Below are 115,343 nucleotides of genomic sequence, written 5' to 3'. Positions count from 1 at the left end.
ATTTTTAATGAGTTTGATATTGAAAAAGCAAATGTTTATTATTACGGATATGGTGGTGAAGTTAGCAAGAGTTTATTATGACAGTCAGGTGTTTATTCGAGATCTACATAGTAGAAAGAAGAATTTTAGAAATAAGAAATAGATTTACTCCTTAAATTACTTTCTTTAACATATGCAATACTTCCACCATGCATCGAGAATATATAGAAATCTCCATGATCGGTTAATGTCCATCCATCGAAGTAGGAACTGGCATGAAATACGTCCAAAAAGATATTGTCAAATTGAATAATCAGAAGGGGACAAGCCGAATATCTTCAACCTTTTTACCAACCAATAGTTCTTTAACCGATTTCCATTCACTTTGGTTAGATTGAATATCTGTTTCTCCTAACAATATTCCACCTGTATTTCGAATTCGCCAAGGGCACTCAATAACAATTGCCCCTTTTTCCAACTGAATAATGAAGTGAACTTCTGAATCAATGGCAGTAACTTTTTGTCCAATCAGTTCCTTAAACTTGATATCACTTATTTTTGTATGCCATAGATTACGTGCATGAGCAACAATCTTTTTATTGATCTTATCCAGGGTATAGCCGTAATAGTTATCTCCATACTGAAAATTATCTATGGCATCACTGATTTCCTGCCAGTTCATCTGTCCCTCCAATAAGTCATGTTCGATTGTACAGTCATAAATCTCTTTTACTAACAACATGGCATTTTCTACAGGTAATAACAGTTGAGAATGAAGGTATTTTATATGATATTCTACACATTGTTCTTTCGAAGGTACTTCCCATTGAATACTTTTCATCGCATCGTCAAACATCTTTTCCATTTCAAATATATTTAATTTCTCATTCTTATCCATACTGGCTAATTTCTTAATTCCAAGTACATCCATATGCAAATTATGATGTGCCCACTCTACGTAATCGAAAGGCTTTACAGTTCCTATGTATCTTTTATAATATAATTCTAATAGTTCTATCGGAATCCCCTCTATCCCCGTATAATATGTTACAAATGCCTATTCTAAGACTTTAAGTTAATCGGATTTTTCGTTTTAAGCTCATAGCATAATTACTCATTTAAACTGATACCCATATTTTTTAAGTTGTCTTTCTAATTGCTCTCGCTTCACTTTCCCATTTTCTTGATATTCAGAAGGATAATGTTCAGTCATAAAAACAGGTGCATCAAAACTCAGCCAAATATTCCGATAGATATTATGTGCATCTTTTACAGTTAAAAATCCTCCATTTTCCAATTCAATATCGTCATCTACGGCAAATTGAAATCGACAACATACACATATTTCAAAAGAGCCGAACTCTAATTTTTCACAATTACCATATGCTGGTTCGTCCAGTCCTTTATAACCGCAAACGGGACAACTATATTTCATATTACAAGACCTCCTGCCTCACCATCAACATCAAAATATCCACTTACTTTTTATGAAATCATCTATATTAAATCCATAATTCTTTAGTAATTCTCTATCTAATTCGATCAGGAATAACTCTACTGCCTCAATTATCCTATCAAAAGTTAGTAACTCCTTAGATTCATACAACTGCCAAATTGAAAATATTGTCCAGTAGTTTTCCTCTATTTTATTAAACGCTAAAATAGGACCTTCTCTTTCATCGTGTTCAATGGTATAGTAATAAAAGTTCTCTTCCCGCCTCCAGTTCTTTAATGCTATTCCAAACTCAAGCAGGGCTAGTGAAGGTTCTAAGAAGAAACAATGATCATTCACAAATACTTCTAATCTACCTTGTATATCAACTAATAGCTTACCGCTTCTCTTTTTTATAAGTTTTGGCTCAATAAAGCTCTTTGTATCTAATTCAAATTGCAGCTTTAGCGTATTCAAAATATATACACCTCTCCAGTTAAATAAAAAGAATAATCAATCTTCCAGGTTAGTTAATTCATTTAAAAATGATTCGAAGTCTGGAGCTAATTCAGTAATTTCTTCTCCATCATGATCAATGAGGATAATGGGTGGATTTTCATCTGTATTTCTATAATCAAAAGCAATCCAAGTATGCCCGTCTCCTGAAATAAGAACAACTTTCTTCGGCAATCCCCACTCTTCAATTAAATATTCACTTTCCAGGATACTCTCTTCTCCGCCTATGCCTCTAATATAATCTATATTAATATGATCATCTGCCCATGATGTTGGGAAATTTGTTGGAAACGAATCATAGCTGATGTACCCACCATTCTGCTCTTTCAAAAGACTTATGTAACTTTCAGGTAATTTAACTTTTAATTCCTCTTCCGCCTTTTCCACCATCTCCGTAGTTATTGGCTTAAAACTATATTCCTCGTCCACTTGCCAGATATTCTTATTCATCAGGATTCCCTCTTTCTTTTTGGTTTTGGCTTTTTTCGTCTGTAAATAATCCCTTTAATAAGGAGACTCAAACCTTTCAACGAATAATCCAGATTGTAAAACAGCATCTATTGCTTTCATACATTCTCTATCCGCTCCAATGTACATATAATAATCGTACCCAAAATGAACAAAGAATTGCTTCTTATATCCTAATTTACACCAAATGGCATTCCTTAATGTCAATTTTGCTAATTCTCTAACTTCTTGAATATTCACAGCTTTTTCTATCCAAATCTTTGATAGGAACTCTTTATCATGTTGATTTCTAACCTCGTCAGACCATTGTTCTAAGGCAATCACATAAACCCTATCTAAGCCTATTTCATCCATAAATGAACTAATGGCGTTTATATAATTTTGCTCTGTTTTTAGATATTCCTCTATACTAACCTTTGTTCCTACATCCGAAAATTCAGTCCATTCTTCATGATTCAGATAATTGCCATCAACATCCCTATTTAAGGGATCATATTTTGTTACTCTCCATGAATACAATAATCAATCTCTCCTTCATACTGAATATTTCAAAGATTACTTAAAGCGTTGATCGATTTCTTCACGACAATATTCATCAACCAAATCAGTATATTTCTCATATATAGGGCGTATCGTTTCCAAATCACTTGCAATAACTTCACACCCTCTATCATCATAGATGTAAAAAATAACATTTCTCGTTGCATTTATAAAAAATACATCTGGCTCATATAAGTTATATGGATTATGTATTCTTGGTTTTGCTGATGGAAAATCTTGATTACAAATTGCTTTTATTAGCGTTGTATAACGAATATCTTGTTTGTGGCATTGTAGTGAGAAATGGGATGTGCACTTCGCCTCAACCTCTTCTTCATCATCAAACATATAGGGCAGTGTTTCTTGTGTTAACCGTACACGGACATCTTTACTTTTAATATAATGAAGATAGACCTTTAACTTCCTTCTACTTCTTGTATTATATTCTCTATACCGATACACATTCGTTACCAAAAAGATTTGGTCATCGTCAGAGAATAAATTATTAAAAAGTGTAATGGCTTGATCATAGACTGTATTAAAATAATCAGGATTTAGCTCATCTGTATTCTCTTTCAATTGATATAATCCTTTAGCTAATTCAAAATGGATACCTTTATCCCATTGAGAATAAAGGCTTGGCTTCAAAACAAGTCCAGGGAAGGTAGTGTGTATATATTCTTTTAATTTCACCCTTAATTGTCTCCTTCTATGGCGATCTGTTTAGGATAGATAATATTTAATCATCAGGCTTTTCGCTTAATACCCAAGGAATACGGGCTTCGAAATCTAATTGTAAAATAGGTTGTTGCAACTCGTCGTGAACTAACGATACCTCTTTCTTGAATCCAAATGTAAAATTATTAACTCCTGCTGTGTTCGTATCATTCCATTCAGAATCTGTACAAAACTCTCCCTCTACTAATCTACCAACTAAATGATAACTCCCAATATATAAACTTAATCCATCTTCCAGTTCTCCAAACTCAGATAAATGGCTTAGTTTGGAAGGATTAATTCCTAACGTAGTAAATACTTCTATGATGGATGGAGCTACATACTTAACCGCCTCCATATAATTTTCGCAGTATAAACAATGGCACAGTTCTAAATCTTTTTCATAGAATTCTTTTGTTTTACCTACATCAACTTCTATTAACCAATTCAACAGCCTAATTTGTTTCATTCTGTTTCCTCACACGAAGTTTTATCCTTATTTCGATATAAATATAATACTTCATCAACCCATTTTTGGAACATGACATATGCTTCCTCATCCGTATTGACAATGCATATATAACCACCCTTAAACTTATCGTAATAATATCCCTTATTAACAAACAGCTCTTGCCGTTCACAATCCGATTTAAAATCGTCAAAGAATAGATCCATGGAGCCATCTTGCCTTACCCATGCTATTCCCTCAATTAATGGATTGAGTTCCTCCTTCCAGTTTCCTACATGTAAATGATTTCCAGTATAGTTTTCCGAATCAAAATACATTTGCTTATTCATGCAATCCGCTCCAATTCGTATATTATAAAAAGCCATTTTGTACTTTTGCATAGAATCTCGCACTGATAGATGGTATGAATTTTATATTGTAGTTTATTCCTATTTCCTGCTTTACCTTCTCTGTTAAATTGAGCCCAATTCGATTAAATTTATCTTCCAGCTTGATCCCGTTAGGAAGCAATTTATCTCGTTCCCAATCTAACCAGTTCCCATGCTTTACTGCCCAAGACGATAATTCCTCTTGTAAACTAGCTGAAATCGGAACATCTCCTATGTCAAGATTACATCCACATCTATTGCACCAAATTGGATCTGCCCCAACATCTCCTTCAATTTTTAAATCATTTGTATCACCGCTAGCACAACAACAGTTCAAGGATGACAACCTCCATTTTTAATTAAAAGTGGATACTCCCTTAATCGTCAACAAATGCCCTTTGCTACTTCAATAAAAAGTTGTTCCAAATTGTTTCATCAACCATAAAGTACCCCTCGTGTGAACACCCAGCCAATATACATTGATCATCTTGATAAAACATGAGGTCTTCTGGCAGTTCCAAACCATTCCAGCCAAAAAGGGAATGACTGCGTTCTTTTAAAAATTCTCTTGTCGCATTATTGAGTTGAAAACAATAAACATATGCTGTTCCTTCGCCAAGTCTGGTAGTTTCCCATTCTCGTTGAATTTTCCTTTTAATCAGATGTTCTTCAATCTGCTATCAATATATCAACATAAGCTAGACGTTCTTCTTCAATCTCCATCATTTGTCTATTTTCAACAAAAGCAAAACGATTGCAATGTTTCGATAATAAGTCTATCAATTGTTTATAGCGTTTCCCCTTAACATTCTCCGAAACGTCCAGCATTTCCATTCCTTCCTAGCAATACTAATCGCTTTCATTTCTATTTAGCTTCAAACTATAAAAACATCTTGACCTCAGATCACCTTCTAGTTCAAATACTCCAGAATTAATTAACTTCCTTATTCGATATTCGAGAAAAGCATCCCCTAAATATTGATCCAGATGCCCTAGCACTTCTCCAATTACTCTAGCTACACTTATAAATTCATTTTGTTTACCGAACAGCCTTTTTGCCTTTTTCACAATAAAATCATCATAGTAATCTTCAGTGATACTTTGAAGCCTCCCATTCCGCCATACTCTTAACGTTTCATGACTTTCACCAAGAGAAAGCCATTCCCTTTCTAACTCTTCTCGATCATGGTCCGTAATTAATGTTAAAAACTGACCAAAATCCTGTTCATAAATAAATTGCAACTTCTCGGAAGGTATTTCACCTGTATGAAGTACCTTGTATTTTACCTTTTTTACCTGAAAAAGCTCTTTATATGCTGCTGTCGTATTAATCACCGTAATATCAATGTTTTTCTCCTTTAAAAGATGTACAATATACCGCATTCCTGTTTGTTCATGAGCGTTATCAGAAACCCAAATAGTCACATGCTCGCCATCAGGTATAAGGTTAATTTGATTCATTACCATTTCGAAACGTTCCCTGTAACCATTGTATTCAAAGAACTTATCGCTCATGGATTGTTTCATCCACTCATCTCTTGATTTTACGCCAATCTCTTCACTTAACTTCCAGACTGGGCCTACCGAAAATATATCATTAAAGAAAATTATCCTTTCCTTCTTATCAAGACCCATCTTTTTTAAAGCAAACTGCAAACTACCTGAAGCTGATGCACTTGATAGAATATGTATCATCCTTTTTACTCCTCTGTTTGTTCCATTTCATAAAAACTGGTACTTTCTTAATCGTCAACAATTGTCCTTCTGATAGCAATATTTGTTTTGGGTCACTAATCTCATGTAACAATATTTTTGATTTTTCCCGTACCTTCATTTCAACTTTGTTCGAATTTAATAAATTAGCTATTTGTACAGTACAGACTTTATATGAAGCAGTATGGTTACGAATATACTGTAATAGTTCACGTAACTCCCATTCTTTTTCAATTCCATTCATTATTTCTAATTGAACTGGATAATCGAAACCCGGAATAATATCATCCGCCACTGTTAAATCTAGTGTTCCAGTACCTAATCCCATTTTTTGATCTGATGCTAAATAATAGTAATACGTCATTTTATAACCCTCATTTATGTTGATAATTAATTGCTATCCTAGTAGATTTCATCACTCTGTAATTTAATAATAACCTCTAATACGGTATTGTCTATATGATAGTTTCAGTTTCAATTCCCGTATACAACATATAGTGGTTACAACACCCTAACTCAGTAATTTGAGAGAATGACTGATACTTGAATAAAAAACAAAGAGCTTAATAGAGGAAAGAAAATGGTTGAGATAAGAGATAAAGAATAAAGAGGAAAATATTGAAAAGATATTGATTTGTAATTGAGTGCGATATTGGATAAACCGAATAAGAGCAAGGATTAATGTACAACCATAATAAACCCCTGCTTTTTTCCGCCCCTCCAACCCGCATTCCACCGTTTGAGTTATAATAAAGTTTTGCTACGGAACCCCTATTTTCACACTTTCTCGGTTCAAAAATGACCGTTTTTCGGGCCTTTTTCGGCTATTTTTCATGGTTTTTTCGAAGTTGGAATAAAGTTCTGCCATAATAGAGGGAAGAAAAAGAACTCTTTTCTCCCCCATTCATTCATCTATTATCCGAGTAATTGTTGAGTTTTAGATTGAAAAAGCAAATGTTTATTCTTACAGAATTGTGGTGAAGTTAGCAAGAGTTTATTTTGACAGTCAGGTGTTTATTTTAGTTATACACTTCCTCTCCAACCAACAAACTGCTTCGATATGTGTCGTCACTATTAAGTGGATACAATTTATTATCCTCGTTGCCAGTATGTGAACACAATTCATTAGATGTTTTTGCTGTTTCTTTTTTCGCATTTTTTCTAGCAGGTTTAAATCTTTCGCCATCAAGACTGTTACTCAATCCCGTTTTATATACAAAAGTAATCATGGCGGGATCTTTGTTTCCGTCTTCATCTATTCCACCAACGATTACTTTTTCAACTACACTTTCAAATACATAACGATCAAAAGTATCAATAACCTCATTTTGTTCTAACACTTTTTTGAAGGCTAATAACCGTTTTTTAATGTCTTTTTCTTCTTCCAAATTCGATAATGACTTTTCTCTTTTTTGTACCTTTTCATTAATTTCTCGCGTCAATGAATTATATTTTTCTTCATACGTTTCTTTATCGATAATATCCTCTAATCTCATGTCCACTAATTTATTCTTTTTGTTTTCTAATCCTTGAATTTCTTTTTCAATTTTAGAAACTTCTTTGTGAATCGTATTGGAACTTAGGGCTTCTTCCATTCGTTGTAAAAATTCTTCTAATACATCCTTATTGTTATTGCACATAATACGGTAACTTTCTAGAAAAGCTTTTTCAATCGCTTCTTCCGGTATTCCTTTACTATCTGGACAAAATCTTTTCCCCTTCTTCGTACTTGTAACACACTGCCAAATCGTCTTACCGTATTTCGTTCCACTATGCCATCTACGTCTTGTTAATGTACTGCCACAATAAGCACAATCAATCATGCAGCTAAAAGCATATTTACGACTGAATTTTTCACGTTTACCACCATTTTTTTCTACCGTATTTCTTCCCCTACTTCGTCTTAATCTGATCTCCTGCGCTTTATCAAATATTTCAGCACTGACAATGGGTTCATGGTGATTTCTTAAATAATATTGATCTTCTTCTCCAAAATTTTCCAATCGACGTTTCGAAATAGGATCCAATGTGAAAGTTTTTCCCATTAAAAGATCGCCTTTATATTTTTCATTCTTAATAATTCCAAGTACCGTCGATTCAGCCCATGTTGGAGTACCTCTTTTAGTTTTATAGCCTAAATTCTCAAGTTCTCTTGCAATAATACTGCCCCCGGCTCCTTCAACATACCTGTGGAATATATAACGAACAATTTCTGCTTCTTTCTCGTTTACAGTTATACTCTTATCTTCTGGGTGATAATCATAACCGAGACAGCCTTGAAAACCGACTAATTCACCTCGTTTCATTTTCATCTTTAATCCTTTTTTTACATTAGAAGATATATTCTCAACTTCTTGTTGTGCTACTGAACTCAACACTACGAGTAACAATTCACCATCCATTGTAAGCGTGTTAATTTTTTCATCTTCAAAATAAACAGCTATATCTCTTTCCTTTAGCATACGGACATATTTCAACGTATCCAATGTATTTCTTGCAAATCTGGATATTGATTTTGTAATGACCATATCAATATCTCCATTCATACAGTCATTAATCAATCGCTGGAAATCTTCCCGCTTTGTTACCTGTGTTCCAGTAATTGCTTCGTCAGCATATATATCAGCTAATACCCATTCCATATTTTTCTTGATTAAATCCGAATAATATGCAACTTGTGACTTATAACTGTTTAACTGGTCTTCTGAATCTGTACTAACTCTACAATACGCTGCAACCCGAAGCCGTTCAATTTCTCTTCCACGTTTTTGGTTAGCCAAGTTACTATTTGCCCTAATCACTTCAACTCCTGACATAATAGCTCCTCCTTTTGTGTTCCTTATATACTTTGTATTATAGCATCGCTAGGAACACAATTCAGCTTGTAATGTCAGAAACAATACCATACTCTTTCATTAATTTGTTTTTTACAATATAATATTCTTTATCTGAAATTAGTTTACGGGTTAGCAGTTGTTTTAACATAGCAATTTGCATACTATATAGAATCAAATTCTGTTTCAAAAAAACGCCCCCTTACCTAATCTATTAAAAAATCAGACGGCTGTTGGTACAGCTCCACGGGAATTTCACCCCTGCAAGTATTTCTTCCAGCCCTACTCATAGCTTGCGACGCTTTGAACGCTCGAACCATGACGGTAGGGGAGTATCATTATCTTTACTGATGGGTTATCGCCAGCAATCCACCACAATTACATTAGATTCACAAATTATCGCTCGTTCCTAACGAAAGTCATGGCGTATGAATCAAGTGGCTCATCATCAGTAGAACGTATCTGATTTTTTGTTTATATTGCACGGCGTTATCTTCCGTGCTTTCTTTGTCAAAGAACAAATATATGATTAATGAAAGGGAAAACCTAACCATTCTGTATTCAAATTTTGAAAGCTAAAACAGATTGCATAAGCTTCGCTCGTAAGCGATCACGTGTATCTTCATCGATGCCCCAATAAGTGTTTCCTTGTTCATCACGGAGCTTACGCATGGATAGGCTTGTCATATAGCTTCCATAATGCAGAACAACTACTTTCATTGCTTCTGGCTCACCCTTATTTGCAGCTAAAATAATTGGGTACGGCAATAAACCACGCTCGTTGTTTTCAATATTAGAATTATTCATCCCATTCATCTGCATGTTCCTCCAAAAATCGCTTTAACCGTTCAAAAGAGCTTGTCCGCCTATACTGAACTGTACTACGTGGAATGTCGAGTAGTTGACCAATTTCCACATCAGACAGTTGAAAAAAATAGTATAGTAGGACAGTGATACGCTTTTCCTTTGGCAAGGTACGCATGGCTTCAGCAAGTAATTTCGGAGTGATTTTCTTTCCAGCCACTTGAAAACTTTGCCCTTCTTCTCCTTCATATTGCTTATCTAAGGTATAGAGTTGATTTTCTTCTTGTGGGGTGAGATCAGAAAATGTCATCTCCTTTGCTTGTCGTTGTTTTCTTTCATTAAAAATATTGATTGCTTCATTCTTCAAAACACGTTTACAAAAAGCATTAAATGCACAGCGAACTTGCCACTCGGTACGATCTGGTTCTATCAAGCATTTCCTCTCCCTTCGCAACTGCAAAGGTGGGTGATGATTTCCCCTTTCATAACCTTCAACAAGATTTTTTGTGAAATGCCAAAAATAAGAGAAGTTTTCTTAAAAAAATTGTGAAATGCACAAAAAAAGCCCAACTGAACATAAGCCAGCTAGGCATAAAATTTGACGCTTTCTATTAAATTTTTAGTTATAATAATCTGACAGCACTTTAAGATGTTTCTTGATATGGCTTGCGATATCCAATAAAGGTAAGCATAAATAAACACGGCGATAACCTCCTTCATACCGCCGTGTCCTTAAAAAAGAGCGAACTTAATACACCTTCCGTAATTCTATTTTTTAGAAAAATGGCGGCTTTGAAATTTCTTATTTTCAAAACCGCCGTTTGATATATTATCTTTCTATATACATTTTTCACACTACAAACAACGGTTTTTTAGTTATTTTGGAAACAATGTATAAGACCACGAATAAATAAAATCGGCGATAAAAACAATTCCCCAAATTATTCCGATTCCAAAGGTAACATCATTAGGATAAGGTGATTCTTTTGCTACTCCTTTCTCTATCCATGAAAAATCACTTAAATACATTTTTATCTCTGCGATGCTTTCCGTACCTATGATCCAAAGAATCGCTTGAACTGTAACAAAAATAAATAAATGTATATAGGAAGATTTACGATACTTTTTTGCAATATATTTAGGGTTATTATTCCTTTCAATAATTTTATAGTCTTTGTCAGACAATAATTCAACACCACGTAACGTTCCAATTTTTCTACGCATCCAACGATCTAATCTTATAAAATCAAATATTCCAAATGTAAACGCATAGATAATAAATACAGTAATAACAATTTGAAACGTTGAAATCTCTCCTGTTTGATGATAGACATACAACCCGAGCAGCCCTTCAAGTATTACCATAAACAAAAAGAGGAAAATGAACATAATGCTAAGTCTAGGTTTGTTAAAGAAATAACGAAATATACCAAATAGGATTAGTGCCCCTATAGACAATAATTCGATGAGGATAAACAATTCCCAATTGTATTCAAGAATAAGACCCAACTAAACTCCTCCTTTTTGGGAATGATTAGTATAAGATAATTACAACGGTATATCGAAAAGGAAACCTCTACTTAGATTTATGAACGATTTCTATTTTCAATCTGACTTATCCAATTTAAATCTGCCTCCAAATGTAAGAGTGTACCACTGATTAATAAATATTTATCGTCTTCACCCTGAATAAGTAACTCCGTTTTTAATTTAGTCAACTCCATTACATCTTTCATTATCATTGCTTTTTGTTGCTCAAGCATAATATTTTCTCGATCAAAGTGGATTTTTCGAGCGCAACTCCATTTAAAATGAAAGTCGTCCCTAGTAGAGTAATAAGGTACAGGTTCTAATAACCATTTTTTTAATTCATTTTCACCTTCCGCTTCTAATTTATATAACTTTCTTTCTTGGTCATCTATTCCTGCCGATGACACGAGTTGATCACGAATGAGACGGTCAAGGGTAGTATAAATCTGACCAGGGTTAATCTTTCCCTTGATACTTAGAAGAGACTCTAATTCTACTTTCAATTCGTATCCATGATTTTCTTGTAGGAATAACAATGTTAATATCCCGTACTTTACCGACATAATTTTAACCTTCTTTGAGTGATGACAAAATATTTATTTTACTAGCTGTCGTACTAGAAATCCAAGAGGCAAATAAACTTAGTAAAAGACCAGCAATCAATGCTACTCCAATATTACCAAGAGGTATCTGGAAAGATATGAAATCTCCCAAAAGCTTGGATTTACTAGTAACGTAAAGTAAAATCACACCTGATGCTACGCCTCCAATGACTCCTACCAAACCTATAAGTAACCCCTCACCAATTACCATCTTTCTTACTTGCTGTCTAGTAAATCCAAGCGCCCGCATCGTTCCAATCTCAGATGTACGTTCCAAGGTATTCATCAAAAGAGTATTAGCTGTACCAATACTAGCTAGACCAATAATTAGGAATAGCATAATTAATATTAATTCGTTCATACCAGATAACGCAGAAGTAGTTGATTTAATTTCATCTTCGACAGTTTTAACTTTTGAAAGGTGTTCATTGAAATCTATCCATAACTGATCTCGTAATTCCTCGCTGCTATATTTATCATTTAATGTTAGTAGCATATCAAAACTATTTCTCCAACCAAATTCATTATTTAAATGCTCCTCATCCATAAAGCCAACATATCCTGAATAATGAGAAGTATCCACAACGTCAATGACTTCAAATTTTTGTTTACCAGAAGGAGTATTTACGTGAATGTATTCTCCAACTTTTCCACCCCATTCATCAAAAGCCCGTTTACCGAGCAGGATAGATGGTTTCTTTTGTAACTCTTGATATAACGATTCTTTTTCAATATCTTCAAATAAAATAGGCCCTTTTTTACTTACGGCAAAAATAGAGAATTGTCTATTCTCTTCATTCATTGTTTCCCATGTAATGGGTGTGGCTTCCGTTAATGGGACAACATTTGCTACAGAATCATAAGAAAGTAGAGTTGTTATATCCTCACTAGACCAAGGAGCTTCCGATGTAGCTCTTAGATCACCTCCAAATGTATTTCTAATGTCACGTTCATAACCTTCAGGAGCAGATTCTATAACAGAGCTTAACAATAAGATTACTCCTATCCCTATGGCAAGGATAGCGGAAGTATTGGCATTTCGATTTAATTGCTGCGTAAGGCTATGCGTAGCTAAAATTCCTGAATAGCCAAAAAGTACTTTGAAAATTGGTTTAAAGATCTTACTTATTCCTTTTAGCAAGAATGGGAACAGCAAAATGATACTTGCTAAAATAGCTAGATAGGAAACGAAATGATCAATAAATATAAAAGTAAATAAGCCAACTCCTACAATACCTCTAAACACGTATTGTCTTTTCGATGATTCAGTTTGATTTGCCATTTTTAATGTTAAGAGCACCGAAGTTTTTCCCGCATTGTAAATAGGAAATAAGGAGAAAATAATGGGAAATACAATTCCTATTACTATGGCTGTTATTGTAGGTATTTTCCAATTCAAAGTGTAAACCATGTCAAATTCAAACACACTAAGCAAAATTTGCATAAACATATCGCCAAGCCAAATTCCAATTGGTACCCCTACAGCCGTACCAATTAATGATAAAATTATTACTTCAATTAAAACAAGCCTAGAAATAGAACTTTGTAAATAACCAAAACTTTTCATTATTGCAAATTCCTTTTTTCTCTCCATAACGCTTGTATAAATCATATTAAAGACAATGAATCCACTAATAAGCATAGATAAGCCAGCAATTAAGTAAAAAAATGTATAGAGTCCCCCAATATCGTTACTTTGTCGATCATCTGCGACAACTGGCTGTATATATACACTTGAATTACTAAATTCTTTTTGTAAAGATTGAAAAAGTTTTTCACCTTCTTCATTTGTTTGAAGCCTTACATATGAAAGCTCATTATCCATACTTGTCCATTCTCTTAACAAATCAAGTGGAGCCATGACTCTAAAACTGGTTGATTCAGCACTCTCCCAATTGCTCGGGCTTGCAAGTAACTGTGTATACTCAACTACAGCAGATATTTTAGCCTCTCCCAGATTAGTAAACTGAATGGTATCTCCTACTCTTTTATTTAGTAAATTTGCAAGAACATCGGGTATTACCAATCCCTCATTGTCTAAACTCCCTTCAATAACAGGAAGTTTTAATAAGGAACTGTTTTGATCATCCACACCTGTAATTCGTACAGATCGTTGATTTAGCGATTTATCACTTAGATCTATGAATGCTTGTTTATCAAGTACAAACAATGTTTCAGTAACGATTGGACTGTTTAAATGGGGTGAAACAGTCTCTTCCGAAAAGGTATGTTCATCACTTAAAAGCCAATAATCAGCATTTGCTACATACATTTGTTTATAATAATTAAAAACATCGTTTGTTGTTTTATCTGCGATTAACATAGATGTTATAAAGGAAACACCAATGATAATCCCAAGTAATGAAAAGAAAAATCTTTTTTTGTTTTGTGTTATGTTACGCCATGAAATTCGCCACATATTTAGCATAATCTTCATCCTTTCTAGAAATCACCTGATCGACAACTCCATCTTTAAAAAGAATAATTCGATCTGCAAATCCAGCTGCGAAAATATCATGTGTAACCATAACTATTGTTTGATTGTAATCTCGATTAAATTTTGTTATTAAACCAAGAATTTCTTCGGCTGTATTTCTATCTAAATTACCTGTTGGCTCATCTGCCAATAATACGGCAGGTTTGCTAACCAGTGCTCTGGCTATAGCCACACGTTGTTGTTGACCACCGCTAAGCAAATTAGCTCTTTTCTGACCAAGTCCTTTTAATCCAACAGAATCAAGTAATTCTAAAACTAATTGCTTTTTTTCTTTTGTTAAAGTTCCATCTGCATGAAGCGGAAAAGCTATATTTTCTTCTACATTTAAATTAGTAAGTAATTGATAATTTTGGAAAATGAATCCTATATTCTGTCTACGAAATATTGTTCTTTTCTTTTCCGTCATCTTATTTAAATAATGCTGATTAATTATAATATCTCCTTCAGTAGGTATATCAAGACCACCTAACAATTGGAGTAATGTGCTTTTTCCAGAGCCGCTAGGACCCATAATAGCTACAAATTCACCTTCTTGGATTTGTAAACTAACATTTTTTAATACTTTTATTCTTTCTTGTCCTTGTGAAAATTCCTTTTTAAGATTTTTAACCTGAATCACTTTATCAATCCCTCCTATTTTCAATATTATTATATACTAAGTATATAATAATTCAATATATTTTTATTGCAAATGGAGTTTATTACCCTATATATTCCTACTTTCAATAATAAAGCTAATTATTGTTTATATACTAAGTACTTAAAGTGTGGATTTTATTAATAAAGTTTAATAATCATCAATTGTCAAGAATGATAAAAGTGAAACAGGTTTAAATAATAATTTATTAATATTAATTTTCAGCAAACAAACTGTTAGCACAGTTACTTAACAATCATCCAATTTATATCTTTCTCTAAAGTTAGTACATATTGAGAAAGCTGCGTTGCCTTTGTTGTCCCATCTAAGTACTTCACCGATATCCAAACATACACCTGATTTCCAGACTGTTGGAATATAGGATTAACTAGCTCTGAAAATATATAGTCTTTGCCAATCGGTGGTAAGGCATTATTTTTCACATAATAAGCAAGTTCTTTATCAGTGGCAGTAGGATAAAATGTAAAGAATGTCTCCAAAAACTCTGTCACTTCTTGCACAGTATCAGAATCAGCCGTTCCGTTACTTTCAGGTTGTTGTGGCTCATAATCTGATTTATTCGGTAAGCTCCATAAGGTAGGATTTTGTGTAATGACTAAGTTTCCTGCATTATCTTGATGAAGAAGTATTCGATATGTGGATCGAACCCTTTCGCTATTTTTATCTTCCGTAATTTTTTGATCTACCGAATAAACAACCGTATAGGTATTATCATTTTCTGGTGATACTGACCAGATATCAATATTACCTACGCTGGAACTAGTAGGAATATCATCTCTTACGGTATCGATATTTAAAGCTTGTAATTCCTCTGTCAAATAGTGACTGATCTTTTCCGCCCGTTGTTCAATGGAATCTTTTTCATTTTCCCATGTGTAGTAATCTTTCACAAAGTTTTTCGTAAAGCTCTCAATCGCATTCGTATCCATGATCTTGGTTTCAATGATTTCTCTATCATGAACGGTATGTTGATCAATTGCTGTAAAGTTTTTATAGATTCCAAAGGCAAGACTTCCAATGAGGACTATCCATAAAAACACCACTGACTTTTTACGTGGTCCAACTGTCTTTACTTTTATTTTTTTAGGTTTTGGTTCTTTCGTTTGCTTGTCTTGCTTTTTAAATAATCCCTTCATTTTATCTAACCCTTTCTATTGTTTAATCCGTCCAGCTCCTATTAGGTGTTTTTGCCAGTAAGAAGACGTCAAATCCGCATAACCAATCGGATCACCTGCGTTATACATTTGGTTGTTTCCAACATAGATCCCAACGTGCGTGACATACGTTCCCGCGTTATACGTAGAATGAAAAAATACTAAATCCCCAGGTTTTGCTACTGAAAGAGGAATATGCTCAGTTACGTTATATTGCTGTTGTGCTGTTCGGGGCAAATTAATCCCAGCTTTCCGATAGCTCCACTGCGTGAGTCCACTACAATCAAATGAAGTATTTGGATTATCTCCACCAAAGACATAAGGAAACCCTTCGTATTTTAATGCTTCATTCATGACAATCTGAACCATTTCATCATCAAATTGAGGCGAAATAAAATACTGACTCACTAAATCGACATAAAACATATTGCCATAACGGTACCGCCAACCACCATTTTTCTTTACGGCTATTGGATTAGAGTAAGTGACTTTACTGCCCCCTGACCGTTCCTTCGCAAAGCTTTCAGCTAATTTAAAAGAGTAAGAGCTTCCTTGTTTTGCGACATAATCAATAAAAGCACCGCCATAGTTGTAAGCCTGAATGACTGTATTCTCATCGATACCGTTTGCTTTTGCGGAACGTAATAAATCTGAAAAGTATTTTGTTCCTTGTTGAATCGAAGCTTCGGTATCCAATGTGTTAGGCGGTAATCCCAACGATTCACTTGATTGCATTACGTCTGTAAGTTTGCCACCACTCTCTACTTGGATAATGGCAAGTAGAATAGAGACATACTCACTAATTCCATATTCTTGTGCATATTTCTCTACCATTGGCTGATGTTTTAACACATTCGCAGAAACCGATATACCACCTATCTCACCAATGAAGTCACCACCATCTGATGAATATTCTTCATTCGATATAAAAACAGCTACAAATGCTAATAGCCCAAGCAACGCAAGAAATCCTAATCCCCCAGCAATGAACATAACCTTTAATCTCATGACTTTCATTAGCGTTTCCTCCTAGTTGCATGGATTGGACGCTTACTGATTTGTTTCTGATTTGTACGTTTCAACGGTTTAGAGGGACGCCTAATGATTTTCCTACTATTTTTTGGTCGAGAACGTTCTTCATTGATAGGTCGGGTTCCTTTTTTAACAGGTTGTTTGGGATTATCAGTAAAATGCTCTTTTCTGTCTGGACTCGATAACTGTCGTTGTAATTTGAATTGCTTCATATGCTCGCTTTTTGTGACAGGTCTTGTCTTTTCTTTTTGTTGAACAGTTGGGTTCTTTAATCTATCTTGATGTGCAGATTCATTGGCATCATGCGTGACTGGTCGTTCATAACTAGCAGTCTTTCGAGAAAGGGTACGTTTTTTATCCAATGCTTGCCGCCTATCTGCAATGGTTTGACGATGTTTTGCTTGACGGTCTGCATGTGTTTTTTGTCTCTTTTCCTTTGCTTGCTTCATACCTTCTTTAAAATCACGGGCAGGTTTTGTAAGCTGTTCTTTTCCTTGCATCACCGCATATTGAGCAGTAGTAGGTAAATCATGTAGTTGTTCTTTACGATGATCTATATTTGCACGGAACTGACTTTTCGCACCAAGCACTTTTCCTGTGACTTGACCTACTTTCTGACTTAAAGATGTTGATTTCGTGCGATCAGTTGGCCGTTCTTTGTTATTTTTTGTAGTCGATGTTAACCGTTGCGATGGGCGTAGGGGAGAGAACGAGCCTTTTGTTTGCTTTGATTTTCCAACCATTGCCCCGACCGTTGCTCCAGCTGTTGCCCCTGCAAGGGTGCGTCCGATTGTTCGCTGCAATCGACGACTGCCACGATTGAACATTCGGTAAGGACGACGCATGACTTGACGTCCAACTTGTTGCGAATCATTACTTTGCAGTTTAAACATGCTCATAATGTCACCGAGTTTCATGTAAATCCCTGCAAACGTCACGATCTGCAAAAAGGCAATCAAGAAAAATGGAAAACTTGTTGTTAAACTGTAAAGCATGGATGAAATACTAAAAGCAACTGTAATAATGAGCGTGATACCAGCCCGAAGCATAATTACATTAAACAACTTCATAATCGCCTGCTTTCCCATGTTTTCAAAGGTGGGTATCATGGAAAGTAGAAAACTAATTGGTAGAAACATCGCATAGATAATAAACAATATTTGCGAGAAAATCATAATTCCCGATAGTAGAAACACGAAAATAGAGATACCGATATTAAACAGAAATAAAAAGAAGACCATTCCTAAACGTGTGGTGGTCTTCGTAATGGTTAAGTTTTTATTGTCGTGATCTTCAATTTCTGCTTTGACAGCATCTTCACGATCTTTCCCGTTATTCGTATCAGGATTGATAGAAACTAAGTTTTCAACACGTTCTTCGCCAATCGTTTCTTTATCCGAATCATCAAATTGTAATAACATCCAAGGCTGTTCCACTTGAATAGAAAAGAGGTTATTCCGTATCATATCGACACTATCTTTTCCTTGGCTACTCGAATTCGGCATCAAGATTTTAGTACCTAAATCTAAACTTGCTTGACTAATATCTGCTGAAAAGTCATTAATTTTAGCGATATACGTTGGGGCATAGGCAATAAAGGAGGCCGACAAAATAAAAACGACTAAAAAGTTAAGGATCGCTCGAATCGCTTTCGTCGTTTCTCGTTTCATTAAACCTGTATAAGCCACGTAAATTCCAATGACTAAAATGAAAAGAAGCAAGAAGCCTACATAAAATCCTGAACTGCTGAAACCACTTGCCGTAATTCCAGCTAATGTTTGCATGTTTTTGCCGATGGCATCTGCCGTTTGTGAAATAAAATCGAGAGAATAAGCTTGTTGGATTAAGTAGCCTGTCGCATTTGATAAATATAAGCTAATAATCCAAATGAAATTAGTGATTGTATATAAGCCATACATGACCTGTTTACCTATGCCATCATCCCAGTTCCACGGCAACCAATCCCAACCCGAATCCACGTAGAAATCTAATTGATAATGGTCAAGTGGGTACAAGGAATAGAGATTATCTTCTGACACCGTATCATCAACTAAGCCAGCTGCTTGAGCTAATGTTCCAAGTAAAAGAAGACATAGAAAAACGGCAGTACCAATAAGTACCACCGTTAAGACAATCTTTTTCCATTTTTGTTTTTTCAAATTAATCGCCACCTTTCTTCTCCTGTGTCGGTGGACGCGTGTCAAAAGCATAAAACAAATCTTCAAAGACAGGATGGACTTGAATAATCCCCACACGCCCATATAAGTCTTGAATTAAACATTGTCCGTTTTCCAGTTCCCGTAATCGCCTTTGATTCGATTCATCTTCCGCATCCACACCAAAGAATTGAAGAGTTTTCTTTATTTCTGTCATATCTCTAGAACGAAAGGCGAACTTTACACCGATGTTATTCTTCAATTTTTCATCGGTTAAATCGTCCGCATTCTGTGTAACAAAGTAGACACCAGCATTCATCGCACGCCCTGCACGTACTAATTTATTTGAAAGTGTTTTTCCTTGTGCGACTTGTAGAAATGACCAAGCTTCATCTAAGTCCACGATTTTAAATACGCTACGATCTGAATGAATAAAGTCTAGTGCAAAAGTGGAAATGACAATCAACATGGCGACACTCAAAAGTTCCATGGTTGTATATTCTTCAAAACTTGTTTCTGCGTCTGGTAACACCAAATCCGCAACTTGAATGATATTCAACTGTTTTTCTAAACTAATCGAATTTTCCACTGTACCATCCGAAAAGAGTAGGTGGGCAAAGTCATAATCCGTAAAACTTTCGATATGGTCAGCGATGGGACCAGCTAATGGATTGGGGTCACTTCTTAATTCATGAATCACGAGAAGCAAACCACGTTCCTCCTGTTGACCAACAGCTCGAATCGCTCGTCGTAATACAGGGAATTTATCTCCATCCCGACTCGATATACCTGTGAGAAAGGTAAGAATATCAATCGCAAGACTTTCCGAATCCTTTTTCTTTTTCATGATGACAAAAGGGTCAAGTAGTCCTTTATTGCTTTCCTCACTCGTTAAATTAACAATATTTATTTCATGAGCAATTTCAGGCAACATTTCTTTCCATCTTCCTCGTTCCGCCTTTGGATCAACAATGAGTGCTTGACCACCAAAGAGAACGGCATAATAAACAAGCAGGTTATTAGAAAAAGATTTCCCACCACCAAGTGAACCTAAGAATGCAGAAGCTAACGCATTGGTGACAGAACCTTTCACGCCTTGACTAGCTAGGCTTGGATTGAGATAGACATTTCTTCCTGTGTCCAAGTTGTAGCCAAAATAAATCCCTTCCGTTTCTCCGAGCATTTGCGTTGCGCCAAACCCAAGACCTGCCAAAAAATCAGATGTAACATACTGAATATAATCATTCATATACCGCTTACTGGCTGGGATAAATTCACTGTGTAAACCAATCATATCTCCAAACGGACGAACAAGTTTTACGTTCAAATCATCATAAAAATCTTTTACCTCATTACAACGCTGTTTGAGTTCATCCAAGTTAGGGGCAGATACTCGAATGACATAGCTTAACTTATACATTGCTTCTTTACTTTGATCGAGCACATCTTCTAATTCATTGACCTGTTCCAATGCGTCGATGACATTGCTGCCTGTTTCGTTATCGGATTCCCAGGCATGATTATCCAAGTCTTTAAGTTCCTTTTTCTTGTTCCGAACGGTAGACAATGCTTTTTTGTTTGTTACAATTTCCACGTTCATGGAGGTATCTATTGGAAAATCAAATTGTTGTTGTTGATAATAAAAGATTTCATCCGATGGAAATTCCAAATCACCGACAATGGAATTAATCGTAAAGTAGGCCACATATGTTGTTTGTTCTTCCTGTTCGATTTTTAAATAGCGTTGGTTTTCCTCAATTAAACAACGGGACGGTTTAATCAGATCATATCGTTTCACTAAAGTTTCCCTTTTAAATTTCTTTAGAGGGAGAGCATAATCATACTCGTCATAAGCCATTCCAGTTTGTCCATGAAGATGTTCAATCAAATAACCAAAGTCATTTTTATTTAAAGGGCGGATCTTAAAACGTCTCGATATTTTGTTTTGTAATAAAGATTCCATTTTAGAGAAACGTCTCATTTCTTCATGCGGTATGGAAACAAAATCTCCCATCAGGTGATGGTTTACATCACGGACAAATGAAGAAAGTGAATTTTTGATGTTTTTCCCTATTGATTTCATATTGACTTCTTCTTCATTGAGTAACAGTTTAAAACCGATAAAGAAACGATAATCGACTTGGTGTTCACCAATCATCGAAACAAGTGCCTCTGTTTGGTCGTCAATCCGTTCATAAGCAACCTCTTGTAATCGTCCTATGACTAATTCTTTGCTTCGTTCTTGTACCGAGCGAATACTACTAGCGGTACTGATCTGTAAAGCATGAATTTTGCCGTCTTGATTTTGTGCGATTAATTGGCGAAAGTTATCATGCACCTGTACTTTTTCATCCTCCGATAAAAAGGAATAATTATATGGCAACAGCTCATAATACGCAAAACATTCACCATCATGGTTGAAAACGAGATTATTTTCAAGGTATTTAATCGGATAACGCATGGACTTCACTCCTAACAGCGGTGATATTTTCATTTACTTTCACACGTTGTAGTTTGATAGGTTTTCCTGCATAGGTGACTTTTGGTCTAAACCAATATGTCAATGCAGACTTGAGAAAGCTATACGGTTTTTTACCATCGAATGTTTTTTGACTCATAAACCAAGTCAAACCAATTGGAATTCCAACATATTTTAATAACGCCCCATCAATCAAGGAGAGGGGAGGGAGGTTTCCAAGTAGCATGACAGCTAAAAGAGAAAGCACAAACCATGACATTTGGTTAAAGGTCACTGGGAAAGGTAATCGAAAATCATTAATTGCGTAAATCACTTTTTCAACTGACCAAATACGTGTATAACTTTTTAATTTTTTCATTTATTTCGTTCCTTTCTATATTTGAGATAAAAAATAGCAGTAAACTATTTTAAAGTTCACTGCTAAATTTTTTAATTGTCCAATAAGTCATTCATTAGTGTGTCTGCAATTACATCTTCCGTATACTTTCTAATATTTCTTACATTAGTTAATTGAGGTAACGCCTTCTCTATTTTTTGCATTATCAATGTTTGATCTAATTTTTCAATAAATTGTTTTTTCATGTTTTTGGGATTGATAAACTCGTTAATCATTCTCTCTGCAATTTTCTTTTTATCTTCATCTGTAAAATCAGTAAAGTGAATAAACCCATCAAATCTACTTAATAATGCATTATCTATATTTTTCTCCATATCTTGTATAGACTGTAAATTTGAAGTACAGATTATTATAGAGTTACTAACATCTACAGTAAAATTTTGATCAGAATAAATTCCTTCGTCAAACATTTGAAAAAATGTAGTTTGAAAAAAGGGAGGTGCTAGTGCAAACTCATCTAATAATATAACGTTAGAAGTTCTATTGAGCAGATGCTTTGAAAAAGAATCTTCACTATGGGAAGTAGATTTGAAAAACCTAACACTTGAATCTCCGCCTACCATCGTCATTTGTTCACGTAAAAGTGTTCCTTTTGTATATAAGGTGGTAGATAAATATTTTGCAGTTTCTGTTTTACCAATTCCAGGATTTCCATAGAACATTAGTACCAACGGCTTTTTTGTTGGTCTAATCATTTGTGCTATCAATTTCCGGCATATTGCCTTTTTTGCAATAGTTTGGCCAATTATATTTGAATCAAATCCTTGTTGTACTTTTCCTATTTGGGTTGCATTAATTTTAGGATAACTATAATTCTTTTCCTTGACAGTTCCTTCCATTTGCTTCAATTTGTCATAAAAAAACTTTGGTGGATTATTGATTATTAAGGTGTTTATACTGGAATAACTTTCAAATATCGATACTATATTATCGATGTTTTCAAATACATGTGAGTTGATTCCTGAGCAATCTTCTAGGGTAATAACACACGTTTCAAAATCTTCATCTAAATTTGATATCACAGATTCTAGCGTTATATCCTTAGTCCAATTACGAATAATTCGACTGAAAAATATTTTATGTTCGATTGGTTGTATTCTCTTGTTGAATTTTGTTCTTGGTTCATAATAAATTTCAATATTCATTTTTATACTCCTGCTAAAATAACATCTATTATTTCGTAAGTAATTTGCGTAGTTTGTTCTTCATCAAAGTCTAATCCTGTTTTTGTGGTATTATGTGGGGTCGTCATATTATCAATTTGGTGTTCAAATTCTAGGTTGGTATCTAATGATTCGCCTACCTTAACTCCAAATAATGTTAAGTCCATTTTGGTTAAGTCATTTAAATTATAATTATTTCGTAATCCTGCAATATTAAACCTTACGATTTTTTTCTTGCCATTTTTACATATACAAAGAAGATCGTAATATCCTGAAAGTGAATCTAGGGTATCCTCAATTCCTTTAATATTGATACCGCTGAAGTTTTCTTTATCTTCAGCGCTTAAAGTATTTAATTTATTAATATCATCAATCATATGCAGTATAGGGACTAAATTCCTAAAATATGCAGAAGAATCCTTAGGTATAATAAGTTGATGATTCTCTAATTTAGTAATTTTTTGATTAGTTTTGATTATATCCATAAAGCTACTAATTAAAGTACTAGTAATTTGAGTTTCAATAATATTGTTTTTCTGATGGGAAGCATTTCCAGATAGTTTTAATCTAGCAAAATTAAATATACCCTTATTTACAGATGCTCCTGCTTCCACTTGAGCTGCTGTCTCATTTAGTTTTTTGATTACTACAGATTCCATACCTTCTTTTTCTAACTCCAATAAATCTACAGCTGCTTGCTCATCAAAATATACAATTTTCCCGAACTTCTCTTTCGATTTCTTCGACATAGTGTATTCTCCTAGCTATATTTAATAGATTAATTATAGCAAGGACTTGTTATTTTATATACTCAAATACGCCATGTGGAGTGACGAGGAACTCTCCATTAATCTCTAAATCTCGACCTAGTGCGCGATAATCAATATAATTTTGCAAATTAGCGGGTACTTCACCAAGCATTCCTGTTTCTTCTACATAATAACGAGCCACATCTTCCATATCCTCACAATCGGCATAACAAATAATATCGTCTTGATGTTCCATTAGTTCTTCCAAACTATCAAACCAGTAGCTTTGAATTTCAGAAAGTTCATGATAAATCGGAGAGCCTTCTAATTCTTGTACCATGGCACATAAACGATTGATTTCAGAGATTGGTGTATATTCATCAATCTCAAACGGCAACTCGTAATCGTGCACGGCATATTCTTCATATTCCCCATTTAAACCGATTTTTTCTTTCATATCTTCTATATCAATAGGTGGCGTAAACCAAGCGCCAACCAATTCTCCCTCATTGTATTTTCCGAGGTTGGCAATGTAAACTTGCATTTCCATATTATGCACTTCCTTTTCTTAAAAATAGACATAAAAAAAGCATCAACATTTTATCTGTTGATACACTAAATTGAATTGTTTATCCCTACCGCACTACCGTTTGGTCCACCATTTTTTTGTAAAACATAAGAACACCACTTATCTTTTACAAAAAAAACGGTACAATTTAAGACCCTATGATTCGATTGAATAGGCTTAACAATACATCTTTCACTCCACTTGCATTAAAAACTAATCCCACCGCAATTAACGCAACAATCAAAAAGCCAATCAATTTGGAGAACTCACGCTTAAATCCTAAATAAATTCCAATCACAACAATTGCCATCAATACTAAAGACTGTGCATTACTTAAAAACCAGTTGTATAAATTTTGACCAAAATTCATTTTTCTTTCTCCTTCCATCTTCTAATACTTTGTCACTTGACGCATACATTCGAAAAACCATAGAAACACTCCACCAATAACGGTAAACAAAATCAATTTCAATAGTTTCATGGAATCTCTCTAATCTATCATTTAATTACTTCTTCTGTCGCAAGCGCCTGTTGTATCAACAATTGTTGATGACGCTTGGTTAACTTTGCCCGATCTAACATATCTTTTATCACAGTCGTTTGATTGATTTCATCAAGTTTAGTCGCTAATTTCCAAATAGGGGCAACTTGTCGAGCTAACCATCTGAGCGTTTTATCGAACGTATAAGGTTCAGGTTTTGTGGTTAATGAGATTTTTCTGTTTACACCTAAATCTAAAAATCGTTGCCATTCTTTATTGATTTTCCAACTACTACGACGTTTTTTCTCGTCCTTATCGACAAAACGAATATACCGATTAATAATCGAAAAGGCAGTTCGTCCAGCATCTTCATACACCATTAAATCTACAACCGCATGATAGGCACGATCATTCTTTAAACGAATTTCAAAACGGTTCTTGGTGTCTGTATCTTCCAGTGATGTGCCGTGCTTTACATATTGTTCGTAATCCTTCTCATAGGCGCAGAAGTATACATCACTTTTTAACGAACCGATATATAACGTATTGCCCATATCAGGCTTTTCTTCGCTTTGTACCAATTCACCAGAACGATAGCTTTTAAAACTACGAAACACAGAGATACATTCTTCATTTCGGCATTTTTGAGTTAGAAACGGAATATCCAATATACCTGTCTTATCGTTTATCGCAAGGTCAATTCGTTTAAATACGCCACCAACGCGAAACACATCCATAAAAAAATCAAACCACGTTCGCTGTTGGGCTAGTAGAAAATTTTCAAATTGCCTACATCCTTTTCCTTTGAGTTCGAGTAAACAACCTTTGTCCTCATCAGGCGAAACCATCACCACAATATCGCCAAAGACATATTGTTCAAGGTAAGAATAAAACGCATAATCTTCATGTAACATGTATTCCATTTTCAATTTCAAAATCTCTTCAATGACAGGCTTTGGATTGGTTGTTAAAAAGCGAATTCTCACATAATCAAACAAGATTTCTAAAGGAGCGTCTGGATTAAACTGTTCTAAAACATTGAACAAAGTATTTTGTAATGTCTGAGTAGGAGTCACTTTTCCTGTTTCAATTTCACTAATATATTGTCTTGAAATACCTACATGAACAGCCAATTTATTTTGTGATACACCGTATTCCATTCGTTTTTCTCTTAATTGTTGATACCAAGTTTCTTGATTCATGCGCATCCCTCCAAACTAAAAAAAGATGTCAACTAAAGTCTAAAAGCTGACATCTTCTTCATATGCTTCAAACCGTTGTGCCATCAAGCTTTGTTCGGCTTTTGGAACAGTTTCCTATTGTTTTTCTACCCCCCTGTTAGAAACGGGGGGTAAAGCGTGGCTATCGCCACGCAGGCTTCGCCCAGCACAGCGGTTTTCGCTTCGCACACCGCAGCGCTGGGCAGCCTTTATGACGCTAATTTACCAATTTCTTTTAGAAAATCATGTCCTTTTGGGACAAGCGGTGTATAAAATTCAGAAATAACGTTATCCCCTTTATCGACATAGCCACGACCTTTAATCTGTTTTAAGAAAAACTGTTTTTGCACGTCGCTGCTAAACATCATTCCATATCCGAGCTCACTCATACGACCTAAAGCAACCCGAAAATTAAACTGATCTCGAATCCCATCTCCAAGATATTTTGCATCTGGCCGTTGACAGGCAAGAATAAGGAAAAATCCAGCTTGTCGTCCTAACATAACAATTTGTTTTAGCTTGGTTAACACCGCTGTATTTTCCTTAGAAGCAAGCATTTCCATAAATGCCACGTACTCGTCAAAAATTAAAAAGTGAGGAGATAAGCCTAAATAAGCATAGTTTTCTCCTGTCTTATAGTTAGGCATCTGTTTCATTTCTTCACTACGAGCCATCATAGATTCATAAAACTCATCGATACAGGTTATCATATCTTCCTTTTTGTAGTACACATCAGGCATAACGGTAGCTAAGTCGGCTAAATCGGCATTTTTCGGATCTAAAATATACAATTTTGCATCTGTTTTGAGTAGCGCTTCAATCAATGTAAGAATAAAATAGCTTTTTCCTCCGCCTGTTCCACCAGCAATTAACATATGGGGAAGCTTATCATACTCCCAATCCATTGACTTCATGAGCTTTAAGCGTCCATTTTGTGCAACAACTTCATCAATCGAAATACGGTTCGCAATCATATCATAAAAAAGAACATACTCCACATAGGAATCATGTAACTCTTTTGATACCAATTCACAATACAGGCCACTTTCTAATTTCTTTTCTAAATTTAAAAGTGGTTCTTGATATTTTCCGAGTGTAATTTCTACTTGAATATAAAGCAACCCTTTTTCAAACCGATAATACATCTTTGGAAAATGACTGATTTTTTCCTTTGTTTTATTGGATGGAATGTCCTTAAAGAAGCTCTCTTGTGTAACTTGTTTCGTTTCGTACCAGCCATTTTCCAGAATCATTTTTGCAAGCTTTTGACGGTGAATAACTTGTTTTATTTTGTCATATCGATAGCGATAATAGAGATACGCGCATCCAGCGGTTACAGCTAGGCTTATTAACAAGGTCACCAATCCATACGTGCTGATAAAGTGTGCTTGAAACACATCCAATTTCCACGTGGTAGAGAGTAAAAATGACAGATGAAAAGGGATAAAGGAAACGAGCCATACGCTAGACAATCCAAAGAATACAAATTGAAAAACGAGAGAAGCATCTTTTTCCTTAATGCGTTTCCCTCGTCTTCGGAAATTCCTCATTATTTATCCTTAGTTGGCGCAGGTTTTGAATCATTACCGCCTTCCGTTACTGCTTTTCCCTTTAAAACCAAATCATCCGCCTTAATGTACCAATCGACATCCGCACCACGGAATGTTGCATTTGCAACAGTATCTGCGACAGGATTAATAAGCTCTACTTCCGCATTATAATCAAATTCTTTCAATGGAACAGAAACAGGAATACTCACTTGAATCATGCGCCCTTGTTCACGAGACTTTAAATCATAGGTGCGTTCCTTTACTTCTGATGATACTGTACCATCTTCGTTTTGAAGAAACACTTCGCGTCGTAATGCAGAAAATTTTAATAAGCCAAATGTCTTTTCTTTATCGATTACAATTCCTTGTGCTAATCTCATTTCTTTTTCCTCCTTATGCTTTTACCATGTCATCTGCATGTAAGATATAATTTGTGAAACCACGATCCCCAATTTTATAACCTTCTGCGGTAATACGTGGGTTTATCAACTTGACATTTTCCTCGGCTTCAAAGAATTTTTCCCCAGCCTCTTGTGGGAGAATCACCTCAATATCATCTGCACGTTGAATATCGGAATATAGGTTATATCTGCGAGACAGTGTAGTCATACGTCCATTGATCCGTCGCTGTTCGACTTTCCCTTCTCCTGCGTATTCTAAATTTCCAAAAGTCTTTTCCATGTTTGGAATAACATGTTTCAATTCCATTATCTATTACCTCTTTTCTTATTTTTATTTTCACTTATGCATCAATGTGGGAATCAAAGTAAGAAGGGAGGAGAACGAGAAATGTTTATTGTAATCACTCCTTACGCTTCTTGAAAACGATAATCTACACGTCCATAAATCACACACCAAAAAACAACCATCGTCTCTCCTTGTTTGTCACGTATCAATTTCCCGTAAGGAAAAAACGGAAAGTCTTCAATCTCAATCTCATTTAAAACAAAATGATCGTCTATCCATTCCATCACCTTTTCTTCATTTCCTTCCAAAGAAACCACTCCCCTCATTGTTTTGCCAATAAAAGAGCGTGACGGATGCTAATTACCACACGCTAAAATTTGTCATAAGCTACCCTTTTCTAAAGAAAGACTACTTTCCACTTCATTTCCCCACACATCCCAATTTGGAGAAATTTGTCTGGCGAACAATTCAATGCGTGGTAAATCTCCCATCAGTTCTACAATTTGTTCTCTAGCGATGTCTGGTTTCTTACTGTGTCCTTCGACTGGGCTAACAATTAACTGATGAACCCTCTTCGATACTCTTTTGGGACGACCTTTTACAGCTAATAAGCAAATTTCAGCATTCGAGCGTGTCCAGTGACCCAAGCCAAAGAAAAAGCCATTCCCTGATTTATTTTGTTTCACCCAAACAAAAGCAACTGTTTTGAACGTAAACCCCCATGCAGCGATAACTTTTAACGCCTCTTGTAACATAGGGAAGGTTGCCCACAAAAATAAAACACTATCTTTGTGAGAGATAGTATTAATAGGTAGATTACAAATGTCTTTCAAGCTCATTGTGCGATAATGATTTTCTGCCACTCCACTTCCTTTATTTTGTCGATATTGCCACGGTGGATCAGCATAAATAATGTTGTATTTCATATGTCACCTCTATTCTTAATTTTTAGGCATAAAAAAAAGACGCTCATTTTAATTGAACGTCTATAGACAATAGAATCTATTTAATTTAAAATTATTATTTTCTTGTGTTCCCACACCCCAGATTAATTACCACCGAAACAGTAATGTGATTTTTGAGTATCTTATTTCTAGTTTTTTCACCATCTGATACAAAAACGAAATGCTTGTGAAAGTGCTTAAAACTAAGGATTTCTATAAAGTTTGGCGTTGTAGCAACGATACACACTCCACATGATTCGTCTGCGGAAACATATCTACTGGTTGAACTTCTTTCGTTTCATATCCACCATCTTCTAAAATTCTTAAGTCACGAGCTAATGTAGATGGGTTACAAGAAACATACACAATTCGCTTAGGCTCCATCTCGACCATTGCTTCAAGAAACTCTGGTTCGCATCCTTTTCTCGGTGGATCAACGACAATGACATCGGGATTAAGTCCTTCATTTTTCCACTCTGGCATGACCTTTTCCGCTTCTCCTACAACAAATTCAACATTCGTTATCCCATTCAACTTAGCATTATTTTTCGCATCATTAATTGCTTCTTGAACGACTTCCACCCCATAAACTTTCTTTGCCTTTTGGGCTAAGAATAAAGAAATCGTTCCAATTCCACAATAGGCATCAATGACCACATCATTTTTATCAATATTGGCCACTTCTAATGCTTTTTCATATAATACCTTTGTTTGATATGGATTCACTTGATAAAAGGACCTTGCTGAAATGGCGAATTTAATATCACCAATGGTGTCATAAATGTATTCCTCTCCCCATATCACTTTCGTCTTTCTACCTAAAATAACATTGGTTCGCCTATCATTAATGTTATGAACGATTGATTTCACATGTGGAAAAGTTTCCGTTAGTTGACGGATGAATTCTTCTTGATGTGGTAGTTTTTTAGTTCGAGTAACTAAAACAATCATTGTTTCATTCGTTTCTCTGCCTGTACGAACCATAATATGTCGTAGGACGCCTCGGTCTGATTTTTCATCATAGGCTTCGATTCCTAATTGATTCGCTATTCTACGTACAGCATGGACCGAACGATCATTTACTTCATCTTGAATAACACATGTTTCCATATCATCGATTATATCGTGACTGCGCATCCGGTAGAATCCAGTTATCAACTCACCATCACGATTCCCAACGGGAATCTGTACTTTATTTCTATAACGCCATGGATCCTTCATACCGATTGTCGGGTGAACGGGTACATGTTCAAGGTGAGCAATTTTCTTCATAACATTTTTTACTTGATTCCGTTTCATTTCAAGTTGCAAATCATAGCTCATATGCTGAAGTTGACATCCACCACATTGATAAAATACATTACATGGTGGCTCCACTCTATCTTTGCTTTTCTTTGTAACCTCTAATAACTTTCCATAACCAAAGTTTTTATTGACCTTCACTACTTTAACCGTTGCCTCTTCCCCTGGTAATCCATAAGGTACAAAAAGCGGATACCCATCTATTTTTCCAACACCGTTTCCTTCATGGGTGAGGTCTTCAAACGTTAATGTGATTGTTTCATTTTTTTTAACTGGAGCTGTTTGTTTCGCCATTAAGTTAATCTTCCTTTTTCGAACATATAATGGTTCTATCTTATCATATTTTGAACGGGAAAGGCATTTCTCATACTTTCATGTTTTCTGTCTTCGTTTAAGTGTGAAACCCAGTATTTCATACAAAAATCAATAGGCTATTTGTTTGTAAGAAGCTCATCAGTAACTTCAATCGGTATTCATCTACCTGTAAGTGACCGTGTGGCGATTTCTTTGCTGTACTCGGTCGTTCATCTAACCTATAAGTGACCTTTTGACTTTTATTTTCCTGCATTCGGGCACTCATTCTGCCTATGAGTGACCTTTTGACTTTCATTTTCCTGCATTCGGGCACTCATTCAACCTATGAGTGACCTTTTAACTATTATTTTGCAGTATTCGGGCACTCATACATTCTATAACGATAACTTTTCTACATTTGGTCGTTCATCTCTTTGATGCGTTTTGAAATTTTCTTACTTAAAACAAAAAGAAGGCTGTCTACTCTTCAGCCTTCTCTTCCTCTTTAATAAATTCTTTCGGTACCATAAATTCGATATGTTGTTTTAAGTTAATAAATTCTCCAGGCAAAAGACCGCCATATTCACCGTCTATGTTCAGTTGCATTTTTTCTTGTGGTGTTACGGTTATTCGTTTTGCTTGTTTATAGATGACATTGGGATCATCTAAATGTGCGCCACGTATAGCTAGTGTAGCGATACGTAAAAATTCGGCTAAATTCACCTTTTTTAATATAATTAAATCAAAATATCCATCACTTAAATCAGCGCTTGGTGCTAACTTTTCGAAGCCACCTACAGAGTTGGAATTAGATACTAAAAATATCATAATATCTTCATCAATTACGTTTCCATCATATTCTATTTTTACTCTCGCAGGCTTCAGGGAAGGAAGCATCTCGATTCCTTTCACATAATAAGCCAACTGCCCAATAACTGTTTTTAATTTCGCCGGAACATCGTAAGTTAATTCGGTTAATTTACCTCCACCGGCTATGTTTATAAAATAATGTTCATTTACTCTGCCGATGTCTAAAAGTTGTGAGTGCCCTTCGACAATAATATCTACCGCTTTTTTAATATCCCGTGGAATATGCAATGCTCGTGCAAAGTCGTTTGTAGTCCCCGTTGGAATAATGCCCAGCTTTGGACGATGATTTTGTTCAGCTACCCCATGAATAACTTCATTGATGGTTCCATCTCCACCTGCAGCTATAACTAAATCAAAACTCCTCGAAAGTGCATATTTTGCTGCCTCTTCAGCATCTCCTTCTTCGCCAGTAGTTGCATGAGCAGATGTTTCATAACCAGCTAATTCCAATCTTTGCAATACGTAAGGTAATTCCTTTTTAAATATTTCACGACCTGATGTCGGATTATAAATGATTCTAGCCCTTTTCATTTTACTTCCTCCCTCCTGCAACATTTGCTTCTTGTTAATTTATAAAGAAGACTTCCACAGTGGGGATTTTCCTTCATCCCCCATTGATGGTTAGTCGCATTTATCGGACCTTTATGGGCAGTTAATCTTCCACCTATCTTCTTTGTTTTGTGGTGGGGGTCTTACTGCCCATTTAGGTCGGATAAATTGTTTACTTTGTACAGTAAGGCAAAAAAGCTGTCCTTTGTATTTAGTTAATCACTTCGTTTATTTGTTTTGTATAGGGCTTTACAATTCGCAATAATTAGTTTACCCATTCTATCATAGTCTCAAAAAAACTATTTGGCAAATAAGAGAGTACAAGCTTTCTTATTTGGCTTAACAAACTTGGCATTGGCTAAACTCTTTTAGTAAATGGGAAAGGTCTATACTTTCCCGGCTACTAAAAAAGTTTAGACTACGATTTAACTAAAATCGTAGTCTAATCCATTACTTTCATTTAACGTTTTTCAATTTCTTCTTTAAGGATTTTGTTCGCCATTGGCGGGTTAGCTTGCCCTTTTGATGCTTTCATAATTTGTCCAACTAAGAAGCCAAGCGCTTTTCCTTTACCCGCTTTAAAGTCTATAATAGATTGTTCGTTTTCATCCAAGACTTTGTTTACAATTTCTTTTAATTGTTCAGGGTCAGAAATTTGTACAAGTCCTTTTTCCTTAACAATCTTCTCAGGATCTCCGCCTTTTTCAACAAGCTCAGAGAATACCTTCTTCGCGATCTTAGAAGAAATTGTTCCATCTTCAATTAGCTTAATCATAGATGCTAATGCTTCAGGAGTAATCGCTAAATCATGAAGTTCTTTTAAATGTTTATTCATGTAAGCAGAAACTTCACCCATTAACCAGTTAGATGCTTGTTTAACATCTGCGCCATGGCCAACTGCTTCTTCAAAGAAGTCTGCCATTTCTTTGGAACTTGTTAATACATTCGCATCGTATTCCGATAAACCAAGCTCCTTCACATATCGCTCACGGCGCGCATCTGGAAGTTCTGGGATTTCTGCACGAATACGTTCTTTCCACTCTTCATCAATATAAAGTGGAATTAAATCCGGTTCTGGGAAGTAACGGTAATCATCAGAACCTTCTTTAACCCGCATTAAAATTGTCTCTTTTGTTTTCTCATCGTAACGACGGGTTTCTTGAAGAATTTCTCCACCTGATAATAGAACTTTTTCTTGACGTTTTTCTTCATACTCAAGTCCTTTTTGTACAAAGTTAAAGGAGTTTAAATTCTTTAATTCTGTTTTTGTACCAAATTCTTCTTGACCAATTGGACGTAAAGAAATGTTCGCATCACATCGTAGGGAACCTTCCTGCATTTTCACATCAGATACACCTGTGTACTGAATAATGTTTTTCAGTTTTTCTAAATATGCATAAGCTTCTTCTGGAGTGCGCATATCGGGTTCAGAAACAATTTCGATTAATGGTGTTCCTTGACGGTTAAAGTCAACATAAGAATATCCGTCATCACCGTGAGTTAATTTACCAGCATCCTCTTCTAAGTGAAGACGAGTAATACCGATTTTTTTCTTCTTGCCATTTACTTCAATTTCAATCCAACCATGTTCCCCAATCGGTTGATCAAATTGGGAGATTTGGTAAGCTTTCGGATTATCTGGATAGAAATAGTTTTTACGGTCAAACTTCGTATCTGTTGCAATTTCACAGTTTAAAGCCATCGCAGCTTTCATAGCGAAGTTTACTGCTTCTTCATTTAAAACTGGAAGTGTTCCAGGATAACCTAATTCAATTGGGCTTACATTTGTATTTGGTTCAGAGCCAAATGCATTCACACTTGGGCTAAATATCTTAGATTTTGTTTTTAATTCTACGTGTACTTCTAGACCTATAATTGTTTCAAAATTCATTAGTTACTACCCCCTAGTTGAGGTCGTTTTGTATGAAAATCTGTTGCTTGTTCAAAAGCATGTGCAGTACGATATACAGTGCTTTCATCGAAATGTTTTCCAATAACTTGTAAACCAATTGGTAAACCTTCGTTTGAGAATCCACATGGAATAGAGATCCCTGGGACACCAGCTAAGTTTACTGGAATGGTTAAAATATCATTTGCATACATGGTTAATGGATCATCAATTTTTTCTCCAACTTTAAATGCTGGCGTTGGAGTTGTTGGTCCAATAACAACATCGTATTCTTCAAAGATTTTATCGAAGTCATTCTTAATTAATGTACGAACTTTTTGTGCCTTTTTATAGTAAGCATCATAGTAGCCGGAACTTAAAGCAAATGTTCCAAGCATGATACGACGTTTAACTTCTTGTCCAAATCCTTCACTACGAGAATTCTTGAACATATCAATCATGTTATCTGCGTTTTCTGTACGTACACCATAGCGAACCCCATCAAAGCGCGCAAGGTTAGCAGATGCTTCAGATGAAGATAGGATATAATAGGTTGCTACTGCATATTTAGAATGTGGTAGAGAAACCTCTTCCCATGTTGCACCAAGTGACTCATATACGTTTAATGCATTCATCACCGCTTCTTTAACTTCAGGGTTTACCCCTTCTGCTAAATATTCTTTCGGTACTGCAATTTTAAGTCCTTTTACATCATTTGTTAAAGCATCTGTATACTTAGGCACGTCCACATTTGCGCTAGTTGCATCCATCTTGTCATGTCCAGCAATTACTTCCAATACACGTGCATTGTCTTCAACGCTGCGTGTAATTGGTCCAATTTGATCAAGGGAAGAAGCAAATGCTACTAAACCAAAACGAGATACACGACCATATGTAGGTTTCATTCCTACCACACCACAAAATGCTGCAGGTTGGCGAATAGAACCACCAGTATCAGATCCTAAAGAGTATAATACTTCTCCTGCTGCTACCGCTGCTGCAGATCCACCACTAGATCCACCTGGAACATGATCTGTATTCCATGGGTTTCTGGTTGGAGTATAGCTTGAGTTTTCATTAGATGAACCCATCGCAAATTCATCCATGTTTAATTTACCAATTGTAATTGGTTTTTCATTCGCTAATTTTTGAATAACTGTTGCATCATATAGTGGATCATGGAAGTTATCTAAAAATTGACTTGCACAAGTAGTGCGAAGGCCTTTCGTCACAATATTATCTTTGATACCTTGAGGCATGCCAAAAAGACTTGCAGAAGTATCTGGAGACTCATCTAGTTCCTTCGCTTGTTTTCTTGCATTTTCTTCATCTAATGTTAAAAAAGCATGAACTTCACCGTCTACTTCTTTAATACGTTTGTAAGATTCTTCAACCAAATCTTGAACGGTGATTTCTTTATTATGTAATTTCCCTTCCAATTCTTTAATGGAATGGTCAAATAATGACATATCCTTCTCTCCTCCTTAATCTAGTACACTTGGCATTCGCTAAAGGTAAATAAATGCCTTGGTTGCACTAATGTAAACTTTTGCACTTTCTACTCTGTCAAGATGGATGGTACGCGGAATTGACCGTCTTTTTTGTCTGGAGCATTCTTCAAAGCTTCCTCTTGCGTTATCCATTGTCTTGCTTCATCTTTACGCATCACATTCTTCATTTCTAATACATGGGTAGTAGGTTCTACGTTTTCTGTATCAAGTTCATTTAATTGTTCTGCATAATCAATAATAGCACCTAGGTCTTTTGTTAACTGTTCGACTTCTTCTTCCGTAACAGCAAGTCTTGCTAGATGAGCAACGTGTTTTACTTGTTCTTTTGATATGTCTGCCATGGTTCAACCTCCAAACCGTATTTTCGTTATATAAGGTTGTTCAAAAAGTCCGGTGAAAATGGCACTTCCGTTTCCAGTCGGCTCGCGTTTCATCCTCCTTTTTAAACACTCACTATATACATCTCAATATAACCATAATTTATTATTATAACACTATGATAATAGCAGAGATAGCCGTATCTAGGCAAATTTTGTAGAAAAAAATGTTGTACAAAATAAAATGCCGGAAAAGTAAATACTAATCCGGCTCTGTCTTCTTAAAATTAAAGCGTAAAAAATATGAAGATATTAAAAATTAGATAGGAAGTTTCCAATAAAGAAAATCCCTGGCTCCACTTCGATTGCTAAGTCATTTGGTAAAACCGAAAAAGCAACCCCAGTGGCTAGTAGGGCACCAAGCCCTATAATTGCCAATACCCTTTTCATTTATGTAGCCTCCTTTTTTATATATTAGCAATTTGCCTATAGGCAAGATTGACCACTTTATAATACTTAGCCGCATCCTTGTATCGCTCTTGTTTTTCAAAGAAATCTGCAAGTAGACTACTAAATATAATAATATTTGCGTAGTCTTTTGTTTTCTTTAGGTAAGGTAAAAGCTCGTTAACCATTACGTTTTCAAATTTTCCCCATTCCTCATTTAAAAGATGGTGATAAATATGAATCGTATAATGGCACAACGTATGTGTTTCCTCTTTTAATTCTTTCATTAATTCGAAGGCAATATGTATGGTTTCTTTTGCCTCTTCATATCTTCCAGCTTGATAGTACTCACTTACGGATGATGCTAAGGTAGTTAATCTGCTAGACGGTGAAACTTCGCTATCATTCAATACTTCTAGATAATGTTTAATTGCTTCCTCTGAATCTCCTTTTACAGAGTATAAATGACCAAGGTTTTGGTTCGTTAATTGGATAATAGCTTTATTATTGTTCAATTCACCTAAATGTAATGCTAAATTATAATTTTTTATAGCTTTTTCATACATTCTAATTCTTCTGTAGGATATCCCTAAAATATTATGACATTGGGCACAGCGAACAAAGTTATATTGTTTCATATAAACTTCTAATGCCTTATTCGCAAAGTCAATAGATTCTAATGTGTTTCTCAGCTTGCTATGTGTAACTGCCAAAAGATAGTAGACATCTGCTATCTCATGTTCTTCTAAGTTCGTAAACTTGAACAGCGTTTCTGCCTGGTTGTACATTTCTAAGGCATTACTGTAATCCTCTTTAACAGAATAATAGTTTCCTCTATACTTAAACCAATAGAACTTATGTATATTGTCAAAGTCATCGCTCATTTCATTGAGCTCTTCCATTTTATTATAAGCTTGGGATGTCTCCCCAATCAAGAGGTAATACCTAATTTTATGTATTTCAAACAGGAGTATATAATCAGATATATTGGTATCCATTAATTCCTGTAGTTCTTTATAGGTAACAATAATATCCTCTTTATCGTTCACTTCAAAAAGCATGCTAAACCATTGGTCACATTTCTCTTTAATTATGGGCTCTTTACTCTTGTCTACGTTAATACCAAGCTTATTACAAAGTAACTGAATAATTTCAGGACTTGCTTGGGTTTTTAGATTTTCAATTTTGGACAAGTAGGATACAGAAACGATACCATCAGCTAATTCCCCTAGTGTCATTCCTTTTTTGGTGCGTTGCAGTTTAATAAAAGATCCAATCTCTATCAAAATACCCATCCTATCCTATTAAGCATGAAGTTTTCATTATATGTATTCGATTCACATTATATCATAGGTACTATAGTTTTAAATTAGGAAAATTATAATGAGATACCTTAAGTAATTCATTAATTCTTGTGAGTCTTCTAAAACAAAAAATCATCACCCGTTTATTAAGGTGATGATTTTTTTATTAATCATATATATGAACTTCCGGTTTTTCTTTTCCTGCATCTCTGTAGATTAAACTCTCCGCACCGGCGCTTGAGGTAATCTGTACTTCTAAATCATAATTCTTTGGAAACATGTCTTGAACTAGTCCGTATGCATATTGAGTAAATCCTATTATTTCCCCTTTACTATAAAACTCAAGTGGGATTTCGATGGTAAGCTTTTGTAAATCATCGTTAATGTAAAAGCCCTTTCCAATGTATCCGACATAATTAGGGAAGAATTGTGCAATTTCATTTCCAAAGCTATTAATTATTTCATTATCATCTGTATAATCCTTTTTCGCCTCATCCGATGGGAAAAGAACATTTTTTTCATTTATTTTATCCCAGTTATCTATTTTGTTTTTTCCAACTGGAACCACTGTTTTGGAAACGAAATTTCCTGGTACAGGGGAATTCGTTTCCGCTTCCCTAAACAAGGCAATCATAATAGGTACATCTGGGAAGTTTTCCATACTCTTTAATTCGTCCACCACCGCTTGTGCTACCTCTTGACCTTTTTCGATCATATCTTCCATAGGGATTTTTTCGTATTGATATGGTCCACCAACTTCTGTCTGGAATCGATAAACGGATTTTAATGCAATTCCTATAGAAACCCCAGCTAGCTCAACCGTATTTTCCTTTTCGTTTCTTTTCATATAATTTTGTTCTAAGATATGTGTCAAGTAACGAGGATTCTTTTTGTAAACTTCAGCTTTTTCCTCGTCCTTTAATCCTTTGATTTTGTCCTCATTTACCTTTGGATTTAATTCATCAATCAGTGAAAAGAGAGATTCATTATTGAAATATTGCCCTTCTTGATAAAACAGCTCACTCGGGTCAAAGATTTCCTTAGATTGGCGCATGAGTCCTTCTTCCAGTTCATCAATATCCACTCGGTTTCCCATTTGGTTCGTAATGACCCCTCTCGCCTCACTTGTCTGAAACGGAAGAATAATACGGTACGTTTCATCGGTCAATTGATAGCTTGGAACAATGGACGTTTGTTGTTCTTTATTTTCGTTTTCTTGCACTACTTCCTCTTGATCATTATTTTTCGGTGAACAGCTCGCAAGTAGTAGGAGTGCGATAATTAATATGGTACTTATTCTTTTCATTATGAATTACTCCCTAATGCTTCTTTTAATTGTTCTTCATTCCAAATCGTAATTCCAAGTTTTTGGGCTTTATCATATTTAGACCCAGCGTCCTCACCAGCGATAACGATATCGGTTTTCTTACTGACGCTTCCAGTAACAGAACCACCCAAAGCCTCAATTAATTCTTTGGCTTCGTTACGGGTATAGTATTCCATCTTACCGGTTAAAACAATTGTCTTTCCAGCGAAGATACTTACTTCATTTCCTGTTTCAACTTTCTTAGGGCCTTTATATTCCATATGGACTCCTAAGTCTTTTAAATCCATTAATAACTTTTGGACATGTTCTTCCTGGAAATACTGAACAACGGCATCTGCCATCTTTTCTCCAATTTCATCTATTGCAACGAGATCCTCATAGGTTGCTTGCTCTAATTTTTCCATGGTTTCAAATTCCATTGCGAGTGTTTTGGCAGCTTTGGCACCGATAAAACGAATTCCTAATCCAAATATCAATCGTTCCAACGAATTCTCTTTGGATGCTTCTATTGCATGTAGAAGGTTTTGAACGGACTTTTCACCCATTCTTTCTAACTTCAACAATTGTTCACGGTCTAGACGGTACAAATCAGCAAACGTCTGAATGAGTCCGTGTTGAAATAGCTGGATGATTACTCTTTCGCCTAATCCATCAATATTCATGGCGTTACGTGATACAAAATGAATTAATCCTTCTGTCAATTGGGCAGGACAACTAGGATTGATGCAGCGCAGGGCCACTTCACCTTCTAGTCTTACGAGTTCACTCCCACACGCAGGACATTCTTTAGGCATATGAAACTCCTTTGCATCAGCCGAACGCTTCTCCTCCACGACACGGACAACTTTTGGAATGATATCTCCCGCTTTTTTTATGACAACCATATCTCCAATTCGAATATCTTGCTCGCGAATTAAATCTTCATTGTGTAAAGAAGCGCGTTGCACGGTTGTTCCCGCAATTCGAACTGGTTCCAAAATAGCAGTTGGTGTAATGACTCCAGTTCGACCAACACTTAATTCGATATCGATTAGTTTAGTCATTACTTCTTCAGCGGGGAATTTATAGGCAATAGCCCATCTTGGACTTTTTGCTGTGTATCCTAATTCCTCTTGTTGTTCCAAACTATCTACTTTGATTACAATTCCGTCAATTTCATAGTCGAGGTTAGGGCGCTCTTTCGTCCAATGCTCTACAAATTCCATTACTTCTTCAATTGATGAGCATTTTCTCCACTCCGGATTCGTTTTAAAACCCAGTTCTTTCAGTTTCTCTAATCGACCACTATGTGTAGCAATATCATTGTTTTCCCATTCTCCAACCGCATAAAGAAAAGTATCTAAATGACGTTTAGCTGCTATTTTGGGATCTAATTGGCGTAGAGATCCAGCTGCTGCATTTCGTGGGTTTGCAAATGGTTCTTCCTCATTTTCTTTTCGTTGTTCATTCAATTTCAAAAAGGATCTGTGAGGCATAAAAGCTTCCCCACGCACTTCTAATGTCTCCGGTTCTTTCAACGTTAATGGGACACTACGAATGGTTTTTAAATTATTCGTAATATCTTCTCCAATCGTACCATCCCCACGCGTTGCGCCACGAACAAACTTACCATTTTCATAAGTAAGAGAAACTGCAAGCCCATCAATTTTTAATTCACAAACGAAAGAGACTTCTCCATCTACTCCTTGACTAGCGCGTCTTGCAAAGTCTCTTAAATCTTGTTCATTGAAGGCATTTCCTAAGCTGAGCATTGGAACACGATGCTCCACTTTAACAAATCCCTCCAGAGGTTCTCCACCAACACGCTGGGTTGGGGAGTCCTCTGTAATCAAATGAGGGAATTGCTCTTCTAACTTTTGTAGTTCTCTTAGTTTTTCATCATATTCTGAATCAGGTACCGTTGGCTGATCTAACACATAATATTCGTGCGCATACTGATTCAGTAAACTTTTTAGTTCCGCTATTTTCGTTTGTGCTTGCTTTTCATCCATAAAGAAGCACACCTCCTACTGTTTGGTAATCGGAGCAAATTTTGCCAATAACCGTTTAATTCCGGTTGGGGCCGGAAATGCAATATCTAATTCCATGGAGTCCCCTTCTCCTTGTACTTTTACAACCGTACCTGTTCCCCATTTTTTATGAGTCACTTTATTTCCTGGTGCCCATTCTTCACTTTCAGCTCCAGTTGTTTTCTGCATACGTACTGCTTGTCGCTTAGGTGCTGGGGTGTCTTTTCTCTGTCCAAATGAAGAAGAACCATAGGTGAATGAGTTCAGTTGTTCCAAACCGTCTAATAGATCTTTGGGAATCTCGTTAATAAAACGACTAACTGGATTCATACTTGTTCTACCAAATAAGGTCCGCATCTTGGCATGTGTAAGGAAAAGGATTTTCTCTGCTCGAGTTATTCCTACATAAGCCAGTCTTCTCTCTTCTTCCATTTCCTCTTGATCCATAATCGAACGACTATGTGGGAAAATCCCTTCTTCCAAACCAATGAGGAACACAACAGGAAACTCAAGCCCCTTTGCAGCGTGCAATGTCATCATGGTAACTTTTTCTTCATTATCTGGATCTTCCTCATCCACTTTATCGATATCCGCAATAAGCGCTAAATCAGTAAGAAAGGCAACTAATGTCTTATCTTCAGCACTAGCTTCAAAGTCTTTCGTTACCGTCATAAACTCTTCTAAGTTCTCTAAACGTGACTGAGATTCAAGTGTATTTTCATTTTTAAGCATCTTCTCATAGCCTGTCCGTTGCAATATTTGTTCAACCATATCCGTAGCTGTTAAAAATTCTTGTTGTTGAGATAATGTTTCAATCAACTGGCCAAATTCAACTAATGCATTTGCCGCCTTCTTAGATACACCAGTAAAATCAACTTCCTTTACTACTTGGAAGAAAGAAAGATCGTTTACCATTGCATAAGCTCGTAGTTTTTCAATAGAGGTTTTCCCTATTCCACGTTTTGGCTCATTCACGACACGTTCAAAACTTATATCATCATCTGGGTTTGTAATTAGGCGTAAGTAAGCAAGCATGTCCTTAATTTCTTTTCGATCATAGAACTTTGTGCCACCAACCATTTGATAAGCAATTCCTGATTTTACAAACGTATCCTCAATGGCACGGGATTGTGCATTCGTACGGTATAAAATCGCAATATCACTTGGAGAATACCCTTCTTTTGTTAATTCTTGTATTTTATTTGTGATAAATAATGCTTCATCTTGCTCTGTTGAACCTTGATAATAATTGATTTTTTGTCCATCTGGGTTTTCTGTCCAAAGATTTTTTGGTTTACGTCCAGGGTTGTTGGCTATCACTGTATTAGCTGCTTGTAGAATGGATTTTGTTGAACGATAATTTTGTTCTAGAAATACCGTTTTTGCTGTTGGATAATCTTTTTCAAATGATAAGATATTCGTAATATCTGCTCCACGCCAACGATAGATGGACTGATCTGAATCCCCTACTACACATAAATTTTGAAAACGACTCGCTAATTGTTTTACTAAGAAGTATTGCGCATGGTTCGTATCTTGATACTCATCCACATGGATATATTGAAAACGGCGTTGATAAAATTCTAGCACTTCAGGTACACGCTTGAATAATTGAATTGTCAACATAATTAAATCATCGAAATCAAGTGACTGGTTTTTTTGAAGCATTTTTTGATAGCCTTCATAGACTTGAGCCACTTGCCTGTCATAGAAATTCCCAGCATTCTTACTAAATTGTTCATGGGTAATTAATTCGTTCTTTGCAGCACTAATTTGCCCAATCATGGCACGTGGGTCAAATTTTTTCGGATCGATGTTTTTATTTTTTAAAACCTGTTTCACAACAGATAATTGGTCACTACTGTCTAGAATGGTGAAATTTCTATTATAACCAATCCGATCGATGTCTCTTCGTAAAATACGAACACACATGGAGTGGAATGTAGAAACCCACATATACTCACTATCAGGGCCAACTAATCTGCGGACACGTTCTTTCATCTCTCTTGCTGCTTTATTCGTAAACGTAATTGCCAAAATATTGCGTGGTGCCACACCTTTTTCACCAATTAAATAAGCAATTCGATGTGTTAATACTCTTGTTTTCCCTGATCCAGCACCAGCCATAATCAATAACGGGCCTTCTATTGTCTTTACCGCTTCTCGTTGTTCTTTATTTAATCCTTTCAATAAGTCATCCATCGTCTGACTCATTTTTACACCTCCATCATATTAAGGCTTTACCGCTCGTACCGTTTCCAGTGCCTTATCAAAATCGGTATAGATACTATTACCAACAATAATAACATCCGCATACTGCTTCATTTCTTTTGCTTGGTGGGCATTCTCAATCCCACCCCCATAAAAGAGCAATGTATCGTTTAATTGATGGCTTACTTGTTTAACAAGTTCTGCATCTCCATATATCCCACTGTATTCCAAGTAAAATATAGGTAAGTGAAAAACTTCCTCCGCCATATATGCGTATACTAACGTATCTTCTGCATCTGGAAGTGTACTGTTCGTATATTGAAAAACCTTTGCTTCTTCATTCAAAATACAATATCCCTCAAAAACGGGTTGGACATAATCCATGTAGTCCATATGTTGTTTGATTCCTTGATGATGCATGTCCATCATCCATTTCTTTTCTTTGGAATTGAGTACCATCGGAATGAAGTAATCATCAAAACCGGTTGTAATGGCGTCCATTCTGGATATTTCCAGTATTTTATGGACGGAATAATGACTGAGTCGATTTAATAAGTCTTCTACTCCTCGATAAGTAATGTCATCTGTTCCACCAACCATTATGGCATCTGTACCTGATGTACAGAGGATATCCAATTGTTCATTTGAAATTTCCTTTGCAGGATCAAGCTTGAAAATATGCTTCCATTCATTCATTTTTGTCTTCAAAGGGATATCCCTCCATCTTTCAAATTACATTAATCCATTATACCAAAAATCGTAGGTAGTATTTAGAGTTATGTGGTGGAAATTTTTGAAGTGTATGTGAAAAGGCTATTATCCTGTCTGTGGTAGGGGTTTTCATGGACAAAGTCTTCTGCTTTTTTCATGCAAATGGTCGTGACGGCAGGGGTCACGGACAAAGTCTCCTGCTTTTTCCTTGCAAATGGCCGTGAGAGTGGGGATCACGGACAAAGTCTTCTGCTTTTTTCTTGCAAATGGCCGTGACAATGGGTATCACGGACAAAACCCCCTGTTTTTTCCTTGCAAATGGCCGTGAGGGGGCGACCTTCCTTGATTAACTACAGACAACTATGAGGATACTAAACCGTAATACTGTTTTTCTCGGTAGCCTTCGAACTATAAGAGCAGCAACCAATAAAAAACGCAGTGGATTCTGAATATCACTGCGTTTCTGCTTGCGTATAAGTGGTTTGTACCATTAAAAAATCCACTACCTTTTTGGCAGTGGATCATTTTTCTTCTAATACTCGATCAAGTACCATTTTGTATCCTTCGCTTCCGTAGTTGATGCAGCGGCGGACACGGGAAATGGTGGCGGTGGAGGCTTTTGTTTCTTGTTCGATATTATTGTATGTACTTCCTTCCATTAGCATTTTTGCAACTTGTAAACGTTGGGATAATGCATGAATTTCGGACATGGTAGCAATATCATCAAAGAAACGATAGCATTCTTCTCTATCCTTTAAAGAGAGAATTGCATCAAATAATTGATCAAGTTGCTCTCCTCTTAGCTTATCTATTTGCACGGTATATCCTCCTGACCTTCTACTTATTACTTTAAGAAGTTGTTCAAAAAGTCCGGTAAAAATGACACTTTGACGTTTCTAGTTGGCTTGCTTTTCCGCTCCTCATGTATCTTTAGGATGTACACTCCATTGCTCCAAAGCTACACCGCCTCGAACTACCGACGCACAAGACGTGCTAGTGTCAGCGTTGCAAGAAATCTTTACGGTGGGACGAGTAATCGGAGTCCTAGGACGTTGCGACTTTAGCCGACTCGGTCCTTTTTATCCTCCTTTTTTGAACACTCACTTTAACTCTATTCGTTGGAAATTTTCACTGCTTGGTCTAACCCAGGATTTGTTGGGATAACGTTGATCCATGTCTGACCAGGTATAAACCCAATCTCTTGGCCGTCTTTTATAGGTATTATTCTACCATCATGATTCTCCCAATTCACTTTATTTATAAGTCCTTTTTGCAGTAGGTAAGCATTTCCTCCTGATTCTAAATCAATCTCCCTACGTCCAGCATCGTCAATTACTTGATGACTTGTCTCTACAATTAGTACATTTTCGACTTCGATTGGCACTTCTGTATGTAGTTCAACTGTCTTCTCTCCGCCACTCGATCTCGTATAACTTCCTGAATCTTGATCATAGTCATACTGAACATTTGCGAATGAATAAGAATCTGAATAAATCACCTCAATATGACGGGCCTCTTCCCCAGCTAATGCTTCAATCTCATCTGCTGATAGAAATGGCAAGGCTTCATATTCCGCTGTTATATCATAACCTTTATCTTTAGCCACGTCATAAGCTGCTCCTAACTGCAGGTATGAATTATGCGGGGCTTCTCTAAATGACTCTCTTTTAAATAAATAGCCGTCATTATCATAAGTAGATCCGTTTAAGAAGTCAGTGCCACTATTAACAATCATTTCATCCACAAAATCTGCCGCTCCGTGATAAACATATAGAGCATTATAGCCATTTGCTAATTCAAAATAATATTCTCTAGCACTTCTTACTGGTCCAACGACTTCTGGTAAATTGCTATGATATAACGCTAAAAATCTTGTGATATTTCCTTCCGCTAGTATTTCAAAAACAATATCCGCCTGAGATAAACCTGTCTGCGGTCTAGCTTTTGGATGATTATTAACCATTACACTAATCATTCGGTTATCTATCGGTTCATTTGTACCAATACCTGTAAAAGGATATATATTTTTGAAACTTCCATCTTCTACTGCATTTTCCGTCTCTTCTTTATCATTGGAACATCCAACTAGAACAAGAAGCATCACGAAAAAGAATAGGATCGGTTTCCTCATTTGCCCAACACCCTTTGTAAGATTACCCATTGCTTATTTTTGCAACTGAGAAAGATTAAAAACTCTTGACTTAAGGAAGACCACGTCCAGCTCCAGCAACTAGCAAAGATTTTCGGTGAAGCGAGTAACTCACGATTAGTGAAAACAGAAGCTTAGTTGCGCTTAAACCCTTATGGTGAAATCGGCTTGTACATCACTAAACGGTCGCTTAAGCCCTCGCTCTAACTATTATATGTTAACACATTGTAGCAGGGAAGAGTATTTCATTTTTCTTAATATCTACAATTCCTTGTTGTGTAATTCGAATATATGGCAAATGTGTAGAGGATAAGAAAAGGATGTTATAGATTGGATCGTCAAATTTATAACCAAATTCTTTAAGATAGTTCTTTAATTCTCTTTCCTTCTCCATTATAACATCCATTGATTCCGTAGACATGATACCACCTAGCGTTAGGGAAAGGTCGGTCAGTATTTCTCCTTTATGAACAAGGACAATTCCTCCACCAATTTCTTTTAACCTCTTCCATGCAAGTAAAATATCCTTTTTACTTTTTCCAATAAAGATTAAATCTCCGGATGAAGTAAACGAACTAGCAATAGCTCCAAGTTGATTCGTGAATCCTTTAATCGTTGTGTTAACTCTCCATTTACCATTTTTATCGATTAATATAAGAAATGCATCATTTTTATTTTCAGGAAGTTCTTCTAGTGTAATATCAACATTAATGCTATACGGTTTAACAATAACATTATTGACCATTTCTAATCCCATTGGCATGGAAAATTGTAAATCCTTTTCTCCAAGTTCCCAATCGAAGTTTAATGGAGCAACCCCATATTTTTCCCAGTTAATCTTATTAGGAAGCTCTTGTTTCGTATTGTCTTTTATAATCCATTGTCCTTTTGCTAGAACACTTATAGGTTGAGGATTTTCTTTGCTTTCTAATATATTAATATGTGCAATTCGACCAGGCGCAATACTACCATGCGTCTCACTCAACTGAAAATGTCTGGCAACATTATAGCTACCCATCCGATATGCTTCTTCAATAGGGATTCCATTTTGAATAGCAATATCAATACAAACGTTGATAAATCCCTTTTCCGAGAACAAAGGTGTAGGTCCATCTGTTGTAAATGTTAGGTTATCAAAATTAGAAAGTCCTAGACTTAATATCTCTTTTACTAGGAGGGATAAATCAGGACGAATAGAAGAGTTCCTTAAAGATACATGATAACCCAAACGGAGCCTTCTTAATACTTCTTCACCAGTGATTGGTTCATGATCAGCAGAAATTCCAAGTAATTTCATCTTTGTTAACGTCTTTTCTGATGCACCAGGAAGATGTCCTTCTACCGGCTTTCTTTGTCTTTTTGTTTCTTGAATCCAATATAGTAATCTATCATTTCCATCTAACAGGCTTGGCCAAGAAGTTAACTCTCCACCTTGTACAACGGAAGGATGAGAAATCCATGATAACATGTCTTCCGTATTAAAGATTTCTTCTTCATCTTGTACCGAAGTTTGTGGATCAAATCGAGACCACCAATACATGGAAACTGGCAAGTGATCAAAGTCGTTTAATAGAGAAAACGCTTTCTTTTTGTCTAATAAAAAATGCCACATAAGGTTATCATTCATCATAGTGGTGGTTCCGTATCTGGCAGCATGTTTTGCTAATTCTTCTGGGTTTGATAATACAAAAGGATGGGAATGTGGCTCCATATAACCAGGAACTAGATATTTCCCTTCACAATCTACAACTTCCGTTTGATCTAGTTTGTCAGGCATATTGTCCCCAACATAAACAATCCGATCATGATATATCCATATATTCGCTTTTATCCATTGTTTTACGAAAACATTTAAATAATTACTATTTTTAAGTACAAGCGTAGGAGCTTCTAGACCATCTATTACTTTTACATGTTGTCTAAGCTCGCGGCTTCTCCAATTATTTTCATTTGTATGCATCGGCAAGCTCTCCAATAATTTATGATTACTCCTATTCTACCATACTATTATTCTTTCTTGTAGGGATGTTTGCTTAATACTTATTGACAAATTTCGCATGTGTTGTTACAAGTTTGCCTAGTAGATTCCATAATTACTGATTTCTTCTACTTGGATGCTGATATATCCTACTCAAGTACTGATATATCTTCCTTGAGTGCTGATATCCTCTCCTCAAGTACTGATATATCCTACCCGTGTGCTGATATCCCCTCAAGTACTGATATCTCACCCTTGAGTGCTGATATATCCTACTCGTGTGCCGATATCTCCTCCTTGGGTACTGATATATCCTACTCGTGTGCCGATATCTCCTCCTTGGGTACTGATATATCCTACTCGTGTGCCGATATCTCCTCCTTGGGTACTGATATATCCTACTCGAGTACCGATATATCCTACCCAATTACTGATATCTCCCCTCTGAGTACTGATATCCACTCTACGATGACTGATTTACTAGAAGATTAAATAAAAAAACCCCCTCATGGGTAACTAGATTTAAAATCTTGTTACCCATGGGGAGGCATTTCACTAACTCCTTTTGCCTTTTCGTTTATTTCATACCAATATCTCTACGATAATAGTAATTATCATTATTCATAGATTCTAAAACCTGGTACACCTTTTGATGCGCTTCTTGTAGATTAGCTGCTTTTGCGCCAACTAGGAGAACACGACCTCCATCGGATACAAGTGTATCCCCTTCGTATTTTGTTCCAGCATGGACAATATACGTATCTTCTATTTCCGGAAACGTTGGAATTACTGTTCCTTTTTTGTAAGGCCCTGGATAACCTGCAGATGCAAGAACAGTTCCTAGACACGTTACATCTTCCCATTCCAATTTAGGATCCTTTCCATCTAGGATATCCGTGAATACTTGAACTAGATCATTTTTTAACAATGGTAAAACGACTTGGGTTTCAGGGTCACCAAATCTAGTATTGAATTCAATGACTTTTGGACCTAGTTCCGTCATGATTAAACCGCCGTAAAGAATTCCGGTAAATGGTCTTCCTTCTGACATTAGACCATCTGCAGCTTTTTGGAGAACATTTTCTACAGAATACGCGATATGTTCTTCCGTAACATCCGGAACTGGAGCAAAGGAACCCATCCCGCCAGTATTGGGACCTTCATCATGATCGTACGCTCTCTTATGATCTCGAGCTGGAACCATTGGATATACATGGTGTTCATGAACAAATGCCATTAATGAGAATTCACGGCCGTCCAAGAATTCTTCAATAACGACTTTGGAACCTGCTTCAGAAAAGGTTTTGGAAACTAGCATATCTTCTACAGCTTTTAAAGCTTGCTCCATTGTTTCAGCAACAACGACACCTTTCCCAGCTGCTAGACCATCCGCTTTAATAACAATTGGTGCACCCTTTTCTTCAATATATGCTTTTGCCTTTTCCACATCTGTAAACGTTTCGTATTCTGCTGTTGGTATACTGTATTTTTTCATAAACGCTTTTGCAAAACTTTTACTTCCTTCTAGTAAAGCCGCTTCTTTGGTTGGGGCAAATACTTTTAAACCTTCTTGTTGGAATCGGTTCGCAATTCCTTCGTTTAATGGTGCTTCTGGTCCAACAATTGTTAAGTCAATTGCAGCTTCTTTTGCAAAAGAAACAAGATCATCTATATCCATTTCATCAATTGGGATACATGTAGCTTGTTCTTTCATTCCGCCGTTACCGGGAGCAACGTAAAGTTTCGTAACTTTACTGCTTTTGGCAAGTTCAAGTGCCACACTATGCTCACGGCCACCTCTTCCTACTACTAAGACGTTCATTCCAAGGTCCTCCACTCTTAATGTTTAAAATGACGCATTCCCGTATAAACCATTGCAATTCCATGTTCATCACAAACATCGATAGAATCCTGGTCACGGATGGAACCGCCTGGTTGGATAATTGCTGTTACACCAGCTTTTACAGCTTCTTCAACTGTGTCTGGCATTGGGAAAAATGCATCCGATGACATGACAGAGCCTTTTGTTTTTCCACCAGCTTGTTCGATTGCAATTTTCGCAGATCCGACACGATTCATTTGCCCAGCGCCAATGCCAACGGTTTGGCCGTTCTTAGCTAGAACAATTGCATTTGATTTCACATGTTTTACCGCTTTCCAAGCAAATAATAAGTCATGCAATTCTTGTTCTGTTGGTTGGCGTTTCGTAACCACTTTTAAGTCATCTACCTCAACCTTGCCATTGTCTTGATCTTGAATGAGCACGCCACCATTCACAGAGGTTAATTTATGGTTAACTATCTCCGTATCGTTCATTGGTAATTCAAGTAAGCGAATATTTTTCTTCTTCGTTAAGATTTCTAAAGCCTTCTCTGAGAAGCTTGGTGCAATAACGATTTCTAAGAAAATTTCACTAAGTTTTTCTGCAGTAGGAGAGTCTACTTCTTCGTTAAGAGCAACAATACCACCGAAAATTGAAATTGGGTCTGCATCAAATGCACGATTAAATGCATCCGAGATGGAATTCGCTACACCAATTCCACATGGGTTCATATGTTTTACAGCAACTGCTGCAGCTTGCCCATCATATTCTGCTAGAATTTCAAGCGCAGCATTCGCATCTTGAATATTGTTATAAGATAGTTCTTTCCCATGTAATTGTTTTGCTGCTGCAAGGCTCATCGTTTTAACAATCGGACGTTTGTAGAATGCAGCTTCTTGATGTGGGTTTTCGCCGTAACGTAAATCTTGAACTTTTTCATATGTAACGGTATAAGTCTCCGGGAATTCTTCGCCTGTTTCACCCATGAAGTATTCTGCAATCATTGCGTCATAGTTAGCTGTATGACGGAAAACTTTTGCAGCTAATTTTTGCCTTTTTACAAAGTCTAGTGTGTTTTCTTTTAAAGAAGTTAGAATATCATCATAATCTTGTGGATCTACTATTACAGTTACATCTTCAAAGTTCTTTGCGGCAGAACGTAGCATCGTTGGGCCACCGATATCAATGTTTTCGATGATTTCCTCTTTAGATACACCCTCTTTTTCAAGGGTTTGTTTGAAAGGATATAAGTTTACGACAACCATGTCGATTGGTTCGATGTTGTTTTCTTTCATTTGGTTCATATGATCTGGGTTAGAACGTTTTGCAAGTAATCCTCCATGAACGAATGGATGAAGTGTTTTTACTCGACCATCCATAATTTCTGGGAAACCAGTTACTTCATCTATTGCTTTTGCAGGTATTCCTGCTTCTTGGATTTTGCTTAATGTTCCACCTGTTGAGATAATCTCATAATCTAGTTCTACGAGACCTTTGGCAAATTCAATGATGTTTTGTTTATCGGAAACACTAATTAGTGCTCTTTTCATTAGTTGAACCCTCCACTTTGTCTAGTATGTAAGTCTTCTGCATTTAACAGACTACTAAAGTAAATTACTTTTTAACAATGTCTTTCATTACACGCGGATATAATTGATGTTCTACATGATGTATTTTTTCTTCTAGTGATTCTAAGGTGTCGTTTTCTTTTACTTCTATTTCTTCTTGAGCGATGATTGGCCCGGTGTCTATCCCCGCATCAACGTAGTGAACGGTTACTCCTGTTGTTTTGACTCTGGCATGATATGCTTGACCGATGGCATCTTTCCCTGGAAAGTCAGGTAATAAAGAAGGGTGAATGTTTATGATTTTACCTTCATACGCTTCAAGTAATGTTGGCCCTATGATACGCATGTATCCAGCTAGAAAAACCCAAGAAATATTTGCCTCTTTCAGTTTTTCTACTAAAACTTTTTCATATTCCTCTTTAGAAACATAATCTTTCGAACGGAATACAAAAGTAGGAACTTGGTATTTTTCTGCTTTTTGAATAACCGTTGCTCCAGGATTATCGCAAATAAGTAGGACAATGTTACACGAGAGATCACCAGCTTCCATGATTGCCTCAAAATTACTACCCGTACCTGAGGCAAAAACGGCAACATTTATTTTACTCATGATTGGAAATGCACCCCTTCTTTGGCTACAGCTTTACCAATTACTGATGCTTTTTCTCCATGTTCTTGAAGAATAGAAAGTACCTCTTCCACCTTATCTTGACTAACAACAAGTGCCATTCCAATTCCCATATTAAATACACCGTACATTTCAGCATCTGGAATGGAACCTAATGTTTGTAAAAAAGGGAAAACTTCAGGTACGTCCCAGCTATCTGGTGCAATCTCAACCCCTAGACCTTTGGGCATCATTCTCGGGAAGTTCTCGTAAAATCCACCACCAGTAATATGAGAAATTCCTTTGATTTCATGTTTATCTAGTACTCTAGCAATTGATTTTGCATAGATTTTAGTTGGAGTAAGTAGTGTTTCTCCTAAAGATTTCGATAATCCTTTTGGTGTTTCATTCAAATTTAAACCTTCTACTAGTTTTCTTACTAAGGAATAACCATTGGAGTGAATACCACTTGATGCAAGACCAATTATAGCATCTCCTTTTTGAATTGCCTCCCCAGTAATTAGTTTAGATTTTTCCGCTATACCGACAACAAATCCTGCTAAATCATATTCTTCGTCCCTGTACATACCGGGCATTTCAGCTGTTTCTCCACCGATAAGTGCCGCTCCAGCATCCACGCAACCATTCGATACCCCTGCTACAATTTGCTCCATGCGCTCGGGGTCATTTTTTCCACAAGCAATATAATCCAGAAAGAATAGTGGTTGTGCACCTTGAGCAACAATGTCGTTCACACACATCGCAACTAAATCAATACCTACTGAATCATGTTTATTTAATTGAAAGGCAAGTTTTAATTTCGTTCCAACTCCATCTGTTCCGGAAACCATGACAGGTTCTTGATAGTTAACGTTAGATAAATCAAAAAGTCCCGCAAATGATCCGATCCCACCCAGCACCTCGGGACGTGTCGTTTTTGCAATATGCTTTTTCATACGTTCCACTGCTTCATACCCTTTTTCTACATCTACACCAGCTTGTTTATATACATCTGACATCGTTGATTCTACACATCCTCTAGATTAGTCCTTTATCACACATAAAGGGGATTTTTTTCCTTCCTTAATATCAATGGGATATCGACCGGACATACATGCGATACATAATCCTTGGTTAAGAGATTTATCTTTAACGATTGCTTTTTCTAATCCCGCTTCTGATAAAAATGCTAAACTATCCGCTCCGATCATTTCTGCAATTTCACAGGTGGAATGGCTCGTCGCTATTAATTCTTCATAGGTTGACATATCTATCCCGTAGTAACACGGATGCTCAATGGGAGGGGAAGCAATGCGAACATGTACTTCTTTTGCTCCGGCATCTTTTAGCATGTGAACAATCCGTTTACTCGTTGTTCCTCTTACAATGGAATCATCAATCATCATAACGCTTTTTCCTTCAATAATTCCCCGAACTGGAGAAAGCTTCATTTTAACACCCTGTTCACGTAAATCCTGAGAAGGCTTAATAAAGGTTCTACCAATATAACGATTCTTAATAATACCCATCTCGTAAGGTAAACCACTTTCTTCCGCAAAACCAATGGCAGCTGAGATGCTGGAATCCGGAACCCCCACTACAATATCTGCATTAGTTGCAGCGGGTGCCTCTTTCGCTAACTCTTTCCCCATTTGTTTACGTGAAGCATGAACATTTACATCATTCTCATTACTATCTGGTCTAGATAGATAAACATATTCCATCGCACACAAAGCACGCTTTTCTTGTTTGGCAAAACGAGATGATTTTAATGCCCTTTCCTCGATTGTAATTAATTCTCCCGGTAATATATCTCGCACAAATGTCGCACCAATTTGGTCAAACGCACATGTTTCCGATGCAATCACATAGGCATCCCCTAATAATCCAATAGATAGGGTGAAAATACCGTGCGGATCAAGTGCTGCATACATTTTATCTTTCGTCAAAATCATATAAGCATAGGCACCATGTAATTCATTTAACGCGTAACTAATGGATTTTTCATTAATTTCTTGACCGTCACGCTTGATTAAATGAGCTAAAATTTCGGTATCTGATGATGTTTGTAAGATACTGCCTTGCTTCTCTAATTGGCCACGGAGTTCATACGCATTGATGATTTTCCCACTGTGTGCTAAAGCCATACTTTCTGTTTGAGAGTGGAATAATAACGGTTGAACATTTTCAATTCCGGTTTGACCTTGAGTAGCGTATCTTACATGACCAATTGCATGATGTCCTTGCAATTGGTCAAATTCTACATCTTTAAACACATCATTGACTAAGTCTAATCCTTTATGCGCCTTTAATTCTCCTTCTACGTTTACAACGATTCCGGCTCCTTCTTGGCCACGATGTTGCAAAGCATGAAGACCATAGTATGTTAATTCCGTTGCTTTTTCATGACCCCAAATTCCGAACACTGGACATTCCCCACTTATTCTTTGGATTTCAGCAAGCTTGGGATTGCACCTCTCCAAAGTTCTTCAAGTTCCTTTACATCTTGCTTGATAACCATGTCATTGTTAATGGAAACTTGAATGGTGCCATCTGTAGTAACCTTGCCAATTTGTTTTGCATCGTCCACAAGACTTTCGAACTTTTCTTGATTTTCTGCTTTTACTGTTACGATAAATCGGGATTGTGTTTCACTAAATAATTCTACAGTCACATCTCCAGTTAGTTCTACCGTTGCTCCTAATCCCTTACGACCGAACACACTTTCCGCAAGAGCAACACCTAGACCACCTTCTGCTAAGTCATGTGCCGAAACAACTACTCCAGATTGGATAGCTTCTAGTAATTGCTTTTGTCTTTTTGCTTCTACATTTAAATCAATTTCAGGAGCTCGACCTTCGTATGTACCTTGAAGGATGTTTTGTAATTCGCTACCACCAAATTCCTTTTTAGCGTCTCCAATGACATACACAATATCATCTTCATGTTGGAAAAAGCTTGGAGTAATATGGTCTAAAGATTTGTGTAAACCAACCATCCCTACAACAGGTGTTGGGAAAATAGATTTCCCTTTCGATTGGTTATATAACGATACGTTCCCACTAATGACAGGGGTTGAAAGTGCCGTACAAGCAGCACTCATTCCATCTGTAGCTTTTTCCATTTGCCAGTAAATTTCTGGATTAGAGGGATTACCAAAGTTAAGTCCGTCTGTAAGCCCCAATGGTTTTGCCCCAGAACAAATAATGTTACGTGCAGCCTCAGCTACAGCAATTTTCCCACCGGTTTCAGGGTCTAAATAAATATAACGAGAGTTACAATCCGTTGTTATTGCTATTGCTTTGTCATGACCTTTAATACGAATCACAGCCGCATCTGAACCAGGTGCTACTGCTGTATTGGTCTGTACCATGGAATCGTATTGATCATAAACCCACTCTTTACTTGCAATCGTTGGTTGTTGCAATAGTTTTTTAAGCATTTCTTGGTGATTTTCAACGCCCGGAACGGTATTCTCCATCTGTTGAAACTCCCTAAAATACTTCGCCTCTTCTGATGGCATTTCATACACAGGCGCATCTTCCGCTAAAGGATCCACCGGAATATCTGCAACCACTTCCCCATGATGTTTAATCCGGAAAACTCTCTCTTCAATGACCTTCCCAACAGGTACTGCCTTCAAGCCGTATTTTTCAAAGATGTCGATAATTTCTTGTTCACGACCTTGTTCCACACATAAAAGCATACGTTCTTGTGATTCAGAAAGCATCATTTCATATGCGGACATGTTCGGTTCCCGTTGTGGTACTAGGTCTAAGTTCATTTCTAATCCGGTACCAGCTTTACTTGCCATTTCTGATGCAGATGACGTAAGGCCTGCTGCACCCATGTCTTGCATTCCTACTAAAGCATCGTTGTGAATAACTTCTAAACATGCTTCAATAAGTAATTTTTCCATAAACGGATCTCCAACTTGAACAGATGGCCGGTCTTTGTCCGCATCTTCTGCTAAATCATCAGATGCAAATGTTGCACCATGAATTCCGTCACGTCCTGTTGGTGGTCCAGCATAAAGAATCGTATTTCCAATACCTGCAGCAATCCCTTTTTGAATGTCATCATGATTGATTAGTCCAATAGCCATTGCGTTAACTAGTGGATTTTCTTCATAACTATCATCAAATTGAACTTCTCCACCAACCGTTGGAACTCCAACACAGTTACCATATCCAGCAATCCCGTTCACTACTTCTGTGAATAAATATTTCGTACGTTCATTAGTTAAATTACCGAAACGCAATGAGTTCATGGATGCGATTGGACGTGCACCCATGGAGAAGATGTCACGAATAATTCCACCAACACCAGTTGCTGCTCCTTGATATGGTTCCACAGCGGAAGGATGGTTGTGACTCTCTACTTTAAACACAACTGCTTGATGATCACCGATATCGATAATCCCAGCACCTTCACCCGGTCCTTGTAGTACGTTAGGTGCTTTGGTTGGGAACTTTTTCAATAATGGCTTAGACGTTTTATAACTACAGTGTTCAGACCACATAACAGAAAAGATTCCCGTTTCCGTGAAATTCGGTTGACGTTTTAAAATATCTTTAATCATTTGATATTCTTCGTCACTTAAACCCATTTCACGGTAAATCTTGTTTTCTTCAATTTGCCCAGGGCTCCACTCACGCGTTTGTAACATAAGTCTTCCTCCAATTCTCAACCAATGACTTGAATAATTTCATACCATCATCACTACCTAGAATGGCTTCCATCGCACGTTCCGGGTGAGGCATCAATCCAAGTACATTCCCCTCTTTATTCATAATTCCAGCAATATCCGATACGGAACCATTTGGGTTATTTTTATATGTGAAAACAATTTGGTTATTTGCTTTTAATTGTTGAAGTGCTTCTTCATCGCAAAAATAATTACCTTCCCCATGCGCAATTGGAAAGCGAACGATTTCGCCTTTTTCATAGCCCGAAGTAAAGACCGTTTCATTATTTTCTACAACTAGCTCTTCTTGATGGCACATAAAAGATACATTCTGATTTCGCATGAAAGCACCTGGAAGCAATCCAGATTCAGTAAGGATTTGAAATCCATTACATACGCCTAAGACAGGTTTTCCACGTTCCGCATGTTCACGAACTTGTTTCATAACGTCTGAGGTAGCTGCAACAGCACCACAGCGTAGGTAATCCCCATAAGAAAATCCACCTGGAATTAAAATGGCATCATAGTTTTCTAGGTTACTATTTTCATACCATAGCAAATCTGCTTCTTCACCTAATACTTCTTTCACGGCATGATACATATCTCTATCACAGTTTGACCCCGGAAAAACAATTACTGCAAACTTCACGCTTGAACAGCCTCCTCCACTTCAAATCGGTAATCTTCCATTACAGGATTAGCAAGAAGTTTATTACACATGTCTTTGATACGTACCTCTAAATCAGGACCATCTTCCATATTTAATTCAATTACTTTACCAACCCTTGTATCTGTTACCCCTTCATATCCAAGTGCAGTTAATGATTCTTGGATTGCCTTTCCTTGCGGGTCAAGAACACCGGCCTTTAATGTGATGTATACCGTTACTTTCTTCATTTTAATTCCTCCAGTCGATTTACTAACTTTTCGTAAAACTCTAATTGATTTCCTGAATATACCTTTTCATTTGCCTTTTGAAGAATTTCACCTGTTGATTTATCTAAGAGTTTCCAAGTATCTGGGGAAATCTCATCAGAAAGAATAATATGACCATTCATCCTTCCAAATTCTAATTTCAATACCGCTAAAGATATAGTTAGACTTGAAAATAATTGATTCAAATGTTTATTGACACGTAATGCTTTTTCTTTCACTTCTTGTAATTCAATTGGTGTAATATTTGTAAGAAATAACGCGTGCTCATCATTAATTAACGGATTCTTAAGTAATTCATTTTTATAATATAATTCAATAATTGGTGGATAAAGAATCGTATTCTCTTCAATTCCTAATCTTTTAGACATGGCAGGGGTCACACTGTTACAAATCACCACTTTTAATGGGATCATTTCTGTTTTGTTCACGAGTTGTTCCGTATCACTTAGCTTCTTTATATAATGGGTATCCATTCCCCTGTCACGTAGGTATTCAAAGATGCGTGACGATATATCATTATTTAACCGGGCCTTTTCAACGAAACTCTCTTTTCCTTCCTCCGTAAATGCAGTTCTTTCACTTTTATAAGAAAAAATCAATTTTCCGGGTTGTTCAGACACTTGATAAACTTTCTTTTCTTTGCCTTCATAAAGGAGCTCAGCTTTCAACGCATTCACCTTCCGTTAGTTTGACGCGGTTATGTTATGGTTTTCAAATCCTCGAATTTATGGATTTGTGTCCAGACTTCTTCAAGCGTATTACCGATAAATGTGATATGTCCCATTTTTCTCTTTTCTTTGGCTTCTTCCTTTCCATACAAATGAATAAATCCTGTATGATGATGTGGAATAGACTTTAAAACAAATTCCATATCTTCACCTAAGATATTAATCATACATGCTTGCTTCCATTGTTTAATTTCGAAAAGCGGTAATCCACAAATGGCACGAATATGTTGACCAAATTGGGAAATATTACACGCCTCAATGGTATAATGCCCTGAATTATGAGGTCTTGGAGCCATCTCGTTTAAATAGATTTCATTCCCTTTTACAAACATTTCAATGGCAAAAGTACCTACAATATTCATGTCTTCGGCTAGCACACGCGCAGCTTCATTTGCTTTTATTTGAAGTTCAACCTCTATATTTGCTGGGACTGTCGTTTTATAAAGAATATGGTCTCGATGTTCATTTTCGGAAATAGGGAAATACGTCATATCGCCTGATGCGGATCTTGTAAAAATAACAGAGATTTCCTTATCAAATGGAATCCATTCTTCTATCATGCAATGCCCATTTTTTTCAACAAAAGCTAAAGCTTCTTCTAAATCTGCTTCAGAATTTAATTTCAACTGTCCTTTTCCGTCATAACCACCACGACATGTTTTAATCACTGTGGGATAAGTAAAATCTTCTAAAGCTTTCTTACAGACTTCGGCATTTGTCACAATAGCAAATTTTGGAGTAGGCAAATTTAGGTTTCTCATCAACGTCTTTTCTTTTTCCCGATTTTGTGTCACTTCTAGAGCGTAAGCACCTTGTGGAAGCTTCCCCTTGCTCTCGATGTAAGTTGCCGCTTCAAGGTCCACATTTTCAAATTCATATGTAATCACATCACTGATATCCGTCAATTGCTTGATTCCATCCATATCATTGTAAGGCGCAGTAATTTGAACATCAGCCACTTGAGCAGTGGGGCAATTAGGGGTTGGATCTAACACAGCAATTTTATACCCCATATAACGTGCCTCCATCGCCATCATCCTTCCTAATTGGCCACCGCCGATAATACCTATTGTTTGCGCCGGAATGATCGTTTTATTTGTCTGCAAGTTCTTCCCTCATTTCTGCCACTTTATCTTGCATTTCTTCACGATTCCGTTGAAGATTTGCTGCAATCTTTTCATCAAATGTTCCTAGGATTTGAGCAGCTAGAATCCCCGCATTTGTAGCACCGGCTTTTCCAATTGCAACCGTTGCAGTTGGAACCCCGCCAGGCATTTGAACAATGGATAACAAGGAATCCAGTCCATTCAATGTTTTCGTCTGAACGGGTACACCAATAACCGGTAAAGTAGTTTGAGAAGCCACCATACCAGGCAAGTGAGCTGCCCCACCAGCACCAGCAATGATTACTTTAAGTCCACGGTCCCGTGCTGATTTGGCATAATCAAACATTTTATCTGGAGTACGATGAGCAGATATCACATCTTTTTCGTACGGAATTTCTAACTGCTCGAGTACATTACAAGTGTGTTGCATCGTTTCCCAATCTGAAATACTTCCCATTATGATACCAACTTGAGCCATGAAATCCCTCTCTCTACATTATTTTAAATTTAGGTTTATATTCGACTTTTTCTTTTAATCAATTATTTAGAAAATTCAATCCACATAATGCTTTACCATACACAAAAAGTCTATTTATCTCCCATATGAGGAAAGATGAATAGACTTGTAGTGTGTAGTAGAAAAGTCCGAGACACATTTTCACCTTCCCTCATAGTCCAGCATTCTCGGTGCTGGGTAGAAACTTCCGGCCTTATTCCAGAAATATATGAGGTAATATGATCGTATTTTTGATGACTTAAGCATACCAATTCATATGGTGAATGTCAATGAAATATCGGACAATTAAGTTATATTTTTCCCTAATGTTCGGATTTTAGTGGTTAGTCGCGATTTTTTTGTCTTTTTCTAATATCATTTGGCGGTTTTCATTAAGTTCTTGCTTTGGATGAAAGGAACTTCATGAACAAAGGAATAGTAGTTTCCTTTTAATTTGTTCATGAAGATGAGTTACCTTTTCGGTTACATTTGGTGGCGATCGGGCTCTCATTACGGCGATGAGTTATCTTTTGGCTAAATTTGATAGGGAACGGGCACTCATTGCAGGGATAAGTTGCCACTCATGTTTTTTCCCCATCAAAGATAATAAAATAAACGCTTGAACAGAAATTAATCTTTCCAAGCGTTTAGTGTGTTTCACTTTATTCTACTGTTCTTTTTCAGGCTTAACCTGCACATCTGTATTAGTGGTTGTTGTTTGCTTTTGCTGTGTTGCTTCCTTTTTTTCGGATTAAATAACCTACCTTTGCGAACTTGCTTCACCCAAAATCCACCATGAATTCGCTTCGGTTCATAAGATATAATAAAAGCTTTAGGATCAATTTCTTTAATTACTTCATAAAGTCTTAATTCATATTTTCTTGGGGTTAATATTTGCATCGTTAATCTATCTCCATCCATTCCGTAAGAAGACCAGCTAGTTACACCAAAGCCTTTGTCACGAATTCGTTTCGTAAACTTTAAGTCCGGATTAGATGAAATTACATTTACTGTAATGTAGCCTAATGCCAGTTTTTCCTCTATGATGGATCCAATAATTAAACCAGTACCATATCCAATTGCATAAGCAATGATATTCTGTATTTGATTTAAATTATCTAAAACAAGACCTAACCCAACAATGTACATGACCACTTCAAACATACTAACAAAAGCGGCAATGTATGTACGACCTTTGAGTGTTAATATCATACGTATCGTCATAAGAGAAACATAAACAACATTAACCGCGAAAATGATTGCCACCATTATCAAAGCATTAGTAAGCAATTCACATCCCCCTAACCATTCATTTTATATCGTTAATTCTATATTAAGCCTACCTTTCTAGGCACCTTACCTATACCGTGTGCATACGTTATTAAATATAATATACATTAGGTGGTGTAATGATGGATCCGTTTAAACAAATGTCTGACTGGAAAAAGAACATGGATCATTTCTTTGGTGAAAACTTCTGGAAAGATTTTGAAGGAATGATCAAACCTAATATTCCCCAAATCAATATGTATCAAACGGAAAATGAAATTCTATGCATTGTTAACGTACCTGGATTAAAAGATTTGAACCAAATGGATATCTATGTGAATTATGCTACTTTAGAACTCAAAGGCAGCATTGACTTAGAAAATGCACATGGAACAGTTGTAAAGGAAGAAATTTTACAAGGTGTTTTTGATCGTAAAATAACCCTTCCTTTCCCAGTTCGAGCCGATAAAATTAGTGCAACGTATAAAAATGGTCTTGTCTTTATTCAACTTCATCGTTTTATAGATGAATCGAGCAGACGAAATAAGGTGGAAATCCAACCATTAGAAGATGCATAAGGTTTTGCACTTCAAATACGTGTTCAAAAAGGAGGATGAAAAGGATCGAGGTCGGCTAAAAGCGCAACGTCCTGGGACTCCGATTACTCGTCCCACCGTAAAGATTTGTTGCAACGCCGACACTAGCACGTCCTGTGCGTCGCAGTTCGAGGCGGCGTAGTTTTGAGTACCGGAACGTATGCAATTAATACGCGAGGAACGGAAAAGCAAGCCAACGCACCTTTTTAAAGGAAGGCCGACTAAAAACGGGCTTTGCGCCCAACGTCGGCATACCCCTTTTGCAGGGGCATGTCATTTTCACCGGACTTTTTGAACTACCTTTTAAAAAATGCTTAAGAACCGCGGACTATATACTACCACGGTTCTTGCCATTTCACACGATATTAATTCAAGTTTAAAATCCTCTGACTCTTTTTCGAAGGATACGGCGCCACTGCTCACTTAATAACTCACAGTCACAAAGTTCATCAGCCATTCGCAAATCATGTTTATTGACGAACATAATTTCATTACAAGCAGCAATTGTCCATTCCGGATACGGCCGGTCCAGCAATTCTAAATCTGTTCGTGACTTGATTTTACCTTCTTCTAACACACGAAAATACCAGCCCGTTTGAAAATTCTCCTTCTGCTCTGTCTTCCGTATTTTCCCAGGCTTTGATACTTGAATGACCGCCTCATCCATTCGATACGTATCCCCAATTGAAACCGTAAATTCATCCATCTCCAGTACCGCGAAGTTCTCATCCATCGAACCAATGCTATCAGATCTCTCCTCTTCATCCAATTCCGAATAATACTTAATGGGGTAAGCGAAGATTGCTTCATCTTTTATTTTATTCTTAGAGAAACCCGTTTCTAGTAATCTAAATCTTTTTCTTTTTTCTTTCCTTTCATTGGAAAAGATTTTATAAACATAAGGTTCTTCCATGATTTCACCTTCTTTTTTAGGTATGATATAGTTATTCTATTAGAAAAATCTATCTTAGCCAAGCCTTTGGTATACGAATAGCTACTTAGAAAGCTAGATAGATATGAAGCAGGGGGGAAAATGAAAGTGGAAAAATTTAAAAAGGCAACATTCGCAGGCGGCTGCTTCTGGTGTATGGTTAAACCCTTTGACAGGTGGGATGGAGTTCATCAGATCATCTCCGGTTATACTGGTGGTCACGTGGAGAACCCAACTTATGAACAAGTTAAAAAAGGAGATACCGGTCATTATGAAGCTGTTGAGATCACCTATGATCCTTCTATCATGAGTTATGAAACAATACTTGACCTATATTGGAAGCAAATTGATCCAACAGATGCGGGTGGGCAATTTCAGGATCGTGGTGATCAATATCGTACAGCCATTTTTTACCATGATGACGAACAAAAATTATTAGCTCAAAATTCCAAACAATCACTTGATCTAAGCGGAAAGTTTTCAAAACCTATCGTTACACAAATTCTTCCAGCTGTAGCATTCTATCCAGCAGAAGAATACCATCAGGACTTTTACAAGAAAAATGAAAAGGAATATAAAGAAGATCGCGCTAAGTCGGGTAGAGATGAGTTTATTGAGAAGGTTTGGAATTAGACTTGCGTTACAGATATAAATAGAATTAGAAAATAAGGGATGACACATATTATCATGACTAATTTGTGTTATCCCTTTTATTGCTTAATACTTGAATAAACCTATTACACTAAGGCTTTTGTTCACAAGATTTCTTTGTTTTTGAGATATTTTTTATTTCCAACACCCAATAAGATGACAGCTATAACAAAAAACAACATTCCAATGAAAAATCCTCGACCTGAATCAAGAAATACTAATTCAATGATCATACTAACCCCAGCAAGAATAAAGCTTATTCATTAAACCGTTATAGACCATTAGGAAAATTCCTTTCTTTACATTACCTTGTTTAAAATGGACAAATCCCCATTCAGTAATCTTCTTATTGTAGATATACGCCCTTTTCTCGAACAACGTTTAACCAAAAATCTTAAAGAGAAAAGGTATTGCTATCATCAGAAGTGAGCCTACAATAGTCACAGATATAATTTTAGTTATATGCCTTTTAACTTCCTCTTCCAAAAAAGCACCCCCATAATCTGGCCCAATTTAGGAATAGTATTTATTCAGATAAGCGCCCATAACCTCGCCCTGGATTTTGAACGAGGTTATACGTGTTTGAAGCTATAAAATTAAATAACTTTATTGTCACCTTGGAGTCAAAATTTCTATCATCGATTTGAAGAAACTGTTCAGCTATTAGATTCTATTTAAAAAACACCTTCCATCATTCGATGAATTAATTCCCCTACTGTCTGGCTTTTAGCAAGACGTGGACTTTGACCAGACCAAAGTGACATATATTCCTTGTTTTGTTGCTCTTTTGCTACTTTCCGAATCGGGTTTGTTAAGTAATTTTGAACCGGATATTCAGGAAGATCCTTTTCCTTCTCTTTCATCTCTTGGATAAATTGATTCTTTAATCCTCTTGCCGCTTTTCCAGAAAAGGAACGGGTTAAGGTTGTTTCATCTTCTGACGCATTTAAAATCGCTTCCTTATGGAGCTCATTCGCGCCGCTTTCCTTACACGTTAAAAATGCAGTTCCCATTTGAACGGCTTTTGCTCCTAGAAACATCGCAGCCCTTAACCCCCGACTATCCATTATTCCACCAGCAGCAACTACGGGAATATCTACTGCATCCGCTACCTGAGGAACAAGTGACATCGTTCCAACGGCACCATCCTCTGACTCATTTAAAAATGAGCCTCGATGCCCCCCAGCCTCATAGCCTTGCGCAACGACGACATCCATTCCCAACTCTTCTATTAGAATTGCTTCTTTTACTGTAGTAGCGGTCCCCACTAAAATTATATCTTTATTTTTTAACTGTTGAATCGTTTCTTTAGATGGCACCCCAAAAGTGAAAGAACAAATCGGGACATTTTCCTCTATGATTACTTCCAGTTGTTTTTCATATTTTTGCTGGATACATTTAGGTGTAGGGATTTCTAAAAGCATGTTTTCATCAATCGATAACGTATTATAGATTGATTCTAATGATTTTTTTGACCCTTCAATCGTTTCCTCGGTGACATGAAAGTCATTAGGTACAAAGACGTTTACACCAAAGTTGTTTTCAGTTTTCTGTTTAATTTCATGAATACATGTTCTTAAGTTTCCCGGACTCATATATCCAGCACCAATCATTCCTAAAGCCCCATGATTCGAAACCGCAGATACTAATTCAGAAGTAGTAATTCCACCGGCCATCGGTGCTTGAATAATCGGATAGGTAATATCAAATAGTTCGGCCACTTTATTTCGCAGCATCGTTACACCTCATTTTAAGAATATAAGTTATTTAATATATTCTCTATTCATAAGGAAAAATCCTTTTTCTTACAAGCAATTACATGCCGAAATAAAGTTTTTATATATATTCATGGACACTTCATCCTTCATGGATTCCGGATGCCATTGGACCCCTAGTACAAAGGAGTGGTGTTTACTTTCTATCGCTTCAATTACCCCATCATTCGCTACTCCACTTATTTGAAATTCCTGTGGGACAGAGCGATTAGCTTGATGATGAAAACTATTTACTTTTATTTTTTCTTTATTCGTTATTTGATGAAGCAGAGAGGTTTTTCGCACGTTGACAAAATGTGACCCGTGATCACGTGGGGAGTTTTGGGTATGCTGCAGGACATGATCATTTATTTGTGCGTAAATATCTTGGTACATATCTCCACCTGCTGCAAGATTTATTATTTGGCTTCCTCTACATATGCCAAGAATCGGTTTATCCATGGATAGCATTTTCTTCGTTAATTCTATTTCAAAAAAATCACGTTCGGGGATAATGGTTCCAAGTTTTTGATGTGGTTCTTCCCCAAATAAAGTTGGATCAATATCATATCCGCCGGTTGCATATAATCCATCGATTCGTTTAGCAATTTGTTCTATATCTGTATTTTGTGATAAAAACGGAAGAATCACTGGAATACCACCAGCGTTTATTATTGCCTTTATGTTATCGTTTTTCGTCATATAATAAGAACGGTCCACTTCCATCGAACATGTCACACCAATGAATGGCTTCAAATGGAATTCCTCCTTCCTATCGCTGATTCCATCATGATACTTACATTAAAGCATTGATCCTTTGGTGTATTTTATACAACTATTTATGAAATGTGTTTGCTTTTTAAAAACCGGAAACTCCACGATGGAATTTCCGGCTTAATCAGCAACACTATAATTTAAATTTACTCACAATCTTATTCAATTCATTGGATAAATCAACAAGATGTGTAGATCGATCGGCTGTTTCCTCGATGGATGCCGTAGTTTCTTCTGAGGCTGCAGAAACACCTTGTGCATTTGATGCCATAGATTCATTCGTCTGTTCTAGTCGTTTAACTTGTTGAATCATAGTTTCAGATGTTGTCGCTTCTTCATGTGTTAGTTCGGACAATCCGCTAATTTCCTCAGCAATATTCAGAACTGCAGTTTGAATATTTTCAAGAGCTTCTCCTGTTTCTATAACTGACTTTTCACCAGCTTCTACATTTTTATGATTATCCTCAATCGTTTCAACTGTACCGACAATATTAGAGGTAATCTTGGAAATGACCTTTTCAACTCCGGAAGCTTCCTTGTTTGACTGTTCCGCTAACTTTCTAATTTCATTAGCAACAACAGCGAATCCCCTGCCTTGTTCACCTGCTCGAGCAGCTTCAATGGCAGCATTTAACGCCAAAAGATTCGTCTGTTCGGCAATTCTTGTAATCGTTTCAGTAATTTGTTGAATCTCATTTGTATAGGCGTTTAATTCTTCTATTGCTTGTTTTGTATCAGAAGAAGAACGTTTAATCGTGTTCATTTGTTCTACAATTTCATTTACCTTCTGAATTCCTGTTTTCGCTGTTTCCATTGTGGATTCTGCACTTTTCACACTTACGTCTGCTTTTTCTCTTGATGATTGAATTAACTCGGCCAAATCCATTAATGAATTTGAAACATCTGTTGTCATGTCTGCCCCTTCTGAAGTACCAGCAGCAATTTCCTCCATGTTCTGTGAAACATGGCTAAGCGCCATCTTTATCTCTTGCATGGATATAGAAGTGTCATTTGCATTACTAGATAAATTATGTGATGCCTCTTTTATCGTAACGATGATTTCTCTTAAATTATCAGACATATAATCTAAATTACGAGCTAGGTCGCCAACTTCATCCTTACTATTTACATTTACTTCTTTCTTCGTAATATCACCATTTGCGATTTTGTTGGTTTGTTCAATTAGACTTGAAATAGGTTTCGTTTTCTTTCTAATTAAATAAATCGTAATAGCAGCTGCTAGCAATAGAGGAATCATTCCAACTAGAATGCCTTCTTTCACCACATCCCAAGTACGATCTGTAACAATATTCGCATCAAAATCTATGACGCTAATAGCGACCAACTCTTTCGTAGAATCATGATCTTCAAAAATAGGAGCATATCCAGAAATTCTTTCAATCCCACCATATTCGTAAATCTCTGAATATGTAGAATGCTTCGTTTCCTTTAATGTTTTTATAGCTTCTTCATCCATTGGAAAGCTATCCCCAATTTGAAAGCCATCTGCTTTTAAATTGTCATCTAATGCTAGTATTTTACCATCTAAACTAAGAATATAATGACTTTCAAAAATATCCTTATGATCCACTGTCCAATTTAGCGTTTCACCAATTTCGTTGTTTCGATTTTCATTTTTCAAATCTTCAATATCATCTGTCGTCAAAAGTCCAGTTGTGATGTTCGCACAGCCATAAGCTTCAATTCCAGCTGCTTTGTAGAGACTGTTATAAGCAGTTCTATATGTAGTAAAACCATTAATAATAACAGTAGCTATAATGACACCTAGTATAATAATTCCTAAGTTCCATGTTAGCGATTTCCTTTTCATAGCTTACCACCCCCAACATATAATACCATAATATGACAAAAAGCACCGTGACTTTAGTCACAAAAAGAATAATAAAAAAGAGCTAGGACTTAAACAAAAAGTCCCAACTCTTTTTGAAATTTTCTAACTCCAGCACTTTTCTTCATTTAACTCAAGAAGATAAAGTACAAGACAAACACAACGAAAAGAAAGTACATGATTGGGTGGATTTCCTTCGCGCGTCCTTTTACAATCATGGTAATTGGATAGAAAATAAATCCAACCGCAATTCCTGTTGCGATACTATATGTTAATGGCATCATGAGAACAACAAAGAATGCAGGTACAGCAATCTCGAATTTATCCCATTCAATTTGTTTCAATTGATTTGCCATCATCACACCGACAATAATTAATGCTGGCGCCGTTACCTCCGTAGTGATAATCCCAAGTAATGGGGAAAAGAATAATGCTAATATAAAGAATCCTGCCGCTACGACTGCGGTGAATCCTGTTCTACCACCAACTCCAACTCCTGCTGTAGATTCAACAAAGGAGGTTGTTGTTGAAGTACCAACGACAGATCCTACAACAGTCGCAGTTGAATCAGCAAATAACGCTTTGCCTGCACGAGGAAGTTTATTATCCTTTACTAATCCTGCTTGAGTAGCAACAGCCATTAACGTTCCCGCTGTATCAAAGAAATCAACGAATAAGAAAGTTAAAATAACAACAAGCATTTCAATTGTAAAGATATCACCAAAATGAGTGAATGCTTGACCAAATGTAGGGGCTATACTTGGAACGGCACCTACAATATCACCGATCCCTCTTGGAATTGGAACTAAACCAAAGATCATTCCTACAATAGCTGTAATAATCATTCCATAAAATATTCCAGCGCGAATCCCTTTCGTTAAAAGAATAACAGAAACAACGAGCCCAAAAATAGTTAATAATACGGTTGGTGATGTGATGTCTCCAATAGCTAGAAACGTTGCTTCATCAGCTACTACAATCTCTGATTTTGTTAGACCAATAAAAGCAATGAACAAACCAATACCGGCCCCAACAGCCATCTTCAAGTTATGAGGAATCGCGTTAATGATGATTTCACGAAGTCCTGTCAACGTTAAAACAATAAATATAAGTCCTGAAGCTAATACTCCTGACAATGCAGTTTCCCAAGGAATTCCATAACCTAAAACAACCGTATAAGCAAAAAATGCATTTAATCCCATCCCTGGTGCGAGAACTACTGGATACTTTGCAATAATCCCCATAAGTAAAGTACCGACTGCAGCAGCCACAGCAGTAGCAACAAAAACAGCCCCCTGATCCATGCCCGCATCAGATAGCACCGACGGGTTAACAAATAATATATACGCCATCGCTAGAAATGTCGTTAAACCGGCTGTAAACTCTGTTCTATAACTAGTGCCAAGTTTTTCAAATTGAAAGTACTCTTTCATTCCTTTTCCTCCTCATCGCTTTTTCAAAAATAAAAAACACCCATGTTACCAACAAGAGTGCTACGGCAGAAAAAAGGCAATGAAAGATCCTTTCATCCCAATATCTCTGCGTAGTCAAACTATTTACGGTAGTTTAGTAGAAACTCTTGGGCCATATCCCCGAGATTATACGCGTTTTTATTTAATTTACAGTATTATATTACTAATAACGTGGACTTATGTCAATAGAAGTCGAACGTTGTTTTTAAATATTAGTATATTGTTCGAATTTAAAAAAGCCAGCGAAGATATGCTTTTCACTGGTTTTCCTATGTTTATCTATCATTTTAACAATCAAATTAAAGTTTATTATACTCCTCATCCGACACTGCTTCTAACCATTCGTTAGAAGCACCTTCCGCTGGGACTTCAATGGCAAGATGTGTAAACCAGCTGTCTTTTGTTGCTCCATGCCAATGTTTTACTTCCGGTGCGATGTGTACAACATCGCCTGCTTTCAATTTTTGTGCAGGTTTTCCCCACTCTTGATAGTAACCTTCTCCAGCTGTGACAAGTAGGATTTGCCCACCTTTGTGGTGAATATGCCAATTATTTCGGCAAGCAGGTTCAAACGTTACATTTCCAACAGTCACCCCGGAAGTTGAAAGCATATTTAAGTAACTTTGTCCGATAAAATACTGTGCAAACTGTTCATTCTTTTCTCCGATTGGAAATATTGTATCGTGATTTTCATTACTCATATTATCTCTCCATTCTTTCATTTAAGATTGATAAGTCTTTTATTTATAATTAACTAGGTATCTTAACCAAACGCAGCCATCCTCTTTTGCTTCTACATCTTTTAATGAAAAACTTACCGGCGTATCATCGGATAAGCCTTCTTTTGTTTCAAAAAGTGATGGAGCATCGGCTGATCCATCTGCTGAAGGGCTGATTACGATGCTCACTTCATCACAAAGCCCCGCTTGGATAAATGACCAGTTAAGGACACCGCCGCCTCCTAACATCAAGTTATCAATATGAAATAACTCTTTTAGTTTTTGCACTACGACATTATAGTCAAGCTTATCTTTCCCAGCGATAATATAAGATCCTTAATTATTCATACTTCCATGTGCCTAAGTAAACAAGGTTCAAATTCTATATTTTTTCAAATTATAAATATAGTTAAGCCCAAAATAACCATAAATTTGAGGAACGCAACTTTAAATACCAAAAAATGGCCATTTTTGGGCAGACTACCCCCTTGGGCTTACCATACTTTTAAAAAAATAGGTATTTGTATGTTTTATTCCAGTTTTAGTGCTTGAATTCGTTGAAGAACCTTCCAAAAGAACTTTTGGTACACAAAACTAGAGGACAATTTAAAGTAAAGGGAACGCCCAGATTTTACCAACTTACTAGCGACTTTAATAATTCTTGTGCGAATGGTATCGATTTGCATTGTCTTTTGTCCTTCTGGAAAGCAAAGTGTTCGAAGCCAGTTTGTTAGGTTATACGCTAACAAACTTAACATCATCTTTGCTTCATTTACTTGGAAGGAGTGGCTGTTCATTTTATCCAAATAAAAGCCATTTTTTGCTTCATCAATAAAGGTTTCCATCGTACCTCTTTTTTGGTAGGTATGAACGATATCCTTTGGTGTAAATGCATCGACCAGATTTGTGACGAAGAATGAATGAGTGAAAAATAGTTCTCCTGCTGGTCGAACGGATTGAATGATTATTCTTCTTGATTTAAACCATGATTTTGCTTGATAGTCAATTTCCTCATAATAGTGCTCTGACTTTGTTGCATCTGATGGCGCTGTTGCAGGGTGTAATTCATCTGCCATTCGCTGTAAAACAGCGTTAGACTTTAAACGAATGACATAATAAACAGATTCACGTTCACATAAGTCATACAAGGCTGGGACGGCAAAACCACTATCTGCACGTAAGAACGGTATTGTTTCTGGAAATTCTTCATTGTAATGTGTGATAAGGGGTTCTACAAAGTCCACAACACCATTGGAAGTATAGACATTTCCAGGGCGCAACTGTGCCTTTAAAAAGTCACGGGTTATCCCGTCAAATGCAACTAATGGATGAAATCCAACTGTACCATAATGGGTATTGTAAGCCGCAGACTCTTGTTTGCCATAGGTATCAGCATGAGTGGAATCTAGGTCAATAATGAGTGCCTTTGACTTTCTGAATTCATGAACCTTATCCAAGAGTGCTTGATTGGCTTGATTTAATTGTTCAATGGATTCTTTATCAAACCGTGTATAAAACCGTGATAAACTTGGTTGAGAAGCTAAAGCATCCGTTTCAATAACTTTTGTGAACACAGGGTCTTGAGTCAATTGATCCGCATCGTCATCTTCCGCATATCCAGCAATGATTTGGTAAATCTTTTGGCGGAGTAGTTCTTCATTCGAATGGTAATGGTATTTTCTTTCGTCATTTAAGTGAAGGTATTCAGCAATAGTCTTTAAGAATCCAATTTTCCTATCAAATTCTTTAAAGATGAATTCACCCGTATCGGAGGAAAGGGAACCTCCATCATTTGACAATTTAATTTGACGATTGAAATCTAGTGTTAATTGCGGTAAAGTAGCCATTATAAGAATCCTTTCTGTGGTTATTTTGTGGTGATTTAACTTTAACAGAAATGGATTCTTTTTTCATTTATTTGATGCATGACTAAATTAGCTGGATTCCTTGGTAGATATGCATTTTTAGGCGCTCAAGGATTTTTTATGAATAATTAAGGAAGATATATTTAACTTTCGGAGCATTGCTTTATATTCATTGCTCGCCTTTTTTGTCAATACTTCCAAGACATGTGCTTTTGTATCTTGATATTTTAATACATTGCTTGTCCAGCCAAGTTTGCCAGAAGGATCCACAGATACATAGTATTTATCTAAGTCAGTATCTACGACAAAATCGCCTTCAGGAACAGTTGGTGCATCCTTGTCTAAATCAGGCTTTTGATACTTGGTAAAATTATCATCCGTTGTGGTACGTCCAGACAACCAACCTTGATGACGATAATGCGGATTTTCTCCAAAAGCAAGATCATAAAACAATTTCCCACTTTTTTTGCCTTCTGGGGTTCCCATAAATTTCCTGATTATTTTCCCATCAACGGATACTTCCATATGACAAAAGATGTAAGGTCTATTCATTCTACCTCTCCTCTTTATTCCAATTATTTTATCTTTTAATTATTCCCCATAAATTTCTTTCGCAATATTAAAAGCGGACCATGCTTTTGGCCATCCCGTATAAAAGGCTAAATGCGTAATTATTTCTGAGATTTCTTCTTTTGTTACGCCATTTTGTTTGGCAATCTTCATATGTGCTTCCAATTGCGGGAATGCGCCTTGCGTTAATAAACTGGAGCAGGTAATCATACTACGGTCACGAGGGGATAATTCTTTTTCTCTTGACCATACCTCTCCAAATAATACATCATCGTTCAGTTCTGCAAATTTGGGTGCGAATTCACCTAATTGATTACGACCGGCTGTTTGTTTTGCCATACTTTTTCCTCCTTCTTTTATGAAAAATATCTTTTTTTAACCAATATGTGATATCCAATGCATCACGGCCCTATCTGCCTTGGCAACCTTCGATCCATGAATAGCTAATCCTTGTTTGATAGTGGAGTTAGGGCAGCTTTCCCGCAAATCATCCATGCTAGTGCCTAATGCACTACCTTCATGCGTGCAAAAAGGATATAGTATCTTTCCAGACAGATCATAATCTTCTAGAAAGCTGGCAATAACCATTGGATATGTTCCGCACCAATTAGGGTACCCAATAATGATTTCCTTAAATTTCGATAAATCAAAGGTCCCTAATTTGTATTTAGGTCTTGCTTGTTTTGCCTTTTCCGTTTTCGCACAATCTACCGTTTCCTGATAGTTCTCGGGGTATTCGTTTATAGGTGTAATTTCAATTGCATCCATATTTAATTGTGCTGCAATTTTATTTGCAATCATGGCGGTATTTCCCATATCCACACTACGGATTTCACCATTCATCATATTTTCATGCTTACGAGAAAAATATAGGACAATTGGCAATGAATCACCTGCTTCTTAAACATGTAATAATTTTTTCTATAAATATATGATACATCGCGATGTGTCGCCCGGCTAATGCTTATCGGAAAACAGGTTCATGCTTCAAAGGCATTCTTCATTCTCCGTATAAATTCATTGACTACCGGGGAAAAGGAACGATTCTTCTTCCATGCAACCACGCACTCTGTTTCAATTGTTGGATAGAGCGGAACAAAGGTAAGATTCTTAACATGTCGACTCATTACTGACCCTTCAATCGTTAATGCCGATCCCACTCTGTTTTCCACTAAAGAAAAAACATTAAATATCAAATTATAGGTTCCTACAATGTTCATCTGTTCAATAGAGACATTCATCCAATCCGCAATCATCTTCTGTACTTCTTTTCTTGCGGAACAAAGCAAAGGAACTCCAATCAAATCTTCCGGTACCATTTTCTTTTTCTGCGCTAAAAAAGATTCATTAGAAACCAAAAGACCCCATTTTTCCGTTCTGGGTAAGATAATTCGTTCATACTTGTCTGTCGGTATCGGTTCAAGTAGAACGGCAAGGTCAATCAATCCTTTATCTAACTTCTCTGTGATGTCATCGCTCGTCCCACTAAAGATATGAAAGGTTACTTGTGGATAATCACGAACCATTTCTCCTAACATCATCGCTAACGTATCCGAGTTATCTGCCTCTACACAACCAATCGAAATATGTCCACTAAATAATTGTTTTTTCTGATCCATAAATGCTTGTTCTGTTTGATCGGTAAGCGAGAGAATCTCTTGTGCTCGATCTTTTAAAAAAACACCAGCTTCCGTCAAAGTCATTTGTTTATTTTCTCTATAAAATAGCTCCGTCCCCAGCTCCTCTTCCAACTCTCTTAATTGTCGACTTAAGGTAGGTTGGGTGATGTGCAAAAGTTCCGCAGCTCTGGAAATGCTTCCTTCTTCAGCAATTGTCCAAAAGTATCTTAGTACCCTTATTTCCATTGTCACTACTCCCTGATTTTCAATAATACCTGGATAAGTATGATACCTTACCATGTGATATGGTATCGTCTTGTCACTATACTACCTAGATTACGCTCTAAGACAAGTTCAATACGAAATAATCATCATGGAAACATTTATTAAAAAATTACCTCAAATAATAGAAAGAGCTCTAAAGTTTGGGGTACAACTCAATTCTGGATTGTACTTTAAAACATCAAACAAGAAAAAGCGCGTGAATAATTTTTCTATTCAAGCGCCCTCCTCCGTATTTTTATCATAAGCTGGTCTTTTCCCATTTTGAAGCTGGTTAATGCTAAGACCAAAATCCATTTGCAGGTGAGCGTAGTCGGGAAAATTCCCCCAGTCACCGCCCCATTCAAATCCAAGATCCTTTGCAAGGTCAGCTACTTCCAGCCAATCTGATTTTCTATTGTTATTGCCGTCATATTGTGTATCCCAGGTGATCACGCCATTTTCTTGTCTTATGGCATAATCAATCGCAAGGCCATAGTTGTGATAAGATTCACCACCCCTTGCATTTGTTACAATATTACCGCTTGTCGTCCGCCCCTGTGCATATAATTCATTTTGCTCATCAATGGAGCGGGTTCCAACTGTAATAACTACATCTATATTTATAGCATCCGCCTGTTCCAGCAGTATATTTTTGTTTTTTTCAACTACTGGATGCAGTTCGCTTGGAATCGGCGCATCATCTCCCAAATCAATATATCTTTCATCCATTTTGTTGTTATAGGCAATCATTAGGGTAATTAGAACCGGGGTGACCATTATCCATGAAAGAAGTATATTTCTCAAGCGTTTCATGTAATTATTCCCCTCTTGAAAATTTGCTAACTATACTATATAGCTTAGAGTGCACTTTAGAGCAAATCAAATACAAAATGGGTGCTGTCTGTCAAAAAAGCACCCCGAACATTAGATTCAAATTCTAACATTTGAGGTGCTATCCACGTTAAAGATTATTTCACATCATAACCATAATCCATGGTCACGATGTTATTCATTCTATCCCAATTCTGGTAACTCTCTAGCGCTATGAAGAACACGGGCAACTTCCATCACATTATCCTTTATTCTATAAATTATCCGATAATTATTGAATACCTTCTCTTTAATTAATTCATTATTTAATTCGGGTACAATTCTACCTGAGTATGGGAATAAGGCCATTGTTTCAACAGAATCAATAATTCTAGATACAAATAATCTGGCATTCTCTTCGGAGTCCATGGAGATATAAGAAATGATATCCTCAAAAATCACTAACGGCTAATTTTGACCATCTTATTTCAGCCATTTAGCAAACTTTTCCTTCACTTCATCATGAGAATAATATTCTCCATCGTTAAGTTGGTTCAACCCTTTTTCAATCTTCTCTTTAACAGAAAGTTCCTTAATAATATCCTCTAAAGTTACATCATTAGGTAGGTCTTTAATAATTTTTATAACTTCTTCTTTTGTATTCATTCAACTACCTCCTAACTTTTATTCATAATTATAAACCAAAGCCGTTTCATTATCATTAGTTGACTAAAAGGTTTCATCTTATCTTATAATTAGTTATTAACGATTAATGTTCTAACTTAGGATTAAATATTACACCAGTTAGTGTTATTTTCTTCTCTTGTCTTACACGGGAAAAATCTTTATCGGATTCTTGATTCAGGCCGCGTGCAGGATGCTCCTAAAAAAGATGCAGTTCATCGATTCCTCAATAATCCCAGATACAACTGGCGAAAGTTTCTTACGTTGTTAAGTAGGAATGTGATCGTGACGAAACTTAGAGTGCACTTTAAAGCAAATTAAATCACAAAATAGGGGCGTAAAAAGGTTGCTGTTCTATCAAAAAAAGCAGTACGATACCATTTTAGGAGGTACTAGTTGTGGAGTTATTAAAATGTACATACGGTTACATAAATAACTTTTTAATTGAGGAAAAAATGAAAAATACTGGGTTACCATAATCAATACAGTGGTTTATTACATATTGCTTTCATCTTGTTTACCATCTTCTTTTAGAATAAACTCAATCGTTTCATCATCTTTCTTTTTATGCTCCTCTGTATACTCAGCCCAATGAATATTGCTCCACAAGCAGCGTCAATTATGCTGATCTTGAATAGTTCTTTTGTACAAATTGGGTTTGCACTAGGGTCAGGCCTAGGAGGTGTAGTAGTTAATTTAGCTGATATCCATTCGATTATTTGGGTCTCATTATTATCAGTATGTGTAGCTACAATTATAGGATTATTCTCCTTTAAGCAACCATCTAAAGTATCGAAAGAGAAGCAGCAGCAAGCACCTTTACGGTCGTGATTATATCTTACGTAAACGTTGGAAAGTAAAAATGAACGCTGTTTGATTTAAACCCCTTAAGTTGGACAATAAAAAGTCTAACTTAGGGGGTTTTTTAGTGGTGCTAGACCTGTTATGATAGTAGCTGTTTTAATCATAGCTTCGCATTTTCGTTTATATTTTGTTCTAATTTCTGTTTGGCTTGATAAATATTCATAAAACACCTATTTCTGTTTAAACTTTGCAAGGATTTTAGCTTCGGTTGGATTTTTTGGTCGAATACGTCCTCGATTCAAATTTTGCCGTTTTATTTGAGTGGTTATCCGATTAACAGTTTTTTTATATTGATTGGAATTCCGAAGAACTCTTGATTCAAGGTCTTTTAATGTTAGAGTGTTCATATTTACATCACTCTAACCTTTTTTATACCCTTTCATTAAAGAAAAAACTACTCATATTCAACTATAGTTAACCATTGACCATCTGGACCAATGGTTACATGAGGAACCTTATTTAATTCGAACATTTTATAAATGTCCAAATTCTTCTTGGTTAATTTACTTAATTGTTCTGATAAATCAGTCTCGGAAAAAATCAGATAATCCATTGTAGTGGATCGTAAATAAAATTCGAAAATATATCGTTTTTGACTGTCTTTTACATAACCCAGATAACCCATTTCCCTTGGAAAAACTCGTGGTAACGGAAATTTATTAACTTCAATAAAGTCAATCGAAAGTTCATTTAATAGTTCTTGTTCATATTCAGGAATAATCGCATAGATATAACAATCTTGCTCGTATAAGTTGTTGATTATCCTAATAAACTCCTGTTCATCAATTTTTTCATCGAGTAATATTTCCTTTTTTTCGGAATGCTTCTCATATCCAAATCACCCTTTTTTATAATTATACAATTAGACTCGAAATGTTTCCTTTAACTAAGAACCAGTTAACGCAATAATAAAACAATAAAATAGTAAATGTTTCATCTGTAATTAATATAACGTTATTGCACTATACTGCCCGTTAATTTAAGTGAAGCCCTACACAAATCATACTTTTATAATTACTCTTTAATTTTATTCCAGAAGAAAACACTATCCCAGGGAAAAGTCTAAACTCCCTATAAGATAGTGTTCATTGTCTTTCCTATATCACTCATCCACCGTAACTGTTAGGGTTTGCCTAATCACTTTCGAATCATTTTCAGTATCAACATAATCGCCTGCCAAATTCTGTCCACTTTCTCCATATGCTTCTGTGACAAGCGAACCATTATTACTATGGGATGGATCCATGGTAATAATAATTTCGTATTCAGTTAGATTTTTAATTCGACTGTCTTTTTCTGGATCCTCAATATATAGGACTGCGGAGCCATCCGGATTTATATAGCTATAGCCCTGTATTCCCGATGTAATGTAATTGGGAATGTGGGCCCTTGCTTGGATAAACGTTCCATCTATAATATTACTATTTAGTTTTACTACCACATAATCTTCTTGCTTCTCTATTTCTGGCTCCATCCATACTGCTGCTTCCCCATAATTATCCGGTATATCCCAGCTCGGTTCCGTAATTGCAAATGTCTGTTCACCTTCATCTAGTGTGACTGTTTTCTGGAAAGATGCTTTTTGATAGGTTTCGCCTGAATCCGTATAATTTCGTACAAAGCTTCCACTAAGCTCGTTTAAATAATGATTTTTTATTTCCTCACTCTGATTTGCAGGCTCAAATTTCACCTCAATATGTACTACTCCTTCCACTTTTTCTGGAAGACTCGATTCCAATTCAAATTCCCCGTTTTCTTTAACCAGTGTTTGATCACTTGTTCCAATTAATACTCCATCCTCTGAGTTAATGATAAGGATAAGTCTTGATTCAGGTAATAGATTTGTCGTTCCTTTGACGGAAACACCCTTATTTGCAACATGGATATCCCCTTCAAGCGCTACTTCCAAATCACCCTGGTCTTTTGGAGCTTGATTCACTTCAAAGGAAACTTCCTCCGCACTAGCTGTTGAATCTTCTTCAGTTTTTGATCCTGACTCTTCTTGTGTACTCGCATTGTTTTGATTTTCCGTTTCCCCTTGTTTTTCATCTTCACTGTTACCACATGCAGCTAAAAATAGAATCATTAGTGCTAAAAACATCATTAATAATCGGTTGCGCCTGACCACTAAACTGCCCCCTTAAATTTAGTGACATCCTCTCGGCATTAAAATACCGAGCTTCCAAAGTGGAAACCTCTTAAAAGGAGGCGGAAGCGGTTCACTAGGGTGGGAGCTTGTCTCACGACTGTTCCGTGTTACCCCGCCAAGCTTGTGCTACGTGCAATATTATTTGCAGCATTCAAATCAGCATGACACGTATAATTACATTTTACGCAGTGGAATTTAATACCATTGCGATTTTTCCTTTCTGCATGACCGCAACATCCGCAAAATTGGCTTGTTTGATAAGGGTTAATATCCACAACTGGAATATTGTATTTCGCAGCCTTTTCTTTGATGAACTGTTTTAATTGATAGAAAGACCACGAATGAATGGTTTTATCTGCTCTTTTTATGCTACGGCATGTTTTTCGAATGTCATCTAATGCTTCTGTTTTTATAATTGGGTTATCAAATTGCAGGGCGAAATCCACTATACCTTTGGCTAATTTTCGGTTATAATCTTTCATCCATTGTCTTTCCTTTCTACCTATACGTTTTATGACGCGCAGCGCCTTTGCTTTACCTAACGAACGTCGTATGGAACGAAAATGACGTCGCATATAACCGACTTCTTTACCAGAGAAAAATTGTCTTTTACCACTAAGGGGTTCAGAAACGACCGCAATATGTCGCAACCCTAAGTCCACACCAATAGATGTAGACCTTTGTCGTTTCATGTTTTCAAAGATGCGTTTATGTTTCTTTTCAAAGTCTAGTTCTGAACTTATTTGTATTGGAATCGCCACATACCAATATTTCCCTTTACGTAACAATTCCATGGTTCCACGAAACCCTTTCATTTTTTGCGTTAAAAACGGAAAAAACGTTTGTACATCTTTTGTTTCTACTACTGGTAGTACCTTTTTCCCCATATTAGAGGTAAATGCAATATACCATCTTCCTTTTTTCTCTATGGAATTCCAGTTTTGATTATTTATTTTCACACCAAGTGATTTTTTGAAAACTGGAATAGTAGTTGCTCGCCCCTTTTTATAATCAGAAATTGCCTTTTTCGCTCGACGAATAGCCTCATTTCTTATAGCGGATTTAAGGTTGAATGGTACGTTTTTTGAAGAAATTTTTTCTCCATTTTGTAGGCGTTCTACACAATGATTTACGCAATCAGAAAACTCCGTTTGCTCATATATAAATTGTTTATGCTTTTTCTTTGTTGGCTTTTTGAGTTTAACTAAGATAGTTTTCGTAGCCATTTTTTCACCTCCATATGGAATATTTTACCAAACATACGTTCGATTATCAACCTAAAAAGGCTTGCATAATAAAGTTGTTCAAAAAATAAACTTGGCATTCATCCCCTCATTAAAATAAGGGGCGTTCTGCCAAGCTCGTAAAAAAATAGAGTAGAAAATTCTACTCTTAACATTCCATTCATCATTTAGGCCTACTTAGCACAATGCAAGTGGCTCACTAACTCTTGGTTCTGGATAAACGGAATCTATTTTTGCAAGATCCTCTTCCGTAAGCTGAATATCTGCAGCTTTTACGTTATTGATAACATGTTCCGTATTACTAGATTGTGGAATGGCGATGGTCTGCCCATTACGAATACACCATGCTAATAGGAGTTGAAAAACATCTGCGTTATACTTTTTCGCAATATCTAGTAACACTTTTTGTTTCGTTAGATCGGCACCTAAACGATCTCCTCTTGCTACAGGGGCATATGCCATTAACGGTATATTATTTTCCTTCATCATAGGAACTAAATCAAAATCAATTCCACGATCTCCTAAATTATAACGGACTTGATTCGTGGCACAGTGAGGACCATTGGGTTGTTTTAGTAATTTCTTCATATCATTCACATCAAAATTTGAAACTCCCCAAGCTTTGATTTTCCCCTGCATTTTAGCTTTTTCCATTGCTTCTATTGTTTCTTCGATTGGAATACTGCTTTTCCAATGAAGGAGATAAAGATCTAAATAAACTTTTAGGAGAACATGAAGTTTCCATTAGAACCTTACGTAGAAACCAGTTTAACTAACAAAAAAACACTAGTGTTGCATAAAGTTTTCAGGAAAAAGTCAAGCGAAACCTTTTGTGTCAATATTATTAATAATAGGAATTTTCACTATAAAAATCCATAAAAAAACCTTATAATTAGGGTATAGTAGTCCTGTCCAAATCCCTAACTATAAGGAGCTCACATGGACAATCATACCATAAAAACTGTATTCAAGGAATACATTCATCCATTAGATTCGAAAGTAATACAAAAAATGCTTGATCACGCTCAAATTGATAAATATGTCAAAAAGCTTGATGTACTTACATTTATGAATACATTTATTTATGCGCAGTTGAAGCAACTAGATAACCTTCAGCGGATAAGTGACACGATAAAACGCAAGAAAACTGTCCAAAGATTAGTTGGCATAGAAAGCATTAGTAAATCACAGCTTTCCCGAAAAAATGGGGATATACCATCCGAGATTTTCCAGGTTATCCTACATCATTTAATTCAAAAACTTCACCATATACTTGGACCAAAAACGGCAGGCAAAGCACTTGGAAAGCTTCATCTGATTGATTCATCAACGATTTCGATGTGCCTTAGTCAATATGAATGGGCAGATTTTCGAGATACAAAATCGGGTGTGAAAATGCATACTTCCATTACTTTTTGCGAGGGCATTTCTTACCCAAATGAAGTCATTCTCACACCTGCAAGACCTGCAGATGAAACACAGCTAGATTCATTAATCGTATTAGATAAAAACGTTCTTCATGTATTTGACCGAGGCTATTTCAATTTTAAAAAGTTTGATACCTACTGTGCAGAAGGTATTCGATTTGTCACACGAATTAAAACGAACACGGTCGTACATGTCATCGAGGAATTACCGATTGATTCCTCTTCACCGATCACCCGTCATGCGGTAGTAAAGATCGGAAAGATGAAGAACCCGCTGCAACTCGTTGAAACTGTAGACAGTAAAGGAAATCAGATTCGAATTGTGTGTAATGATGCTAAAGTCAGTGCACAGGAAATGAGTGATCTCTACCGCAACCGCTGGCAGATAGAATTATTTTTCAAATGGGTCAAGCAGCATATGGTTATTAAAAAACTATATGGAAAAAGCGAAAATGCGGTATATAATCAAATCTATTTGGCAATGATTTCTTTCTGTTTAACCCTTTTAATGAAAAACAAAATTGGCTATAAAGGGACCTTGCTGGAAATGTTGCGTTGGATACGGGATTTCTGTTCTCACTCCATCACAACCCTTATCTCTAAAGTATTCAAGGAACCTGAGCGATCATCCCGTGGCCGACGAAGGCTTGATCACGAAAAGGTCTTTCAAGTAACTGTTGCACAATACGAATTAGGAGATGTTTTGCTCTTAGACGATTTAACCTATGACCCGATTATTTAAAAATATTATATAATATTCAAAAAATGGATGAAGGACTACCTTTAGATCCCTGTTATCTTTTTTTCATAAATTAAATATAATATATATCAGAAAATTTCAACATTCAAATCAAAGACACAAATTAAATGGTTGACTTCTATAATTATTTTTTATGCAACGCTAGTGACAAAAAAACGAATGTTGCTTTTTCTTAACCGATAGAGATACCAACAGGAGTCATCTAAAAAATAAAAGGCTGTAAACCTTATCAATAGGGTTTATAGCCTTTATTCATATTAATACTTACATTTCTTCATCAAAAATGAAACCTCCGCACAATTTCATTCTTCATCGTTTTTTCCGAAAATAAGATCATCCCAATTAGCGTTAGCAGAGCATATAAGGCAGTTGCAGCACTTGGCCATAACACCGTTGACCAGGAGCTTAGAAAAAGAATGACAGGAAGAAAGCCTAAAATAACCATTGTTGTCATATACCCGATGTACTCTCGCCATTTCATTGGTTTTCTTAGTACAATAATGGTTACAAATAATGTAGCAAGCGAAACGAGAAAAGGAATAACGTAATGGATCGACCATTTTGAACTTCCAGATGCCGCATCCAAGATAAAAAGCATAATAGAAAGTGCGATAACTTGAAAAATGACTTTAGAACCAGTGTGGGCTTTAGAGAGTATGGTATGATTAATCAATAATAACCCATATAGTACGGGACCTAGCACATACAAGAACCATAATTGATTCGGTTTAGTTAATAAATTGATTAATAGGCTTGTACTAATAGCGAAAATAGCAATAAACAAGACGAGCCGCTGAACAAAGCGACGCCGTTGAACTTTGGTTTCATAGGCAGGATAATACGCGTTATGTTCCAATCCCTCAGAAAGTTTGTGTTTACATAACGGACAATATGGTTGTTGTGTATAGATATCGCAATTTGAGCAATAATGTTGCATTGATTTCACCTGCTGTCATTGGAGTATACTTCTATCTCCAAATTAAATGTCTTGGAAAGCTCTCTAAAGAATGTACGGATAATATCCACTTCTTGTATCATTCTTGCAAATGTGATGACAAGTTCATCCCCCACCGCGATCATCCCTGCGTTAATCGGGCTTTTCTTTGTCGGGTAGAGAACCATTTCCATATGAGATATATGTGATTCCATGGAGTCTGGAAGTCGTACTTTCCCCATATTGGTCAAGGTCATCGCTTTAGTGCGCTCACTAAAACTCCTGTAACCATAACGAATGGCATGGTATTTAATTGGGAGCGGAACAAATCTCGCGGTCAGTTTGGTTTGCCATTTTACCCGATCGTTAATACTTTTCTGCAAGCTTTCCTTTTGTACCTTCTCACGTAATTGCTTCGATGTTTCTTCAATAATTTCTTCCAATGTCATCTTCTCCGTCACAGACATCCCTATATTGACAACACCAAAGAAATTGCGCAAGGTATTGGATGGGAAAAAACTCCGTAAGTTAACTGGGACGGCAATCTTTATCTCCTCTTTATATGCCCGATACCGTAATCTTTCTTTATAAATAGCTGCAATTAAAATGGCCGTGACAAAACCGGTGATGGTTGTTCCGTATTTTTTTGCAAGCTGGTGCACTTTGCTAGCGCTCATTTTTCCATGGACAGTAATAGTTTGATCGATGGAAGTGCCGCGAATCTGATAAGAAGACGTTTCTTTGAATTTCTCCGCTTTTTCATCTGTACCATAGTTTTGATAGCTATCGTCTCTTTCATAATAACTTGGCGGATTATGAATATCGATTAGTGTACTTTCATAAGCCACGTCTTCTCCGAGATAAGATAGATAATAATAAATAAGCGCTTTAATAAATTCCAAAGCACCTGTCCCATCTGTTACAGAATGGAAAAATTCCACAGCAATACGCTTTTTATAATAGGTAACACGTAATAAGAACCCATTTGTTTCTAACGGATCAATTGGTGCACATGGATATTGGCTTTCAAGCTGAACATAAAGCTTTTCATTATTTTCCACAAGAAAATCCCAGAAAACACCTTTACGAAGCTTTACGGCAAACAAAGGGAGGCGTTTGAGAACATCATCCAGCGCAAGTTGAAGTTTAGCTGGGTGTACTGTTTTCTTCATAATGGCAGCAACCCGGAAGACCGAAGAATTGGTTTGCTCCGATACAGCATGAAACAATTTCCCTGCATTATCAAGTTTGTACCATTCATCCATTGTTGAACACCTCAATACCTACTGTTTTTCTTGTACCCTATTTTACATCATATTTGCTCTCGATTCATAGTGAAGTCGTCCATTTTACATTAACCAATAGTACGACAATATTTTAAACGTACAAGAAATGTTATCCATTTACATTTGATTTATGATATTCACGATTTTCTTAGTCGCTTTTTTTGCCTCTGGAATTGGGTAAAGCACAAAGATATGATTCATTTTCGGATATTCAAAATAATTCACTCTAACTCCTTGTGAAATTGCAATATCTCTAAACTTCCTAGAATCGGGTAAAAAAACTTCATGCGTCCCAACGAATAAAGTAATTTCCCCCAATCCATTTAGCTTTCCGTTTATTGGACTGAGTAAATAATTATTTGGGTCAGTGTTCCCTGCATACGCCTTCCCCATTTGAATCAAACCATAGATTCCTAACATTGGGTCTTTATGCTCCAATCGATAAGCATCTGGATTTTTCATCGTAATATCAAGCCAAGGTGAAAATAAAATGATTTTTTTAGGTTGTGGTAGCCCTTTATCCAAAAGCAATTGTGCTAAGGCCAACGCAAATCCTCCGCCAGCAGAGTCACCCATCAAGATAACATTTTCCTTATCCGAGGTTTCTAAAATCGATTCGTATACTGGAAGAACTTTATCAAAAGACTCTTTATACTGATGGTTGGGTGCTTTCGGATAAATGGGAACGTATATCGTAACGTCGGTTCCCTTTGCTAACTTCCAAAGAAAATTCCAATGATATAGCGATGGTTGTTTAATATACCCTCCGCCATGCAAATAGAGGATGGATTTTCCCGAAGTCTTTTTTTCTTCATTAAAGATGTAACACTCCATTCCATCAAAATGCTGTTTTACCATGCCGAACTTTCTCTGAATATATTTTGGTAATACATAGGGTTTCTCATTTTCAATTTGTTTTTCTTTAAGAAATTTAGCGTATGATTTTTCATTGGTAAAGCTATCTTTATTACTGAATCGTTTGAGTAAACGTTCTGCAATCCAGCTTCGAATACTTCTCATTAGTTTCCTCCTGTTTAGGGTAGTACCATTTTTATAAAGTATTCTTAGGCGAAAATAAATATCCGTCTGTTGGTTGCTTTATACTCTATACTAGCAGGAATTGTTTAGTTTTGTACAAAAAGGCACACGGACACATCAAAAAAGGGATATTGCTTTTGGGCAATATCCCTTTTTGGTGTCTTCTTTGGTGGTATAAATTCCCCATCAACTTTTCATTATTTTCCCCATGTATATCCTCTAAATGTTCCAAATGATCCAATCCCCAACTTCACATGGATACTAATAATGGTTTCAATCCAGTTTGCAAAAAAACTCCTCATAAGGGTTTTCACCATCACATGGAGCCAACAAATCATCCAATGTTGGCTTTCCCTTTGGTTTTAACTCAAATCCATTTTTCGTATCACGAATTTCCAACTCTGTACCTTTTACAATTCCGTATTTATCCGCCAATCTAAAAGGTATACGAATACTAATGCTGTTGCCCCATTGTTGTGCAGTAACGGTTATATACCCCACTGTCTGTTTGTTTGTCCGCATCATAGCACCTCCAAATAAAATGTAGACTTAAGTTTATAATTTTCAAATGAATCGATACATATCTTTTGATTGGAAAAGAAGAACACTCTGTAATAATTTTAAGATTTGCTGCTTAATCCAGTCCGCAAACCAATGCGAATGTATTATTGTACAATTTTTTAAACAAACTCAATTATCAAAAGGAAATCAAAGTGATATAATAGAATAAAATATTCATGGAGGTGAACATACAACATGAATACAGCTAAAGAACGTTTACTGAAAATTATTGATGAAGCACCTGAAAATGAAGTTAGAAAAATATTAGACTTTGCAGAGCAAATAAAAAATAAGAATGAAATAAGCTTATTTAAGGATTTATCAAAAGCCAGCGAGAGTAGTTTGGACTTCTGGGATAACGATATAGATGATGAGGTTTGGAATAATGTATAAGCAAGGTGACATTGTATTAATACCGGTTCCATTTACTGATTTAACGAGTAGAAAACAACGTCCAGTCTTAATTATTTCAAACGATAGCTACAATAATTTTACAGAAGATATTATTGTAGTTGCTATTACTTCAAAGTTAAAAGACCTTGATTATTCAGTAATAATAGATTCAGCGGACTTAACAGAAGGAATTCTTAAAATAACCTCAAGCATCAGGGCAGATAAAGTGTACACACTCGCAAAGAATATAGTTGTAAAAAAGTTTGGTCAAGTTAAACCTGAAATTTTAGAGGATGTTCGTACAAAAATTAATGTTCTTATAAATAATCTTGAGTAAGGTTTCCATAAGGACCTGGGAACAAGCTGGCTTTTCATTGAAGGAAGTCATTTTTTCCCAAATTCCCTTCTGCTCTTTTTAGCCCTTCTTTATTATAATTCTCTCTCGTAAATGTGACCACACCGACAAATTTTTCATATGGCGGAGGATTTTGAAAAGGACTTTCTTTAATAACTTCAATTAGCTTATCAAATTTTTCATGAAGATTTGCCCCTTTCAGTTTGGGTAAATCTTTTTTTCATCCTTTTTTATCTTTATAGCGTATCCCAATCAATCTCACCCAAGTCCTCTGTCTCTTCATATTCAAAGTGTTTCATTCGATCAAGAACCCCAGTGCTTTGCAAATAAAGTGTTTCCTGTATAGCGTCCCAATCTCTTTTACTGACAAGAACAGCACCATCATCATTTTTTGTGCTAGTTATTTCAATCGGTGTATTATCATCATTCACTTGCTTAATCAATTGGTAAAGGTTTTTTCTTGCATTTGTTGGGTTGTACCTTAATACGACAATTCCCCTTTTCTTTTATAATTGATTACACTTCATATTATAGCGTAATGATTGATTTTTTTATAATATCGCCAGTAATGCCATCATATTCATGGTTTATCATCGTTTGTTCCAACTTTTATGCTCCAAAAATACAAAATACATATTATTACAGATGGCGCACCATTCTCTTTTTCAATCACCCTATTACTTTTGGCTAATAACGCATATTGAAACAAGCACCATTCATAACATATAATAATGTCAATTTTTCACAAGGAGGAAATAATGACCGATAACAAACAAAATCCTCAGCAAGAAAAGCGTATTCCTGTTCATCAACATAAACAATCGGATAATCCTGAACCATCCCATTCACAAACGGTTGGTAAGAACGGTCCCACACTGGAGCAAGATAATATTTTGCATGAAACACTTGAAACATTTATTCACGAGAAAATTGTGGAACGACCTGTACATGTGAAAGGATATGGTGCTTTCGGCCATTTCGAAACGTTGAATAGCATGAGTGAATACACAAAACTTCCCTTTCTTCAGCAGGCTGGGCAAACAGTTCCTGTCGCGGTTCGCTTTTCGCTTGGGACGGGCAATAAAGGCACTCCTGATACTTCGCGAAACTTACGTGGATTTTCAACGAAGTTCTATACAGATGCCGGAATTTTCGACCTTATTTGCAACCATATCCCGGTCTTTTTGTTGCGCGATCCTATGCGTTTTCCAGAGAGTATCAAAGCACTATCACCATCACCACGAAACAACTTAATGGACCCAGAACGGCTTTGGAGATTTGTCGCCAACACTCCAGAAACCACTCATTTTATCGTTCGCCTCTTTTCTGACCACGGCACAATCAAAAGCTTTCGGCGAATCCCCGGCCACAGCGTCAGTACGTACGTGTGGCGAAATTCGGAAGGAAAACGCCATTACATTAAATATCTTTGGTTTCCATTTGATGGTGTGGAATATATTACAAGCAAGGAGGCAGAAAGGCTGGCGGCGATCAACCCCGATTACGCCGGCGAAGATCTTTTCCAAACAATCGCGAATGGGAGAACGGTAGAATACGGGCTGTACGTACAAATGATGGATCCAAGGGATGAAGAACAGCTTCCATTCGATCCCCTTGATGACACAAAAGTGTGGGATGCAAAGATGTACCCTTTCCATCCTGTTGGGAAGATGGTGCTCAATCGCAATCCCGAAAACTATATGGAACAAGTGGAGAAGATTGCATTCTCACCTTCAAACTTATTAGATGGAGCGGAATTGTCCGATGATAAGATTATACAAGGACGGGCGAATGTATATTGGGATTCTCAACGTTATCGTATCGGTCCACAATTTCGCAAGGTTCCAGTGAATGCGCAAAAGCATTGGCGACCAGGCGATTTGCAGACAAGTGGAGAAGGCAGATATGTAGAAGGGAAACTCGTGCGTTCGGATATTGCAAAACAAGATGATTTTTCACAAGCAGGAGATTTCTATCGGTCATTATCGCAAACAGGGAAATCTAACCTTGTCTCGAATCTTGTCACCGCAATGACGGGAATAAGACGGGAACTACAGGTCAAGGTGATCGAGTATCTTACTTTTGCTTCCCGTGACCTCGGCGAACGTGTATTGGATGGATTGCGAGAGTAAATGAATTGCTAAAGCCCATAATCATCAAGATTATGGGCTCTTCCTAAGTTACGGTTTCTAAAGTTTAAGTCTTATAAAATTAAACTATTAAATTTATATATCAGCAATCTCCATTTGGATATCAGTATTCGTGCACTATATTTTAGGTGAAATAAATATCCACAAGCTACATCTATTTGATTGCTCTATTCATATAGTAGCAGGAATCGTTTAACTTTGTATAAAGAAGCTTCCATCAGGTTATCAAAGGGGTTGTATGTCAGAGCACCATACCTGCCCAATCTCGATGAAGTTGACTTTGTAAAAAAGCAAGATTTTTTTATGGGATATTTAGGTGGAAAAAGACCTTTAATAGGATCGGAAGTGGCTATCCTTCATGGTAACATCCAAATAAAAGCTTTTGGAACAGCTATTTTGATTGGATTTAGCCAAGTTGCCCAATCAAAGGATGTCACATCATTCCTTCTAAGATGTATAGAAGTTGGCAAAAAGTATATTGCATTATTTAGCGAAAAATTAAAGGAAAGTGATTTGCCTGTACCTTTGACATGGGATGCGGATATAACAAAAAGTACAGCATATACATTTTCTGATCAATTAATGATGTATTATGCAACTGATTTTTTTGCTTTTAGTATTGGGGTCCCATCAGGAAAATGTGGATTTACAACGATAAGGAAATTTCAATATTAAAAAAAACAACTTTTCCGCAAAATTTTAATGCATAATTCCAATTTTGGATACTTTTTTTAAAAAAGAGGTATCGGAAAATAGTGTGAAAAAAAGTTCAATCCCTAAACTAAAAAAACAAATAAAAGAGGATAGCACATAACTAGCATGTGTATCCTTTTTGTCCCCAATCGCGCCCTTTTGCAGAACTATGAGGGTTACTCAGAAAACAAGTCACATCCATGAATTATTTCATCAGTGGAAGCCAAAGTTGCTTCATAAATTGTCTTATTATACTTTTTCATATAGGACTGAACAACCTTATATCCTACTGCATAACCGGCACAAAAAGGAAGCCCAACAGGTTGATACCCTTCTTGTGCCGCAATTTCATCGCCAAACATATAACTGCTCACTTCGGCAAACCCTTTTACGTCAAGAGCTTCCCTAATAACATCGGTTGAATACTCTAATTCTTCTTTTTCCATGCTAGTAACCCAAGGTCCTAATTGTTCTGTTCCGTATAATTCTTTTGCAAATGACTCGGCTAAACCTTCTATAACAAGATAATCTCCTACTGTTACGTTACCATGATCCCAATCAAAATAAGAAAAGCGAATATTGTGATGAAATTCATGAGCAATAACTGCGGGAAGTTTCGGTAAGTTATATTCATTTGGATAGATATTCACAGTAATAAACCCGGGAACACCTCCGAACCCCGTATATCCTTTCTGTAGCTTTAGTTTATCAGGATTTGCAACATACAATCCAAACTTTATTTCATCAGCGTTTACTTTCAAACCCGACTTATTAGCGTTTTCTATACAGTTTTTAATGGTATTATCCGCTACTGTATAAGCGTTATTTTCTTTTAGGATTGATAACCCCTGTTGGATTTGTTTACCGTTGGAAATATCTGCATAACCAAGCATTTTTGTAGCCATTATAACATCATAGCCATTTTCTTGTTTTGCTTTTATAGGAACATTGATTAAATTCCACATTTCCTTAAATGGCTCCATCATTGTATAACGAAAGTAATTTTTTCTTTCTTCCAAATCCGTAATCGCAAGTAATTCTTCGTATTGTTCCACTGTATCGATTACCTTATAAGTCATACCCATTTTAATCACCTTTTTAGCAAATATTTAACATTATAATCTTGAAACAACTTTATATTAGGTCTAAATGAAATAATATATTTTCTATCTCAGCAATTATTTGTGTTAAGTCATTTTTAATTAATCCTAATGAAGGTTGTCGGTCTTTTAAATCTTTAAGTTTATAACCTGTAATCTTCGCGGCAAGTATTTGTGTAATTTTTTCTAAGTCTAATTTGGATAAAACTAACTGGCCGTTGGCATTCTTCCTTGGTTTTAATAAATCCAAATTAGAATAGTAGGTATAGAGCGTTCAGTAAGTCCAGTTCTTTTGCAAACGTCCACCGTTGTAAACAGTGTAATTCACCTCCATATTTCAAGACTAAGGTATTACGCTACGTTAGAGTCAAGTAAAATTATAAGCATCGATGCAACTACAAATAAAAACCGAAGTCAATTAGATAATTAATTAATCATGTCTAACTCTTACCTAATTTAGTTCAAAAATTTCCCTGCCAAAATTCAAATAAAAAACAAAATTCCCTGCCAAATTTTTTTCTTGGTAGGGAACTATATCATTGCAACTAACATACTCTATTCACATTAAGGTTTAGCTCCTGCAAAATACTCTCTCTCCAAAATAGAAAAATAGTATTGATCAACCCATTTATTTTGCCAAAAAAGCTCTTCCTTAAAAATGGCCTCTTTTCTCATACCGATATTTTCCATCAAAACCGCAGAGCGTGTATTATTTGCATTGCACATTCCAAATACTTTATGGGCGCATAGTTTTTCAAAAGCAAATTTCAATAACACTTTCGCCGCTTCGCTCCCGTAACCTTTACCTCCATTTTCAGGAAGTATTGCAAAGCCAATTTCCCAGCTTTTTCTATGTTCACTATCGTTCCATAATTGCGCTAGACCAATAGGTTTTTTATTTTTATCTGTTGCAATCGTAACGATAAAATCATAACTTATCCGATTTTCCTTTTCTTCAATTTTTTGAATATATTCTTCACGTACAACGTCTTTATCCGATTCTACATACTCCTCAAAGTACCATAAATTTTCATCAGTCTCTATCCTACAAATAAAATCTAAATCATTGGCTGATGCCATTGTTAGCAATAATTTTTCACCAGAAAGCTTCATAATATTCACCCTTTGTTAAACTTGTAATCCTTTTTTGTAAAATATTTTAAATTACCTTTTTAGAACGCTTTATCCCAGAAATTTTGTTATCCAACTACCTTTAAGAAGTAACATCAATCCATAGAGTATTTTTTGGACAAAAAACCTTTTGAATTGGGCTTTTAATCTCTTATTTTAACATACATTAAAATTAATTCTAATTCCTCACGATAATCCAGATACAAAAAAATAATCCCTACCCAAAATAAGATGGTAGAATTTTTGATAGGGAACCATATCATTATCCATTTTTTTGTACGTTTAAGGCTAAGATAAACACTGGCAAATAAGGCGTTCTCTCTTCAAATCAAGTTAGCTAGTTTATTCCCTACCAAAATTCAACGATAAAAAAAATTCCCTACCAAAATTTTTTCTTGGTAGGGTTTTTGGTAGGGAACTATATCATTTTTTATACATTTTCTTCATTTTTGAGTAGGATAAATGCTGTTAAATCAGCGTTCTCTCTTCAAATCAAGTTAGCCTCTTATTCCCACTCAATCGTAGCAAGTCATTAAGAATCATTGCTATTACAGCTTTCATTTAGGTTATTTTCACTTTTGGCAGGGTTTTGGTAGGGAATCAAATCCCCTTTAACATTTTGATTACCATTAAAATTAATCATAGTTTTTTTGGCAGGGACAAATTTAACATTCCCTGTCATTTGTTTAGCAATCGGTTCATCGTTCCTACTCCACAAATGTGCATAATGTTTCAATGTTATTTCAGGTGAACTATGTCCTAACCTTTTTGAAACAACAAGAATATCGGCATTAAACTCATTAATTAAGTAACTAACGTGAGAATGTCTTAAACCCTTGGCTTGTATCTTTGGAACCTTTGCAACTTTAGCATATCTTGCTATAATTCTTGGAATCGTTGACCTGTAAACGGGTAAACCTGTATAACTTAATATAAAATCTTCTATTCCATGATCAGATTGAACCCGTTTCCATTTTTTTAATATACTCAAACTATCATCATCTAAAGTTATTGTTCGCATTCCATCTTCTGTTTTAGTATATGGCTTTCTCTTATAGTCTTTTTGTGATTTCATTTGTAAAGTATGATGAACTCGTAACTTCTTTTTTTTGAAATCAACATCATTCCAATAGAGAGCTAGCCCTTCACTTACACGAACTCCTGTCATATAATATAGCCAAATAGCGACAAAACACATATGCTCATAAAAATTATGCGTATAAATTACCGAAATAACTTTTTCGAATTCCTCTTTTGTCCAATAAGCAACAAGACTTGGTAAGGTAATACTGCCACTCGTCGTTATTAGGATGCCAATGAAGTTCTCTCATTCCACCCGGCTCAATCTCAACGAGTGCTGCTGCGATTGTTTTTGAAATAGGGAAGTTAGAAGAGTCCACAATTCGTACGCTTCCACCAGGCGTTTTGATTGGTATTTGTTTCAACAGCTCGTGCTTGAATGTTAAAGGAACTTCTCCATAAGGTGACTGGACTTCTTGACTTTCCAGAGAACCGGGTACCTTTCCCTGGTAGATATAAACCTGATCTGATGGAATGGAATTAAAGGCACTCTCTGGTACACCGAAATTGGCTGACAGGACATATTTTGGCGTATGTGCAAACCAATCAGAGATGGATAAGGTGTTAAGATCGGAAAAGTTTCCGTTATCGAAAACAAGTAGAAATTCGCAATGTTCCAACCCTTGAATCGAATGTGGTATTCCAGGGGGGAAGTACCAAAGATCGCCTGGGCCGACGTCGGCAATGAAATTTCGTCCTTCTTGGTCAACCGAGGTTATGCGTGCCCGTCCTAGCAGCATATAAGCCCATTCTGCTTCTTGATGCCAATGGAGTTCACGTACTCCGCCGGCCGTTAAGCTCATATTTACTCCCGCGATAGTGGTCGCTATCGGAAGTTCCCTGGCGGTGACCTCCCGGGACCATCCCCCGTTATTTAATGTCATAGAGGTGTCCGAGAATGAGAATTTCAAGTTAGGAAGCAAGCCTGCATCTGTAATAGGTGGGACGAGCATATTCGGATTTTGAAGATCCCGCATTATATTACGCGGGCCGGAGTCAATCGCTCCAGCTCCATCACTTCGGATAGGTTGCGGCACCTTTCCCTCCACTTGATTAATAGTGCGCTTCTCCATAAAAAACCACCTCTTTTATGAGATTATACAGGAATAGAAAAATCCTTGTTCGTGGTGTATGACTTGGGCTATGTTACTGTGCCTATCGATATAAGAACCTACTTCTTACGTCTTTTTGGCTGTTGATATATGCTAAAACAATTCACTTAAACAATTAAAACAAACATTTGTATTATTCAATTTTAATGGTGATTATGCTCATCCATTTGATTTTCAACAGGATGATCATTATTCTGCTTTCTAACAGAGTTACCATCATAAAAAGTTGTGATCAATACACTAACTGTTAAAATAACCATTATGAAAATTGACATGTATTTATTAATAAAAGTGGGAGCTTTATCACTACTTTCCCTTAAAATATTACTAATTAGAAGAAAGATCAAAGACACAACAATGATATATAGGACATCCATAAATGCTAACATTATTTTAAAGTTCCCTGAAGGTAACATTTCTCCCAGCATTGCCCCCATCATGCTACCCATTAGTGCAGCTGCCATTCCTTCAATTGTTACAAGCAAGCCCAACCGTTTACCTAAAAAAAACCCTACAATCAAACTTAAAATCATTGCAAGAATCGTTGAAGAAGTTAAATCATTTTTATAAACAATTCCTGCGATTAATCCAATAACCAGACTTGACATCATTCCTAATGACATTACAATTGTCATGCCTGTCATGTCAGTTAATTTATCTGAATTGGAAGGTATTTTGTAAATTAAACAAGTAGTATAACCTAATACTATTAATATACTTAAAATTAATAACATCCACTAACCCCCTTATTGACAGAGCACAGTCTTTTATCGAATAACCATAAACGGTCGCATCATTTCATAATCCTCATGTTCCAATATATGACAGTGCCATACATACAACCCTGTAAAAGGACCAAATTTCATGATAATTCGGGTTACCTGTTTTGGGTTAGCTCTTACTGTATCCTTTCCTCCTCGTTCTTGAGGTTCGGGAGGCGTCGCCGGGCTCGTATAATGGATAATTCCCTCCTTATTGTACTTATCTACATCAAAATCTCTCCGATCTAATATTTGAAAATCAATTAAGTGAATGTGAATAGGATGTGAATCGTCCGTTAAGTTAATAAGACACCATATTTCGGTTGATCCCAATTTTGGATTTTCTGTTATGGGGGCATCCCACTGTTTATTATCCAATAGCATGAATTCACGACCGTATTTATCCATATTGTCATTTAAAGTTAGGTATCTTACCCTTGAAGCCGACTGTTCATTTAGTTGGGGTAAGGACATCATATTAGCCGGGATAACACTCGTATCCACACTAGACAAGGGAAGAGTTACACTAAACTGCATCACTGTACCTGTATTTTCATCTACTGGATCTCCGGTTGGAAAGGGAGCGGGCGCATCGTTTGTCATAATAATAGATTTACCCTCAAGATTGGTAAAATCAATAATTACATCTGCTCGTTCTGCTGGAGATAACATGATTTCTTTTACACCTATCGGGTACTGCATTAATCCTCCATCCGTCGCAATTTGATACATAAGTTGACCTGAATCAAGCTTCATCCTAAAGAAACGCGTGTTGGATGCGTTTAGCAGCCTAAATCGATATTTGCGTGGTTCCACTTTTAAATAGGGGTGTACTTTGCCATTCACCAAAATGGTATCCCCGACAAATTCGGGAATGATCGACGTTTCTAATTCCGGGATTGGTTGATCTGGCTGCTTCGGGTAATAGAGAGAACCATCCTTATTAAAAGTCTTGTCTTGTAGCATAAGAGGGATATCATATTTCCCACTTGGTAAATTCAGGTATCGCTCCTGTTGATCTCTGATTAGATAGAAACCTGCCAATCCAGCATAAATATTAAGCCTAGTGATACCAAGCGCATGGTCATGATACCAGAGGGTGCAAGCATGATTGCAATTATCATATCGATATACTTGCTTTCTAAAATAACTGCCGACTTGTTTAAATCCGTTTGTAAACCAAGCCTCTGGGTAACCATCGCTTTCTGATTCAACACACGCACCGTGGACATGTACCACTGTTCTTACATCAGGAACGTCCCGATAGGCGCCATGAACCGTATAATCGATTGGAAAAAGATGCTTATCCGGAAGATTGTTGATCCATTTAATAAACACGATTTCTCCGCTTTCTACTTCAATGGTAGGTCCCGGATAGCTTCCTTCGTACCCCCAAACCGTTGTATCATTTAACTCACTATGGAGTGATTGCTTGAATTCAGTCATATTTACTTCATAATAAGTATAAAACTGATCTTTCCATAGAGGTTTTAAAACAGGTGGAATGGGAAGTTCATCTACAAATTTAGTGAGGTTGATTTTTTGGGGATTTGTTTCATTACAGCCACATTGGTTGTTAGGTGTGCATTTACATTGATCCCCACATTTACAATTTGGATTATTACAGTATGGGTTGGTACAGGGTTTGGAACCGTTATGCATATTATGTGAATTTGCTTCCGTACTGTCACATTTGTTTTCAGAAGTGCATTTACACTGATCTCCACATTTACAATTTGGATTATTACAGTGTGGGTTGGTACAGGGTTTGGAAAAGTTGTGCGAATTATGTGAAATACCATCATTAATATTCATTCAGATTCCCCCATTTTCTTAATTTGCCGATTAAGAACTAAGCACTTTAGATCACATAGATTAATAAAGTGGCGACCAAAAAGCAAGATTTTTATCACTCACTTATCAAGTAATTAAAGAAGCAGATATTCATTAACAAATGCAACATTAATATATGGACCTTCGAAGCAATCTTAACTGACCCTTTGTTCTATAAATGATATGTATAAATATAAATATAATTCCCTTTTCCATTTTCCAAATACAGTTGTAAACTTCTGAATTAAATGAAATAAAAAAAGACCGATTTAGGTGTCGATCTCTTTGTAGCAACAGTTAATTTAAGAAGAATGTATTTTCAATTTCTCATAAAACTTTTTAGGGTTATCGATATTGTTTTCATAATATTTCGCTTGTTACTTAAACATATTAGTGATTATTGATATTTCATAGTCGATATAGTGCAACATAAATAGTGAAGTAGCCCAAATTACAAGGGGGGGCTCCAAGATATTTATTCAGAATTCAATCCCGATTTAAGCGAACTTGGCAAATTTATTTTTGAAATTACTCGTATTCCTATACATCTCCAGCTTATGCTTTAAATCTGGATAAGGAAGAGTGTGTAACGTTTAGACTTTTTATATTTATTTGTCGTCAGGTAATTCAACACGTCATTTAAAAATAAATAATGCATAAAATAATATGAACATTATTTTGCATAGGAGGCTAGAATTTTGAAATTAAATGATAAAAATTTGGAACATAATGATTCAAATCACGAAACCGATGCTCAATTAGATGAGCTTATTGAAATTGGTAAGAATATGATTTCTATTTCCGCGGATGTATTATTGCATTCTCTTGAAGAGTCTCAAAAAAGAAATGAAATAAACAAGATGCAGAAACAGATTAACTATTTAAAGACTGAACTTGAAAAATTAAGAAAAAAGAATTAGAGAATTATTATTTTACCTAGGATAAGCTATTTTTCTTTACGCTTAGCATCTTTTTAGGTGCATTACGACAACCATGGGTATACAATACAAGAATTTAATCCCTATTACCATCACCATAATTATTAAATTTGATAGAGCATCGTTATGACGTGGGTTACTTCCCACGTCTCTTTTTATACAGTTTGTGTCAAATGCGACATAAAAACTCCCATTTTTTAGGAACTTTCTAGCCTTTACCAGAGAGATGTAGCCACCCTCCATTTAAGCTAGAAACATTTCACACAACTAAACTGCCATTTAGTTTAAGTACAATGTTTCACAAATTAATATTACCATTAACTATTTTAAAAATTTTTAACGAAATGTTCTTCATCTTATCTAAAAAAATATCCCTACCAAATTATTTTTGGCAGGGATTTTGGCAGGGAACTATATTATTTTATACCAATTTGTCAATTTAAGATTAAGATAAACACTGTTAAATAGGCGTTCTCTCTTCAAATCAAGTTAGCTTTTTACTCCCACTCAATCGTAGCAGGCGGCTTACTCGTCACATCATAAACTACACGATTAATATGATCCACTTCATTCACAATACGTGTAGAGATTTTTTCCAAAACGTCCCAAGGGATACGTGCCCAGTCTGAAGTCATTCCATCAATCGATGTAACGGCACGGATACCAATGGTGTAATCATATGTTCTTGCGTCTCCCATTACGCCAACACTTCTAATATTAGGAAGAACGGTGAAGTATTGCCAGATATCACGATCTAGTCCTGCTAAAGCAATTTCTTCACGTAAAATAGCATCTGATTCACGAACCATTTCTAATTTTTCTTCCGTTACTTCTCCTAGAACACGAATGGCAAGTCCTGGACCTGGGAAAGGCTGACGCCATACGATATGATCCGGAATTCCTAATTGAGTTCCAAGTTCACGAACTTCATCTTTGAATAAAGTATTCAATGGTTCAATCAATTCAAATTGCATATCTTCTGGAAGTCCACCAACATTATGGTGTGATTTAATCGTTTGAGCTGTTTCTGTACCACTTTCAATAATGTCTGTATAAAGCGTACCTTGTGCTAAAAAGTCCATATCTTTTAGCTTAGCTGCTTCATCATCAAATACATAAATAAATTCGTTACCGATAATCTTACGTTTCTTCTCAGGATCGTCTACACCTTTAAGTTTAGATAGGAAGCGATCTTTTGCATCGATTTTAATGATATTCATATGGAAATCATCTGCAAATACTTTCATTACATCATCCGCTTCATTTTTACGAAGCAAACCATGGTCAACGAAAATACAAGTTAGTTGATCCCCAATCGCTTTGTGAATAAGCGCAGCAACAACAGAGGAGTCAACCCCACCACTTAGCGCACATAACACTTTTTTATCGCCAACTTTGCTCCTAATGTTCGCCATTTCTTGTTCGATAAAGTTTTCAATCGTCCAGTCCCCAGCACTCTCACATACATGAAATACAAAGTTTCTTAAAACATCATTTCCGTATTCCGAATGTCTTACTTCTGGATGGAACTGCACTCCGTATAATTTTTTATTCGTATTACTCATTGAGGCAATCGGGGTGGAGGAGCTTGTTGCATCCACTTGGAATCCCTCAGGAACAGCAGTTACTTTATCCCCGTGACTCATCCAAACCGTTTGACTAGCTGGAGTGTCTTTGAAAAGAACAGGTTGTCTTTCTAAATCAATAAGTGCTTTTCCATATTCACGGTTCTTCGATCTTTCTACCTTTCCACCATAATGAAGTGCCATCAATTGCATTCCGTAGCAGATGCCTAAAATAGGAATATCTAAATCAAAAATTCCTTCATCTGGACGGAAACTATTTTCCCCATATACACTATGCGGTCCACCAGAAAGAATAATTCCCTTAGGATTTAATTTTTTAATTTCTTCTGCTGTCATTTTATGAGAGTGTAGTTCACTGTATACCCCAAACTCCCTAATTCGACGAGTAATTAATTGATTGTACTGACTACCAAAATCAAGCACCAAAATCATTTCTTCATTTCCCATAAAATTTGCTCCTATCTATTTAAAAAAGTAATCTTAAGCACCAATTCTACAATTATTATTCCACGAAAATAAAAATTAAGTAAAAAAAACTTGAATTTCCCCTTTTCATAGTAAAAAACTAGAAAAAGGCAGAAATCCAAGTTTTCACCAAACCATTTAGATTTTCTGCCTTCATAGTCAGAGTATTTACGGTACTCCGGTAGAAACTTTCGAACCATATTATCGAGGATATACGAAAGGCCAAATACAATTTCTTTTATTCTACTAATCAACGTTGACTAGGTCAACCCATTATGTGATTGATTAAATCTTTCCATAATTTCGTTAGTTCCATAGAATGTTTCTCAGGAAACTCATTTCTATAAAGAAGCTGTTCATAGTAATTCGTTAGTTTACCCATTTCACTTGTTCCGTAATGGTCATCTACCATTCTTGCAAATTCTCTTAACGTCTGATCTGGCGCCTTTATATGACCTTTACGTTGTAAAAGCTTCATGACATGGTGGTACGCTTCTTGGAATGTCTCTAGGTCTGGGGTTTTATCCATTTTATACGTAACCCGCTTCGTTCGCAACTGATTTCTAAATAAATAAAGAAACACTACTGCTATAACAACAATAATTAGAATAAGCCAACCCCAATTACCTAAGCCGTTCGTATCATGACTTTCCGGTAAAAGGTTAAGAGCTGTTTCCGCTTCTTCCTCTTCCTGCTCTTCCGTTACTTGCTCCTCTTCTTCTACGGAATCTGCCGACGCGTCTAATTCATCTTCGCCCGCTTCCGTGACTACTTGAGACTCTCCTAAGTAAAAATCTGCTGAATTAGAAAATCCCTGAGTTGGTTCAAATGGCACCCAACCATATTCAGGAAAATATACCTCTACCCAAGAGTGTGCATTGGCATTCGTAATTTGGTACTGATCCGGTTCATTGCCAGAGTTGCTTTCTACTAAATCACCACTTGTAAAACCTTTTACCCATCTTGCAGGTATATCAAGGGTTCTAAGCATCACGACCATCGATGTTGAAAAATTATCACAGTACCCTATTTTTGAATCAAATAAAAATTGATCCACATAATCTTCATTTCTCTGAGGTACTGGAATATCCTCCGTCTTGTATTCATATCCATTTTGGTTAAAATATTGTTCAATCGCCCTGGCTTTGTCATAACGATTCGCTTCATTTGCCGTTATTTCTTCCGCTAAATCCGCTACTCTATTTGGTAAGGTAGATGGCAATTGTGTATATTTATCCAAGATATCTTTAGGGTCTTCTTCTGAACTACTTTTCAATTGATTAATTGCAAAAGCTGGTTTGTCATATTGAATTTGATAAATCAAGTCGGAATTCGTGTCATTTGTGGTTTGAATGGCACCAGAATTAGAATCTAATGAAAACACAGTTTGTTCGTCTTTTACATCTTCTACTTGTTCGATTCCATATGGATACATTAATTTTCCAATCGATTGGTTATGAATTTCCATGGTTCCAGTTAATTTTTCCGTTTGGACTTGATCTGTAAATGTTTCTAAATCTATCTGACCATTTACTTGTTCCACAAACGTTGGATTCTCCGATAACTCCCAGCCTTTTCCTGTATATAAATCTTTAGTTTCGATTCGCCAGTAATGTTGGTCATCGACATAAGCTGTAAAAACGGGGGTTTTATCTTGGACAAATGACCCTCCTAGTCTAGAGTCATCCTCTCCATAACCTACTTTTTGAACCGTGTTACCAAAACTTTCCCCTGCCTCTTCAGCTGCACTAGAAATAAAAGGAACTGGATCCGGCCATTGTGGATCGATTTTCGGCGCAACAAATCCAACTAAAGTAGCAAAGCCGATGATGGCCAAAAGTGGAAGGACCCAAGATTTTACCTTCTTCATCCACCCGAACCCAATCGAAACATGGGCAAATTCCTTCAACAAATTACAAATCGCTAAGGCAATTAAAGAAATAATAAATGCTCGTATAATGGATGTCGTTGCATCATACATGGTAAAGGTATCAAGTACAGTAATATAAATAAATGTTAATAAAACAAACAGAAAGATTCGCTTCGTTTGGACAAACCAATAATGAAGTAAATAACTCATTAAAGCGATTAAAATGAAAAATAAGAAACTACGAAAAGTCGGAGTCAATGTATCGTAATTTTGAGAAATAAGGGCATCCACATTAAACGAAAACTCTTGAATCAATTGCGCTATCCAAGTGAGACTGAAAAGGGATGATTGATCAAAATATATCCAATGTATCAGAAAAAGAAGGACTATTCCTTTAACCGGAAATGACAACCACCACTTTATTTGTAGGAACGTGATAAGAAAACAGAAGAAAGCATAGAAGATAAACACGCGTATACTTTCCTTATCTGTCATATCATGTAAAGGATATAACCACTCCAAAAATAAAAAACAGCCACATAAATATAAAAACGAGGTATAGATAATAGTTGATTTACTTTTTAATAAAGCTTTCATCTTATATCCACCTCAATTGGCCTTTTTACTAATTTTTCTTCTGTAATGATTTGGATTCCTATTCCTTCCGTCTTAAATCGTTGTAACGTTAATCGATCAGCCTCAGAAATGAACGTGGATGATTGTATAAAAATGACCACAGCATGTTTCATTCGCTTACTCAATTGTTCCATCGTTTGTTTGAATATATCATCCATATAGGTCGTCATCACAAACACCATATCTCCATGGTTCATACGCGGAATTTGTTCCTTTAATCGTACTCCAAATGACTGCCTTCCAGCTAGTTGGATTGTAGCCAAATGTTCCACCGCTTCATTAGTGGCTTAATAACATCACTAACAATAGTTGTAGAACCAGCAATAAAGAATGAATCTGCGCAAGAAAGAATCGTAGCAATTAATACGATAAACATGATAGCTCCAAACCAAAATGGAATAGAACCGAATATGACATCATAATAAATAAGTTCTGGCTTGTCCGTTACAATGTTCAGACCAGCTTTAGCAAAGACTCCTATAAAGATGATAACCACTCCAGTAAGAAGTACAAAGAAACAAGCTAACCAGTTGGACATGACAGATACTTTAATATTTTTCGCTGCCCATACTCTTTGCCATGTATCTTGCCTTACTAATGTAGCTGCTCCAATGGTCAAAAATGGTATAAGAATCTCTGCCACCCCAGCATTAGTTGGACTTAAAAAATCAGTCATTCCCAGAGAATTAACATTCACGGAGACATTTTCCCATCCACCAGTTAAAAAATAAACACAGACACCCAGGGCAATGATTCCAATGGTTTGAACGGTTCCCTGAATGGCGTCCGTCCAAATAACAGCTGTAAGTCCCCCTAAATAGGTTTTCAACGTGATAAATACACAAGATATTAAAATACCAATCGTCATATCCAAACCAAAAACAAGATTAAATACGGTTTGCCATTGCTACAAATTGCATACCAGTAAGGGCACCTAAAGCAGCAATATTCCCAATAAATGCAGGGTATCGCGCTGCATTTCCATATCGATAGGCAGCATAGTCTCCAACAGAAAATAATTGTTGTTCATCTCCAACTTTTCGAACGCGCTTCACAAAAAACAATGTGAAGATTGCTAGTGAAAACGCAAGGGAAATAACTAGCCATATTCGTCCCATACCAAGTAGGTAGGCATCCGTCATAAACCCAAGTAAAGTAGATCCTCCTACAGCTCCACCGACTATTGTTAGAATCATCGGTGTAAGCGGCATCGCACGCCCACCCATATTATAAGATTCATACGTTCTTGCTTTTCTATAAAAATAGTATGAGTACCCAATAATACTGAAAGCGTATACAGTTAATAGTATTATTAATATTGGTTTTGCTGATTCATTAATTAGCATCGTTTATTTCTCCTTTTAATAGGTTTTAAATGATATGCTTCACGATTTAAACATGTTGTTTCTATCTGCATCCTTTCACTTAACTTCATCTTGATATAAGCAAAAAAAATATAGCGTTTAAATTCCGTATTCCCTTAACTTTGGTCTTAAAGGAATACTTCTTTGTATAACTATCAGTGTTTTGCAGCAAAACCTGACTCACACACCCCAATCGGAGATGATGCGTGTTGTTTGAACTGGATATGTTTAAAGGCAGTCAGTGGGAGTTTTCTTTCATCCCCCACTAACTGTTAGTTGAACTTATCAAGGCGCTACTGGCTGCCCGCTCCCACTTAGATCTCTTGTTTAAATCGACTTCGTGAAGTATGGTCTTACAGCCAGTTAAGATGTGATAAGTTTATTTCAGTAATTTGAATGCTATATTGATAAATGCCTTTACACCTATTTCCAATGCATCTTCATCGATGGTATAACGCGGGTGGTGAATCGGATACACCATGCCTTTTTCCTTGTTACCATCACCTACATAAAAGTAGGTCCCTGGAGCTTTCTGTAAAAATACAGAAAAATCTTCACCTGGCATAATCGCTTTTGCTTTTTGTACATTTTCCTCACCAAATACTTCAATGAGTGATTCACGGACTTGACCCGATACTTGTTCATCATTTATTACTGGAAGGTACCCTTTTTTGTATTGGAATTCGTAAGTCGCTCCGTGCGCGTCTGTAATTCCTTTGATGATTCGTTCCATTACATTTGGAATAGTGCCTAGAAGCTCCGTATTAAAACTTCGAACCGTTCCGCCCAATTCAATTGTCTCAGGAATGACATTATAAGCCGCAGTACTATCAAATGCACCGCTATTAATCTTGGTCACTGATAGCGCCAGTACATCAAAAGGATCGGTATTTCTTGATACAATGTGCTGCAGATTAGAAACGACTTGGGAAGCGATGGCCAAGCTGTCAATGGTTTCGTGGGGGGAAGCACCATGTCCGCCTTTTCCGATAATTTTAATATCGAAATTATCAACTGCGGATTGCATGGGTCCCGAATCTACGGCCAATGTGCCAGTCTCCATTGTAGGCAAAAGGTGTAAACCAATAACTTTATCAACACCATCCATCACGCCAGCCTCAACCATTTGTATTGCCCCTCCAGGAGGTAGCTCTTCTGCATGTTGGAATAAGAATCGAATCTCCCCATTTATTTGATCCTTTAGACCGGATAAAATTTTAGCCGTACATAACAACATGGCCGTATGCCCGTCATGTCCACAAGCGTGCATGACACCCGGATTTTTAGAAACGAATTCAAATGTATTTTCCTCCTGGATTGGTAAAGCATCCATATCGGCACGGAATGCGATCGTTTCCCCGGGATGTTCGCCAACTAAGCGGGCCATTACACTTGTTGTTGTTGGGCGTGTAACCTCAAGGTTCCCAAACGATTACAGCGTTTCATAAACAAACTGGGAAGTCTCCTCTTCATGGAAAGACAATTCGGGATTCTGATGTAAATGACGTCTCCATTTCACCATTTCTTCCTTATTTTGTTCGACAAAGCCTGCTATATCATCTAGTATTGCTCTCATTACCATTTCTCCTTTCCGATATCTTAATTTTTGATGATGCATCCATTTATCATTGCTCGGCATCTACAACTATATATGCAATTTTCATGCCAATATTAAATGTCCTAATTACCAAAATAATGGATAAATTCAAATAGAATACAACTTATTTTTGCGGGATAAAAGTAAAAGGTGAACCAAAATCAGCTCATTTCCCTCAACACTGATTTATATTTGGTTCATTTTTTATGGGTACTTTGTGCTAAAATATAATAACGATCCAAAAATGATTCATTAATACACATAAAACGTTTTAAGGTGGGCTATGATGATAGAAAAAAATATTGAAATTGAGCAAATTTATTTCCTTAAAATTCTTAATTCGCTTGATGATGCCATTTATATAACTGACAAGACAGGGAAAACCTTGTGGATGAACGAAATAAATAAAAAAATATTCGAAAGTCATAAATCAAGAATGATCGGAAAAAGTGTAGCAGAACTAGAAAATGAGGGAGTATTTAATCCTTCTATTATAAAAAAGGTGATTGAAACAGGAAAAACCATTACAAAAGTACAAACACTGGTAAACGGAGAAAAATATATGACCACGGGCCATCTTATTTTGAGTGACGATGGAGATATCGAATATGTGGTCGCGCATGGCAGGAATATGAATAAAATTGCCTCCAGTGCTCCCCAGCTTGAACTCGGTGAAATTAACGCTCTTCTCCAACGCTATATTCAAGAATTCAGGAATTTAAACAAGCATAACCTGCTTAATAAAAATGGAACTACATTTGTTGGACAAAGCCAGTCATTTGTAAGACTTGCCGAAATAATTGAGACCGTCGCAAGTGTAGATACAACTGTTTTAATAACTGGAGAAACTGGTGTTGGAAAAAATATTGTCGCCCAACAAATTCATAACTTAAGCGAAAGGCATGATAAACCTTTTATCCATGTTAATTGTGCATCCATACCTAAAACCCTTATCGAATCTGAGCTTTTTGGCTATAGTAAAGGGGCTTTTACAGGGGCAAATACCGGAGGAAAGGTTGGTTTGATACAATTGGCAGAATCCGGCACTCTGTTTCTTGATGAAATCGGTGAACTTCCGCTTCAATTGCAATCTAAACTTCTTCAATTACTACAAAATAAAACATATAAGCCAATCGGCGCTTTACAAACAAAAAATGCAAACATTCGGATTATCGCAGCGACAAATCGTGATTTAGAAATGATGATAGACGAAGGTACGTTTCGTAGGGATCTATTTTATCGTCTTAATGTTTTACCAATTACGATATTACCTCTGCGTGAACGTAAAGAAGATATTTTTCCGCTTCTGCAGTTTTATTTAAATACGTTTAATACACGACATAAAAAAAATCGTTTTTTCACGATGGAAGCAATTGAAATACTTCAAAATTATACATGGCCAGGAAATATTAGGGAATTGGAAAACTTTGTGGAGCAACTTGTCGTTATGGTCAAACAAGATGAAATTTCTTTATCTGATCTTCCGGAACGATTCCACAAAGCAGAAACGGAAAATAAAGATCTACATTTACAGTTGCAAGGCGATACCTTACCTGAAATTTTGGATAATGTAGAAAGAGATATTATCAAGGAAGCATATAAACAGCACAAGTCCACAAGGAAAACAGCGCAATTTTTGGGGATTCCCCAATCTACTTTTATGAGAAGACTCAAAAAATATGGTATTGATACCAAAACTAATTGATATAGAATAAAATCTAGTAGCTGTTCAATTGACTGCTCCTGAACGAAATAATGATATAATCAATCCTGTAGCATTCGACATAGGAATTTTCCAGAACGAAGAAAGAAATTTATTTATTTTATACAGGGAATGATTATATGAAAAAAACGATCCTTATCCTCTTGGCAATAGCTGTTATCACCATATTTTTTGTTTTAAATCATACGAATGCAAAACAGGAAAACGCTAATTTTATATACGTAGCTTTAAATGGTAATGATCAAAATAACGGTACGAAATCAAAACCATTTCGCACACTGAAAAAAGCTGCTTCAGAAGCAAAAGCGGGATCCACCGTATTCATTCGAAAAGGTACTTATAACGAAAATCTCGTCGTTAAACATAGTGGGACAAAATCGAAGCCAATTACTTTCAAACCCTATAAAAACGAAAAGGTTATCCTTAGCGGAGAGGGTATGAAGGATGTTGAAGGGGATACATCCTTGGTTATGATAAACAATAAAAACTATATTACCATTAGTGGATTAACAATACAGGATTTAACAACCGATTTAGCAAATGAAACAGTAATGGGTATTCATGTAACAGGATCTAGCAGTCATATTACACTAGAAAATAACCACGTGCAGCGCATTGAAACCCATGCAGATGACGGGAATGGTCATGGGATTGCAATATACGGAACTCGCCCAATGAAAGACATACATATTGCAAATAACACTGTGGAAAACTTAAAACTTGGTTCAAGTGAATCTATTGTACTTAATGGAAATATTAACGATTTTAAGGTGGAAAATAATCTCGTTCGCCGAAACAATAATATAGGTATTGATTTAATTGGTTATGAAGGCACCTATCATAATAAAAAAGCTGACTACGTGCGAAATGGAGTAGTAAAAAATAATACCGTTTATGAAAATTCTTCGTACGGCAATCCTGCTTATGGAGATGATTATAATGCTGGAGGTATTTACATTGATGGTGGAAAAAATATAACCATCGAAAAGAATACCATTTATCAATGTGATATTGGAATTGAGGCTACCTCTGAACACGCTGACAAATATGCCAATCATATAAACATTTTAAATAATATTATTTATAACAACTTTTATACTGGGATATCGATTGGTGGGTATGACGAAAATCGGGGAGGCACGATTAACTCTACAATCTCTCAAAATATCATTTTTCGAAATGACACGAAAGGACTAGATGGGGGACAGCTTTTATTACAGCATGATACCAAAAACAATGTGATTGAAAAAAACATATTGACTGCTGGGCCTTCACGCATATTTATCGCCAACGATTTTATAACCAATCAAGGAAATAAACTACAAAAGAATATCTTTCATAAAGAAAAGGGAAAAGCTGGTATATGGGTATGGAAAGCGGAAGAATATACTAATTTTCCGGAGTTTAAAATGGTTTCAAAAAGTGATGCGGAATCTAGTTATTTAGATCCAAAATATAAAAATGCAAATACATTTGATTTTGAATTAGAAAAGAATTCGCCTGCCAAAAAAATTGTAGAATAATTTTTTTTCAAAAGATTTCACGGACGCTTCCTAGTGATTTAATTGGAGGTTTGTCCGTGATTTTCTTCTCATGGACGTTTCTTGGGGTTTTGATTGGAGCTTTGGCCGTGATCTTCTTTCCCACGGACGTTTCTTCGGGGTTTGATAGGAGGTTTGTCCGTGATAGCCTCTGCACCTGGTTCTGTCAAGTAGACAGTACTGAAGTGTCTCTAAATTTTCACCTAATACATTGTCTTACCAAATATTTGAGCTCTTATCATATCCGCCACCCTTGCCAAGCATTTGGGTTCGTGGTGGTGAATAAAGTGGCGAATCGGGAAAAATAAAGCTATTAAAGCTCCCTATTCGCACACACAGCGTACCACGAACCATCTCTTCTAAGCTCTCGTTGGTCGGGGCCCCTATCCCCAACACAACGAATCGCCAAGAAGAGGCATGCCTGGCAAGGGCAAGCAGCTCCGCTGTGGCTCCCTGCATGCATTTTTAACTGGCATAACGCTTGATGTATTTTACGGGACTTGTTTGTAATTTTGTGTTGATTCGATTATGATTAAAGTAATGGATATATTGGTTTGCCGCATTTTGAACTTCAAATACATTCTTTGCATTTTCAAAGAAGCATTCTATTTCACACTTGTAATGACTAAAGAAGTTCTCAATGCATGCGTTGTCCCAGCAATTGCCTTTGCGAGACATAGATGGGGTGAGGCCCATCTCTTTGACACGCATTTGATAACCAGCGTTTGTGAATTGTGTGCCTTGATCACTATGTAGAATGGCACCTTTCACAAACTTTTTTTCTTTTAAACGATTTAATGCTTCGTACACAAGTTCTATATCTTGACGATGACTAATTGCATACGCCACAATCTCGTCATGAAATAAATCTTTAATCGCACACAGATAAATATATTTGTTTGGTCCCTTTTCCACTGGTAAATAGGTAATATCAATCGCAAACTTTATTCCAGGTTTCTTCGCTTGAAAGTTGCGGTTTAATAGATTAGGTACTTTTTTATTTATTTCGTTACGCTTGACAGAACGCCTTTGACGGATTTTACAACGAATACCATATTTCCGCATGATCTTGGATACACGCCTCTCTCCAACCTCAATGCCATATTCATCTTTTAATGCCATTTTCATTCTTTTTCTCCCCAACGTACCACGATGTTTATGATGTAATTTGATGATGTAGTTGTATAATTCTTCATCCCTTTGTGCCTGAACACTACCCCCTCCACGTTTTTTCCATTTATAATAACCAGATCGTGATACATCAGTCAGTTGAACTAACATCGTAACAGGATAATCTTTCTCATTCGCTTCTATAAAGGAAAATTGTACCTCTTTCTGCTTTCTCACATCCTTTCCAGCTCCAAAAGCTTTTTTAAATATTCAATTTGTAATGCTTGTCTTTCGATAATTTCATCTTTGGTTTCCTCTTCTTTTCGTTTCTGTTTACCTATGCTTTTCATACCTCTTGTATCTTTTAACGCTTCATAACCTCCTTCACGTACTTTATTAACCCAACGATTCGCTACTCGAGGTGCACTAATGTTATATTCTTTTATCAAATCACGGATCGCGTGCCCCTCGAAATATTTTTCAACTACTGTTTTCTTTAATTCATAACTGTATCTTTTTAGTTGTCTTGCCATATTCATCCCCTAATTTCTATCTTTTTCTACTATAAGATTATCAAATGAATAGGACACTTTCTAAAATTGTCTACTTTACTGATACAATAACACTCTCTCATGGACGTTTCCTCGGGTTTCGATTAAAACTTTGTCCGTGATAGCCTCTCTCACGGACGTTTCTTCGGGGTTTAATAGAAGCTTTGGCCGTGATCTCCTTTCTCACGGACGTTTCCACTCTCCCCCGCCTTGCTTTGTCCTTCATCAAGTTAAATATAGGCTCTACGTCAAGTGACGTTGGTACTGTATTTTAGTCGACTTTTAATATGTATTTGATTATCACACTCTAGGGAAGCTATGCTACTCTAGAGTGTGATTTGTTTACTACGGGTTTCAGTTTAAAATGTAATCTTATTCGGTTTTTGTAATGCTTAAAATTCCGATAGCCATATGCAATCCGATTGAGTACCTTGATTTTATTGTTAATACCTTCAATTCGCCCATTGTTATACGTATATTGAAAACTGTTTTTCGTATAGGGCAAGTGCTTTCTTAATGTTTTAATGCTTGTTCTTAAATAGGTTGATGACTGGGTTGGACACTTTTTGTTTAATGTGTTCTCTAATGCATGATAGTCCTTTTCGTCAATTGCCTCCAACAGGTCCTGATATATACCATAATTGACTTTAAGTTCCTCACTATAATCCAACATTTCTTGCACTATTGAACTTTCAAGACGTTGGCCAAATAAGCCGTAATATTTATATTCTGTATAAGATAAACTCGATCTTTTTTTCAGTAAAAGCTTCCAATAACGTTTAAGGCGGCGATACTTTTTCTGATCTTCCCCATTAGATGTTCTGAGTTGGTTCATGATTTTAACACGCGTTTTGTTCATCGCTCTTGATATGAGTTGAACTAAGTGAAAACGATCAATAATAATATCTGCATTTGGAAACATCTCTTTTATCAAACTTACATAACCTGCGTTCATATCGATTGTCACGGTTTCTACTCGTTGTCTAGCTGATAAGCTATAATTTGTGATGAAGTGATCTGTAATAGACCGGTTATCACGACTATTTAAAATGTCTAAGATGTCACCCGTTTCAACATCGATATATTCAAAAGCCATCTTGCCCTTGGCATACTTAAATTCATCAAACGATAGATGCTTAGGTAGGGCTTTATAATGCGGTTTATATTTATTTGCTTCTTTATTAATGATTCTCTGAACAGTTGCCTCAGATACACCACAATCCTGGGAAATATCTTTAACGGACTGCGCTCCAGCTGATTTAATCATGATTTGGGCTTCTGTATTTGAGGATATAAAACAATGACGCTTTACGATATTTGTTTGTGCAGTAAAACTAACACCACAATGTTTACACATAAAACGCTGCTTACTTAATAATAAATATGTTGGATAAACTCCCATGGTCGGAATGGTAATACGAGATAATTGTGTTCCGTTTTTATAAATAGAAGAGCCTACTTTCTCCACCTGGCAATTTGGGCATTGATCTGCATCATATGTTAATTTCGCCTTAATAAATTTACAAGACTTCCCTTTATGTTTGCCATACGTTACTGCATTTTCGCTCATATAAATATTTTTATCTTGAATATCTAACATATTTCTAATATCATTTGATATAGACAAGTGAGTTCCCTCCTAGGAATGGTTTTCAGCGACTTTAATTCTACAGGGAATCTCACTTGTTTTCTATTTATAAACACAAAAATGACGTAGGTGAGTTTTTCCCACCAACGTCATTTATTGTACAACCTAAATATAACAAAAAAGTTTCGCCAATTATTATGACGAAACCAAATATTAGAACTTACTATCTGCCAAAATACGGATTTCCCTTCATTCCTACCCATAAATCAGACTGTTCCAATTGATAGGCTAATTGTAATAGACGATGTTCTTCTCCTTTTTGTGCCATAACCTGTACTCCAAGAGGCAGCCCATCCTCTGATAAATAAATTGGTACAGACATGGCAGGTTGTCCAGTAAGGTTTGCTAATTGTGTAAATGGTGTATATGTTAGGCTTGGTAAAAACATATCATAGACGATTTGTTGTTGTTCTTCTACATTTTTCGCTAATGCTATTTCTTCTACAAATCTCTCGTGTTTTTCTTTACTTGGTGTAAGCTCTCCGATTCTTGGAGCGGTAAAAGCTGTTGCTGGAGTAATATAGAGATCATATACTCGATGGAAGTTCGCCATTTGTCCTGCTGCTTTATCCCAAGACGATAAGCTTTCCGTGTACATTGCCGCTGATACCGATTTACCAGCATCATGTAACACCCAAGATTCCATTTCCATGTCTTCTGCAGTCAATTCCCTACCAAGTGCATGTTCCAACTCAATGATTGTTGCATTCATTTCCCCACTATTCATCAAGTAATAGTCCTTCATTAGCTGCACACCATCAACAGGTCCATCGACTTCTTCTACATGATGCCCCTCTGATTCTAAGCTCTTCACTAATTTCTCGACTGCTAATTTCGCGTCCTCTGAGACTGGTGTTCCAACTGGTGACTTCGTTGAAAACGCGATACGCAATGGCTTGTTAAAGTCTTGAACCATTGTTTCCCTATAACTTCCCGAAAATAATGGTGTTTGGTAAGCTGCTTCTGGCTGAACTACTTGCAATATGTCAAGCATTGCAGCACTATCTCTTACGCTTCTACTTAAAACAAAATCAATGGATGCCCCTTGCCATTGTCTTCCAACCCCTGGCCCAACAGGAGTACGACCTCTAGTTGGTTTTAATCCAAAAAGACTGGTAAACGATGCGGGAATTCGAATCGAACCACCGCCATCGCTCGCGCCCGCAAGTGGAACGATTCCAGAAGCAATGGCAGCAGCCGCACCGCCACTTGATCCACCTGGTGAAAACTCCTTATTCCACGGATTTCGTGTTGGCCCATAAACTCTCGGCTCTGTTATGTTTTTCAAAGCAAATTCTGGAGTATTCGTATGTCCCATAAAACGAAAACCTGCATCACGAAATTTCTTCACAAAATAGGACTCATTTGTAGATATAATTCCTTGCAAAAGCTCCGATCCGGCTGTCAAAGGCTCCCCTTCTATCGACTGACTAATATTTTTCATTAAAATTGGCACGCCATTAAATGGTGCATTTTCAATAGATAGGCTCTCCGCTTCTTTTAATGCCTTTTCTTTTCTAGTATGTGTCGCAACATTTAATATTGGTTGCACTTCTTCCAACCGCTCAAAGGCCATTTCCATTAATTCCTTGGCTGATACTTCCTTTTTTTGAATAAGGGTTGCCATTTCTGTTGCATCAAGTGATAAAAACGTTTCAATATTCATATGTACACCCCATTTGGTAGAATTTCACATCCACTCTATCATAGTTTAGAAATCAATAGGAAAGCAACCAATCCATCGATAATTACCTTTGATTTTTTTATTCTTTTAACTTATACAATGAATTATTTTTTTTCTGAAAAGACCAGCTTTATCTAGATCTGAACCTCTCATCACAAGGTACTTTCGTGAGACAAACTTCCGCCTCTTTTAAAGGATTCTCACTTTGGAAGCTCCGTATTTTAGTGTCGAGCGGATTTTACAGAAAAAGTATATCCTTTTCAGATAAAGGCAAACTATGGTTACTAATTTGAATCAAGTGGAGGAAACAATCATTATGGAACAAAAGAAACCTTTAACAGCATCAGAACTTGGAGGGATATGGGGAAAATATCAAAACGATAGTTTATCTTTGGCAGTTCTAAGTTATTTTAATCAAAAAGCGGAAGATCCTGAAATAAAGGAGGTTATTTCGGATGGATTGCAACTAACTAAGAAGCACTTTGATTCCGTTAAGACATTTTTTCATGAAGAAAAACGACCACTCCCAATCGGAATAACGAAGGAAGATGTTGATATAACCAAAGGAAGATTATATACAGACAATTATATGCTGCAATATTGTTTACAACTTAGAAGGCTAGGTATGCACGCTGCAACAATTGCCCTTTCCATGACAACAAGGGAAGACCTTTACAACTATTTCTCTAAAGTTTTTCATGATTATAATCAGCTTCATCATAAAGCATTAGTCGTAACCAAAGCTAAAGGTGTATTATTAGAGCCCCCAACCATTCCTGCACCGAAAGAAATTGACTTTGTAAAAAAACAAAATTTCTTAACCGGTTGGTTGGGTGAAAAAAGGCCATTGCTTTCTATAGAGATTTCTCATTTATTCGGAAACATACAAAGGAACTCCTTAGGTGCTGCCACTTTATTGGGTTTCAGTCAAGTTGCTGAGAGGAAAGAAGTAAGGGATTATTTCCTTAGAGGCGTTGAAATTGCCAAAAAACATGTAGAAATATTTTCAGAGGTACTCGAGAGCAATGATATACCTGTACCGATGGGATCAGATGCCCTTGTAACCGATTTAGCTGAAACCGGAGTATTGTCGGATAAATTGATGCTGCTTCATACTACTGGAATGATTGCATTAGGTATAGGGTTTTATGGGTTAAGTATTTCTACCAGTACGAGAAGGGATATCGCTAGTCATTATGTCCGTTTAAGTGGAGAAATCGGTTTATACTTGGAAGACGGGGCAAATTTGCTGATTAAACATGAATGGTTGGAAGAGCCACCAAGAATGGTGGATAGAGCGGAACTTATTAAAACGAAAGGCGGAAAATAAATGAATGGAAACATGGAACTTACTGAACCAGAAATAGCTTCCATATGCAATGAAACTTGTGGTTTAACGTATATGTTA

110 protein-coding genes, 4 pseudogenes and 3 riboswitches (1 of these 117 only partly in view) are annotated in these 115,343 nt (G+C 36.4%); of the genes and pseudogenes, 13 read left to right on the top strand and 101 right to left on the bottom strand.

The window, feature by feature from the left end:
- Positions 1–292: 292 nt before the first annotated feature.
- The 61 genes from MHI02_RS04530 to MHI02_RS04230 form a co-directional block, all read right to left on the bottom strand.
- Complete coding sequence (locus MHI02_RS04530; protein WP_240473278.1) at positions 293–916, bottom strand: hypothetical protein; 624 nt, start codon at positions 914–916, stop codon at positions 293–295.
- 177 nt (positions 917–1,093) lie between these two features.
- Entirely contained in the window at positions 1,094–1,414 is a 321-nt protein-coding gene (locus MHI02_RS04525) for a hypothetical protein (RefSeq protein WP_047184049.1), read from the bottom strand.
- 30 nt (positions 1,415–1,444) lie between these two features.
- Complete coding sequence (locus tag MHI02_RS04520) at positions 1,445–1,888, bottom strand: DUF7878 domain-containing protein (RefSeq protein ID WP_047184050.1); 444 nt, start codon at positions 1,886–1,888, stop codon at positions 1,445–1,447.
- Positions 1,889–1,924: 36 nt separating this feature from the next.
- The gene (locus MHI02_RS04515) at positions 1,925–2,377 is read right to left on the bottom strand and encodes an SMI1/KNR4 family protein (RefSeq protein ID WP_047184051.1); all 453 of its coding nucleotides are present in this window, start codon (positions 2,375–2,377) and stop codon (positions 1,925–1,927) included.
- 54 nt (positions 2,378–2,431) lie between these two features.
- Positions 2,432–2,914, bottom strand: a complete 483-nt coding sequence (locus MHI02_RS04510) for a hypothetical protein (protein ID WP_047184052.1) — start codon at positions 2,912–2,914, stop codon at positions 2,432–2,434.
- 36 nt (positions 2,915–2,950) lie between these two features.
- A complete protein-coding gene (locus MHI02_RS04505; RefSeq protein ID WP_060669038.1) occupies positions 2,951–3,628 on the bottom strand; it encodes a DUF3885 domain-containing protein in 678 nt (225 codons plus the stop codon).
- A gap of 46 nt (positions 3,629–3,674) precedes the next feature.
- The gene (locus MHI02_RS04500) at positions 3,675–4,121 is read right to left on the bottom strand and encodes a hypothetical protein (RefSeq protein ID WP_052771625.1); all 447 of its coding nucleotides are present in this window, start codon (positions 4,119–4,121) and stop codon (positions 3,675–3,677) included.
- Positions 4,118–4,450 (bottom strand): hypothetical protein, encoded by a 333-nt coding sequence (locus MHI02_RS04495; protein ID WP_047184054.1) that lies wholly within the window; start codon positions 4,448–4,450, stop codon positions 4,118–4,120. The genes MHI02_RS04500 and MHI02_RS04495 overlap by 4 nt, the downstream gene beginning before the upstream one ends.
- A 22-nt stretch (positions 4,451–4,472) precedes the next feature.
- Positions 4,473–4,826, bottom strand: a complete 354-nt coding sequence (locus MHI02_RS04490) for a hypothetical protein (RefSeq protein ID WP_047184055.1) — start codon at positions 4,824–4,826, stop codon at positions 4,473–4,475.
- A gap of 332 nt (positions 4,827–5,158) precedes the next feature.
- Positions 5,159–5,317, bottom strand: a complete 159-nt coding sequence (locus MHI02_RS04485) for a hypothetical protein (RefSeq protein ID WP_225344101.1) — start codon at positions 5,315–5,317, stop codon at positions 5,159–5,161.
- 21 nt (positions 5,318–5,338) lie between these two features.
- Positions 5,339–6,184, bottom strand: coding sequence for a DUF1835 domain-containing protein (locus MHI02_RS04480; protein ID WP_047184056.1), 846 nt, complete (start codon positions 6,182–6,184; stop codon positions 5,339–5,341).
- Positions 6,147–6,566, bottom strand: a complete 420-nt coding sequence (locus MHI02_RS04475) for a hypothetical protein (protein ID WP_047184057.1) — start codon at positions 6,564–6,566, stop codon at positions 6,147–6,149. Before MHI02_RS04475 ends, MHI02_RS04480 begins: the two co-directional genes overlap by 38 nt.
- Positions 6,567–7,221: 655 nt before the next feature.
- Entirely contained in the window at positions 7,222–9,018 is a 1,797-nt protein-coding gene (locus MHI02_RS04470; RefSeq protein ID WP_341165690.1) for a recombinase family protein, read from the bottom strand.
- Positions 9,019–9,079: 61 nt separating this feature from the next.
- A complete protein-coding gene (locus tag MHI02_RS04465) occupies positions 9,080–9,226 on the bottom strand; it encodes an SHOCT domain-containing protein (protein ID WP_033826638.1) in 147 nt (48 codons plus the stop codon).
- Positions 9,227–9,597: 371 nt separating this feature from the next.
- Positions 9,598–9,852 (bottom strand): helix-turn-helix domain-containing protein, encoded by a 255-nt coding sequence (locus MHI02_RS04460; RefSeq protein WP_033826639.1) that lies wholly within the window; start codon positions 9,850–9,852, stop codon positions 9,598–9,600.
- Entirely contained in the window at positions 9,836–10,273 is a 438-nt protein-coding gene (locus tag MHI02_RS04455; protein WP_061785330.1) for an RNA polymerase sigma factor, read from the bottom strand. The genes MHI02_RS04460 and MHI02_RS04455 overlap by 17 nt, the downstream gene beginning before the upstream one ends.
- A 443-nt stretch (positions 10,274–10,716) precedes the next feature.
- On the bottom strand, positions 10,717–11,349 hold the full coding sequence (locus MHI02_RS04450; protein WP_061785329.1) for a hypothetical protein: 633 nt from the start codon (positions 11,347–11,349) through the stop codon (positions 10,717–10,719).
- Between the two features lie 77 nt (positions 11,350–11,426).
- Positions 11,427–11,933 (bottom strand): PadR family transcriptional regulator, encoded by a 507-nt coding sequence (locus MHI02_RS04445; RefSeq protein WP_061785328.1) that lies wholly within the window; start codon positions 11,931–11,933, stop codon positions 11,427–11,429.
- Positions 11,934–11,937: 4 nt separating this feature from the next.
- Positions 11,938–14,400, bottom strand: a complete 2,463-nt coding sequence (locus MHI02_RS04440) for an ABC transporter permease (protein ID WP_061785337.1) — start codon at positions 14,398–14,400, stop codon at positions 11,938–11,940.
- Positions 14,369–15,088, bottom strand: coding sequence for an ABC transporter ATP-binding protein (locus MHI02_RS04435; protein WP_061785327.1), 720 nt, complete (start codon positions 15,086–15,088; stop codon positions 14,369–14,371). Before MHI02_RS04435 ends, MHI02_RS04440 begins: the two co-directional genes overlap by 32 nt.
- A gap of 263 nt (positions 15,089–15,351) precedes the next feature.
- Entirely contained in the window at positions 15,352–16,263 is a 912-nt protein-coding gene (locus tag MHI02_RS04430; protein WP_061785326.1) for a conjugal transfer protein, read from the bottom strand.
- Positions 16,264–16,278: 15 nt separating this feature from the next.
- Complete coding sequence (locus MHI02_RS04425) at positions 16,279–17,289, bottom strand: bifunctional lytic transglycosylase/C40 family peptidase (protein WP_061785336.1); 1,011 nt, start codon at positions 17,287–17,289, stop codon at positions 16,279–16,281.
- A gap of 8 nt (positions 17,290–17,297) precedes the next feature.
- Complete coding sequence (locus tag MHI02_RS04420; RefSeq protein ID WP_061785325.1) at positions 17,298–19,523, bottom strand: CD3337/EF1877 family mobilome membrane protein; 2,226 nt, start codon at positions 19,521–19,523, stop codon at positions 17,298–17,300.
- The gene (gene tcpF / locus MHI02_RS04415; protein ID WP_061785324.1) at positions 19,474–21,930 is read right to left on the bottom strand and encodes a conjugal transfer ATPase TcpF; all 2,457 of its coding nucleotides are present in this window, start codon (positions 21,928–21,930) and stop codon (positions 19,474–19,476) included. The genes MHI02_RS04420 and tcpF overlap by 50 nt, the downstream gene beginning before the upstream one ends.
- Positions 21,914–22,306 (bottom strand): conjugal transfer protein, encoded by a 393-nt coding sequence (locus MHI02_RS04410; RefSeq protein WP_061785323.1) that lies wholly within the window; start codon positions 22,304–22,306, stop codon positions 21,914–21,916. The genes tcpF and MHI02_RS04410 overlap by 17 nt, the downstream gene beginning before the upstream one ends.
- A 71-nt stretch (positions 22,307–22,377) precedes the next feature.
- A complete protein-coding gene (locus MHI02_RS04405) occupies positions 22,378–23,490 on the bottom strand; it encodes an AAA family ATPase (RefSeq protein ID WP_061785322.1) in 1,113 nt (370 codons plus the stop codon).
- Between the two features lie 2 nt (positions 23,491–23,492).
- On the bottom strand, positions 23,493–24,257 hold the full coding sequence (locus MHI02_RS04400; protein ID WP_061785321.1) for a DUF6414 family protein: 765 nt from the start codon (positions 24,255–24,257) through the stop codon (positions 23,493–23,495).
- A gap of 49 nt (positions 24,258–24,306) precedes the next feature.
- The gene (locus MHI02_RS04395; protein WP_061785320.1) at positions 24,307–24,807 is read right to left on the bottom strand and encodes an antirestriction protein ArdA; all 501 of its coding nucleotides are present in this window, start codon (positions 24,805–24,807) and stop codon (positions 24,307–24,309) included.
- Between the two features lie 166 nt (positions 24,808–24,973).
- Positions 24,974–25,195, bottom strand: a complete 222-nt coding sequence (locus MHI02_RS04390; RefSeq protein ID WP_061785319.1) for a hypothetical protein — start codon at positions 25,193–25,195, stop codon at positions 24,974–24,976.
- 128 nt (positions 25,196–25,323) lie between these two features.
- Positions 25,324–26,508: a MobT family relaxase gene (gene mobT / locus MHI02_RS04385; protein ID WP_061785318.1), complete on the bottom strand. Its 1,185-nt coding sequence runs from the start codon at positions 26,506–26,508 to the stop codon at positions 25,324–25,326.
- A 227-nt stretch (positions 26,509–26,735) separates the two neighbouring features.
- The gene (locus MHI02_RS04380) at positions 26,736–28,076 is read right to left on the bottom strand and encodes an FtsK/SpoIIIE domain-containing protein (protein ID WP_341165689.1); all 1,341 of its coding nucleotides are present in this window, start codon (positions 28,074–28,076) and stop codon (positions 26,736–26,738) included.
- Positions 28,076–28,456 (bottom strand): YdcP family protein, encoded by a 381-nt coding sequence (locus tag MHI02_RS04375; protein ID WP_061785316.1) that lies wholly within the window; start codon positions 28,454–28,456, stop codon positions 28,076–28,078. Before MHI02_RS04375 ends, MHI02_RS04380 begins: the two co-directional genes overlap by 1 nt.
- 13 nt (positions 28,457–28,469) lie before the next feature.
- Positions 28,470–28,784 carry a YdcP family protein gene (locus MHI02_RS04370; protein ID WP_033826676.1) on the bottom strand — a complete coding sequence of 105 codons (315 nt, stop codon included), beginning with the start codon at positions 28,782–28,784 and terminating at the stop codon, positions 28,470–28,472.
- Between the two features lie 101 nt (positions 28,785–28,885).
- Positions 28,886–29,080: a hypothetical protein gene (locus MHI02_RS04365; RefSeq protein ID WP_439950863.1), complete on the bottom strand. Its 195-nt coding sequence runs from the start codon at positions 29,078–29,080 to the stop codon at positions 28,886–28,888.
- 63 nt (positions 29,081–29,143) lie between these two features.
- On the bottom strand, positions 29,144–29,689 hold the full coding sequence (locus tag MHI02_RS04360; protein ID WP_061785315.1) for an MT-A70 family methyltransferase: 546 nt from the start codon (positions 29,687–29,689) through the stop codon (positions 29,144–29,146).
- 231 nt (positions 29,690–29,920) lie between these two features.
- Complete coding sequence (gene rlmD / locus MHI02_RS04355) at positions 29,921–31,303, bottom strand: 23S rRNA (uracil(1939)-C(5))-methyltransferase RlmD (RefSeq protein WP_341165688.1); 1,383 nt, start codon at positions 31,301–31,303, stop codon at positions 29,921–29,923.
- Between the two features lie 480 nt (positions 31,304–31,783).
- Complete coding sequence (locus MHI02_RS04350) at positions 31,784–32,704, bottom strand: diacylglycerol kinase (protein WP_047185471.1); 921 nt, start codon at positions 32,702–32,704, stop codon at positions 31,784–31,786.
- 478 nt (positions 32,705–33,182) lie between these two features.
- Positions 33,183–34,613, bottom strand: coding sequence for an Asp-tRNA(Asn)/Glu-tRNA(Gln) amidotransferase subunit GatB (gene gatB / locus MHI02_RS04345; protein ID WP_047185472.1), 1,431 nt, complete (start codon positions 34,611–34,613; stop codon positions 33,183–33,185).
- A complete protein-coding gene (gene gatA / locus MHI02_RS04340; protein WP_341165687.1) occupies positions 34,613–36,079 on the bottom strand; it encodes an Asp-tRNA(Asn)/Glu-tRNA(Gln) amidotransferase subunit GatA in 1,467 nt (488 codons plus the stop codon). Before gatA ends, gatB begins: the two co-directional genes overlap by 1 nt.
- 89 nt (positions 36,080–36,168) lie before the next feature.
- The gene (gene gatC / locus MHI02_RS04335) at positions 36,169–36,462 is read right to left on the bottom strand and encodes an Asp-tRNA(Asn)/Glu-tRNA(Gln) amidotransferase subunit GatC (RefSeq protein WP_047185474.1); all 294 of its coding nucleotides are present in this window, start codon (positions 36,460–36,462) and stop codon (positions 36,169–36,171) included.
- A gap of 288 nt (positions 36,463–36,750) precedes the next feature.
- Positions 36,751–36,888 carry a hypothetical protein gene (locus tag MHI02_RS04330; RefSeq protein ID WP_157851583.1) on the bottom strand — a complete coding sequence of 46 codons (138 nt, stop codon included), beginning with the start codon at positions 36,886–36,888 and terminating at the stop codon, positions 36,751–36,753.
- Positions 36,889–36,905: 17 nt separating this feature from the next.
- The gene (locus MHI02_RS04325) at positions 36,906–38,180 is read right to left on the bottom strand and encodes a helix-turn-helix domain-containing protein (protein ID WP_341165686.1); all 1,275 of its coding nucleotides are present in this window, start codon (positions 38,178–38,180) and stop codon (positions 36,906–36,908) included.
- A gap of 175 nt (positions 38,181–38,355) precedes the next feature.
- Complete coding sequence (locus tag MHI02_RS04320; protein WP_047185476.1) at positions 38,356–39,495, bottom strand: CamS family sex pheromone protein; 1,140 nt, start codon at positions 39,493–39,495, stop codon at positions 38,356–38,358.
- Positions 39,495–41,507: an NAD-dependent DNA ligase LigA gene (ligA, locus tag MHI02_RS04315; protein ID WP_060668986.1), complete on the bottom strand. Its 2,013-nt coding sequence runs from the start codon at positions 41,505–41,507 to the stop codon at positions 39,495–39,497. The genes MHI02_RS04320 and ligA overlap by 1 nt, the downstream gene beginning before the upstream one ends.
- 15 nt (positions 41,508–41,522) lie before the next feature.
- Positions 41,523–43,739: a DNA helicase PcrA gene (pcrA, locus tag MHI02_RS04310; RefSeq protein ID WP_341165685.1), complete on the bottom strand. Its 2,217-nt coding sequence runs from the start codon at positions 43,737–43,739 to the stop codon at positions 41,523–41,525.
- An 18-nt stretch (positions 43,740–43,757) separates the two neighbouring features.
- Positions 43,758–44,432, bottom strand: a complete 675-nt coding sequence (locus MHI02_RS04305) for a heptaprenylglyceryl phosphate synthase (RefSeq protein ID WP_341166099.1) — start codon at positions 44,430–44,432, stop codon at positions 43,758–43,760.
- Positions 44,433–44,968: 536 nt separating this feature from the next.
- Positions 44,969–45,265: a YerC/YecD family TrpR-related protein gene (locus MHI02_RS04300; protein WP_047185479.1), complete on the bottom strand. Its 297-nt coding sequence runs from the start codon at positions 45,263–45,265 to the stop codon at positions 44,969–44,971.
- A 293-nt stretch (positions 45,266–45,558) separates the two neighbouring features.
- Positions 45,559–46,578 (bottom strand): DUF3048 domain-containing protein, encoded by a 1,020-nt coding sequence (locus MHI02_RS04295; protein WP_341165684.1) that lies wholly within the window; start codon positions 46,576–46,578, stop codon positions 45,559–45,561.
- A gap of 235 nt (positions 46,579–46,813) precedes the next feature.
- Positions 46,814–48,556, bottom strand: a complete 1,743-nt coding sequence (locus MHI02_RS04290; protein WP_047185481.1) for an adenine deaminase C-terminal domain-containing protein — start codon at positions 48,554–48,556, stop codon at positions 46,814–46,816.
- A gap of 595 nt (positions 48,557–49,151) precedes the next feature.
- Positions 49,152–50,396 (bottom strand): phosphoribosylamine--glycine ligase, encoded by a 1,245-nt coding sequence (gene purD, locus MHI02_RS04285; RefSeq protein ID WP_341165683.1) that lies wholly within the window; start codon positions 50,394–50,396, stop codon positions 49,152–49,154.
- A 17-nt stretch (positions 50,397–50,413) separates the two neighbouring features.
- Complete coding sequence (purH, locus tag MHI02_RS04280) at positions 50,414–51,946, bottom strand: bifunctional phosphoribosylaminoimidazolecarboxamide formyltransferase/IMP cyclohydrolase (RefSeq protein WP_204797908.1); 1,533 nt, start codon at positions 51,944–51,946, stop codon at positions 50,414–50,416.
- A gap of 64 nt (positions 51,947–52,010) precedes the next feature.
- Positions 52,011–52,574, bottom strand: a complete 564-nt coding sequence (gene purN, locus MHI02_RS04275) for a phosphoribosylglycinamide formyltransferase (RefSeq protein WP_047185484.1) — start codon at positions 52,572–52,574, stop codon at positions 52,011–52,013.
- Entirely contained in the window at positions 52,571–53,590 is a 1,020-nt protein-coding gene (gene purM / locus MHI02_RS04270) for a phosphoribosylformylglycinamidine cyclo-ligase (protein ID WP_047185485.1), read from the bottom strand. The genes purN and purM overlap by 4 nt, the downstream gene beginning before the upstream one ends.
- 24 nt (positions 53,591–53,614) lie before the next feature.
- Positions 53,615–54,997: an amidophosphoribosyltransferase gene (purF, locus tag MHI02_RS04265; RefSeq protein WP_341165682.1), complete on the bottom strand. Its 1,383-nt coding sequence runs from the start codon at positions 54,995–54,997 to the stop codon at positions 53,615–53,617.
- A 14-nt stretch (positions 54,998–55,011) separates the two neighbouring features.
- Positions 55,012–57,240 carry a phosphoribosylformylglycinamidine synthase subunit PurL gene (gene purL, locus MHI02_RS04260; RefSeq protein WP_257455618.1) on the bottom strand — a complete coding sequence of 743 codons (2,229 nt, stop codon included), beginning with the start codon at positions 57,238–57,240 and terminating at the stop codon, positions 55,012–55,014.
- Entirely contained in the window at positions 57,224–57,907 is a 684-nt protein-coding gene (gene purQ, locus MHI02_RS04255) for a phosphoribosylformylglycinamidine synthase subunit PurQ (protein WP_047185488.1), read from the bottom strand. Before purQ ends, purL begins: the two co-directional genes overlap by 17 nt.
- The gene (purS, locus tag MHI02_RS04250) at positions 57,904–58,155 is read right to left on the bottom strand and encodes a phosphoribosylformylglycinamidine synthase subunit PurS (protein ID WP_047185489.1); all 252 of its coding nucleotides are present in this window, start codon (positions 58,153–58,155) and stop codon (positions 57,904–57,906) included. Before purS ends, purQ begins: the two co-directional genes overlap by 4 nt.
- Complete coding sequence (locus MHI02_RS04245) at positions 58,152–58,862, bottom strand: phosphoribosylaminoimidazolesuccinocarboxamide synthase (RefSeq protein ID WP_047185490.1); 711 nt, start codon at positions 58,860–58,862, stop codon at positions 58,152–58,154. The genes purS and MHI02_RS04245 overlap by 4 nt, the downstream gene beginning before the upstream one ends.
- 29 nt (positions 58,863–58,891) lie before the next feature.
- Positions 58,892–60,028, bottom strand: a complete 1,137-nt coding sequence (gene purK, locus MHI02_RS04240) for a 5-(carboxyamino)imidazole ribonucleotide synthase (protein WP_047185491.1) — start codon at positions 60,026–60,028, stop codon at positions 58,892–58,894.
- On the bottom strand, positions 60,015–60,506 hold the full coding sequence (purE, locus tag MHI02_RS04235) for a 5-(carboxyamino)imidazole ribonucleotide mutase (RefSeq protein ID WP_341165681.1): 492 nt from the start codon (positions 60,504–60,506) through the stop codon (positions 60,015–60,017). Before purE ends, purK begins: the two co-directional genes overlap by 14 nt.
- A gap of 173 nt (positions 60,507–60,679) precedes the next feature.
- Positions 60,680–60,777: riboswitch (purine riboswitch) on the bottom strand.
- A gap of 404 nt (positions 60,778–61,181) precedes the next feature.
- Complete coding sequence (locus MHI02_RS04230; RefSeq protein ID WP_341165680.1) at positions 61,182–61,814, bottom strand: DUF2179 domain-containing protein; 633 nt, start codon at positions 61,812–61,814, stop codon at positions 61,182–61,184.
- A 122-nt stretch (positions 61,815–61,936) separates the two neighbouring features.
- Here MHI02_RS04230 and MHI02_RS04225 point away from each other — a divergent pair, with 122 nt between their 5' ends.
- Entirely contained in the window at positions 61,937–62,371 is a 435-nt protein-coding gene (locus tag MHI02_RS04225) for an Hsp20/alpha crystallin family protein (protein WP_047185494.1), read from the top strand.
- 394 nt (positions 62,372–62,765) lie between these two features.
- On the opposite strand, the gene MHI02_RS04220 is transcribed toward MHI02_RS04225, so the two are convergent.
- The gene (locus MHI02_RS04220) at positions 62,766–63,302 is read right to left on the bottom strand and encodes a 3-alpha domain-containing protein (protein WP_047185495.1); all 537 of its coding nucleotides are present in this window, start codon (positions 63,300–63,302) and stop codon (positions 62,766–62,768) included.
- A 126-nt stretch (positions 63,303–63,428) separates the two neighbouring features.
- On the opposite strand from MHI02_RS04220, the gene msrA reads away from it, so the two are divergent.
- Positions 63,429–63,953, top strand: coding sequence for a peptide-methionine (S)-S-oxide reductase MsrA (gene msrA, locus MHI02_RS04215; RefSeq protein ID WP_370447404.1), 525 nt, complete (start codon positions 63,429–63,431; stop codon positions 63,951–63,953).
- A 692-nt stretch (positions 63,954–64,645) separates the two neighbouring features.
- On the opposite strand, the gene MHI02_RS04210 is transcribed toward msrA, so the two are convergent.
- The 14 genes from MHI02_RS04210 to MHI02_RS04145 all read right to left on the bottom strand — a co-directional run bounded on the left by MHI02_RS04210 (position 64,646) and on the right by MHI02_RS04145 (position 76,333).
- The gene (locus tag MHI02_RS04210) at positions 64,646–65,707 is read right to left on the bottom strand and encodes an NAD(P)H-dependent flavin oxidoreductase (protein WP_341165679.1); all 1,062 of its coding nucleotides are present in this window, start codon (positions 65,705–65,707) and stop codon (positions 64,646–64,648) included.
- A gap of 69 nt (positions 65,708–65,776) precedes the next feature.
- A complete protein-coding gene (locus MHI02_RS04205) occupies positions 65,777–66,481 on the bottom strand; it encodes a gamma-glutamyl-gamma-aminobutyrate hydrolase family protein (protein WP_341165678.1) in 705 nt (234 codons plus the stop codon).
- 151 nt (positions 66,482–66,632) lie between these two features.
- Positions 66,633–68,330, bottom strand: a complete 1,698-nt coding sequence (locus tag MHI02_RS04200; RefSeq protein WP_341165677.1) for a methyl-accepting chemotaxis protein — start codon at positions 68,328–68,330, stop codon at positions 66,633–66,635.
- 146 nt (positions 68,331–68,476) lie between these two features.
- Positions 68,477–69,781, bottom strand: coding sequence for an NCS2 family permease (locus MHI02_RS04195; protein ID WP_204797917.1), 1,305 nt, complete (start codon positions 69,779–69,781; stop codon positions 68,477–68,479).
- A gap of 91 nt (positions 69,782–69,872) precedes the next feature.
- Positions 69,873–69,974, bottom strand: a riboswitch (purine riboswitch).
- A 145-nt stretch (positions 69,975–70,119) separates the two neighbouring features.
- Positions 70,120–70,521, bottom strand: a complete 402-nt coding sequence (locus MHI02_RS04190; protein ID WP_047185501.1) for a cupin domain-containing protein — start codon at positions 70,519–70,521, stop codon at positions 70,120–70,122.
- A gap of 39 nt (positions 70,522–70,560) precedes the next feature.
- On the bottom strand, positions 70,561–70,863 hold the full coding sequence (locus MHI02_RS04185; protein WP_341166098.1) for a dihydrofolate reductase family protein: 303 nt from the start codon (positions 70,861–70,863) through the stop codon (positions 70,561–70,563).
- 206 nt (positions 70,864–71,069) lie between these two features.
- Entirely contained in the window at positions 71,070–72,386 is a 1,317-nt protein-coding gene (locus MHI02_RS04180; RefSeq protein ID WP_047186544.1) for an IS1380 family transposase, read from the bottom strand.
- 117 nt (positions 72,387–72,503) lie between these two features.
- The gene (locus tag MHI02_RS04175; RefSeq protein ID WP_341165676.1) at positions 72,504–72,956 is read right to left on the bottom strand and encodes a hypothetical protein; all 453 of its coding nucleotides are present in this window, start codon (positions 72,954–72,956) and stop codon (positions 72,504–72,506) included.
- 39 nt (positions 72,957–72,995) lie between these two features.
- Positions 72,996–73,313: a carboxymuconolactone decarboxylase family protein gene (locus tag MHI02_RS04170; protein ID WP_047185503.1), complete on the bottom strand. Its 318-nt coding sequence runs from the start codon at positions 73,311–73,313 to the stop codon at positions 72,996–72,998.
- Positions 73,314–73,349: 36 nt separating this feature from the next.
- Positions 73,350–73,859 (bottom strand): flavodoxin, encoded by a 510-nt coding sequence (locus tag MHI02_RS04165; protein ID WP_047185504.1) that lies wholly within the window; start codon positions 73,857–73,859, stop codon positions 73,350–73,352.
- A gap of 95 nt (positions 73,860–73,954) precedes the next feature.
- The gene (locus MHI02_RS04160; RefSeq protein ID WP_047185505.1) at positions 73,955–74,839 is read right to left on the bottom strand and encodes a LysR family transcriptional regulator; all 885 of its coding nucleotides are present in this window, start codon (positions 74,837–74,839) and stop codon (positions 73,955–73,957) included.
- Between the two features lie 252 nt (positions 74,840–75,091).
- A complete protein-coding gene (locus tag MHI02_RS04155; RefSeq protein WP_204797919.1) occupies positions 75,092–75,670 on the bottom strand; it encodes a M15 family metallopeptidase in 579 nt (192 codons plus the stop codon).
- A 201-nt stretch (positions 75,671–75,871) separates the two neighbouring features.
- Entirely contained in the window at positions 75,872–76,129 is a 258-nt protein-coding gene (locus MHI02_RS04150; protein WP_047185507.1) for a type II toxin-antitoxin system RelE/ParE family toxin, read from the bottom strand.
- 21 nt (positions 76,130–76,150) lie between these two features.
- On the bottom strand, positions 76,151–76,333 hold the full coding sequence (locus MHI02_RS04145) for a hypothetical protein (RefSeq protein WP_047185508.1): 183 nt from the start codon (positions 76,331–76,333) through the stop codon (positions 76,151–76,153).
- Between the two features lie 639 nt (positions 76,334–76,972).
- Here MHI02_RS04145 and MHI02_RS04140 point away from each other — a divergent pair.
- Positions 76,973–77,182 (top strand): hypothetical protein, encoded by a 210-nt coding sequence (locus tag MHI02_RS04140; protein WP_060668756.1) that lies wholly within the window; start codon positions 76,973–76,975, stop codon positions 77,180–77,182.
- Positions 77,183–77,609: 427 nt separating this feature from the next.
- Here MHI02_RS04140 and MHI02_RS04135 read toward each other — a convergent pair whose 3' ends face one another.
- The 4 genes and pseudogenes from MHI02_RS04135 to MHI02_RS04120 form a co-directional block, all read right to left on the bottom strand.
- Positions 77,610–77,840 (bottom strand): hypothetical protein, encoded by a 231-nt coding sequence (locus MHI02_RS04135; RefSeq protein WP_047185509.1) that lies wholly within the window; start codon positions 77,838–77,840, stop codon positions 77,610–77,612.
- Positions 77,841–78,317: 477 nt separating this feature from the next.
- Positions 78,318–79,343, bottom strand: coding sequence for a hypothetical protein (locus MHI02_RS04130; RefSeq protein ID WP_128715712.1), 1,026 nt, complete (start codon positions 79,341–79,343; stop codon positions 78,318–78,320).
- A 128-nt stretch (positions 79,344–79,471) separates the two neighbouring features.
- Positions 79,472–80,590: a transposase gene (locus MHI02_RS04125; protein ID WP_341165675.1), complete on the bottom strand. Its 1,119-nt coding sequence runs from the start codon at positions 80,588–80,590 to the stop codon at positions 79,472–79,474.
- A gap of 195 nt (positions 80,591–80,785) precedes the next feature.
- Positions 80,786–81,316, bottom strand: a pseudogene (locus tag MHI02_RS04120) (aldo/keto reductase); the annotation flags it as partial.
- Positions 81,317–81,547: 231 nt separating this feature from the next.
- Between MHI02_RS04120 and MHI02_RS04115 the strand changes: the two are divergent.
- Entirely contained in the window at positions 81,548–82,777 is a 1,230-nt protein-coding gene (locus tag MHI02_RS04115) for an IS4 family transposase (protein WP_047185988.1), read from the top strand.
- A 295-nt stretch (positions 82,778–83,072) separates the two neighbouring features.
- Here MHI02_RS04115 and MHI02_RS04110 read toward each other — a convergent pair whose 3' ends face one another.
- From MHI02_RS04110 to MHI02_RS04095, 4 genes are all read right to left on the bottom strand, one after another.
- Positions 83,073–83,732 carry a DUF6320 domain-containing protein gene (locus MHI02_RS04110; RefSeq protein ID WP_204797923.1) on the bottom strand — a complete coding sequence of 220 codons (660 nt, stop codon included), beginning with the start codon at positions 83,730–83,732 and terminating at the stop codon, positions 83,073–83,075.
- 5 nt (positions 83,733–83,737) lie between these two features.
- The gene (locus MHI02_RS04105; RefSeq protein WP_257455642.1) at positions 83,738–84,994 is read right to left on the bottom strand and encodes an acyltransferase; all 1,257 of its coding nucleotides are present in this window, start codon (positions 84,992–84,994) and stop codon (positions 83,738–83,740) included.
- 138 nt (positions 84,995–85,132) lie between these two features.
- Complete coding sequence (locus MHI02_RS04100; RefSeq protein ID WP_255449135.1) at positions 85,133–86,077, bottom strand: alpha/beta hydrolase fold domain-containing protein; 945 nt, start codon at positions 86,075–86,077, stop codon at positions 85,133–85,135.
- Between the two features lie 249 nt (positions 86,078–86,326).
- Complete coding sequence (locus tag MHI02_RS04095) at positions 86,327–86,575, bottom strand: AbrB/MazE/SpoVT family DNA-binding domain-containing protein (protein ID WP_052771731.1); 249 nt, start codon at positions 86,573–86,575, stop codon at positions 86,327–86,329.
- A 234-nt stretch (positions 86,576–86,809) separates the two neighbouring features.
- On the opposite strand from MHI02_RS04095, the gene MHI02_RS04090 reads away from it, so the two are divergent.
- Positions 86,810–87,007, top strand: coding sequence for a hypothetical protein (locus MHI02_RS04090; protein WP_047185515.1), 198 nt, complete (start codon positions 86,810–86,812; stop codon positions 87,005–87,007).
- Positions 87,000–87,344 (top strand): type II toxin-antitoxin system PemK/MazF family toxin, encoded by a 345-nt coding sequence (locus MHI02_RS04085; RefSeq protein WP_047185516.1) that lies wholly within the window; start codon positions 87,000–87,002, stop codon positions 87,342–87,344. Before MHI02_RS04090 ends, MHI02_RS04085 begins: the two co-directional genes overlap by 8 nt.
- Positions 87,345–87,598: 254 nt before the next feature.
- Here the strand turns inward: MHI02_RS04085 and MHI02_RS04080 are convergent, their stop codons facing one another.
- Positions 87,599–87,856, bottom strand: a complete 258-nt coding sequence (locus MHI02_RS04080; RefSeq protein ID WP_047185517.1) for a type II toxin-antitoxin system Phd/YefM family antitoxin — start codon at positions 87,854–87,856, stop codon at positions 87,599–87,601.
- A gap of 264 nt (positions 87,857–88,120) precedes the next feature.
- Between MHI02_RS04080 and MHI02_RS04075 the strand changes: the two genes are divergently transcribed.
- Together MHI02_RS04075 and MHI02_RS04070 are read left to right on the top strand one after the other, a co-directional pair.
- Complete coding sequence (locus MHI02_RS04075) at positions 88,121–89,494, top strand: catalase (RefSeq protein ID WP_128715719.1); 1,374 nt, start codon at positions 88,121–88,123, stop codon at positions 89,492–89,494.
- Positions 89,495–89,710: 216 nt separating this feature from the next.
- Positions 89,711–90,187: a DUF3231 family protein gene (locus MHI02_RS04070; RefSeq protein WP_052771732.1), complete on the top strand. Its 477-nt coding sequence runs from the start codon at positions 89,711–89,713 to the stop codon at positions 90,185–90,187.
- 194 nt (positions 90,188–90,381) lie between these two features.
- Here MHI02_RS04070 and MHI02_RS04065 read toward each other — a convergent pair whose 3' ends face one another.
- The 6 genes and pseudogenes from MHI02_RS04065 to MHI02_RS04040 form a co-directional block, all read right to left on the bottom strand.
- A complete protein-coding gene (locus MHI02_RS04065) occupies positions 90,382–91,290 on the bottom strand; it encodes a DUF2268 domain-containing protein (RefSeq protein WP_083452610.1) in 909 nt (302 codons plus the stop codon).
- A gap of 579 nt (positions 91,291–91,869) precedes the next feature.
- On the bottom strand, positions 91,870–92,418 hold the full coding sequence (locus tag MHI02_RS04060; protein ID WP_047185520.1) for a GNAT family N-acetyltransferase: 549 nt from the start codon (positions 92,416–92,418) through the stop codon (positions 91,870–91,872).
- Between the two features lie 550 nt (positions 92,419–92,968).
- A pseudogene (locus MHI02_RS04055) lies at positions 92,969–93,706 on the bottom strand (site-specific integrase); the annotation flags it as partial.
- Positions 93,707–93,713: 7 nt separating this feature from the next.
- Positions 93,714–94,589: pseudogene (locus tag MHI02_RS04050) on the bottom strand (cupin domain-containing protein); the annotation flags it as partial.
- Between the two features lie 182 nt (positions 94,590–94,771).
- A complete protein-coding gene (locus MHI02_RS04045) occupies positions 94,772–95,362 on the bottom strand; it encodes a hypothetical protein (protein WP_052771733.1) in 591 nt (196 codons plus the stop codon).
- Between the two features lie 33 nt (positions 95,363–95,395).
- A complete protein-coding gene (locus MHI02_RS04040; RefSeq protein ID WP_047185574.1) occupies positions 95,396–96,928 on the bottom strand; it encodes a multicopper oxidase family protein in 1,533 nt (510 codons plus the stop codon).
- A gap of 992 nt (positions 96,929–97,920) precedes the next feature.
- On the opposite strand from MHI02_RS04040, the gene MHI02_RS04035 reads away from it, so the two are divergent.
- Positions 97,921–98,142, top strand: a complete 222-nt coding sequence (locus MHI02_RS04035; RefSeq protein WP_047185521.1) for a hypothetical protein — start codon at positions 97,921–97,923, stop codon at positions 98,140–98,142.
- A gap of 515 nt (positions 98,143–98,657) precedes the next feature.
- On the opposite strand, the gene guaA is transcribed toward MHI02_RS04035, so the two are convergent.
- The 6 genes and pseudogenes from guaA to MHI02_RS04005 form a co-directional block, all read right to left on the bottom strand.
- Entirely contained in the window at positions 98,658–100,193 is a 1,536-nt protein-coding gene (guaA, locus tag MHI02_RS04030) for a glutamine-hydrolyzing GMP synthase (protein WP_047185522.1), read from the bottom strand.
- 154 nt (positions 100,194–100,347) lie between these two features.
- A riboswitch (purine riboswitch) is annotated at positions 100,348–100,449 on the bottom strand.
- A gap of 27 nt (positions 100,450–100,476) precedes the next feature.
- On the bottom strand, positions 100,477–102,678 hold the full coding sequence (locus MHI02_RS04025; RefSeq protein WP_341165674.1) for a transglutaminase TgpA family protein: 2,202 nt from the start codon (positions 102,676–102,678) through the stop codon (positions 100,477–100,479).
- Positions 102,675–102,980: a hypothetical protein gene (locus MHI02_RS04020; RefSeq protein WP_341165673.1), complete on the bottom strand. Its 306-nt coding sequence runs from the start codon at positions 102,978–102,980 to the stop codon at positions 102,675–102,677. Before MHI02_RS04020 ends, MHI02_RS04025 begins: the two co-directional genes overlap by 4 nt.
- Positions 102,962–103,585 carry a sodium:solute symporter family transporter gene (locus tag MHI02_RS04015; protein ID WP_341165672.1) on the bottom strand — a complete coding sequence of 208 codons (624 nt, stop codon included), beginning with the start codon at positions 103,583–103,585 and terminating at the stop codon, positions 102,962–102,964. Before MHI02_RS04015 ends, MHI02_RS04020 begins: the two co-directional genes overlap by 19 nt.
- 19 nt (positions 103,586–103,604) lie before the next feature.
- Entirely contained in the window at positions 103,605–104,063 is a 459-nt protein-coding gene (locus MHI02_RS04010; protein ID WP_341165671.1) for a sodium:solute symporter family transporter, read from the bottom strand.
- Between the two features lie 397 nt (positions 104,064–104,460).
- Positions 104,461–105,663, bottom strand: a pseudogene (locus MHI02_RS04005) (amidohydrolase).
- A 301-nt stretch (positions 105,664–105,964) separates the two neighbouring features.
- Between MHI02_RS04005 and MHI02_RS04000 the strand changes: the two are divergent.
- The gene (locus MHI02_RS04000; protein WP_047185526.1) at positions 105,965–107,383 is read left to right on the top strand and encodes a sigma-54 interaction domain-containing protein; all 1,419 of its coding nucleotides are present in this window, start codon (positions 105,965–105,967) and stop codon (positions 107,381–107,383) included.
- 137 nt (positions 107,384–107,520) lie between these two features.
- The gene (locus tag MHI02_RS03995) at positions 107,521–108,924 is read left to right on the top strand and encodes a right-handed parallel beta-helix repeat-containing protein (RefSeq protein WP_341165670.1); all 1,404 of its coding nucleotides are present in this window, start codon (positions 107,521–107,523) and stop codon (positions 108,922–108,924) included.
- Between the two features lie 483 nt (positions 108,925–109,407).
- Here the strand turns inward: MHI02_RS03995 and MHI02_RS03990 are convergent, their stop codons facing one another.
- The 4 genes from MHI02_RS03990 to MHI02_RS03975 all read right to left on the bottom strand — a co-directional run bounded on the left by MHI02_RS03990 (position 109,408) and on the right by MHI02_RS03975 (position 113,917).
- Positions 109,408–110,289, bottom strand: coding sequence for an IS3 family transposase (locus MHI02_RS03990; protein ID WP_052771788.1), 882 nt, complete (start codon positions 110,287–110,289; stop codon positions 109,408–109,410).
- Positions 110,286–110,585 carry a helix-turn-helix domain-containing protein gene (locus MHI02_RS03985; protein ID WP_052771711.1) on the bottom strand — a complete coding sequence of 100 codons (300 nt, stop codon included), beginning with the start codon at positions 110,583–110,585 and terminating at the stop codon, positions 110,286–110,288. The genes MHI02_RS03990 and MHI02_RS03985 overlap by 4 nt, the downstream gene beginning before the upstream one ends.
- Positions 110,586–110,919: 334 nt before the next feature.
- Complete coding sequence (locus MHI02_RS03980) at positions 110,920–112,230, bottom strand: ISL3 family transposase (protein ID WP_047185367.1); 1,311 nt, start codon at positions 112,228–112,230, stop codon at positions 110,920–110,922.
- A 184-nt stretch (positions 112,231–112,414) separates the two neighbouring features.
- A complete protein-coding gene (locus MHI02_RS03975) occupies positions 112,415–113,917 on the bottom strand; it encodes an amidase (RefSeq protein WP_341165669.1) in 1,503 nt (500 codons plus the stop codon).
- A gap of 334 nt (positions 113,918–114,251) precedes the next feature.
- On the opposite strand from MHI02_RS03975, the gene MHI02_RS03970 reads away from it, so the two are divergent.
- Together MHI02_RS03970 and MHI02_RS03965 are read left to right on the top strand one after the other, a co-directional pair.
- Positions 114,252–115,265, top strand: coding sequence for a DUF3231 family protein (locus tag MHI02_RS03970; RefSeq protein WP_341165668.1), 1,014 nt, complete (start codon positions 114,252–114,254; stop codon positions 115,263–115,265).
- Positions 115,266–115,343, top strand: the start of a protein-coding gene (locus MHI02_RS03965) for a hypothetical protein (RefSeq protein ID WP_204797950.1). 156 nt of this gene lie beyond the right edge of the window; 78 of the gene's 234 nt are visible here — the first part of the coding sequence; its start codon is at positions 115,266–115,268; its stop codon lies beyond the right edge, outside the window.

The organism is Oceanobacillus sp. FSL K6-0118, assembly GCF_038006665.1.
Lineage (GTDB): Bacteria > Bacillota > Bacilli > Bacillales > Amphibacillaceae > Oceanobacillus > Oceanobacillus caeni.
Note: the sequence above shows the minus strand (reverse complement) of the source record. Positions and strands in the feature narration are given on the sequence as shown.

Bases quoted from the DNA above. Each gene is read 5' to 3' on its own strand.
- MHI02_RS04210 (WP_341165679.1), bottom strand. From the start codon at position 65,707: ATGCTGCGAAATAAAGTGGCCGAACTATTTGATATTACCTATCCGATT.
- MHI02_RS04045 (WP_052771733.1), bottom strand. From the start codon at position 95,362: ATGTTATTAATTTTAAGTATATTAATAGTATTAGGTTATACTACTTGT.
- tcpF (WP_061785324.1), bottom strand. From the start codon at position 21,930: ATGCGTTATCCGATTAAATACCTTGAAAATAATCTCGTTTTCAACCAT.
- MHI02_RS04320 (WP_047185476.1), bottom strand. From the start codon at position 39,495: ATGAAAAGAATAAGTACCATATTAATTATCGCACTCCTACTACTTGCG.
- MHI02_RS04085 (WP_047185516.1), top strand. From the start codon at position 87,000: ATGTATAAGCAAGGTGACATTGTATTAATACCGGTTCCATTTACTGAT.
- MHI02_RS04395 (WP_061785320.1), bottom strand. From the start codon at position 24,807: ATGGAAATGCAAGTTTACATTGCCAACCTCGGAAAATACAATGAGGGA.
- rlmD (WP_341165688.1), bottom strand. From the start codon at position 31,303: ATGGCGAAACAAACAGCTCCAGTTAAAAAAAATGAAACAATCACATTA.
- MHI02_RS04375 (WP_061785316.1), bottom strand. From the start codon at position 28,456: ATGAGATTAGCACAAGGAATTGTAATCGATAAAGAAAAGACATTTGGC.
- MHI02_RS04155 (WP_204797919.1), bottom strand. From the start codon at position 75,670: ATGAAACGCTTGAGAAATATACTTCTTTCATGGATAATGGTCACCCCG.
- MHI02_RS04135 (WP_047185509.1), bottom strand. From the start codon at position 77,840: ATGGGTTATCTGGGTTATGTAAAAGACAGTCAAAAACGATATATTTTC.
- MHI02_RS04060 (WP_047185520.1), bottom strand. From the start codon at position 92,418: ATGAAGCTTTCTGGTGAAAAATTATTGCTAACAATGGCATCAGCCAAT.
- purL (WP_257455618.1), bottom strand. From the start codon at position 57,240: ATGTTACAAACGCGTGAGTGGAGCCCTGGGCAAATTGAAGAAAACAAG.
- MHI02_RS04220 (WP_047185495.1), bottom strand. From the start codon at position 63,302: ATGGAAGAACCTTATGTTTATAAAATCTTTTCCAATGAAAGGAAAGAA.
- MHI02_RS04480 (WP_047184056.1), bottom strand. From the start codon at position 6,184: ATGATACATATTCTATCAAGTGCATCAGCTTCAGGTAGTTTGCAGTTT.
- MHI02_RS04445 (WP_061785328.1), bottom strand. From the start codon at position 11,933: ATGTCGGTAAAGTACGGGATATTAACATTGTTATTCCTACAAGAAAAT.
- pcrA (WP_341165685.1), bottom strand. From the start codon at position 43,739: ATGAGTCAGACGATGGATGACTTATTGAAAGGATTAAATAAAGAACAA.
- MHI02_RS04515 (WP_047184051.1), bottom strand. From the start codon at position 2,377: ATGAATAAGAATATCTGGCAAGTGGACGAGGAATATAGTTTTAAGCCA.
- purM (WP_047185485.1), bottom strand. From the start codon at position 53,590: ATGTCAGATGTATATAAACAAGCTGGTGTAGATGTAGAAAAAGGGTAT.
- MHI02_RS04170 (WP_047185503.1), bottom strand. From the start codon at position 73,313: ATGGCAAAACAAACAGCCGGTCGTAATCAATTAGGTGAATTCGCACCC.
- MHI02_RS04420 (WP_061785325.1), bottom strand. From the start codon at position 19,523: ATGCTTTTGACACGCGTCCACCGACACAGGAGAAGAAAGGTGGCGATT.
- MHI02_RS04305 (WP_341166099.1), bottom strand. From the start codon at position 44,432: ATGAATGAATGGAAGCATATTTTCAAGCTTGATCCTGCAAAGGAAATT.
- purH (WP_204797908.1), bottom strand. From the start codon at position 51,946: ATGAAAAGAGCACTAATTAGTGTTTCCGATAAACAAAACATCATTGAA.
- MHI02_RS03970 (WP_341165668.1), top strand. From the start codon at position 114,252: ATGGAACAAAAGAAACCTTTAACAGCATCAGAACTTGGAGGGATATGG.
- MHI02_RS04390 (WP_061785319.1), bottom strand. From the start codon at position 25,195: ATGAATTTTGGTCAAAATTTATACAACTGGTTTTTAAGTAATGCACAG.
- MHI02_RS04425 (WP_061785336.1), bottom strand. From the start codon at position 17,289: ATGAGATTAAAGGTTATGTTCATTGCTGGGGGATTAGGATTTCTTGCG.
- mobT (WP_061785318.1), bottom strand. From the start codon at position 26,508: ATGAATCAAGAAACTTGGTATCAACAATTAAGAGAAAAACGAATGGAA.
- MHI02_RS04405 (WP_061785322.1), bottom strand. From the start codon at position 23,490: ATGAATATTGAAATTTATTATGAACCAAGAACAAAATTCAACAAGAGA.
- MHI02_RS04065 (WP_083452610.1), bottom strand. From the start codon at position 91,290: ATGGGTATGACTTATAAGGTAATCGATACAGTGGAACAATACGAAGAA.
- MHI02_RS04370 (WP_033826676.1), bottom strand. From the start codon at position 28,784: ATGGAATTGAAACATGTTATTCCAAACATGGAAAAGACTTTTGGAAAT.
- MHI02_RS04180 (WP_047186544.1), bottom strand. From the start codon at position 72,386: ATGGCTACTTTACCGCAATTAACACTAGATTTCAATCGTCAAATTAAA.
- purD (WP_341165683.1), bottom strand. From the start codon at position 50,396: ATGAACGTCTTAGTAGTAGGAAGAGGTGGCCGTGAGCATAGTGTGGCA.
- MHI02_RS04000 (WP_047185526.1), top strand. From the start codon at position 105,965: ATGATAGAAAAAAATATTGAAATTGAGCAAATTTATTTCCTTAAAATT.
- MHI02_RS04160 (WP_047185505.1), bottom strand. From the start codon at position 74,839: ATGGAAATAAGGGTACTAAGATACTTTTGGACAATTGCTGAAGAAGGA.
- guaA (WP_047185522.1), bottom strand. From the start codon at position 100,193: ATGGGAAATGAAGAAATGATTTTGGTGCTTGATTTTGGTAGTCAGTAC.
- MHI02_RS04200 (WP_341165677.1), bottom strand. From the start codon at position 68,330: ATGAAAAGGAAATCGCTAACATGGAACTTAGGAATTATTATACTAGGT.
- MHI02_RS03985 (WP_052771711.1), bottom strand. From the start codon at position 110,585: ATGGCAAGACAACTAAAAAGATACAGTTATGAATTAAAGAAAACAGTA.
- MHI02_RS04470 (WP_341165690.1), bottom strand. From the start codon at position 9,018: ATGTCAGGAGTTGAAGTGATTAGGGCAAATAGTAACTTGGCTAACCAA.
- ligA (WP_060668986.1), bottom strand. From the start codon at position 41,507: ATGGATGAAAAGCAAGCACAAACGAAAATAGCGGAACTAAAAAGTTTA.
- MHI02_RS04430 (WP_061785326.1), bottom strand. From the start codon at position 16,263: ATGAAGGGATTATTTAAAAAGCAAGACAAGCAAACGAAAGAACCAAAA.
- MHI02_RS04410 (WP_061785323.1), bottom strand. From the start codon at position 22,306: ATGAAAAAATTAAAAAGTTATACACGTATTTGGTCAGTTGAAAAAGTG.
- MHI02_RS04015 (WP_341165672.1), bottom strand. From the start codon at position 103,585: ATGACGATTGGTATTTTAATATCTTGTGTATTTATCACGTTGAAAACC.
- purE (WP_341165681.1), bottom strand. From the start codon at position 60,506: ATGGCTCAAGTTGGTATCATAATGGGAAGTATTTCAGATTGGGAAACG.
- MHI02_RS04475 (WP_047184057.1), bottom strand. From the start codon at position 6,566: ATGACGTATTACTATTATTTAGCATCAGATCAAAAAATGGGATTAGGT.
- MHI02_RS04010 (WP_341165671.1), bottom strand. From the start codon at position 104,063: ATGCTAATTAATGAATCAGCAAAACCAATATTAATAATACTATTAACT.
- MHI02_RS04360 (WP_061785315.1), bottom strand. From the start codon at position 29,689: ATGAAATACAACATTATTTATGCTGATCCACCGTGGCAATATCGACAA.
- MHI02_RS04115 (WP_047185988.1), top strand. From the start codon at position 81,548: ATGGACAATCATACCATAAAAACTGTATTCAAGGAATACATTCATCCA.
- MHI02_RS04125 (WP_341165675.1), bottom strand. From the start codon at position 80,590: ATGGCTACGAAAACTATCTTAGTTAAACTCAAAAAGCCAACAAAGAAA.
- MHI02_RS04325 (WP_341165686.1), bottom strand. From the start codon at position 38,180: ATGGGTATTTTGATAGAGATTGGATCTTTTATTAAACTGCAACGCACC.
- MHI02_RS04225 (WP_047185494.1), top strand. From the start codon at position 61,937: ATGGATCCGTTTAAACAAATGTCTGACTGGAAAAAGAACATGGATCAT.
- MHI02_RS04500 (WP_052771625.1), bottom strand. From the start codon at position 4,121: ATGAAACAAATTAGGCTGTTGAATTGGTTAATAGAAGTTGATGTAGGT.
- MHI02_RS03975 (WP_341165669.1), bottom strand. From the start codon at position 113,917: ATGAATATTGAAACGTTTTTATCACTTGATGCAACAGAAATGGCAACC.
- MHI02_RS04095 (WP_052771731.1), bottom strand. From the start codon at position 86,575: ATGCGGACAAACAAACAGACAGTGGGGTATATAACCGTTACTGCACAA.
- MHI02_RS04190 (WP_047185501.1), bottom strand. From the start codon at position 70,521: ATGAGTAATGAAAATCACGATACAATATTTCCAATCGGAGAAAAGAAT.
- MHI02_RS03995 (WP_341165670.1), top strand. From the start codon at position 107,521: ATGAAAAAAACGATCCTTATCCTCTTGGCAATAGCTGTTATCACCATA.
- MHI02_RS04295 (WP_341165684.1), bottom strand. From the start codon at position 46,578: ATGAGGAAACCGATCCTATTCTTTTTCGTGATGCTTCTTGTTCTAGTT.
- MHI02_RS04105 (WP_257455642.1), bottom strand. From the start codon at position 84,994: ATGGATGAATGGTACAAACTTGATAATGCAGGGAAATTGTTTCATGCT.
- MHI02_RS04380 (WP_341165689.1), bottom strand. From the start codon at position 28,076: ATGAGGAATTTCCGAAGACGAGGGAAACGCATTAAGGAAAAAGATGCT.
- MHI02_RS04195 (WP_204797917.1), bottom strand. From the start codon at position 69,781: ATGAAAGAGTACTTTCAATTTGAAAAACTTGGCACTAGTTATAGAACA.
- MHI02_RS04290 (WP_047185481.1), bottom strand. From the start codon at position 48,556: ATGCATACAAATGAAAATAATTGGAGAAGCCGCGAGCTTAGACAACAT.
- MHI02_RS04025 (WP_341165674.1), bottom strand. From the start codon at position 102,678: ATGAAAGCTTTATTAAAAAGTAAATCAACTATTATCTATACCTCGTTT.
- MHI02_RS04350 (WP_047185471.1), bottom strand. From the start codon at position 32,704: ATGAAAAGGGCTAGAATCATTTATAATCCGACATCAGGTCGTGAAATA.
- gatA (WP_341165687.1), bottom strand. From the start codon at position 36,079: ATGTCATTATTTGACCATTCCATTAAAGAATTGGAAGGGAAATTACAT.
- MHI02_RS04140 (WP_060668756.1), top strand. From the start codon at position 76,973: ATGCTGATCTTGAATAGTTCTTTTGTACAAATTGGGTTTGCACTAGGG.
- MHI02_RS04485 (WP_225344101.1), bottom strand. From the start codon at position 5,317: ATGCTGGACGTTTCGGAGAATGTTAAGGGGAAACGCTATAAACAATTG.
- MHI02_RS04110 (WP_204797923.1), bottom strand. From the start codon at position 83,732: ATGCAACATTATTGCTCAAATTGCGATATCTATACACAACAACCATAT.
- MHI02_RS04330 (WP_157851583.1), bottom strand. From the start codon at position 36,888: ATGAAAAGGGTATTGGCAATTATAGGGCTTGGTGCCCTACTAGCCACT.
- gatB (WP_047185472.1), bottom strand. From the start codon at position 34,613: ATGAATTTTGAAACAATTATAGGTCTAGAAGTACACGTAGAATTAAAA.
- purS (WP_047185489.1), bottom strand. From the start codon at position 58,155: ATGAAGAAAGTAACGGTATACATCACATTAAAGGCCGGTGTTCTTGAC.
- MHI02_RS04525 (WP_047184049.1), bottom strand. From the start codon at position 1,414: ATGAAATATAGTTGTCCCGTTTGCGGTTATAAAGGACTGGACGAACCA.
- gatC (WP_047185474.1), bottom strand. From the start codon at position 36,462: ATGGCAGACATATCAAAAGAACAAGTAAAACACGTTGCTCATCTAGCA.
- MHI02_RS04495 (WP_047184054.1), bottom strand. From the start codon at position 4,450: ATGAATAAGCAAATGTATTTTGATTCGGAAAACTATACTGGAAATCAT.
- purN (WP_047185484.1), bottom strand. From the start codon at position 52,574: ATGAGTAAAATAAATGTTGCCGTTTTTGCCTCAGGTACGGGTAGTAAT.
- MHI02_RS04460 (WP_033826639.1), bottom strand. From the start codon at position 9,852: ATGAATGGGATGAATAATTCTAATATTGAAAACAACGAGCGTGGTTTA.
- MHI02_RS04145 (WP_047185508.1), bottom strand. From the start codon at position 76,333: ATGAATACAAAAGAAGAAGTTATAAAAATTATTAAAGACCTACCTAAT.
- MHI02_RS04090 (WP_047185515.1), top strand. From the start codon at position 86,810: ATGAATACAGCTAAAGAACGTTTACTGAAAATTATTGATGAAGCACCT.
- MHI02_RS04440 (WP_061785337.1), bottom strand. From the start codon at position 14,400: ATGCTAAATATGTGGCGAATTTCATGGCGTAACATAACACAAAACAAA.
- MHI02_RS04175 (WP_341165676.1), bottom strand. From the start codon at position 72,956: ATGAATAGACCTTACATCTTTTGTCATATGGAAGTATCCGTTGATGGG.
- MHI02_RS04400 (WP_061785321.1), bottom strand. From the start codon at position 24,257: ATGTCGAAGAAATCGAAAGAGAAGTTCGGGAAAATTGTATATTTTGAT.
- MHI02_RS04075 (WP_128715719.1), top strand. From the start codon at position 88,121: ATGACCGATAACAAACAAAATCCTCAGCAAGAAAAGCGTATTCCTGTT.